At 69.1% G+C, this 113,432-nt stretch carries 110 protein-coding genes and 2 pseudogenes (2 of these 112 cut by a window edge); 60 read left to right on the top strand and 52 right to left on the bottom strand.

Annotated features, from left to right (window positions below):
- Positions 1–377: the 5' end (the start) of an APC family permease gene (locus tag VD659_RS15275; protein WP_423261926.1), read on the bottom strand. The gene continues 1,150 nt to the left of window position 1, outside the view; 377 of the gene's 1,527 nt are visible here — the first part of the coding sequence; it begins with the start codon at positions 375–377; its stop codon lies off the left edge, out of view.
- Positions 378–581: 204 nt separating this feature from the next.
- On the opposite strand from VD659_RS15275, the gene VD659_RS15270 reads away from it, so the two are divergent.
- From VD659_RS15270 to VD659_RS15260, 3 genes are read left to right on the top strand one after another with little or no spacing between them, the layout of a single operon-like run.
- Entirely contained in the window at positions 582–2,021 is a 1,440-nt protein-coding gene (locus VD659_RS15270; RefSeq protein WP_137837196.1) for an aldehyde dehydrogenase family protein, read from the top strand.
- 31 nt (positions 2,022–2,052) lie between these two features.
- A complete protein-coding gene (locus VD659_RS15265; protein ID WP_423261925.1) occupies positions 2,053–2,910 on the top strand; it encodes a molybdenum cofactor biosynthesis F family protein in 858 nt (285 codons plus the stop codon).
- Positions 2,907–4,553, top strand: coding sequence for an amidohydrolase (locus VD659_RS15260; protein ID WP_423261924.1), 1,647 nt, complete (start codon positions 2,907–2,909; stop codon positions 4,551–4,553). Before VD659_RS15265 ends, VD659_RS15260 begins: the two co-directional genes overlap by 4 nt.
- Before the next feature lie 255 nt (positions 4,554–4,808).
- On the opposite strand, the pseudogene VD659_RS15255 reads toward VD659_RS15260, so the two are convergent.
- The 8 genes and pseudogenes from VD659_RS15255 to VD659_RS15220 form a co-directional block, all read right to left on the bottom strand.
- Positions 4,809–5,564, bottom strand: a pseudogene (locus VD659_RS15255) (Gfo/Idh/MocA family protein); the annotation flags it as partial.
- Positions 5,561–8,059: a glycoside hydrolase family 2 TIM barrel-domain containing protein gene (locus VD659_RS15250; protein WP_423261923.1), complete on the bottom strand. Its 2,499-nt coding sequence runs from the start codon at positions 8,057–8,059 to the stop codon at positions 5,561–5,563. The pseudogene VD659_RS15255 and the gene VD659_RS15250, both read right to left, overlap by 4 nt.
- Positions 8,056–9,549, bottom strand: a complete 1,494-nt coding sequence (locus tag VD659_RS15245) for an MFS transporter (RefSeq protein WP_423261922.1) — start codon at positions 9,547–9,549, stop codon at positions 8,056–8,058. The genes VD659_RS15250 and VD659_RS15245 overlap by 4 nt, the downstream gene beginning before the upstream one ends.
- A 108-nt stretch (positions 9,550–9,657) precedes the next feature.
- Positions 9,658–10,656, bottom strand: a complete 999-nt coding sequence (locus VD659_RS15240) for a LacI family DNA-binding transcriptional regulator (protein WP_423261921.1) — start codon at positions 10,654–10,656, stop codon at positions 9,658–9,660.
- 148 nt (positions 10,657–10,804) lie between these two features.
- The gene (locus tag VD659_RS15235) at positions 10,805–11,563 is read right to left on the bottom strand and encodes a hypothetical protein (RefSeq protein WP_423261920.1); all 759 of its coding nucleotides are present in this window, start codon (positions 11,561–11,563) and stop codon (positions 10,805–10,807) included.
- 88 nt (positions 11,564–11,651) lie between these two features.
- Positions 11,652–12,008 (bottom strand): metalloregulator ArsR/SmtB family transcription factor, encoded by a 357-nt coding sequence (locus VD659_RS15230; protein ID WP_423261919.1) that lies wholly within the window; start codon positions 12,006–12,008, stop codon positions 11,652–11,654.
- Between the two features lie 58 nt (positions 12,009–12,066).
- A complete protein-coding gene (locus VD659_RS15225; protein ID WP_423261918.1) occupies positions 12,067–12,645 on the bottom strand; it encodes a TetR/AcrR family transcriptional regulator in 579 nt (192 codons plus the stop codon).
- 55 nt (positions 12,646–12,700) lie between these two features.
- Positions 12,701–13,807, bottom strand: a complete 1,107-nt coding sequence (locus tag VD659_RS15220) for an NAD(P)-dependent alcohol dehydrogenase (RefSeq protein ID WP_423261917.1) — start codon at positions 13,805–13,807, stop codon at positions 12,701–12,703.
- Between the two features lie 188 nt (positions 13,808–13,995).
- Between VD659_RS15220 and VD659_RS15215 the strand changes: the two genes are divergently transcribed.
- Positions 13,996–14,811 (top strand): lysophospholipid acyltransferase family protein, encoded by an 816-nt coding sequence (locus VD659_RS15215; RefSeq protein WP_423261916.1) that lies wholly within the window; start codon positions 13,996–13,998, stop codon positions 14,809–14,811.
- Positions 14,812–14,854: 43 nt separating this feature from the next.
- Here VD659_RS15215 and VD659_RS15210 read toward each other — a convergent pair whose 3' ends face one another.
- Complete coding sequence (locus tag VD659_RS15210; protein ID WP_423261915.1) at positions 14,855–15,271, bottom strand: hypothetical protein; 417 nt, start codon at positions 15,269–15,271, stop codon at positions 14,855–14,857.
- A 171-nt stretch (positions 15,272–15,442) separates the two neighbouring features.
- Here VD659_RS15210 and VD659_RS15205 point away from each other — a divergent pair, with 171 nt between their 5' ends.
- The 8 genes from VD659_RS15205 (at position 15,443) to VD659_RS15170 (ending at position 23,830) form a co-directional block, all read left to right on the top strand.
- Positions 15,443–16,231, top strand: a complete 789-nt coding sequence (locus VD659_RS15205; protein ID WP_423261914.1) for a FadR/GntR family transcriptional regulator — start codon at positions 15,443–15,445, stop codon at positions 16,229–16,231.
- 171 nt (positions 16,232–16,402) lie between these two features.
- The gene (locus tag VD659_RS15200; protein ID WP_423261913.1) at positions 16,403–17,818 is read left to right on the top strand and encodes an NAD(P)H-dependent oxidoreductase; all 1,416 of its coding nucleotides are present in this window, start codon (positions 16,403–16,405) and stop codon (positions 17,816–17,818) included.
- Between the two features lie 48 nt (positions 17,819–17,866).
- Complete coding sequence (locus tag VD659_RS15195; RefSeq protein ID WP_423261912.1) at positions 17,867–19,342, top strand: CitMHS family transporter; 1,476 nt, start codon at positions 17,867–17,869, stop codon at positions 19,340–19,342.
- Positions 19,343–19,391: 49 nt separating this feature from the next.
- Positions 19,392–20,129 carry an aspartate/glutamate racemase family protein gene (locus VD659_RS15190; protein WP_423261911.1) on the top strand — a complete coding sequence of 246 codons (738 nt, stop codon included), beginning with the start codon at positions 19,392–19,394 and terminating at the stop codon, positions 20,127–20,129.
- The gene (otnK, locus tag VD659_RS15185) at positions 20,126–21,472 is read left to right on the top strand and encodes a 3-oxo-tetronate kinase (RefSeq protein ID WP_423261910.1); all 1,347 of its coding nucleotides are present in this window, start codon (positions 20,126–20,128) and stop codon (positions 21,470–21,472) included. Before VD659_RS15190 ends, otnK begins: the two co-directional genes overlap by 4 nt.
- Positions 21,469–22,101, top strand: a complete 633-nt coding sequence (gene otnC / locus VD659_RS15180) for a 3-oxo-tetronate 4-phosphate decarboxylase (RefSeq protein WP_423261909.1) — start codon at positions 21,469–21,471, stop codon at positions 22,099–22,101. Before otnK ends, otnC begins: the two co-directional genes overlap by 4 nt.
- 62 nt (positions 22,102–22,163) lie before the next feature.
- Complete coding sequence (locus VD659_RS15175) at positions 22,164–22,412, top strand: hypothetical protein (RefSeq protein WP_423261908.1); 249 nt, start codon at positions 22,164–22,166, stop codon at positions 22,410–22,412.
- 86 nt (positions 22,413–22,498) lie between these two features.
- Complete coding sequence (locus VD659_RS15170) at positions 22,499–23,830, top strand: hypothetical protein (RefSeq protein ID WP_423261907.1); 1,332 nt, start codon at positions 22,499–22,501, stop codon at positions 23,828–23,830.
- 28 nt (positions 23,831–23,858) lie between these two features.
- Here the strand turns inward: VD659_RS15170 and VD659_RS15165 are convergent, their stop codons facing one another.
- Complete coding sequence (locus tag VD659_RS15165) at positions 23,859–24,977, bottom strand: cell wall-binding repeat-containing protein (RefSeq protein WP_423261945.1); 1,119 nt, start codon at positions 24,975–24,977, stop codon at positions 23,859–23,861.
- Between the two features lie 194 nt (positions 24,978–25,171).
- On the bottom strand, positions 25,172–26,005 hold the full coding sequence (locus tag VD659_RS15160; RefSeq protein WP_423261906.1) for a cytochrome c oxidase assembly protein: 834 nt from the start codon (positions 26,003–26,005) through the stop codon (positions 25,172–25,174).
- Positions 26,006–26,320: 315 nt separating this feature from the next.
- On the opposite strand from VD659_RS15160, the gene VD659_RS15155 reads away from it, so the two are divergent.
- Together VD659_RS15155 and VD659_RS15150 are read left to right on the top strand one after the other, a co-directional pair.
- Positions 26,321–26,545, top strand: a complete 225-nt coding sequence (locus tag VD659_RS15155) for a hypothetical protein (protein ID WP_423261905.1) — start codon at positions 26,321–26,323, stop codon at positions 26,543–26,545.
- On the top strand, positions 26,542–26,748 hold the full coding sequence (locus VD659_RS15150; RefSeq protein WP_423261904.1) for a hypothetical protein: 207 nt from the start codon (positions 26,542–26,544) through the stop codon (positions 26,746–26,748). The genes VD659_RS15155 and VD659_RS15150 overlap by 4 nt, the downstream gene beginning before the upstream one ends.
- A 57-nt stretch (positions 26,749–26,805) precedes the next feature.
- On the opposite strand, the gene VD659_RS15145 is transcribed toward VD659_RS15150, so the two are convergent.
- Together VD659_RS15145 and VD659_RS15140 are read right to left on the bottom strand one after the other, a co-directional pair.
- Positions 26,806–27,495, bottom strand: coding sequence for an MmpS family transport accessory protein (locus VD659_RS15145; RefSeq protein WP_423261903.1), 690 nt, complete (start codon positions 27,493–27,495; stop codon positions 26,806–26,808).
- A 117-nt stretch (positions 27,496–27,612) separates the two neighbouring features.
- Positions 27,613–29,268, bottom strand: a complete 1,656-nt coding sequence (locus VD659_RS15140; protein ID WP_423261902.1) for an ABC-F family ATP-binding cassette domain-containing protein — start codon at positions 29,266–29,268, stop codon at positions 27,613–27,615.
- A gap of 451 nt (positions 29,269–29,719) precedes the next feature.
- Between VD659_RS15140 and VD659_RS15135 the strand changes: the two genes are divergently transcribed.
- Positions 29,720–29,956, top strand: a complete 237-nt coding sequence (locus tag VD659_RS15135; RefSeq protein ID WP_423261901.1) for a hypothetical protein — start codon at positions 29,720–29,722, stop codon at positions 29,954–29,956.
- An 18-nt stretch (positions 29,957–29,974) separates the two neighbouring features.
- On the opposite strand, the gene VD659_RS15130 is transcribed toward VD659_RS15135, so the two are convergent.
- From VD659_RS15130 to VD659_RS15120, 3 genes are all read right to left on the bottom strand, one after another.
- The gene (locus tag VD659_RS15130; RefSeq protein ID WP_423261944.1) at positions 29,975–31,693 is read right to left on the bottom strand and encodes an ABC1 kinase family protein; all 1,719 of its coding nucleotides are present in this window, start codon (positions 31,691–31,693) and stop codon (positions 29,975–29,977) included.
- A 65-nt stretch (positions 31,694–31,758) separates the two neighbouring features.
- Complete coding sequence (locus VD659_RS15125) at positions 31,759–32,355, bottom strand: PadR family transcriptional regulator (RefSeq protein ID WP_423261900.1); 597 nt, start codon at positions 32,353–32,355, stop codon at positions 31,759–31,761.
- 102 nt (positions 32,356–32,457) lie between these two features.
- The gene (locus VD659_RS15120) at positions 32,458–32,850 is read right to left on the bottom strand and encodes a hypothetical protein (RefSeq protein ID WP_423261899.1); all 393 of its coding nucleotides are present in this window, start codon (positions 32,848–32,850) and stop codon (positions 32,458–32,460) included.
- 143 nt (positions 32,851–32,993) lie between these two features.
- Between VD659_RS15120 and VD659_RS15115 the strand changes: the two genes are divergently transcribed.
- Positions 32,994–36,035 (top strand): DUF2207 domain-containing protein, encoded by a 3,042-nt coding sequence (locus tag VD659_RS15115; RefSeq protein ID WP_423261898.1) that lies wholly within the window; start codon positions 32,994–32,996, stop codon positions 36,033–36,035.
- 22 nt (positions 36,036–36,057) lie between these two features.
- Here VD659_RS15115 and VD659_RS15110 read toward each other — a convergent pair whose 3' ends face one another.
- Both VD659_RS15110 and VD659_RS15105 read right to left on the bottom strand, forming a co-directional pair.
- The gene (locus tag VD659_RS15110; protein WP_423261897.1) at positions 36,058–37,758 is read right to left on the bottom strand and encodes a DUF4407 domain-containing protein; all 1,701 of its coding nucleotides are present in this window, start codon (positions 37,756–37,758) and stop codon (positions 36,058–36,060) included.
- 186 nt (positions 37,759–37,944) lie between these two features.
- Positions 37,945–38,463, bottom strand: coding sequence for a MarR family winged helix-turn-helix transcriptional regulator (locus tag VD659_RS15105; RefSeq protein WP_423261896.1), 519 nt, complete (start codon positions 38,461–38,463; stop codon positions 37,945–37,947).
- 98 nt (positions 38,464–38,561) lie between these two features.
- Here VD659_RS15105 and VD659_RS15100 point away from each other — a divergent pair, with 98 nt between their 5' ends.
- Positions 38,562–39,500 (top strand): NADP-dependent oxidoreductase, encoded by a 939-nt coding sequence (locus tag VD659_RS15100; RefSeq protein ID WP_423261895.1) that lies wholly within the window; start codon positions 38,562–38,564, stop codon positions 39,498–39,500.
- Between the two features lie 158 nt (positions 39,501–39,658).
- Positions 39,659–42,034 carry a CocE/NonD family hydrolase gene (locus VD659_RS15095; protein ID WP_423261894.1) on the top strand — a complete coding sequence of 792 codons (2,376 nt, stop codon included), beginning with the start codon at positions 39,659–39,661 and terminating at the stop codon, positions 42,032–42,034.
- Between the two features lie 198 nt (positions 42,035–42,232).
- Here VD659_RS15095 and VD659_RS15090 read toward each other — a convergent pair whose 3' ends face one another.
- Entirely contained in the window at positions 42,233–42,862 is a 630-nt protein-coding gene (locus VD659_RS15090; protein ID WP_423261893.1) for a TetR/AcrR family transcriptional regulator, read from the bottom strand.
- 103 nt (positions 42,863–42,965) lie between these two features.
- Here VD659_RS15090 and VD659_RS15085 point away from each other — a divergent pair, with 103 nt between their 5' ends.
- Positions 42,966–43,313, top strand: a complete 348-nt coding sequence (locus VD659_RS15085) for a DoxX family protein (protein ID WP_137837096.1) — start codon at positions 42,966–42,968, stop codon at positions 43,311–43,313.
- Between the two features lie 17 nt (positions 43,314–43,330).
- Here the strand turns inward: VD659_RS15085 and VD659_RS15080 are convergent, their stop codons facing one another.
- The 3 genes from VD659_RS15080 to VD659_RS15070 all read right to left on the bottom strand — a co-directional run bounded on the left by VD659_RS15080 (position 43,331) and on the right by VD659_RS15070 (position 46,415).
- Positions 43,331–44,881, bottom strand: a complete 1,551-nt coding sequence (locus VD659_RS15080; protein WP_423261892.1) for a hypothetical protein — start codon at positions 44,879–44,881, stop codon at positions 43,331–43,333.
- Between the two features lie 22 nt (positions 44,882–44,903).
- Positions 44,904–45,740 carry a hypothetical protein gene (locus VD659_RS15075; RefSeq protein WP_423261891.1) on the bottom strand — a complete coding sequence of 279 codons (837 nt, stop codon included), beginning with the start codon at positions 45,738–45,740 and terminating at the stop codon, positions 44,904–44,906.
- A gap of 168 nt (positions 45,741–45,908) precedes the next feature.
- Entirely contained in the window at positions 45,909–46,415 is a 507-nt protein-coding gene (locus VD659_RS15070; protein WP_423261890.1) for a MarR family winged helix-turn-helix transcriptional regulator, read from the bottom strand.
- A gap of 52 nt (positions 46,416–46,467) precedes the next feature.
- On the opposite strand from VD659_RS15070, the gene VD659_RS15065 reads away from it, so the two are divergent.
- The 6 genes from VD659_RS15065 to VD659_RS15040 all read left to right on the top strand — a co-directional run bounded on the left by VD659_RS15065 (position 46,468) and on the right by VD659_RS15040 (position 51,769).
- Entirely contained in the window at positions 46,468–47,568 is a 1,101-nt protein-coding gene (locus VD659_RS15065; RefSeq protein ID WP_423261889.1) for an LLM class flavin-dependent oxidoreductase, read from the top strand.
- Complete coding sequence (locus VD659_RS15060; protein WP_423261888.1) at positions 47,561–48,271, top strand: NADPH-dependent F420 reductase; 711 nt, start codon at positions 47,561–47,563, stop codon at positions 48,269–48,271. Before VD659_RS15065 ends, VD659_RS15060 begins: the two co-directional genes overlap by 8 nt.
- Positions 48,272–48,396: 125 nt before the next feature.
- Positions 48,397–49,110 carry a 3-oxoacid CoA-transferase subunit A gene (locus tag VD659_RS15055; RefSeq protein WP_137837091.1) on the top strand — a complete coding sequence of 238 codons (714 nt, stop codon included), beginning with the start codon at positions 48,397–48,399 and terminating at the stop codon, positions 49,108–49,110.
- On the top strand, positions 49,107–49,775 hold the full coding sequence (locus VD659_RS15050; RefSeq protein ID WP_423261887.1) for a 3-oxoacid CoA-transferase subunit B: 669 nt from the start codon (positions 49,107–49,109) through the stop codon (positions 49,773–49,775). The genes VD659_RS15055 and VD659_RS15050 overlap by 4 nt, the downstream gene beginning before the upstream one ends.
- On the top strand, positions 49,772–50,944 hold the full coding sequence (locus tag VD659_RS15045; protein WP_423261886.1) for a thiolase family protein: 1,173 nt from the start codon (positions 49,772–49,774) through the stop codon (positions 50,942–50,944). Before VD659_RS15050 ends, VD659_RS15045 begins: the two co-directional genes overlap by 4 nt.
- A gap of 42 nt (positions 50,945–50,986) precedes the next feature.
- Complete coding sequence (locus VD659_RS15040) at positions 50,987–51,769, top strand: IclR family transcriptional regulator domain-containing protein (RefSeq protein ID WP_423261885.1); 783 nt, start codon at positions 50,987–50,989, stop codon at positions 51,767–51,769.
- 57 nt (positions 51,770–51,826) lie between these two features.
- Here the strand turns inward: VD659_RS15040 and catA are convergent, their stop codons facing one another.
- The 4 genes from catA to VD659_RS15020 are packed head-to-tail and all read right to left on the bottom strand — an operon-like array spanning position 51,827 to position 55,054.
- Positions 51,827–52,696: a catechol 1,2-dioxygenase gene (gene catA / locus VD659_RS15035; protein WP_423261884.1), complete on the bottom strand. Its 870-nt coding sequence runs from the start codon at positions 52,694–52,696 to the stop codon at positions 51,827–51,829.
- 44 nt (positions 52,697–52,740) lie between these two features.
- On the bottom strand, positions 52,741–53,043 hold the full coding sequence (gene catC, locus VD659_RS15030; protein WP_423261883.1) for a muconolactone Delta-isomerase: 303 nt from the start codon (positions 53,041–53,043) through the stop codon (positions 52,741–52,743).
- A gap of 2 nt (positions 53,044–53,045) precedes the next feature.
- Positions 53,046–54,155 (bottom strand): mandelate racemase/muconate lactonizing enzyme family protein, encoded by a 1,110-nt coding sequence (locus tag VD659_RS15025; RefSeq protein ID WP_423261882.1) that lies wholly within the window; start codon positions 54,153–54,155, stop codon positions 53,046–53,048.
- A complete protein-coding gene (locus VD659_RS15020) occupies positions 54,152–55,054 on the bottom strand; it encodes a LysR substrate-binding domain-containing protein (RefSeq protein ID WP_423261881.1) in 903 nt (300 codons plus the stop codon). Before VD659_RS15020 ends, VD659_RS15025 begins: the two co-directional genes overlap by 4 nt.
- Positions 55,055–55,243: 189 nt before the next feature.
- On the opposite strand from VD659_RS15020, the gene VD659_RS15015 reads away from it, so the two are divergent.
- Together VD659_RS15015 and VD659_RS15010 are read left to right on the top strand one after the other, a co-directional pair.
- Positions 55,244–56,014: an alpha/beta fold hydrolase gene (locus VD659_RS15015; RefSeq protein ID WP_423261880.1), complete on the top strand. Its 771-nt coding sequence runs from the start codon at positions 55,244–55,246 to the stop codon at positions 56,012–56,014.
- A 124-nt stretch (positions 56,015–56,138) separates the two neighbouring features.
- On the top strand, positions 56,139–56,348 hold the full coding sequence (locus VD659_RS15010) for a hypothetical protein (protein WP_423261879.1): 210 nt from the start codon (positions 56,139–56,141) through the stop codon (positions 56,346–56,348).
- Here VD659_RS15010 and VD659_RS15005 read toward each other — a convergent pair.
- Both VD659_RS15005 and VD659_RS15000 read right to left on the bottom strand, forming a co-directional pair.
- Positions 56,345–56,689, bottom strand: a complete 345-nt coding sequence (locus tag VD659_RS15005) for a hypothetical protein (RefSeq protein ID WP_423261878.1) — start codon at positions 56,687–56,689, stop codon at positions 56,345–56,347. The genes VD659_RS15010 and VD659_RS15005 overlap by 4 nt on opposite strands.
- Before the next feature lie 44 nt (positions 56,690–56,733).
- Positions 56,734–57,339, bottom strand: coding sequence for a hypothetical protein (locus VD659_RS15000; protein WP_423261877.1), 606 nt, complete (start codon positions 57,337–57,339; stop codon positions 56,734–56,736).
- Between the two features lie 145 nt (positions 57,340–57,484).
- Between VD659_RS15000 and VD659_RS14995 the strand changes: the two genes are divergently transcribed.
- Complete coding sequence (locus tag VD659_RS14995) at positions 57,485–58,198, top strand: hypothetical protein (protein WP_423261876.1); 714 nt, start codon at positions 57,485–57,487, stop codon at positions 58,196–58,198.
- Between the two features lie 46 nt (positions 58,199–58,244).
- Here VD659_RS14995 and VD659_RS14990 read toward each other — a convergent pair whose 3' ends face one another.
- Complete coding sequence (locus VD659_RS14990; RefSeq protein WP_423261875.1) at positions 58,245–59,348, bottom strand: type I restriction endonuclease; 1,104 nt, start codon at positions 59,346–59,348, stop codon at positions 58,245–58,247.
- A gap of 245 nt (positions 59,349–59,593) precedes the next feature.
- Between VD659_RS14990 and VD659_RS14985 the strand changes: the two genes are divergently transcribed.
- The 3 genes from VD659_RS14985 (at position 59,594) to VD659_RS14975 (ending at position 66,425) form a co-directional block, all read left to right on the top strand.
- The gene (locus VD659_RS14985; protein ID WP_423261874.1) at positions 59,594–59,806 is read left to right on the top strand and encodes a hypothetical protein; all 213 of its coding nucleotides are present in this window, start codon (positions 59,594–59,596) and stop codon (positions 59,804–59,806) included.
- On the top strand, positions 59,803–60,201 hold the full coding sequence (locus tag VD659_RS14980) for a type II toxin-antitoxin system death-on-curing family toxin (RefSeq protein WP_423261873.1): 399 nt from the start codon (positions 59,803–59,805) through the stop codon (positions 60,199–60,201). Before VD659_RS14985 ends, VD659_RS14980 begins: the two co-directional genes overlap by 4 nt.
- A gap of 116 nt (positions 60,202–60,317) precedes the next feature.
- The gene (locus tag VD659_RS14975) at positions 60,318–66,425 is read left to right on the top strand and encodes a DUF4011 domain-containing protein (RefSeq protein WP_423261872.1); all 6,108 of its coding nucleotides are present in this window, start codon (positions 60,318–60,320) and stop codon (positions 66,423–66,425) included.
- A gap of 132 nt (positions 66,426–66,557) precedes the next feature.
- On the opposite strand, the gene VD659_RS14970 is transcribed toward VD659_RS14975, so the two are convergent.
- Entirely contained in the window at positions 66,558–66,848 is a 291-nt protein-coding gene (locus tag VD659_RS14970; protein ID WP_423261871.1) for a hypothetical protein, read from the bottom strand.
- Positions 66,849–67,028: 180 nt separating this feature from the next.
- Between VD659_RS14970 and VD659_RS14965 the strand changes: the two genes are divergently transcribed.
- The 3 genes from VD659_RS14965 (at position 67,029) to VD659_RS14955 (ending at position 68,553) form a co-directional block, all read left to right on the top strand.
- Positions 67,029–67,565 (top strand): hypothetical protein, encoded by a 537-nt coding sequence (locus VD659_RS14965; RefSeq protein ID WP_423261870.1) that lies wholly within the window; start codon positions 67,029–67,031, stop codon positions 67,563–67,565.
- 149 nt (positions 67,566–67,714) lie between these two features.
- Positions 67,715–68,263: a hypothetical protein gene (locus VD659_RS14960; RefSeq protein WP_423261869.1), complete on the top strand. Its 549-nt coding sequence runs from the start codon at positions 67,715–67,717 to the stop codon at positions 68,261–68,263.
- Between the two features lie 11 nt (positions 68,264–68,274).
- Positions 68,275–68,553, top strand: coding sequence for a hypothetical protein (locus tag VD659_RS14955; protein ID WP_423261868.1), 279 nt, complete (start codon positions 68,275–68,277; stop codon positions 68,551–68,553).
- A 49-nt stretch (positions 68,554–68,602) separates the two neighbouring features.
- Here VD659_RS14955 and VD659_RS14950 read toward each other — a convergent pair whose 3' ends face one another.
- From VD659_RS14950 to VD659_RS14940, 3 genes are all read right to left on the bottom strand, one after another.
- Positions 68,603–69,076 carry a hypothetical protein gene (locus VD659_RS14950; protein WP_423261867.1) on the bottom strand — a complete coding sequence of 158 codons (474 nt, stop codon included), beginning with the start codon at positions 69,074–69,076 and terminating at the stop codon, positions 68,603–68,605.
- A gap of 11 nt (positions 69,077–69,087) precedes the next feature.
- Complete coding sequence (locus VD659_RS14945) at positions 69,088–70,194, bottom strand: type I restriction endonuclease (RefSeq protein WP_423261866.1); 1,107 nt, start codon at positions 70,192–70,194, stop codon at positions 69,088–69,090.
- Between the two features lie 184 nt (positions 70,195–70,378).
- Positions 70,379–74,242, bottom strand: a complete 3,864-nt coding sequence (locus VD659_RS14940; protein ID WP_423261865.1) for a hypothetical protein — start codon at positions 74,240–74,242, stop codon at positions 70,379–70,381.
- 929 nt (positions 74,243–75,171) lie between these two features.
- Between VD659_RS14940 and VD659_RS14935 the strand changes: the two genes are divergently transcribed.
- The 3 genes from VD659_RS14935 to VD659_RS14925 all read left to right on the top strand — a co-directional run bounded on the left by VD659_RS14935 (position 75,172) and on the right by VD659_RS14925 (position 77,847).
- The gene (locus VD659_RS14935) at positions 75,172–75,672 is read left to right on the top strand and encodes a hypothetical protein (protein WP_423261864.1); all 501 of its coding nucleotides are present in this window, start codon (positions 75,172–75,174) and stop codon (positions 75,670–75,672) included.
- A gap of 620 nt (positions 75,673–76,292) precedes the next feature.
- Positions 76,293–76,616: a hypothetical protein gene (locus VD659_RS14930; RefSeq protein WP_423261863.1), complete on the top strand. Its 324-nt coding sequence runs from the start codon at positions 76,293–76,295 to the stop codon at positions 76,614–76,616.
- 325 nt (positions 76,617–76,941) lie between these two features.
- On the top strand, positions 76,942–77,847 hold the full coding sequence (locus VD659_RS14925; RefSeq protein ID WP_423261862.1) for a hypothetical protein: 906 nt from the start codon (positions 76,942–76,944) through the stop codon (positions 77,845–77,847).
- Between the two features lie 11 nt (positions 77,848–77,858).
- Here VD659_RS14925 and VD659_RS14920 read toward each other — a convergent pair whose 3' ends face one another.
- Both VD659_RS14920 and VD659_RS14915 read right to left on the bottom strand, forming a co-directional pair.
- A complete protein-coding gene (locus tag VD659_RS14920) occupies positions 77,859–78,248 on the bottom strand; it encodes a (deoxy)nucleoside triphosphate pyrophosphohydrolase (RefSeq protein ID WP_423261861.1) in 390 nt (129 codons plus the stop codon).
- A 46-nt stretch (positions 78,249–78,294) separates the two neighbouring features.
- A complete protein-coding gene (locus VD659_RS14915; RefSeq protein WP_423261860.1) occupies positions 78,295–78,687 on the bottom strand; it encodes a hypothetical protein in 393 nt (130 codons plus the stop codon).
- 63 nt (positions 78,688–78,750) lie between these two features.
- Between VD659_RS14915 and VD659_RS14910 the strand changes: the two genes are divergently transcribed.
- The gene (locus tag VD659_RS14910; protein WP_423261859.1) at positions 78,751–78,900 is read left to right on the top strand and encodes a hypothetical protein; all 150 of its coding nucleotides are present in this window, start codon (positions 78,751–78,753) and stop codon (positions 78,898–78,900) included.
- Here the strand turns inward: VD659_RS14910 and VD659_RS14905 are convergent, their stop codons facing one another.
- Positions 78,901–80,688 (bottom strand): DNA/RNA helicase domain-containing protein, encoded by a 1,788-nt coding sequence (locus VD659_RS14905; protein WP_423261858.1) that lies wholly within the window; start codon positions 80,686–80,688, stop codon positions 78,901–78,903.
- Positions 80,675–80,998: a nucleotide pyrophosphohydrolase gene (locus tag VD659_RS14900; RefSeq protein WP_423261857.1), complete on the bottom strand. Its 324-nt coding sequence runs from the start codon at positions 80,996–80,998 to the stop codon at positions 80,675–80,677. Before VD659_RS14900 ends, VD659_RS14905 begins: the two co-directional genes overlap by 14 nt.
- 215 nt (positions 80,999–81,213) lie before the next feature.
- On the opposite strand from VD659_RS14900, the gene relB reads away from it, so the two are divergent.
- The 8 genes from relB to VD659_RS14860 all read left to right on the top strand — a co-directional run bounded on the left by relB (position 81,214) and on the right by VD659_RS14860 (position 87,559).
- Complete coding sequence (relB, locus tag VD659_RS14895; protein WP_423261856.1) at positions 81,214–81,435, top strand: type II toxin-antitoxin system RelB family antitoxin; 222 nt, start codon at positions 81,214–81,216, stop codon at positions 81,433–81,435.
- Positions 81,432–81,695, top strand: a complete 264-nt coding sequence (locus tag VD659_RS14890; protein WP_423261855.1) for a type II toxin-antitoxin system RelE family toxin — start codon at positions 81,432–81,434, stop codon at positions 81,693–81,695. The genes relB and VD659_RS14890 overlap by 4 nt, the downstream gene beginning before the upstream one ends.
- A gap of 167 nt (positions 81,696–81,862) precedes the next feature.
- Entirely contained in the window at positions 81,863–82,624 is a 762-nt protein-coding gene (locus VD659_RS14885; RefSeq protein WP_423261854.1) for a type II toxin-antitoxin system HipA family toxin, read from the top strand.
- Between the two features lie 118 nt (positions 82,625–82,742).
- Positions 82,743–83,213, top strand: a complete 471-nt coding sequence (locus VD659_RS14880) for a hypothetical protein (RefSeq protein ID WP_423261853.1) — start codon at positions 82,743–82,745, stop codon at positions 83,211–83,213.
- Between the two features lie 123 nt (positions 83,214–83,336).
- Positions 83,337–83,633, top strand: coding sequence for a HigA family addiction module antitoxin (locus VD659_RS14875; RefSeq protein ID WP_423261852.1), 297 nt, complete (start codon positions 83,337–83,339; stop codon positions 83,631–83,633).
- A 153-nt stretch (positions 83,634–83,786) separates the two neighbouring features.
- Positions 83,787–84,671 carry an ABC transporter ATP-binding protein gene (locus VD659_RS14870; protein WP_423261851.1) on the top strand — a complete coding sequence of 295 codons (885 nt, stop codon included), beginning with the start codon at positions 83,787–83,789 and terminating at the stop codon, positions 84,669–84,671.
- Positions 84,668–86,068 (top strand): FtsX-like permease family protein, encoded by a 1,401-nt coding sequence (locus VD659_RS14865; protein WP_423261850.1) that lies wholly within the window; start codon positions 84,668–84,670, stop codon positions 86,066–86,068. Before VD659_RS14870 ends, VD659_RS14865 begins: the two co-directional genes overlap by 4 nt.
- 108 nt (positions 86,069–86,176) lie before the next feature.
- Positions 86,177–87,559, top strand: coding sequence for a DUF222 domain-containing protein (locus VD659_RS14860; protein WP_423261849.1), 1,383 nt, complete (start codon positions 86,177–86,179; stop codon positions 87,557–87,559).
- 301 nt (positions 87,560–87,860) lie between these two features.
- Here the strand turns inward: VD659_RS14860 and VD659_RS14855 are convergent, their stop codons facing one another.
- Both VD659_RS14855 and VD659_RS14850 read right to left on the bottom strand, forming a co-directional pair.
- Positions 87,861–88,889, bottom strand: coding sequence for a methionine synthase (locus VD659_RS14855; protein WP_423261848.1), 1,029 nt, complete (start codon positions 88,887–88,889; stop codon positions 87,861–87,863).
- Positions 88,889–89,896 (bottom strand): putative oxygenase MesX, encoded by a 1,008-nt coding sequence (locus VD659_RS14850; protein WP_423261847.1) that lies wholly within the window; start codon positions 89,894–89,896, stop codon positions 88,889–88,891. The genes VD659_RS14855 and VD659_RS14850 overlap by 1 nt, the downstream gene beginning before the upstream one ends.
- A gap of 445 nt (positions 89,897–90,341) precedes the next feature.
- On the opposite strand from VD659_RS14850, the gene VD659_RS14845 reads away from it, so the two are divergent.
- Complete coding sequence (locus VD659_RS14845) at positions 90,342–91,949, top strand: GMC family oxidoreductase (RefSeq protein WP_423261846.1); 1,608 nt, start codon at positions 90,342–90,344, stop codon at positions 91,947–91,949.
- A 47-nt stretch (positions 91,950–91,996) separates the two neighbouring features.
- On the opposite strand, the gene VD659_RS14840 is transcribed toward VD659_RS14845, so the two are convergent.
- The 4 genes from VD659_RS14840 to VD659_RS14825 form a co-directional block, all read right to left on the bottom strand.
- Complete coding sequence (locus VD659_RS14840; protein WP_423261845.1) at positions 91,997–92,848, bottom strand: anti-sigma factor; 852 nt, start codon at positions 92,846–92,848, stop codon at positions 91,997–91,999.
- A complete protein-coding gene (locus VD659_RS14835) occupies positions 92,835–93,578 on the bottom strand; it encodes an RNA polymerase sigma factor (protein WP_423261844.1) in 744 nt (247 codons plus the stop codon). Before VD659_RS14835 ends, VD659_RS14840 begins: the two co-directional genes overlap by 14 nt.
- A 13-nt stretch (positions 93,579–93,591) precedes the next feature.
- A complete protein-coding gene (locus VD659_RS14830) occupies positions 93,592–94,266 on the bottom strand; it encodes a class F sortase (RefSeq protein ID WP_423261843.1) in 675 nt (224 codons plus the stop codon).
- Positions 94,267–94,334: 68 nt separating this feature from the next.
- On the bottom strand, positions 94,335–95,168 hold the full coding sequence (locus tag VD659_RS14825) for a DUF4397 domain-containing protein (RefSeq protein WP_423261842.1): 834 nt from the start codon (positions 95,166–95,168) through the stop codon (positions 94,335–94,337).
- Between the two features lie 224 nt (positions 95,169–95,392).
- On the opposite strand from VD659_RS14825, the gene VD659_RS14820 reads away from it, so the two are divergent.
- Complete coding sequence (locus VD659_RS14820) at positions 95,393–96,220, top strand: putative ABC transporter permease (RefSeq protein WP_423261841.1); 828 nt, start codon at positions 95,393–95,395, stop codon at positions 96,218–96,220.
- A 72-nt stretch (positions 96,221–96,292) separates the two neighbouring features.
- On the opposite strand, the gene VD659_RS14815 is transcribed toward VD659_RS14820, so the two are convergent.
- Complete coding sequence (locus VD659_RS14815) at positions 96,293–96,709, bottom strand: MarR family winged helix-turn-helix transcriptional regulator (protein WP_423261840.1); 417 nt, start codon at positions 96,707–96,709, stop codon at positions 96,293–96,295.
- A gap of 50 nt (positions 96,710–96,759) precedes the next feature.
- Here VD659_RS14815 and VD659_RS14810 point away from each other — a divergent pair, with 50 nt between their 5' ends.
- Positions 96,760–97,530, top strand: coding sequence for an alpha/beta fold hydrolase (locus tag VD659_RS14810; RefSeq protein ID WP_423261839.1), 771 nt, complete (start codon positions 96,760–96,762; stop codon positions 97,528–97,530).
- A gap of 77 nt (positions 97,531–97,607) precedes the next feature.
- On the opposite strand, the gene VD659_RS14805 is transcribed toward VD659_RS14810, so the two are convergent.
- Positions 97,608–98,555: an excalibur calcium-binding domain-containing protein gene (locus VD659_RS14805; RefSeq protein WP_423261838.1), complete on the bottom strand. Its 948-nt coding sequence runs from the start codon at positions 98,553–98,555 to the stop codon at positions 97,608–97,610.
- Between the two features lie 166 nt (positions 98,556–98,721).
- Positions 98,722–99,303 (bottom strand): TetR/AcrR family transcriptional regulator, encoded by a 582-nt coding sequence (locus VD659_RS14800; protein ID WP_137837059.1) that lies wholly within the window; start codon positions 99,301–99,303, stop codon positions 98,722–98,724.
- An 82-nt stretch (positions 99,304–99,385) separates the two neighbouring features.
- On the opposite strand from VD659_RS14800, the gene VD659_RS14795 reads away from it, so the two are divergent.
- Positions 99,386–100,267 carry an SDR family oxidoreductase gene (locus VD659_RS14795; RefSeq protein ID WP_423261837.1) on the top strand — a complete coding sequence of 294 codons (882 nt, stop codon included), beginning with the start codon at positions 99,386–99,388 and terminating at the stop codon, positions 100,265–100,267.
- 121 nt (positions 100,268–100,388) lie between these two features.
- Positions 100,389–102,008 (top strand): MFS transporter, encoded by a 1,620-nt coding sequence (locus tag VD659_RS14790; protein WP_423261836.1) that lies wholly within the window; start codon positions 100,389–100,391, stop codon positions 102,006–102,008.
- 60 nt (positions 102,009–102,068) lie between these two features.
- On the opposite strand, the gene VD659_RS14785 is transcribed toward VD659_RS14790, so the two are convergent.
- Positions 102,069–103,031: an NAD-dependent epimerase/dehydratase family protein gene (locus VD659_RS14785; protein ID WP_423261835.1), complete on the bottom strand. Its 963-nt coding sequence runs from the start codon at positions 103,029–103,031 to the stop codon at positions 102,069–102,071.
- Positions 103,031–103,459, bottom strand: coding sequence for a MerR family transcriptional regulator (locus tag VD659_RS14780; protein WP_423261834.1), 429 nt, complete (start codon positions 103,457–103,459; stop codon positions 103,031–103,033). Before VD659_RS14780 ends, VD659_RS14785 begins: the two co-directional genes overlap by 1 nt.
- Before the next feature lie 139 nt (positions 103,460–103,598).
- Between VD659_RS14780 and VD659_RS14775 the strand changes: the two genes are divergently transcribed.
- From VD659_RS14775 to VD659_RS14750, 6 genes and pseudogenes are all read left to right on the top strand, one after another.
- Positions 103,599–104,381, top strand: a complete 783-nt coding sequence (locus tag VD659_RS14775) for an SDR family oxidoreductase (RefSeq protein ID WP_423261833.1) — start codon at positions 103,599–103,601, stop codon at positions 104,379–104,381.
- Positions 104,382–104,530: 149 nt separating this feature from the next.
- Positions 104,531–105,586: a 2,3-butanediol dehydrogenase gene (locus tag VD659_RS14770; protein WP_423261832.1), complete on the top strand. Its 1,056-nt coding sequence runs from the start codon at positions 104,531–104,533 to the stop codon at positions 105,584–105,586.
- Positions 105,587–105,667: 81 nt separating this feature from the next.
- Positions 105,668–108,289, top strand: a complete 2,622-nt coding sequence (locus VD659_RS14765; protein ID WP_423261831.1) for an ATP-dependent Clp protease ATP-binding subunit — start codon at positions 105,668–105,670, stop codon at positions 108,287–108,289.
- A gap of 183 nt (positions 108,290–108,472) precedes the next feature.
- On the top strand, positions 108,473–108,736 hold the full coding sequence (locus VD659_RS14760; protein WP_423261830.1) for a type II toxin-antitoxin system prevent-host-death family antitoxin: 264 nt from the start codon (positions 108,473–108,475) through the stop codon (positions 108,734–108,736).
- The gene (locus VD659_RS14755; RefSeq protein WP_423261829.1) at positions 108,729–108,998 is read left to right on the top strand and encodes a type II toxin-antitoxin system RelE family toxin; all 270 of its coding nucleotides are present in this window, start codon (positions 108,729–108,731) and stop codon (positions 108,996–108,998) included. Before VD659_RS14760 ends, VD659_RS14755 begins: the two co-directional genes overlap by 8 nt.
- Before the next feature lie 24 nt (positions 108,999–109,022).
- A pseudogene (locus tag VD659_RS14750) lies at positions 109,023–109,235 on the top strand (NADP-dependent oxidoreductase); the annotation flags it as partial.
- Positions 109,236–109,272: 37 nt separating this feature from the next.
- Here the strand turns inward: VD659_RS14750 and VD659_RS14745 are convergent.
- Positions 109,273–109,641 (bottom strand): DUF805 domain-containing protein, encoded by a 369-nt coding sequence (locus VD659_RS14745; protein WP_423261828.1) that lies wholly within the window; start codon positions 109,639–109,641, stop codon positions 109,273–109,275.
- Between the two features lie 213 nt (positions 109,642–109,854).
- Here VD659_RS14745 and VD659_RS14740 point away from each other — a divergent pair, with 213 nt between their 5' ends.
- Positions 109,855–110,298 (top strand): hypothetical protein, encoded by a 444-nt coding sequence (locus tag VD659_RS14740; RefSeq protein WP_423261827.1) that lies wholly within the window; start codon positions 109,855–109,857, stop codon positions 110,296–110,298.
- A 41-nt stretch (positions 110,299–110,339) separates the two neighbouring features.
- Here VD659_RS14740 and VD659_RS14735 read toward each other — a convergent pair whose 3' ends face one another.
- Positions 110,340–110,942: a DUF2510 domain-containing protein gene (locus tag VD659_RS14735; RefSeq protein ID WP_423261826.1), complete on the bottom strand. Its 603-nt coding sequence runs from the start codon at positions 110,940–110,942 to the stop codon at positions 110,340–110,342.
- A gap of 33 nt (positions 110,943–110,975) precedes the next feature.
- Entirely contained in the window at positions 110,976–111,872 is an 897-nt protein-coding gene (locus VD659_RS14730; protein WP_423261825.1) for an SDR family oxidoreductase, read from the bottom strand.
- A 122-nt stretch (positions 111,873–111,994) separates the two neighbouring features.
- Here VD659_RS14730 and VD659_RS14725 point away from each other — a divergent pair, with 122 nt between their 5' ends.
- Positions 111,995–112,555: a TetR family transcriptional regulator gene (locus VD659_RS14725; protein ID WP_423261824.1), complete on the top strand. Its 561-nt coding sequence runs from the start codon at positions 111,995–111,997 to the stop codon at positions 112,553–112,555.
- A gap of 179 nt (positions 112,556–112,734) precedes the next feature.
- Positions 112,735–113,432, top strand: partial view of an alpha/beta hydrolase fold domain-containing protein gene (locus VD659_RS14720; protein ID WP_423261823.1) — the 5' portion only. It continues 292 nt past the right edge of the window; 698 of the gene's 990 nt are visible here — the first part of the coding sequence; the start codon lies at positions 112,735–112,737; the stop codon falls past the right edge of the window.

Below are 113,432 nucleotides of genomic sequence, written 5' to 3'. Positions count from 1 at the left end.
AACAGGCCGTAGATGCCGATCTGCATCGCGTTGTAGGAGACGAGCGCCACGAGCGAGGCTCCGACGCCGAGCGGGCGGCCGAGCCCCTGCGCCACGTAGGCGTAGAACGCACCCGCGTTCACGACGTAACGGCTCATCGCCGCGTATCCCACGGCGAACACGGCCAGCACGACGCCCAGCAGCAGGTACGACAGGGGCACCCCGATCACGCCGGTGACGGCGAACGCCGTGGTGACGCCGCCCGCGAGCACGGTGAGCGGTGCGGATGCGGCGATGATCATCACCGTCACGGCCGGCACGCCGAGCCGTCGCCGACTCTCGGCCGGAACCCCGGTCGCGGATGCCGCCGGGGCGGATGCTGCTTGCGTGCTCGTCATGGCGACGCACCTCCAAAAGACTCCGGCGCCGCCTCGTTGCAGCGCCCTCCACCATTATCGAGCGCTTGCTCAAACAGCTCGGTCATCCGGGCGCTCTCGCACAACCGCTGTGCTCGCTGAGACAACCATGGGCCGTGCGGCCATGCAGACACTGGAACGACGGCGCACCGGATGCGCCACTCGTCACGCGCAAGGGAGCACACCATGGCCAAGAGCCTGTACATCGACGGAGTCTGGCAGGAAGCCACCGGCGGAAGCTTCGAGACCCTCGACCCCGCCACCGCCACCGCCATCGAGGAGGTCGGCAACGCCTCGGCGGCCGACGTCGACGCCGCCGTGGGCGCCGCCCGTGCCGCCCTGACCAACCCCGCGTGGGCCGGGCTGCTCCCGGTCGAGCGCGCCCACCTGCTGTTCAAGCTCGCCGACGCCATCGAGGCGCACGCCGACGAGCTCGCCCGGCTGGAGACCCTCGACCAGGGCCAGCCGCTCGGCATCTCGCGGGCCGTGAGCGTGAGCGGCGCCGCCGAGCACTTCCGCTACTACGCCGGCTGGGTCACCAAGATCCAGGGCACCACCAACCCGGTGTCGTTCCCCGACACGCTGCACTACACGCGCCGTGAGCCCGTGGGGGTGAACGCGCTCGTGACGCCCTGGAACTTCCCGCTGATGATCCTCGCCTGGAAGCTCGCTCCAGCGCTCGCCACCGGAAACACCGTCGTGATCAAGCCGAGCGAGGTCACGCCGCTCACGAGCATCCGTCTCGTGCAGCTGGCCGCCGAGGTGGGCTTCCCGCAGGGGGTCATCAACCTCGTCACCGGCGGCGGCGACGTCGGTGCCCTGCTCTCCAGCCACATGGACGTCGACCACCTCTCGTACACGGGCTCCACCAACGTCGGCCGCATCATCACGAAAGCGAGCGCCGACTCCAACCTCAAGCGGCTCACCCTCGAGCTCGGCGGCAAGGCGCCGAGCATCATCGCGGCCGACGCCGACATCGACGCGGCCGTCGGCGGCAACCTGATGGGCTCGACCCTCAACAGCGGCCAGGTCTGCGCCGCCTACACCCGGTTCTACGTCGACAAGAAGCGCGAGCAGGAGTTCGTGGACAAGCTCGCGGGCGGCCTCTCCGGCCTCGTGCTCGGCTCGGGGCTCGACGAGTCGACGCACCTCGGTCCGCTGGTCTCGGAGAAGCACATCGGGCACGTCGAGCGCCTGGTGCGCTCGGGCCTCGACGAGGGCGCCGCGCTCGTCACCGGCGGCAACCGCACCGATCGCGAGGGCTACTTCTTCGAGCCGACGCTCTTCACCGGCGTCACCGACGACATGACGATCATCCGCGAGGAGATCTTCGGCCCGGTGCTCGCGGTCACCACCTACGACGACGCCGACGAGCTCGACGCCCTGATCGCGCGGGCCAACGACTCGCAGTACGGCCTCGCCGCGACCATCTGGACGCAGGACATCGCCACCTCCCAGCGCCTGGCCAACGGCATCAAGGCCGGGGCCGTGTTCGTGAACATGCCGCCCATCCCCGACATGGCCGCGCCCTGGGGCGGCTACAAGGCCTCGGGCTGGGGCCGTGAGATGGGCCCGTGGGCGATCGACGCCTACACCGAGGTCAAGTCGGTCTGGCTGCACTACTAGCCCGGCTCGACCGCTGAGCAGAGAGAACCCCATGACCGCCCTCCTCACCCCCTCCGACACCTCCACCTGGCTGCCGCTCGACGGCCTCGCCCCCGGCTTCGACGCCAATCGCGGGCCGCGCACGACGGCCCTCGAGGGGCGCACGCTCACCGTCTCCGACGAGCGCGGAACGCGGATCGTGCACCGCTTCGGCGCGCACCGCGTCGACTGGGACTACCACCCCGGCACCGGCGACCCCATCGCGGCCGCGTCGAAGAGCGACGACTACGAGGCCTTCGAGATCGACGACGAGCTGTACTACGTGCAGTTCCACCACGCCCACCTGCCCGAGGAGGCGGTCTCGCTGGTGCTCGACCTGCGCTCCGGCGAGGTGCTCACCGTCATCAGCATTGTGGGCCCCGAAGGCCAGGTGCCCCGGGTCGAGCAGATCGTCGTGCCCGCGCGGCTCGAGGAGCTGCCCGGCCGGAGACCGGATGCCGCCGCGGCCGGCCCGCATCCGTCGTCCCGCCCCCACCCCACCACGGAGCTGCTCGGCCGGCGTGTGTTCTGGCAGTACAGCCCCGAGCACGCCTACGAGCACGTCTACCTCTCCCCCGAGTGGTACACCTGGCAGTGCCTGGCCGGCCCCGAGCGCGGGCTCGCCGACACGGATGCCTGCACCATGTGGCAGCTCCGCCCCGGCATCCACCTCTTCGCCTGGCGCGAGAAGGTCATCCCCTGCGCCTCCGTCACCGTGGCCGACCACCGCAGCGCGCACAGCCTGCGCTCGCACGGGATGCTCTTCGGGCTCGACAGCTCGGGCGAGGAGTACGTGCACTTCACCTTCGGAGCCCACGGCCGTCTGCTCTCCACCACGGCGTATCCCGAGGGATTCGGGACCGCGGAGTGAACGCCGGCTCGTCGACCGTCTTCACCGGCGGCCGCATCTTCACCGGCCATCCCGGAGGACCGCGGTTCGTCGAGGCCCTCGCGGTGTCCGGGGGCCGGATCGTCGCGCTCGGGCACGACGACGAGGTGCGGCGCGCGGCCGGCCCCGCCGCCGCCGTCGTCGACCTGGGTGGTGCCTTCGCCATGCCGGGGTTCGCCGACGTGCACAACCACCACGCCCTGGCCGGCCGCAGCGCCCTGTTCGAGCTGCAGGTGTCGCCCACCGCCTCCCTCGACGAGCTGCTGGCCGCCGTGCGCGGACGGGCGGCTGCACTCGGCCCCGAGGACTGGCTGGTCGGCGGCGCGTGGGGCAGCACGCTGCTCGACGAGATCTCCACCGCCGACGCGCTGAACCGGCTCGACGCGGCCGCCGGCGGCCGCCCGGTGATGCTCGCCGACGACAGCCGGCACAACCGGTGGGTGAGCTCCCGCGCACTCGCGCTGGCCGGCATCGGCGACGGCTTCGTGCCGGAGGGCGGCGGCGTGGCTCTCCGCGATCCGGGCACGGGGACGCTGACCGGGGTGTTGCTCGAAGCCGCCGGCATCCCGGTGGCCGAGGTGCAGGCCCGGGCGGGCGGTCTGGACGCCGCCCAGCACCGCGCCGCCTCGAAGAAGGGCGTCGAGCTGCTGTCGGGTTTCGGCGTGACGGCGTTCCAGGATGCCGCGGCCTCGCTCGACATCCTCCGGGCCCTGAAGGCGCTCGACGACGACGGCGAACTCGACGCCTGGGTCGTGAGCTCGGTGCTCGTCAACGACGAGATCTTCGGCTTCTCCCCCGTCGGCGACGAGCTGATCGCGCACGCCGAGCAGTTCCGCAGCACGCATCACCGGCCCGACTTCGTGAAGATCTTCCTCGACGGCGTGCCGCCGGCGCGCACGGGCGCCTTCCTCGAGCCCTATCTGGCCGACGACGCCCACGGCGACCACTTCCGGGGCCACAGCACCATGACCCCCGACGAGCTCTACGACTGGCTGCACCGCACCGCCCGGCGCGGGCTGTCGGCGAAGATCCACTGCACGGGGGACGCCTCGGCCCGGGAGGTGCTCGACGTGGTGGAGCGGCTCCGCGCCGAAGGGGTGACCGCCCGGTACCAGATCGCCCACGGCCAGTTCGTGGCCGACGCCGACATCCCGCGTTTCGCCCGGCTGCGCGTGGATGCCGACATCTCGCCCTTCCTCTGGTTCCCGGGCGTGATCCCCGACGCCATCGCCGCGGTGCTCCCGGCCGAGCGCGCGTCGAGGATGCAGCCCAACCGGGCGCTGCTCGACTCCGGGGCGGTGCTGGCCGGGGGCTCCGACTGGCCGGTGAGCGAGTCGCCGAACCCGTGGGAGGGGATCGAGGGGCTGGTGACGCGGGCCGACCCGCTGGGGCGCGCATCCGGAACCCTCTGGAAGGAGCAGGCGATCAGGCTCGAGGAGGCGATCGGCGTCTTCACGCTCTCGGCCGCCACCTCGATGGGGCTCGGCGACGAGACGGGGTCACTGGCCGCCGGAAAGTCGGCCGACTTCGTGGTGCTCGACCAGGATCCCTTCGACGGCGACCCCACGAACCTCCACCGGATCATCGTGGCCGAGACCTGGTTCGCGGGGCGCCGGGTGCACTGACGCCCCGAGGAGCTGCGCACGGATCTCGTCGAGCACCCCGAACACGGCGACCGATCCCGCGAGCGGATGCAGCGGATGCTCGGTGCGGCCCGCGTGCAGGGCCTCCTCCACCGCGCGGATCATCGGCAGGAAGCCGTTGCCGTCGAGAGCCAGCTCGGTGACCCGGGGCGCGAACAACGTCGCGGGGTCGTCGAGCGTGTGCAGCTCCAGCCGCGTGGCCGCCCAGAACGGCCACGGCATCCCGAGCCATCCCCGCGTTCCGTTGACGGAGGCGCTCGGGTCGGCGAACTCCACCATCGACGCGGCCAGCTGCGCGTGACGGCCGCCGGCGAATTCGAGGGTGATGTGCTCACGGAGGTCGACGCCGTCGGAGCGCACGGTTCCGGATGCGTGGACGCGTTCGGGTGCCCCGAAGAGGTCGAGCGCGAAGGTGACCGGGTAGATGCCCTGATCGAGCAGGGTGCTCCCGTGCAGTTCCGCCGACCAGCGACTGCCCGTGCCTTCCGGGAACGGAAAGCCGAAGGAGGCACGCAGACTGCGCACCTCGCCGATGCCTCCGGCGGCCCCCGGGCCGCCTGCGCCACCCCGAGCGAGCGTGTCGACCACCTCACGGTAGAGCGGGTTGAACTTCATCCACATGGCCTCCATCGCGAACAGGCCCGCGGTTGAGGCGGCCGCCGCGATCTCCTCGGCCTGGGCCCGGTCGACGCCGATGGGCTTCTCCACGAGCACGTGCTTGCCGGCGGCCAGCGCCTGGAGCGCGAGGTCGCGGTGGGTCGCGTGCGGTGTGGCGATGTAGACGGCGTCGATGCCGGCGTCGGCGAGCAGCTCGCCGACGGAGCCGTACGCGCGCTCGAACCCGAACTCGCGGGCGAACTCCGCCGCCCGCTCCGGCGAGCGGGACGCCACCACCAGCGGGCCCGAGCCCGGGTTGCGCGCGAAGTCGGCCGCGATCGACCGAGAGACGTCGCCGGTGCCGATGACGCCCCACCCGACGGTCGCGCCCGTCACGCCGCCGTCGCCTCCGCGGGCTCGGCCACGGCCACGTCGGGTCGCGGCTCGACGGCCTCGACCGTCAGCTCCAGCACGACCGCATCCGCACCCTCGGCGCTCACGACGACGGTCACCGCTCCGGCGGAGACGGGCCGCACGATCGCGAGCAGCCGCCCGTCGAACGAGTGGTGCGTCTCGAGCGCATACGATTCGAGTTGGTCGGGCCGGGCGCTTCCGAGAGCGCGCAGCGCCCCTGCTCCGGAGACCTGTACGGTGACGGGCCGGTCGCGGTTGCTCGCGAGGTTCCCGGATGCGTCGCGCAGCTCGATCGAGACGTGAGCGAGGTCCGTGTCGTCGGCGCGCAGCACCGTGCGGTCGGCGTGCACGGCGAGTTCGAGCTCCTCGGTCGCGGCCGAGCGCAGCACGGAGCGCTCGCTCTCGACACCACCACGCCGGGCGATCGCCACGATCTCGCCGGGCTCGTAGCGCACCTCGAAACGGGCGCGGAACCGATGGTCGCGTCCGGCCGGCGCGACCCCGGCGGAGCGGCCGTTGACGAGCAGTTCGACCTCCTCGGCGTCGCTGTAGACCTCGACGGTCGCCGGTGCGCCCGTCTCGGCGTTCCAGCTCCAGCTGGAGATCGAGTCCGACCAGGACCACTGACCGGGAACGGCCTCACGCCCGTGCATCTCCGGCCGGAGCACGGCGATGTACGGCTCCCGGCGCAGCCCGAACACGATCTCGCGGTAGTAGGAGGCAGGGCGCCGGTGGCCGGTGATGTCGATGTCGCCGCACCACGCGAGCAGCCAGGGGAAGGGAGCGCCGAACTCCGGAGTCTCGCCCTCCACCGCATAGCGGGTGCGGCCGATGCCGACCTCCCCGAGGTAGTCCCAGCCGGTCCACGTGAAATCGCCGATCACATGCGGGTTCTCCTCGACGAGCCGCCAGTTGGAGTCGATCTTCGTCGGGAACGTCTCGGTGCCGATGATCACCCGATTCGGGAAGATCTCGCGATCGAGCTCGTACCTCGCGTCGCCGTAGTTGAAGCCCGCGGCATCCACGACCGACAGCGATTCGGCGGTCTTCTCGGTCACGAGCGGCGACGCGCTCACCTGGTTCATGAACTCCGCCACCTGCCCCATCGCATCGTTCACCCCGCCGGAGCCGGCGGCCTGGTCGCCGGCCGCCGCCGCCATCATGCCGACCACGTCGGGCAGCACCGACACGAAGCCGTTCACGCTGTTGGTGAGGAAGCGGCTGTCGTCGAGCGAGCGGATCTTCTCGGCGATCTTCCGCCCCCAGTCCGACCCGAGCGGGCTCCCGGTCTCGGGGATCTCGTTCCCGATCGAGTAGAAGATGACGCTCGGGTGGTTGATGTCCTTCAGAACCATCGACTCGACGTCGCGCTCCCACCACTCCGGGAACGCGAGCGAGTAGTCGAACGACGACTTGCTCTCCGCCCAGACATCGAAGGTCTCGTCCATCACGAGCATGCCGAGCCGGTCGCAGGCGTCGAGCATCGCCTGGCTCATCGGGTTGTGCGAGCTGCGCAGCGCATTGAACCCCGCCGCCTTCAGGATCTCGACCCGGCGCTCCTCGGCCCGGCCGATGGCGGCGGAACCGAGCAGCCCGTTGTCGTGGTGGATGCACGCCCCGCGCAGCTTCACGACCTCGCCGTTGATGCGCAGACCGTCGATCGGGTCGAGCTGGAGCGTGCGGATGCCGAACACCGTCTCCTGCGCGTCGATCGTGCCGCCGGCATCCCGCACCGTCGACCGGGCGCGGTAGAGCGACGGGTCGTCGACGCTCCAGCGCCGGGGGTCGCGCACGAACAGCCGCTGGCGCACGATCGATTCGGCGCCCGCCCGCAGCGTGACCGGAGACGACTCGGTCGCCACGAGCGCACCGGCGGCATCCACCAGCTCGGTCAGCACCGACACCTGCTCGGTGCCGATCCCGGCGTTCTTCACGCGCGTCGCCACCTCCACCACAGCGCGCTTGTCTTCGACATCGGGAGTGGTCACGCGCACGCCGTCGAGCGGGATGTGCACGAGCTCGGTCACGACGAGAGCCGTGTCGCGATGGATGCCCGCGCCGGCGTACCAGCGGGAGTCGTCGTGCACCCGCATCTCGACGCGCACGACGTTCTGCTCCCCGTAGTTCAGGAACGGGTCGAGTCCCACCGCGAACGTGGCATAGCCGGAGGGCCGCTGGGCGGCGAAGACACCGTTCACGAACACCACCGCATCACGGTGCACGCCCTGGAATTCGAGACTCACCCGCTTGTCGCGGTATTCCGCCGGCACCAGGAAGCTCTTCTCGTACTCGAAGGCGCCACTGGCCGTGTAGCCGGCCGCCGAGCCCTGCGGCGAGTCGGCGGAGCGCGGCAGCGCGATCACCGCGTCGTGCGGGAGCGTCACCGGCTCGGCCGATTCCCCGGGCCCGGAGAGCTGGGCGAAGATGCTGGTCTTGGGTTTGACGGTCCAGCCGTCGTTGAACGAGACGCGGGTCATGCGTTTTCTCCCGGGGTCGCGGCGGCGACGCGGCGTGCCGCGAGGTCGCGCTGGATGGTGGACAGGTTCTTGTCGATGTTGAAGAAGTACATGAGCACGCCCATCAGCACGCTCAGCACGAGCGGCAGCCAGAGGTAGATCACGATCTGCATGTCGATGGCCGACTGGGGCTGCACCGCGAGCGTGCCGTCGTAGTCGCCGGCCGCCAGGAGCCAGCCCACCAGGGCCACGCCGAGGCCGGCGCCGAAGTTCTGCCCGGCGGTCGCGGCCGCGTAGGTCATTCCGTCGAGCCGCACGCCGGTCTTCCACTCGCCGAAGTCGACGACGTCGGCCACGAGCGCGAACAGGCCGGCGGCCGCAGGGATGCCGCCCACCGCCCGGATCAGGCCGCCGCCGAGCACGAGGGCGAAGTTGCTGGGGTCGATCAGCGACACCAGGATCCCCACGATGGTCAGCACCGTGCCGGCGAGGATCGCTCGGCGCTTGCCGACCTTGCCGATGATGCGGGGCATGAATGAGAGGCCGATCAGCAGCGGCACGAACTGCACCAGGCTCAGGATGCTGTAGAGACCGCCGTCGCCGAGAACGTCGGTGGCGTAGTAGATGCCGACACCGGCGGTTCCGCTGACGGTGTAGCTGATCAGGAAGAAGCCGAAGGCGAGGTAGAAGTAGGGGTTGCGCAGGAGCATTCCGAGCATCCGGCGAAGCGGCAGCTTCGGGCCCGCGTCGCGGCGCACGGTGCTCTTCACCCGCTCCTTCGTGCCGAAGAACACCACGAGCAGGGTGACGGCCGCGACCACGCCGTAGATGAGCACAGTGGCGGTCCAGCCGCCCTGCCCACCGCCGAAGGACTGCACGAGCGGGAACGTCACGAAGTTCACGGCCAGGGTGGCGATGAGGGCGCAGAAGGTGCGGATGACCGTGAGCGAGACGCGCATGGCGCTGTTCGAGGTGATCACCGAGAGCAGCGTGTGATACGCGAGGTTGGAGCCGACGAAGCCGACGCCGAGGCAGAGGAAGTACATGATGAAGACGTATGCGTTCTTCGCGGTCTCGTCGAGACCGGCCGGCACGTTGAAGAGCAGGATGAAGGTCACCACCAGCACCGGCATGCTGAACAGCAGCCACGGACGCGCTTTGCCCCAGCGGGTGGAGGTCTTGTCGATCAGGGTTCCGATGACGAGGTCCATCGTGCCGTCGAGAACGCGGCCGAAGAGCAGCAGCGTTCCGGCGATGGCGGCGCCGATGCCGACCGTGTCGGTGAGGTAGAACAGCAGGAACGCCGAGATCGGGGCGAAGATCAGGTTGCCGCCGATGTCGCCCACCCCGTAGGCGAGGCGCTCCCTGATCGTGAGGCGCTCACCGGTGGTGTCGGCGATCGCCTCCCCCACGGCATCGGCAGAGAGCGCTGCCGTCACTGAATCGGTGTTGCTCATGGCCACGGCAGCGCGCTGCTGCTCGGCCGAGGTTCGGGTTGAATCCTTCGCCACGTCATGACTCCTTTGTCGGTATCACGTGTTACTAACACGTGATACCAGACGATAGGAGTCTCGGCCCCGCCTGTCAAGCCGGGGCTGGATCCGCGAGCGCCCGAGGGCTCAGGTGGTCTCGCCGGGCTGCACGAACGGCCGCAGCGCGGCGAACGGGCGCTGCGGCTCGAGGGACGTTCCGGAGTGGAGCCGTTCGAGGTCGGCCACCACGACGTCCATCACCCGGTGCAGATCGAAGGCCACCGAGGTGATGCGGGGCGAGACGAGCCGGCCGATGTCGGTGGCATCCGCCCCCACCACGGCGAGCTCGGCCGGAACGCTCAGTCCGAGCATCCGACCGGCGGCGAGCACGGCGATCGCCACGGAGTCGTTGTAGCAGCCGATGCCCACGGGCAGACCCGCACTCACGAACCGTTCGAGGGCCGCCGTCGCGGCCGTGATCTCCAGCGGCACGTCGAGGCGATCGGGCTCAGGCAGCCCGAGCTCGGCGGCAGCGAGGGCCATCCCGCGGAACCGCTCCGGCCCGTAGGGATCGAGCCGCTGATCGGCCAGGTAGGCGAACGCCAGCCGGCGAGGGCCGCCTCGCAGCAGCTCCTCGGTCATCATGCGCCCGAAAGCGTGGTTCACGTCGTCGCCCAGGGCGGAAGGCCGGCGGCTCGGCACCGTCACCGCGCCGGCGGCCTCGAGAGCGGCCAGGTCGCGCTCCGACAACACGCCCAGCTCCACCACCGCCCACGGGTCGAACTGGAGGATCGAGGCGACCGTGTCGGTCGAGCCCCGGCCGGCGAAGCGCACGACCACGCTCATCCCGTAGCGCTCCACGGCCTCGGTGACCCGGTCGATCATGTCCTGCAGATTGCTGCCGTAGGTCGTGTCGGGCACCACGACCACCACGATGTCGCTGCTCCCCTTCACGAGCGCCCGGCCTGCCGGCGAGGGCCGGTAGCGCAGCTCGGCGGCGGCATCCGTCACCCGGTCGCGGGTCTCGGCCGAGAAGCGGCTGCCGTGCCCGTTGAGGATCTGGCTCACGGTCGCCCGCGACACTCCCGCTCGGCGCGCCACGTCGGCGCTGGTCGCGCGGTACGCCGGTTCTCGCGTGGTCGTCACGATCGCCAGTATTCCACAGGGCCCTCCGGCGACCTCGGATGCGCACGCTGCGTCGCATCGGTCTCGCTCAGGCCGCAGGCACCTCCGGCCTCGGGCCATGATGGCGTCCCGAGCGAGCCCGCGCGTCTGCGGGCCTGCACGGGAAGGCTCACGCCGAGGCGCCCCAGGTCATCGGCACCCCGCGCATGATCAGCGAGCTGTCGTACTCGGCGCTCCCTTCGGGCAGAGCCGAGAAGAACGACGACTCCGCGCCGAGCAGCCGCGCGGGCGACACCTCCCAGGCGGTGGTGTGCAGCGACAGGCAGTCGAGCGAGCCGGGTCGCCGGCCGGGCGACCAGGCCACGTTGCCCAGCCGGTTGAACTCCGAGGCCTCCTCGAGCGTGCCGAACAGCGAACTGCTCCAGCCCGTGGCGGCCTCGACGTCGACGCGCCCGCGCACGTCGGGAGCGGTGAAGCCCACCTGCACCCGCTCCGCCGTCTCGTTCAGCGTGAAGGAGGCGCGGTGCTGCACGCCGGGGAAGACCCGGCCGCCGATCAGCGTCGGAAAGCGCGCAGCGCTGTGCCGCACCGGCACGTACACGCCGGAGCGCACGACCGCACGCCCGGCGTCGTCGCGCTCGTTCCACTGCACGGCGATGCGGTGCGCGGCGCTCTCGCCCCGCCACCCCAGGCGGACGCCGCCGAAGAAGGCGGGCCGCACCGCGGCGAGCCGCATCACGCAGAAGCCGGCGACAGCGCTGCCGTCGACCAGATGCGGCCGGAGCGGCCCTGGAAGAAGACTCTGGGCGACCTCAGGATCGAGCCGGTAGCTCACGAGCACCCGCCGGTCGATGGTCGCCGCGATGCGCGGCAGCCGATACTTCCGCGCGACCGGAGCCTCACCCGCGTCCACAGGCTCGCGGTTCACGTCACCCTCCACGATGTGTGCTCGAACCGCGTGCGGCATCTCTGTCCTCGTCATCTCCAGGCCCCCCTGACTCGTCGTCCGTCGTCGCTCAGTCGGCGAGGACGGACGTGCTGATCGCGGCCGGCTCCTCCGGCCTGCGCTTCTTGACCTTCCGCACCTCGCGGAGAACGATCTGCTCGGGACAGACGCTCGACAGGAAATCGCCCACCGACAGCGCCAAGCGGTCGCCGACGAGCGAATACAGGATGCGGTTCGCCTCGCGCCGCTCGGTCACCAGCCCGGCCTGACGGAGAACCCCGAGGTGACGGGAGATCGTCGGCCCCGAGGCGTCGAAGCGCTCGGCGATCTCCCCGGCGGCCCGCTCCCCCGCCTTCAGATCCTGGAGGATCTGGCGGCGGGTCGGATGGGCGAGGGCCGAGAAGACATCGGAGGTGGCGTCCTGCATGATTGCAATTTAGCACCATAGCTAATTAGCTCGCAAGCGCCACGACCGCCGGATCTGGTCACGCCCCGCGCGGCCACCACGGCGCCATCTGGTCGCGCACCGAGTCGGCGCGCGCGACGGCATCCGTGTCGTCCGACAGCGCCCAGGCCTGAATCGAAGCCGTCAGGCCGCCCGCCGCGAAGGGCACGGCGACGGCGGCGTCCACGTCGAGGGCGGCTCCGTGGGCCGCCCAGATGCCGAGGGCGAGATGCAGCCGCCGCTCCACCAGCGCCGTGAGCGAGCGCCGCAGCGAGTCCGCGCCCGATTCGAACGCCGCCCGGAACAGCGCGCGGTCGCGGGCCACGACCTCGAAGGCGGCGACGAGGGTCTCCTGGAACTCGGCGGCGACCTCGGCGATCGAGAGTCCGCCGGTGTCCGGCAGCCCGAGCGGCGCATCCACCTCGTCGGTGAGCATCTCGGTGAGCAGCTCGCTCACGCTCGTGAAGTGGGTGTAGAAGCTCGTGCGCTGCACGCCGGCCACGCGGCAGAGCTCGCTCACCGAGACGTCGTCGAGCGGATGCTGCGCCAGCGACTCCCGCAGCGCCGCCCGGAGCAGGCCGACGGTGCGGAGCGTGCGGGGGTCTCCGGCAGCGGCCATCACAGCATCATCGCACCCTGACGACCGGATGCGATGACCGCCGTGACGACTCCGGTCACGGCATCGTGAGAACGGCCTTCACCGCCGCACCGGAAGCGGTGTCGGAGATGGCCTTCTCGATCTCGTCGAAGGGGTAGGTGGTGATGAGCTCGTCGAACGGGAACAGCCCGGCCTGGAACAGGGCGAGCAGCTCGGGGATGAAGATCTGCGGCACCGAGTCGCCTTCGATGGCGCCGACGAGGGTCTTGCCCGCGCCGGAGACGAGGCCCAGCGGGAGCACCGCATCCGGCTTGCCGACACCGACCAGGGCGATGGTGGCGCCGAAGCGGGTGGCGGTGATCACGTTCTCGATCACGGCGGGCACGGCGGTGGTGTCGACCGCGTAGCCGGCGCCGAGGCCGCCGGTGATCTCCATGATCGTGGCGACGACGTCGTCGGTCCTGCCGTTCACGGCGTGCGTCGCGCCGAGCTTCTTCGCGAACGCGAGGCGCTCGTCGAGAACGTCGATGGCGATGATCGTGGTGGCGCCGGCGACCTTGGCGGCCATGATGGCGGAGAGTCCGACCGCTCCGGTACCCGAGACGATGACGCTGGCTCCCGCGGGCACGTTCAGCGAGTTGAGCACCGTGCCTGCACCGGTCTGGATGCCGCAACCGAGCGGTCCGACGAGCTCGAGGGGCACCGCATCCGGGATCTTCACGGCGTTGCGGGCGCTCACGATGGCGTGGGTGGCGAACGAGGACTGTCCGAAGAAGGAGCCGTGGATGGTCTCGCCCTCCGGGCTGGCGAGCGTGGTGCTTCCGTCTTCGCGCACGCCGGCGATGTTGAGCAGCAGGAAGTTGAGGCAGTAGGCCTCGCGCCCGGCGAGGCAGTTGGCGCAGTGGCCGCAGCTGGCAAAGGAGGCGGCCACGTGGTCGCCCACCTCGAAGCCGATGACGTTGGCGCCCACCTGCTCGACGATGCCGGCGCCCTCGTGGCCGAGCACGATCGGGAACGCGGCGGGGATGTGGCCGTGCACGACCGCGAGGTCGGTGTGGCAGAGGCCGGTGGCGACGATCTTCACCAGGATCTCGGTGGGCTGGATGTCGTCGAGAACGACGTCTTCGAAGGAGAACGCGGAGTCTTGGCCGCGGAGGACGGCGGCGCGGGCGGAACGGGACATGGGTGAGGCCTTTCTCGGTGTCGGTGTCGCACCGGAGGGGAGACGTCGATACCGTCCTCGCTCGAGGCCGCGGCGTCGCGACGGTGGGACGCCTCCGACTATACTCCCGTTTCTGACACCTGTCAGAAACTGTCTGCAGGGGTCGGCGGACTCACCGCTTTCGCAAGCTTCCCCCCTACGGTGGACCCATGCCGCGCCGCAGCCCCGAACCCGTGTACACCACCGCGATCGGCCTCGGCCGAGCCCTGTTCGCCGCCTGGCGCCTCAAGCGGCGCGCGACCGGGCTGGAGAACCTCCCGGCCACCGGCGGAGCCGTTCTCGCCATGACGCACTTCGGCTACCTGGAGTTCGCCCTGGTCGAGTGGCAGGTCTGGCTGCACAACCGCCGCCGCGTGCGCTTCCTGGCCACGAAGCGCGCCTTCGACAAGCCCGTCGTTGGTGCCCTGCTGCGCGGGATGAAGCACATCGAGGTCGACATGGCGGCCGGCGGCGCCGCCTACGCCCAGGCCGTCGAGGCGCTGCGCCGGGGCGAGCTCATCGGTGTCTTCCCCGAGGCCGGGGTGAGCTCGAGCTTCACCGTGCGCGAGCTCAAGTCGGGCGCCGTGCGCCTGGCCGCGGAGGCCGGCGTGCCCGTCATCCCGGTCGCCGTCTGGGGTGGGCAGCGCCTGCTCACGAAGAACCGCACGATCCGGATGCGCCACCGCGTCGGCGTCGAGGTCGACTTCGCGTTCGGCCGCCCCCTCGCGGTGCTGCCGGGTGACTCCCCCGCCGACGCCACCGCGGCATTGCGCACCGAGCTGCAGCAACTCGCCGACGCCCTGCAGCGCGACTATCCGGTCGACGGCACCGGCCAGTGGTGGCAGCCCCGCCACCTCGGCGGCACCGCACCGACCCCCGACGAGGCCGCCGCGGCCGACGCCGCCCGTGCGGCCCGCCGCGCCGCCGAAACCTCCGCCACCGAGTCGTCCGCCTCGAGTCCGGCGTCGCGAGCCCCGCGCCGCTGACCACGGGGCCGCTTCCGGCCCGGCTCCACCGGGGCGCCGGCAGTCACAACCCGAAGGGGCCGCCCGGCTCGTCGTCGCGCTCGAAGGGGCGCAGTGCGGTCGGCGCGGGCCACGGCAGCACGAACTCCCGCTGCGGCGCATCGATCGCACCGAAGTCGTCCTTCTTCACCCGGATGCGCTCGGTGCTCACCTCGGTGATCCGCACCCGCAGGGCCGCCGCCCCCTCCCGCTCGAGCACGAAGGGCTCGGCGAGGTAGCGGAGCCCTCGCTCCTCGAGCAAGGTCTCTGCGGCGAACCAGTCGACCGGCCCACTGAGCTCGCGCCCGAGCAGATCCACCACCGCGAAGCCCTCACCCTCGGGCAGCATCCACCCCACGAGCTCGCCGTCGCCGCGCCGGTGCTCGATCCAGTGGTCCCGGTCGCCCGCGGTCGCCGCGCGCGCATCCCTCGCCTCGCTCATGCCCCGACGCTACGGACGCGGGGCGGGCGGCGCAACCGCACTCGGCGCCACACCCGCTCGAAGGCTGCGCAGGAGGCGGCCACCGCTAGTCTGGAACGGTCACAGAACGACGGTGTCGAACTCCCGGCCCACCGGCCGGCGCGCGGCACCCTGACGATGGAGACCCAGTCCGTGGACGACGACGATCGATCCCCCGCCGTCCGCGGCCGCATCGGGCGCCCGCCCCGAGAGCGCGGTGCCGGCATCGAGGGACTCCGCCCGATCGTCTCCGTGCCGAGCGAGCCGGCCTCGAACGAGATCGCGCGGGTGCTGCTCGACTACATCATGGCCGGACACGTCGGCCCCGGCGAGAAACTGCCCTCGGAGCGTCAGCTGAGCGAATCGCTCGGCGTCGGCCGCTCCACCATCCGCGAGGCCCTGAAGTCGCTGGGGCTGCTCGGCCTGATCGAGTTCCGGCACGGCGGCGGCACGTATTTCCGCGGCACCGACTCCGACCTGCTCCCCCGGGTCATCGAGTGGGGCCTCCTGCTCGGCGAGCGCAACACCACCGACCTGGTCGAGGCCCGGCAGTACCTCGAACGCATCACGAGCGGCCTGGCCGCCCAGCGCCGCAGCGAGCCGGAGCTCGAGGCCATCCACGCCGCGCTGCTGCGCATGGGCGCGGCCCGCACCACCGAGCAGTTCGTCGACGCCGACGTGGCGTTCCACCTCTGCATCGCCGACGCCTCAGGCAACTACGCCCTCGCGAACATGCTGAAGAGCATCTCCGCACTGCTGCGCGTCTGGATCCACCGGGTGATGGATGCGGAGACCAGCTTCGACGTCTCCTACCTCGAGCACGTCCCGGTCTACGAGGCGATCGCGGCCGGCGACGCCGACGCCGCCTCGCGCGCCATGGAGACCCACATGGAGCGCGCGAGCGGCCGCCTGCTCGCCACCCTCCACGAGATCGGCGAGTAGAAACCCTCGCGCGATCGACCCGTGAAGGTCTTTTCGATTAAGTGGTTGACCAGTTGACCACTTTCTGTATGATGGACCGAGCGACGCCCCGAGGGCGACGCGTCCACATCCTCCCCCGGTCCCGTTCCACTCAAAGGAGAGAGCCATGCGCTTGCAGCGAGGAATCCGCCTGTGATCTACCAGCAGATGTTCGAGAAGTTCCGCAGCCGCGACGAAGTGCGGGTGGCCGTGATCGGCGCCGGGCAGTACGCCACGGCGATCGTGACGCAAGAGCCGCAGACGCCGTACCTCCGGGTGACCGTGGTGGCCGACGTCAACGTCGAGAACGCGCGGGAGGCGCTCCGCAAGGCCGGGCATCCCGATGACGCCCTCGTGTTCGCCGCCACGGCGGAGGAGGCGGAGTCGGCCATCGCCGCCGGCAAACGCGTCTACACCGATCGGGGCGAGATCGTCGCGGCCATCGGCTCGGTCGACCTGGTGTGCGAGAGCACCGGCGTTCCCGAAGCCGGCGCCCGCTACGCGCACGACGCCATCGAGGCCGGCAAGCACGTCGCGGTGGTCACGAAGGACCTCGATGTGACGGTCGGCCCGATCCTGCGACGCCTCGCCGACGAGAAGGGCGTGGTGTACACCCCCGTCGACGGCGACCAGCACGGTCTTCTCGTGCAGCTGGTCGAGTGGGCCAAGTCGATCGGTCTCAGCGTCATCAGCGCGGGAAAGGCCACCGACGGCGAGTTCGTCTACGACGCGGATGCCGCCACGGTCACCATCCACACCGACAAGACGATCCACCCTCCGTACCAGGAGACGATCCCGGTCGCCCCCGCCGACGCGAAGTACCTCGGGATGATCCCCGAGGGGCACGCACCCGAATACGTCGCCGAGCGCGCGCGCATCCTCGCCGGGCTGCCCCAGCCCGGGTCGTACGACCTCTGCGAGATGGCGATCGCCGCCAACTACACCGGCTACGCGCCGCAGGTGGACACCCTCCTGCACGCCCCGCTGCGCATCACGGAGATCCCGATCGCCTACGCCCCCGTGGCCGACGGCGGCGTGATCGAGAGCGACGGCACGATCGACCTCGCCACCTGCTTCCGGGCCCCGGAGGAGTCGGGCCTCGGCGGAGGCGTCTTCATCGTGGTGCGGGCGGACAACGCCTACTCCAACCACATCATGACGACGAAGGGCCAGATCGCGAACGCCGACGGTACCGCGACGGTCATCTACCGCCCCTACCACCTGTGCGGCGTCGAGACGTCGACCTCGTTGCTCGTGGCCGGGCTCCTCGGCCTCAACACCGGCAGCGAGGACTACCGGCCGCGGTTCGACCTGGTGAAGGTCGCGGCCCGCGACATCGCCGCGGGAGAGGCCTTCGGCAACGACCACAGCCCGCAGCTCACCGCACGCATCGTGCCGGCGGCCCCGATCGCCTCGGGCAACCCGGCCTCGGCCCACCTCCTGACGGCCAATCGTGCAGCCGTCGACATCGCCGCCGGAACCCTCATCACCTACGACATGGTCGAACGCCCCGCGGACTCGCTGTTGTGGCGGCTCCGCGAGCAGCAGGACCAGACCTTTCTCCGCTGACCTCTCAGCACCAAGACCGCAGTACTACGTAAAGGAGCGTGGCACCACATGATCACTGCATTGGCCTGGACCATGATCATCGTCTTCATGGCGCTGATCATGGCCCGCAAGATCCACCCGTTCGTCGGGCTCGCGTTCATCCCGGTGGCCTTCACCGTCCTGGGCGTGTTCCTCGGCGTCTTCACGAACACCGTCGCCGAAGAGCTCGAGAAGCCCGCCGCCGACGTCTCGGTGCTCGACCAGCTCCAGGCGATGGGCGACTGGGCGAAGGACGGTATGGTGACCACCTCGGCCACCGCCTTCCTGCTGCTGTTCGCCATCGCCTTCTTCTCGGTGATGCTGCACGTCGGCCTGTTCGACCCCGTCACCAAGGCCATCCTCAAGCTCGCCAAGGGCGACCCGCTCAAGGTGATGGTGGGCACCGGCATCATCTCGGCGACCGTCTCCCTGTCGGGCGACGGCACCACCACCACCCTCATCGTCTGCACCGCCCTCATCCCGATCTACCAGCGGCTCGGCATGCGGCTGCTCGACCTGGCCGTCGTGCTCATCCTGATGAACACGATCCTGAACCTGCTGCCCTGGAGCGGGCCCACCGCCCGTGTTCTCGCCGTGATGCCCGACATCGACCCGAATGAGATGCTGCGCGCCCTCGCGCCGGGCATGATCGCCTCGATCCTGTTCGTGCTCGTGGTCTGCGTGATCATCGGCCTCCGCGAGCGCCGCCGGCTCGGCATCATCGAGCTCTCCGACGACGAGATCGACCGGATGATGGCCGCCTACGACCAGACCGGCGAAGCCGACGGCAATCTCGGCGGCAGCGCCGGCGGCGGCCCCGGCGGCGCGGCGCCTCCCGGCGACGGCGGCGTGGCGGTGCTGACGATCAAGAAGAACCGGGTCGTCATGATCGTCAACTGGGTGCTGACCATCGCCGCACTGACGCTCCTCATCCTCGGCGTGTTCGCTCCCGTGTTCATCTTCCTCGTCGGCACGCTGCTGGCGTTCCTGATCAACTTCCCGAAGATCGACAAGCTCAAGGCGTTCATCGACTCGATCTCGCCCGACGTGCTGCAGACGGTCATCATGGTGATCGGTGCGGGCGTGTTCCTCGGCCTGTTCTCGAACAGCGGGATGTCGAACGCGGTGGCGCAGAGCATGGTCGACGTCATCCCGGCGTCGCTCGCCTCGCAGTGGCCGCTCATCACCACCCTGATCTCGGCTCCCGGCGGATTCTTCCTCTCGAACGACGGCTTCTTCTACGGTGTGCTGCCCGTGCTCGCCACTGCCGGCGAGGCCTACGGATTCACCGAGTTCCAGATCGGCTACGCCTCACTCATGGGCCAGGCCTTCCACATGCTGAGCCCCCTCACGGCTTTCATCTACCTGCTCCTCAACATGACCAGGCAGGACCTCGGCAGGTGGCAGCGCTCGGCCGGCAAGTGGGCGCTCGGCATCTTCATCATCCTCATCGTCGTGTCGATCATCACCGGTCAGCTCGTCGTGAGCGGCCCGCCGTCGAGCTGACGACCCGCGCCCTCCCCGTCCCCGCACCCTCCAGCAGACAAGGAACCTCATGACCATCTCGGCCGCCGACCGCCCTCTCGTCGCACTGATCAGCGCGGTGCCGACGGCCATCCCGCCCGCCGTGGCCGCGCTGGCCGGGGAGTTCCCGGCAGCCCGGGTCTGGAACCTCCTCGACGACCGCCTCCTCGACGAGGTGACCGAGCGGGGCGGGCTGACGCCGGAGCTCGCCGAACGGATGGCCCGGCTCGTGCGCCACGCCGTCGCCGAGGGCGCGGACGGCATCCTCGTGACCTGTTCCCGCTACGGCGACGTGGTGCACGATCTGGTGCCGCAGACCGCGGTGCCGCTGCTCGCCTCCGACGACGCGGCGTTCGGGGCCGTGCTGGGCTCGGGGCTTCGCTCGGTGCTGCTGATCTCGCCGGCGGCCGGGCCGCTGGCCGACTCGCTGGAGCGGCTCACGGCGGCCGCAGCATCCGCCGGCATCGAGCTCGACATCACCGGCGCCGTGGCGGAGGGCTCCCCCGCCGCCGCGGCCGCCGGAGACGCGGCGGCGCTGGTCGACATCCTCGCCGGCGCCTACCGCTCGGCCGCCGGCGGCGGCACCCGGTTCGATGCCGTGCTGCTCGGGCAGTACTCGCTCTCGCCCGCCGGCGCCGCTCTGGCCGAGCGCATCGGCGTGCCGGTTCTGACCACCCCGGTTCGCGCGGCGATCGCGCTGCGCGAGCAGATCGACGCCGGCGCGACCGCGACCGCCGGCGGCCGCGACCGGAACGGGGAGGCGCCGTGATCGGAGCCATCGCCGACGACTACACCGGAGGAACCGATGTCGCGGTGGCCTTCCGGCGCGCCGGGCTGCGCACGGTGCTGCTGTTCGGGGAACCCTCCGACCACGTCGAGCTGCCCGAGCACGATGCCGTCGTGGTGGCCCTGAAGAGCCGCACCATCGCTCCCGCCGAGGCGGTGCGGATGTCGCTCGCCTCCGCCTCCTGGTTGAAGAACCGCGGCGTCGGCCAGTTCTACTTCAAGTACTGCTCCACCTTCGATTCCCGCCCCGAGGGCAACATCGGTCCGGTGGCGGACGCGCTGGCCGGCTTCCTGGGAGCGTCGCGGGTCGTGGTGGCGCCCAGCTCACCGGAGCACCTGCGCACGCAGTACCTGGGTCATCTCTTCGTCGACCGGCAGCTGCTCTCGGAGTCGCCGATGCGCCACCATCCGCTCACGCCGATGACGGACTCCTTCATCCCCCGGGTGCTCGCGGCGCAGACGGCGGCGCCGGTGTCGCTGATCGACGAGCGGGACGTGCGGCGCGGGCGCGCCCGCATCCGCTCGCTGCTCGACGAGAGAGGGCCGAGCGACGAACTGCACTACGTGGTGGTCGACGCGATCACCGACGGCGACCTCCGCGAAATCGGCGCCGCCTGCGCCGACGAGCTCCTCGTCACCGGGGCGGCGGGGCTGGCCGGCGGGCTGGGTGCGGCGCGTGCCGCGCGGCTCGGTGCGGTGCAGCCGGTCGCCGTCGTCGGCGACAGGGGGCCCGGCAGGCTGCGCGACGCCGGCCCGGGCGCCGTGCTGGCGGGCAGCTGCTCGGCGCGCACCCTGCAGCAGGTGGCGCACATGGCCGCGGCGCATCCGTCGTTCCGGCTCGACGCACTGAGCTCCGCGGATGCCGGCACGCTGGCCGAGGAGGCCCTGCGCTGGTACGACCGGCAGGATGCCGCGGTGGCGCCCTTGGTGTACTCGTCGTTGCCTCCGCGAGAACTCGCCGAGGTGCAGGCAGCCCTCGGGACCGAGCAGGCGTCGGACCTGCTCGAGACCGCCATGGGTCTCGTGGCCCGCGGACTGGTCCGGCGCGGGGTGCGGCGCATCGTGGTGGCCGGGGGCGAGACCTCCGGGGCCGTGGTGTCGGCGCTCGAGGTGGACGGCGGCGTCATCGGCGAGGAGGCGGCGCCCGGGGTGCCGTGGATCTACAGCACCGGGCCCGATCCGGTGGCTCTGCTTCTCAAGTCGGGGAACTTCGGTGAGGTCGAGCTGCTCTCGCAGGCGATCGAGTCACCGCTCTCCGCAGCGCCGCCGGCCACGGGTGCCGGCGCGCTTGACGCAGCGGCGGCCGATGCGGAGGCGCGGTCGTGACGGGCGATGCCGAAGCTGCAGCTCGTGACGGGATCGTGTCGGCGGCGCGGTCGTTGTTCGCGCGTTCGCTCACGCACGGGAGCACCGGCAACATCAGCGTGCGCCTCGACGACCGCATCCTCGTGACACCCACGGGGAGCAGTCTCGGAACGGTCGAGGCCGACGAGCTGTCGGTGATCGACCTCGACGGGCAGCACCTGAGCGGCGCCCGGCCATCGAAGGAGGCCTTCCTGCACGCGGCGTTCTTCCGTGCCCGGCCCCGGGCCGGAGCGGTCGTGCACACCCACTCGACCCACGCGGCCGCGGTGTCGTGCCTCGCCGACGTCGATCCCGACGACGCGCTGCCCCCGCTCACGGCCTACTTCGCGATGCGCATCGGCCGGCTGCCGCTCCTGCCTTATCACGCCCCGGGCGACGAGACCCTCGAGCCGCTCGCCGAGAAGGTGGCCCGCGACCATCTGGCCGTGCTGCTGAGGAATCACGGACCGGTGGTGAGCGGCACGTCGCTGACGACGGCGCTGGACGCCCTCGAAGAGCTGGAGGAGACGGCGCGGCTCTTCCTGCTCCTGCGCGGGCAGCGGACGAGCCCGCTGAGCGCGGAGGAGGCGGCGCGCCTGTCGCCACGGTGAGGCGCGCCCTCCCGCCCAGGTGAACCGCATCTCGTGGCGGTAGCCTCCGCAGTGTCACGACGATGCGGAGACCAGCGATGGACGGCAACTACAAGATGTCCCAGACCGACATGCACGCCTTCGCGATCCACGACAAGCCGGGCGGAGCGTTCCGCGCCACCATCGAGCGCACCCCGGCCGGCGCCTGGTCGACGCATCCGGCGCCCGATGCCACCCCTGCAGCGCTGCCTGCTCCCGACTTCGACGAGCAGAAGTCCGCACAGGCCGCCTTCGACGCGTTCATCGCCTGGGCCGACTCCCCCGCCGACTGAGCAGCGATTGCTCATACCACTGCGCATCAGCAGCTGAAACGATCGATCCGACCAGGGCCCTGGCTCCTGCTCGGAGAGGATCATCGGTGTCCCAGCTGCCGACGCCCGACATCGTGGGCTTCTATCCGTCGAACGGGTACAGCGAGCCGATGCGGGTGATCTCCGACGAATCGGGGCTGCTGGCCCTGATCGCCACCACCACCGATTTCTCCGGCGACTTCGACGCCGACCCGGACGACCCGCAGCAGAACCCCACGAGCAGATGGCAGTGGTACGAGGTCGCCTGGTCGCGCTCGGGCACGGCCTTCCCCGCCGTTCTACGGTCGGCCGACCTGGAAGCCACCTGCGCTGCGGTCGCGGCCTGGGAGGCCGATCTCGATCCGGAACGCCAGATCCTCATCGAAGACCACCGCGACGCCACCCGGCGAGCCGAGCTCGCCTGCGCCGAGCTCGCGCAGCTCGAGCGGGGAGGCGACGCCGGTGCGATCGAGGGGGCGTTCGACCGGGCCCGGATGTTCCTCACCGCCAAGGTGCATCTCGACCGGCGGCTGCGCGACGAGCTCGAGGCCTTCGCCGATGACCTCTCCCTCCCGCGCGCCTTCGACACGGCCGGCCGCGACGGCGCCGACATCGAGGGCGACGCGCTCGCCATCGTGTGCCGGGAGTCGGTGCTGAGCGAGGCGGTGACCGTGCTCAACAGCACCGGGGTGACCGTGAGCATCCGCCCCGACCTGCTGTCGAAGGTCGCCGCGAACCTGCAGCTCCCCGTCCATGGGCTCCGCTCGCTCTGGCCGAGCTCCGATGCGATGCGCGGTGAGATCCTCCTGTCGCTCGCGCGCGAAGGGCTCACCGGGCGGGCCGACGACGAGACCCTCGTCTCGACCTGGCACTACCTCTCGTCGCAGGCGGCGGCGCTCGCCACGGGCGAGGGCCGCCGCGAGGTGCTGCGGCGGCTGGTCGACCTCGTCGCGCAGCACAACTTCGAGAACGTCACGACCTCGATGGCCTGGCGCAACTACGTCGCCTGCTCCGTCTCGGTCGCCGAGACCGACGAGCTGAGCTCGACGCTGACCGCCGAGCTCCGGCGATCCGAAGAAGATTTCCTGGCCCACATGGCTCCCTTCTACGAGAACCTGCTGGGCCTGATCGGCTTCCGGCTCAGTCCTCGCCTCCGGCAGAACCATCAGGCGTTCGCCCTCTCCCTCGCCGCCGTCGTCGAGGGTCTCGGAATCGTGCGGAGGAGCGTTCCCGGCCTCCTCTCGGCCGGCTTCGGCGACAAGGCCGACTCCGAGCAGTCCCTGGCCTCGCTGCTCGTCACCGTGCTGCTGGAGGGCCTGATCGAAGAAGACCCCGACTACGACGCCGAGAGCGCGATCCGCCGCCTCACCCACGGTCTCGAGTTCGAGGTCTTCGACTGAGGAGACGGGCCCGTGGGCCGCGCGCTGCCTACTTCGGTGCACCCGGGAGCGACTCGCAGGGGATGCCGTCGTTGTCGCCGTCGAGCTTCGCGATGTCGCGGTAGTACGGGAAGTAGGTGTCGTACCAGGCCTTGGCGGCCGCATAGTTCGGGAAATCCTTACAGTCCTTGTCGGCGGGTTTCGCAGGCTGCTGCGGCTGGGTCGGCGGCGCCGGCGGCGCGGAAGGGGGCGGCGGCGGGCAGACGTCCATCGACGCGGCCGCATCCGACACCGAGTTGGGCCCGCCCAGGATGATGCGCTGCGTGTTCCCGTAGGCGTTCACCCGATCGGCCGTCGCCTGCGTCACACAGTTCCCGGGCGCCACGAACAGTGGCGCGGCGAGCGTGCCCGCGAGCACGCCGCCGGCGAGCGCGTCGGCGAATTTCGTGCCCGTGGCGAGGAACACGCGGCTGGCCGAGGGGAAGGCGTCGGCGTTGATGTTCGCTGAGGCCTCATAGCGGTCGGCTCCGCCGATGCGGGTCGTCGACACGAGCCCGCCCAGCGCGTTCTTCACGCTCTCGGAGACCGAGTTGGGGCCGCCGGCGACGATGGCCCGCTGAGGATGCAGCTGCGCGACCACGGGCGGCACGGCGTCGTCGAGCCCGGATGCGCCACCGTTCACCAGCAGCACCGCCCCTCCGAGCGCGCCGGCGGCGGCGCTCGCGGAGAGGGCGTCGGGGAAGTTCGCCCCCGTCGCAACGTAGAGGCGTGTCACGCCGCTCTGGCCGAAGGCGTGCAGTACGAGGTTGCGCGAGGCTTCGTAACGGTCGGCCCCACCGATGCGCTCGACGTCGGCGTGGGGAACGATCGATCGGATCGCCTGCTCGGCGCCCGTGCTGACGGAATTGGTGCCCCCGACGATCACGACCTTCGCTGGGGCGAGCCGGCCCAGCTCGGCTGCGACCGCATCCGGAACCTGGTCGGGCAGGATCAGCAGCAGCGGCCCGCCCTCCTTCGCCGCCGCGGGGCCGGCGCTGAGCGCATCCGGGTAGTCGGTGCCCTTCGCGATGTAGACCACGGGAACGCCCGCCGGCCACTCGTGGGCGATGTTCACCGCCACCTCGTAGCGGTCGGCGCCGCTGTAGCGCGAGGTCGAGGCGCCGACCAGCGGGGAGGCTTCGGCAGGTGCAGGAGCCGCGTTCGCCGGCGTCGCCGCGACGAGCGCGGCGCAGAGCAGTGCAGGTACTGCCAGGGCGGCAAGGAGCTTCGTGATCGGGTCCTGTCGTCGTCGGGGTCATGCCGACGATATTCGACAGGCGTCGTGGGCCGGGAGCCCCCGTTCGGGGACGCCGGCGGGGATGCTCAGCTCCCGTCGTGCCGCCCGCCGGCGCGGAGGTGCGCCTGGGTGAGTGCCTCGAGCTCCTCGTCGCTGAGCTCGTCGACCTTCTTGCTCTCGCCCCGGTCGTGCTTGGACCAGCGGATGAACAGCAGGATCAAGATGGGGATGTCCGCGATCTCTGCGATGAACCAGAGCAGGTCGCCCGAGAGCTGCTGATCGCGGATCGGGCTCGGGAACCACCACGGCACGGCGGCGGTCACCGGCGCCGCGTGGTCGAGGATGGCGTCGTTCAGCCGCAGCACGATGCCCGGCACGGCGTCGAGCACGAGCTCCACGAAGGCGAGCAGGAACTCGGCGGCGATGAACAGCCCCGTGCGCGCCACGACGAGCTCGGTGAGCGGCAGCACCATGATCAGGCCGACGACGGGAACCAGCACGCCGAGCGCATCCTGCGCCACCGGCGAAGCGCGCAGAACCCCCGACAGCGGCGTGAGGAACACCGAGAATGCGGCGAGTGCGAACACCGGCCCGAACACCGCGTTGCCCATCACCCCGAAGACCTTCGACGCCAGGATGCGGTTCACGACCGCGAGCGCCCGCCCGCTGAGAGCGGCCCGGAGCAGTCCCACCGGCTTGCCCGTGGCGAGCAGACCCGGCACGGCGAACAGCAGCAGGGCGATGCGCGTGGTGAACGCGAACCGCAGCTCCTCGCTGTACACGCCGAGGAAGCCGAACTCGATCACTGCGTACGACCCGAGCCCGAGCACGAAGAAGCCGAGCGCGGGGCGCAGCGGCCAGTGCCCGCCCCGGCGCCGGATGGCGAGCATCCCGGCCGCATACCCGAGCGCGGCGAGCACGATGGCGGCGACACCGACCGGGTTCAGCTGCCACGTGGTCAGGATCGTGGGAAAGTCAGGCGTGGAAGCTCCTCGGGGTGCGCGCGTCGGGCAGGGTTCTCCGCGTCAGAGTGTGCCACCGCCAGCCGTGAGTTCCCTGCTCACGCGGCGACAGCACGGTGGCGGCACGGCAGCGGCGTAACGGAGGAAAATCGCGGGTCATGTCGACGTAGTGCACTCGTCACCCCCGATTCTCCTCCGTTGCGCCGCGCTGAGCAGTGGCTGAGCAGCAACTACTCATATCGGAAGCAACCGATGCACCCGAATCATGACAGCATGCCTGCCTCGCACGACGACCTCGGTCTCGGCGAGCACCCGGTTCATGCCGTGATCGGCATGCTCGAGCGCCGCGGTTGGGTGCGGATCTCGACCGAGGGCTCGCACTCGAGCTGGCGCGGGCCCCACGGCACCACCTTCACCCTCCCCGACGGGCACGACGTCATCAGTCAGGGCGTCTACCGCAGGCTGCCCGCCGCCCTGAGCCTCGACGACGATCGATGAGCTACGCCGCACGGGTAACGCTCGAGGAGGGCTGGTGGATGATCGCCATCCCGCAGCTCAGGGGGCTCACGCAAGCCCGCTGGCTCGTCGAAGCGGAGCTGATGGCGCAGGAGTACGTCGCGTTGGCGCTCGGGATTCCTCGCACGGCGGTCGTGATCACCCTGGTGGTCGACGAGCAGATCGACCCCGCGCGCGCATCCTGAGCATCCGGCCTCCTCGGTCGGCGGGGCCGCTGTCGCCGTCCCGCCGCCGTTGCGGAGTCAGCCGAGCAGCTGCGTCGCGCTCGCCGTGCAGCTCGCCGTGGCGTACGCGCCGGTGCTCGTCTGCTCGATCAGCACCTGGCCGTCGAGCAGGATGCGGCACGTCACGTCGCCGCCCGAGGCGCCGTTGACGGCGGTGATCGTGTAGGTGTCGTAGGTGGCGGCGCCGCCGAGCGACACCGAGTAGTCCTTCTCGAAAGGCAAGGACTGCGCGGTCTCCTGCCGCGTCACGGAGTACCCGCTGTCGTAGGCGGCGTAGCTGATGTCCACCTCGGAGCCGGTGCCGTCGACCTGGTAGACGAGCGCAACCGGTGTGCCGTCGAGCGGAACGGCATTCTGCGCGCTGCTGACCAGGTGCCCGAAGAACACGACGGTGTAGACGATCGCCAGCACGATCGAGAGCACGAGCGCGACGCCGCTGAGCACGAGGCCCGCGATCGCCGAGCCCTTGCGGCGGCCGCGCAGCACGAGCGCGACGATGCCGAGCACCATGCCCACCACCGCGAGCACCGGCATCGCGTAGTTCACGAAGGGGATGAACGCACCCACGAACGCGACGGCGCCCACGATGAGGGCGGCGAGCCCCCAGCCATTCGGTCCGGCGACGCCCGACGCCGCCGGACCGGGCGGCGGGAACTGCGGCGGCACCGGAGGAACGGGCGGGAACGCGGGCGGCGGTGAGGAGCTCATCACCAGATCCTCGCAGACCCCGGCGTGATCGGCACCGGTTCGACGGGATTCCCCGCGGCACGCGGGAGGCGAAACGTAAGCCGCGAGACGCGAGGCGGATCGCGCCCCCGCGCCGCCTCAGCTCTCGGTGACCTGCCCGGCCTCCACGCGCCAGTGGCGGTTCAGCCGAACGGTGTCGAGCATCCGCCGGTCGTGGGTGACGAGCAGCAGGGTGCCGGTGTACGACTCGAGGGCCTCTTCGAGCTGCTCGATGGCCACGAGGTCGAGGTGGTTGGTGGGCTCGTCGAGAACGAGCAGGTTCACGCCACGAGCCTGCAGCAGTGCGAGACCGGCGCGCGTGCGCTCGCCCGGCGAGAGCTCGTCGACGGGCCGATTGACGTGATCGGCCTTGAGGCCGAACTTGGCGAGCAGGGTGCGCACCTCGGCGATCGGCCAGTCGGGAACCTGGGCCTCGAAGGCGGTGGCGAGCGACTCCGTGCCGGCGAGCACGGCCCGGGCCTGGTCGATCTCGCCGATGGCGACGGAGGCTCCGAGGCTCGCGAGCCCGTCGTCCGGTGTCGTGCGGCCGAGCAGCAGACGGAGCAGCGTCGACTTGCCGGCGCCGTTGGGACCGGTGATGCCGACACGGTCGCCCGCGTCGACCTGCAGCGACACCGGGCCGAGGGTGAACGCGCCCTGGCGCACCACGGCCCCCGACAGCGTCGACACCACCGATGACGAGCGCGGCGCGGATCCGATCGTGAACTGCAGCCGCCACTCCTTGCGCGGCTCCTCCACCTCGTCGAGGCGGGCGATGCGGCTCTCCATCTGGCGCACCTTCTGCGCCTGCTTCTCGCTCGACTCGGCCGAGGCCTTGCGCCGGATCTTGTCGTTGTCGGGCGCCTTCTTCATCGCGTTGCGCACACCCTGGCTCGACCACTCCCGCTGGGTGCGGGCGCGCGCCACGAGGTCGGCCTTCTTGTCGGCGAACTCGTCGTACTCCTCGCGGGCGTGCCGCTTGGCCGTCTCGCGCTCCTCAAGATAGGCGTCGTAGCCGCCGCCGTAGACGCGGTTGGAGTGCTGCGCGAGGTCGAGCTCGAGCACCTTCGTGACGGCCGTCGCGAGGAACTCGCGGTCGTGGCTCACGAGCACCACGCCACCGCGCAGGCCCCGGATGAACGCCTCGAGCCGCGCGAGCCCGTCGAGATCGAGGTCGTTGGTGGGCTCGTCGAGCAGCACGATGTCGAAGCGCGAGAGCAGCAGCGCGGCGAGCCCCACGCGGGCGGTCTGGCCGCCGGAGAGCGACGTCATCAGCGCCCCCGCATCCAGAGCGAGCCCGAGTTCGGCGAGCACCACGGGCAGCCGATCCTCGAGGTCGGCGGCACCACTCGCCAGCCAGCGCTCGAGCGCGCTGGAATACACGTCGGCGGGGTCGGGGGCTCCGGATGCGCGGGGCTCGGTCCCGGCGAGGCCCGCGGCCGCTGCATCCATCTCCGCCGTCGCGGCGGCGGTCCCCGTGCGACGCCCCACATACTCGGCCACGGTCTCGCCCGGCACCCGTTCGTGCTCCTGCGGCAGCCAGCCGATGAAGGCGTCAGCAGGCGCGAGGCTCACGCTGCCCTCCTGCGGCGCATCGATGCCGGCCAGGATGCGCAACAGCGTCGACTTGCCCGCGCCGTTGGCCCCGACGACGCCCACGACGTCGCCCGGAGCCACCACGAGGTCGAGTTCACTGAACAGGGTGCGGTGGTCGTGGCCTCCGGCGAGCCCTTTGGCGACGAGTGTTGCGGTCATCCCTCTATCGTCCCGCATCCGGCGCCCCTGCGCCGCCGCGCCCGACGCAGACGACGGACTCGCGCCCGCCCCCACGAAGACGACGGAGTGCCGATCCGAAATCGTCGACGAACTCCGTCGTCCCCGGCCCGCGTCGTCCCCGGCCCGCGTCGTCCCCGGCCCGCGTCGTMCCCGGCCCGCGTCGTCCCCGGCCCGCGTCGTCCCCGGCCCGCGTCGTCCCCGGCCCGCGTCGTCCCCGGCCCGCGTCGTCCCGGCCGAGGACGGCACGAACACCGGATGCGCCTCGCCCGATCGGCGGCGGGGAACCCGATCGTCACACGACGCAACACGATGACAGCCGCGCCGACACATTTGGCCGCGAACCGCGCGCGCCGCCTAGCGTCGACCCAGCGGCATCCGTCGCCGAAGACCACCGACCGCGGGCCCGACCGCCGATCTGAAAGGACGCCTCATGGCCGACCAGAACACGCTCTGGACCCGCGAACTCCTCCAGCGCCGCCGCGCGCTGCACGCCCGCATCGACGGTGTCGCCCGCTCGCACCCGGCCGCCGCTGCCCGCGCGCGGCTGGCGCTCTACTCCACGACGCACCGTTTCGACCGGCGCCTCATCGACGTCGCCGAGCTCGCCGACGACCTCGCACTCCTCGACCTCGAACTCGACGAGCTCACGGCTGCCGCCGCAGCCTGAGCCCGCGGCCGGCTCCGCTCAGCGCGCGCGGCGCCCCGAGAACAGCGCGTGCAGCAGCGGCAGCGCCGACGCGATCATGAGCACCGTGCCGAACACGGCGTCGGAGGCGTGCAGCACGGCTCCCGCCACGAGCAGCGCCCCGAACAGCAGCGCAGACACCACCCGGCCGATCGACCGCTCGAGCCGCGCCACGCGCCGCTCGAGCGCCGGGCTCGTGACGGCGAGCGAGCCCTCGTCGACCCGGGTGACCAGCGCATCCAGCCGCTTGGGCAGTCGCCAGGCGATGCCGAGGTTCTCGAGCGCCTGCTTGCCGAGGTCCTGCACGACATTGCCGCCCTCGTCGCGGATCAACTGCTGGGCATAGGGCTCGACCGAGTTCCAGAGGTTGAAGCCCGGGTCGAGCGCGCTGCACACCCCCGAGGTGAGCGACATCGCGCGGATGATGAGCAGGAAGTTCTCGGGCAGCTGGAACGGCAGCGACCGCACCACGTGCCCGAACTGCTCGCCGAAGTCGCGGAACTCCCGCGGATCGACCTCCCGCAGCTCGGCGAAGCCCATGCCGCCGAAGCGCGCGAACAGCTGCGTGAGCGCCCGCTCCAGCTCGGCGGTCTCGGCGGTCTGCAGCAGCACGCCGAGCTCCTGCGCGGCGGCCACGAGCCCCTTGCCGTCGCGCGACGCGGCGGCGATGAGCATCTTGCGCAGGCCACCGCGGGTGGCGGCCCCGACCTCGCCCATCATGCCGAAGTCGATGAAGGTGAGCTTCCAGGGGCGCGCGCCCGCCGCATCCGGAACCGCGCCCGGCTCGCCGGCACCGGCCGGCGACGCGCCCGCCGGCAGCGGCGTCACGAAGATGTTGCCGGGGTGCGGATCGGCGTGGAAGAAGCCGTTCGTGAAGAGCTGGTCGAACATGACGGCGGCGAACACCGGCGCCACCGAGGCGGGGTCGATGCCGGCCGCGCGCAGGGCGTCGGCATCCGTGATCTTGATGGCCGTCACGTCTTCGAGCGTGAGCACGCGCCGGGTGGTGCGCTCCCACACGATCTCGGGCACGCCCACGCGCGGGTCGTCGGCGAAGTCGGCGGCGAAGCGCACCGAGCTCGCGGCCTCGTGCAGGTAGTCGATCTCCTCGAGGCTGGTGAGCGCGAACTCCTCCACGAGCGCGGGCGCGTCGACACGCGAGTACACGAGCCGCACATGGCTGAGCCACCCGCCGACGCGGCGGAGGGCCGCGAGGTCGACCTCGACGATCTGGTCGATGCCAGGGCGCTGCACCTTCAGCACCACGGCCTCGAGCCCGGTGTCGGCGGCGTCGTTCGGTGCCAGCCGGGCGCGATGCGCCTGCCCGAGCGAGGCGGCGGCCACCGGATGCTCGTCCACCCACGCGAAAGCCCGCGCGAGCGGCATGCCCAGCTCGGCCTCGGCGAGCGCGCGGATCTCGGCGAAGGGCACCGGGGGCACCTCGTCCTGCAGCCCCTCGAGCTCCTTCGTGATCTCGGGCGGCAGCACGTCGAGGCGCGACGACATGAACTGGCCGACCTTGATCATGAGGCCGCCGAGCTCCACGGCGAGCACGTGGAAGCGCCGGGCGAAGCGCTGCATGCGCCGCGCCCGGGTGCGTTCGGTGATGCGATTGAGCCCGATGCGCGGCAGCACGAGTTCGTACCACCAGGTCACGGCGAGGTTCCAGCCGGCGAACCGCAGGATGCGCCGGTAGCGCGCGCGGGCGAGCGCGCTCATGCCCGCGGCGGGCGACCCGGATGCGTCGGGTTCGCCGCCGCCGGGTTGGACGGATGCCACCCGGGTCAGTTCTGGGCGAGGATCGCGTAGAGCCGGCGGCGCGCATCCTCGAGCTCTGCGACGGCGGCCTCGACCTGCTCGGGCGTGCCGGTGCGGCCCACCTGGGCGGCGGCCTGGGCGAGCTCGAAGCCGGCCTTGGGCAGTGCGCCGTGGGCCTTGTCGAACGGGCCTTTGCCGCCGAAGGGCCCTGCACCGGCGCCGGAGTCGCTGCCGGCGGCGTCGTCGGATGCCCACGGCGCCGTGGCGCCCGAACTCGCGACCTCGGCGCGTCCGGCCTCGGTCAGCGCGTAGGTCTTGCGGCCGTTGGACTCCTCGGCCGCGATGAGTCCCTCGTCGGCGAGGAGCTGCAGGGTGGGGTAGACCGAGCCGGCGCTGGGCTTCCAGACGCCGCCGCTGCGCTCCTCGATCTCGTGGATGATCTGGTAGCCGTGCATCGGCTCCTCGGCGAGCAGGGCGAGCACCGCGGCCCGCACGTCACCGCGGCCCATGCGGCTGCCGACGCGCTTCTCGAACTTGGCCCGGAACTGCTCCATCGCCTGCCAGATGCCCTCGGCGTCGATGCCGCCGCTGCCGAACCCACCGGCCGTGAATGATCCACCCATGACAACCTCCTTGACGTACCGCGAACGATACTCAACGATATAGTCCGGCGACCCCATACAGAGTGGCCTTCAGCGGATGCACAGCCGCCGCCGATCAGGCAGTCAGACGCCCAGAGAGACACCGGAGGCGCGCGATCTCGCCGTCGAGCGCCACCCCGCGACGACGACGAGCAGCGCGTCATACTCCCCCAGTTCGGCGGCGGCCCAGAACTGCTTCTCGAGCTCGCACGCGCACGCGGTGAGCTCGCCGTCGTTCAGCAGGGACGTCCACGCGAACAGCTCCCGCAACGCCGCGGCCATGTCTCGCGACCGCAGCACCGCGCGCACCAGCTGAGCCACGAGCGCGATGCCCGCCTGCCGGTTCTCGAGGTCGCTCGCACGCAGGAGCACGAGGTCGGCCGCATCCCGCCGCGTGATGAGCACACCCCCCTGCTCGGCGAGCGCCGCCACGACCCGTGGCGTGCGCAGAAAGCTCGTGAACGTCGCTTCCTTCACCGCGCGGTCACCGCATCCGGTTTTTGTCGATGATTGCTCATCTCTGCAGTCTGACCCAGGAGCGTGGTCGGCGCAAGCGACGCGGCCGGGCAGGCCCCCGGCAGGACGGGCCGCTCGACGGCTGTCGACATAGGATCGAGATCGTGACGGGGGATTCAGCGGGCGACGAACGCATCGCCGACCCGCGCCCGAAGCACACTCCGCTGTGGTCGTTGCTCTCCCGATGGCTGCTCGCGCTCGAGGCCTGGTTGCGCTCGCACGGCGGCACGCGGCTGCGCGCCGGGCTCTGGGGCTTCTGGGGAGTGGTGGCTCTGGCGGGCGGCATCCTGCTGTTCGGCCCCGTCATCAACCCGCCGATGACCCTCGACGACATCACCGACTCCGCCTCGCACGCCACCGACACCTGGATCGCCCGCGACTTCGACGTCGACTACACCCTCGGCCGCACCGCCGACGGGCGCCTGGAGGCCGAGGTGGTCGAGACGATCGGCGCCTTCTTCCCCGACGACGTCGACGAGAACGGCATCGTGAGGGTGCTGCCCACGCAGTACCAAGGCCACGCCCTCTCCCCCTCCGACATCGCCGTGACCCTGGACGGCGAGCCCGCCGCGGTGCAGCGCTCCGAGAGCGCCGACCAGCTGACCCTCACGCTCACCGCCCCCGATGCGGCGCGGCTCGACGGCGATCACGAGTTCGTCGTGCGCTACCGGATGCACGACCTCGCCTACTCGACCAGCGACCGGCTGAGCGCCGGCGACCCGATCGACCTGCTCGCCTGGGACGTCTTCGGGCCCTCCTGGCCGCAGGCGTTCGCCGCGCTCGACGTGACCGTCACCCTGCCCGACGACCTCGACGCCGCGCTCGTGCGGCAGCCCCGGGGCTCGATCTCCTGGGCCATCGTGTCGGCCGGCGAGTGGCTCGAGCCCCAGCCGGGTGCCCCGCCCGGCATGGTGAGCTACGGGTTCACGAACGACCAGAACATCCCGCCGCACGCCTCGGCGCGGTTCTCCCTGGTGTTCCAGCCGGGCACGTTCACGATGCCGCCGCCCACGCCGCTTTTCCTGCTGCAGACGTTCGGGCCGCTGCTGCCCCTCGTGTTCCTGGCGCTCACCCTGCTGTTCGCCCTCGCCGCGCGCGCGGTCGCGTGGAGCGACGCGCGCGGGCGGCCGTGGTTCACCGCGGAGTACTCGGCCCCGGATGGCGTGAGCCCGCGCATGGCCGCGCAGCTGCTGCGCACCCCGAGAACCCTGGAGCTGGCGGGGGCGCTCGGCGAGATCGGCACCGCAGGCGCTGCCGCGAGCGCCAAGGCCGGGTCGGCGAGACCCTCGCGCGCCGACCGCCTGCGCGCAGCCGCCCGGGCCGCCAACCGCACCGGGCGCCTCGGCGACCGCGTCCGCGCACGACTTGCCTACCTCGTCGCCCCCGAACGGCGGGGCCAGTTCCGTTCCGGGTTCCGCCGTGTGCCGAGCGGGTTCGTGCGCGACGCCTTCATCGCCGCGCCCATCGCCCTCACGATCGTGCAGTGGGGACTCGTGCGCCAGCTTTCGCACCAGGCGAAGCTCGCCGTGGTGTGGTGGCCGGCGGCGTTCGTTCTCGCCTCGTCGCTCATCGCCCTGGTGGTGCTCGTGATCGCCCTGTCGGCACGGCCGCTGACCCGGCGCGGGGCGCTCGTGAAGCAGCACCTCACGGGCATCGCCGTGTACGCCGACCGCACCTCGCTGCTGGAGCGGGCGACGGCGGGCGATGCTGTGCTCCCCTACGCGGTTCTCACGGTCGAGCCGCGCGAAGCGGGCCGCCGCACGCTCGCGCTGCTCGAGGCCGAGCTGGGCGACCCCGACGCGGCCAAAGGATGGCGCGCCCCCGGCTTCCTGAGCACCCCGCGCATCCTGGTGCGCATCCTCGCGGTCGCGCTGCTCGCCGCGACGGTGACCGCGGCGGCGCTGCTGCCGAACCCGTATCCGCGCTCGCCCGACTACAGCTCGAACTCCGGTGATCTGCCCGGCACCTACTTCAACCGGGTCGGGTCGTTCGAGGCCGCCGCCACGCTCACCGTCGACGGCGGGCGGCACGCGACGCTCACGGCCACCGAGCACCTCGCCGTCGACTTCGGAACCGAGTCCACCGCCGAGGTTCCGCAGTTCACCCGCCAGTGGCCGACCCGCCTCGACGGCCAGGAGCTGGGACTGCACGTCACCGCGGTGACCCTCGACGGCACGGATGCGCGCTACACCACCGCGCGCGAGGGCGACACCGTACTGCTCACCACCGCGTTCTCGCGGGTGCTGAGCGGCCGGCACGAGCTCGACATCGCGTACACGGTGGACTCGCCGATGGTGGCGGCCCCGGCATCCGGCGCCTCGGCGGCAGCGGCCTCGGCCGTCGGCGCTTCGGGACCGGTCGACCGCCTGCGCTGGGTGAGCCTGCTCGAGGGGTGGGACAACGCCCCCGTGTGGCGCGACGAGCCCGCGGCGTCGCCGCGCGCCATCTCCCTGACCGTGCCCGACGACCTGGCGCCGTCGCTCGCGGCCGGCTGGATCACGCTCGACACGGAGTCGAGCGAGAACGTGCGCCAGTGGGAGGACTCGGTCGTGCCCTTCGGCGCGTATGCCGCGACCGACGCCGCCGCCGCGGACGGCAGCGCATCGGCTTCCGGCACCACCATCACCTCCGACCCCTCCGGCACCACCGACGAGGTCACGAGCTCGGCCGGCACGACCACCTACCGCCTCGACCTCCGCAGCGACGGCGACGGCGGCTACCCCTTCGACCTCACCGTCGACGACGTCGGCGCGATGCTCGACTTCCCCGCCGGCACCGTCGCGGGCCCGGATGCCGCAGCCTTCACGCTGCACACCGTCACCGGCGCCCTCCCCCTCGCCCTGACGGTGACGCTGGGCTCGCTAGCCCTCGCGCTGGGCCTGCTCAGCGTGGCCGCAGCGGTGCGACGGCGCTCCCGCCGGGCCCCGCCCGGACTTCTGCGTGACGTCATCTGGTGGCTCGGAAAATCCGCCGCCGTCTCCACCATCTGGCTCTTCGTCTGGGCCACCTCCGACATGCCCGACGACTGGCCCGAGTTCCCGCCCCTCGGCCTCTCGGCGCTCGCGGCGCTGGCCGGCGGCATCCTGTGCCTGACCGTCACCCTGCGGCAGCGCCCGCCGACCACCGGCGCCAAGAAGCGCCGCTGACCCCGACCGCCGGCGCTCGCGGCTAGAGCTCGTCGGGGAGTCCGGCGCGGCGCAGGAAGGCGGCGCGGTCGGCGTTCCGCGGCACGGGCTTCGCCGGCACGCGCGGCTGCGGGCGCGTCGGCGCCGACGCGGCGCCGTCCGTTCCGGCGGAGGTGGCCTCGTCGTCGGTGTCGAAGCCGAGCGCCGCGAGGTCGGCCGTCAGGTCACGCGTGTCGGTGGCATCCTGAACGCCGCCGAGGTGCAGCACCTCGGTCGCGTCGAACGGGCCGGCCACCGGGCGCGGCACCGGGGCGAACGGCCCAGCGGCGGCACCAGCGCGATCGGCACCGGCGACCGCGGCATCCGCGGCCACGCCGTCGGCGCCCGTGGCCACGCCGTCGGCGTCCGCCGCCTCGAGCGACCGCTCCCACTCGTCCATGCGCGCCGCCGCCCGCGCGCCCGCGTAGCCGCCCCACACCTCGAGCGCCCGCGAGATCACGGCCTCCTGCTGCTCCAGCACGGCCTGGTTCACGCGCTTGCCGAACTCCACCTGCTGCACCGCGCGGTCCTCGGCCACCGAGACCTGCACGCCGGCTTCGACCGCGATCGCGCGCGAACGCTCGGCGGCCCAGATCTCGCCGCCCGACACCTCGCTGTCCTCGCGCACGTCGACCAGGCGGTCGTAGGCCGTGGGGGTTCCGAGGTTCGCGAGCACCTTCACGATCACCGGCAGCAGCTCGATGCACACGAACAGCGCTGCGATCATGATGTGCGCCACGTTCAGCAGCGGGTTCGCCTCCCCCAGGCGGAACAGCGCCGAGAGCCGTGACAGCAGCCCCGCGCTGTTGTTGACGGCGCTGTCGTAGTTCGCCTGCTCGGTGGCGCGCTCGTTCTGTGCGGTCGCGAGCGAGGCCTGGTCGGTGGCCAGCTGCGCCTTCGCGGCGTCGAGCCGGCTCTGAGCCGATGACTGGAGGTTCGACTGCGCCGCGGTCTGCGCCGCCTGCTCGGCGGCCTGGGCCGCGGTGAGCCGGGTCTGCGCGGCCTGCATGGCCGCGAGCTTCGAGGCGGTCACCGCCCCGTCACCCCGAACGCCGGTGCCTCCGGTGCCGTCGATCTCGGCGAGATAGGCGGTCTGCGCCGCGTCGAACGCCTTTTGCGCATCCGCCGTCGCCGCCACGGCCGCCGCGTAGTTCGGGTCGGACGACAGGTCGGTCTGCAGCCCTTTGTCGACGATCGCCTGGTTGGAGGCGATGGACTCCTCAAGCGAGGGGATCGCCGCGAACCGCGGGTCGGCCGCCATCCGCTCCTCGAACGCCGCCTTCTGCTCGGCCTGCATCACCTGGATCTCCGAGTTGATCTCGGCCGAGAAGATCTGCAGCGTCAGCGGCGTCGAGATGACCGTGCCGATGATCAACGCGAGCACCACGCGCGGCAGCGCGAGCGCGATGTTGCGCGCCACGCCCTTCTGCTTGGCCATGCCGATGATCAGCAGCCGGTCGAGGTTCAGGATGATCGCACCCCAGAACACGCCCACGATCACGGCCACCGCGAGAGGCGCCCCCACCGCCATCTTCAGCGCGAACGCCGCCGACACCGCCGAGAGCAGGGCGGTGCTCAGGATGACGCCACCCATCGCGACGAAACGCGCCCGGTCCCCCGCGGCATCCTGCAGCACATCGAGCCGGGCGCCGCCCAGCCACGCCATGGCGTTGGAGACGGGATTCGAGTTGTAGCGACGAGCCATACGGCGGCGACCTTTCGGGGAGGTGACGTCGGCCAGAGTCCCGGATGCGCGCGCGAGCGCAGACGGACGTCCTGACACGAGGTGCGAAGCTACCCCACGAGAATCTGCGTTCCCTGGCACGCCCCTGTGCTCTCGCCGCCGTCGCCGCTCACCCGGCTCGCGCCGCCCGCCGCCCGACGTGCCACGTCAGGCCGCGCCGCCCGCCCGCCCGCTCCCCCGCCGTCGAGGCGCCGCGGAGCGCGGCGGCGTCGAGCGCATGTGGTCGCGCACGGCCGTGAGCGACCGCGCCAGCTCCTCCACCTCGTCGCGCCCGAGCGGCGCCAGGAACAGCTTCTTCACCTCCGCGATGTGCCCGGGGAACACCCGCCCGAGAACCGCACGCCCGGCATCCGTGATCGTCACCGTCACGCTCCGCTCGTCGTCGACCGAGGGGGCGCGGGTCACGAGGCCGGCCGCCTCGAGCAGCCCGGCCTGGTGGGTGAGACCGCTGCGGCTGTAGACCACGCCGTCGGCCAGGTCGGTCATCCGCTTGCTGCCGGCCGGTGCATCCCCCAGCGTCGCGAGCAGCTGGAACTGCACGTAGCTGAGCCCGCCGGCCTCCTTCAGCTGCAGCTCGATGGCGTGGCGCAACAGGCTGCTCACTTCGATCAGCGCGAAATAGGCGCCCAGCTCGACGGGGTCGAGGGTGGCAGATTCTTCGGTCATGCCCACAGTCTACTTGCTTCAATATCGAAGCAGTGTTAGGGTCCTTCTCAGTTGCTTCGACATCGAAGCATTCACCATTCCGCGAAGGAGAGAACACCATGAAGGCAGTGCGCTTCCACCAGCACGGCACCCCCGAGGTCCTGCAGATCGACGAGGTCGAGATCCCGCAGCCGGGCCCGGGCGAGGTGCGCATCCGTGTGGCCGCAGCGGCATTCAGTCCCGCCGACGGTGGCATCCGGGCGGGCACCCTGCCCTTCCCGGTGGCTCTGCCGCACATCCCGGGCTACGACGTCTCGGGCACCGTCGATGCGCTGGGCACGGATGTCGCGGCCTTCGCCGTGGGTGACGCCGTCGTCGGGTTCCTCCCCATGACGGCGCCGGGCGCCGCGGCCGAATACGCCATCGCCCCGGCCGCGGTGCTGGTGCCGGCCCCCTCGAGCATCCCGCTGGCGGATGCCGCCGCCTTCCCCTCGGTCGCCCTCACCGCGTGGCAGGCACTGTTCGAGCACGCCGAGCTGACGAGCGGCCAGCGCGTGCTCGTCGTCGGGGCGGGCGGCGCGGTCGGCGGCTACGCGGTGCAGCTCGCGAAGCGCGCCGGCGCCCACGTGATCGCCACGGCGAGCCCGCGCAGCGCCGAGAGCGTGCGCGCTGCGGGGGCCGACGAGGTCGTCGACCACACGGCATCGAACCTGCTCGACGCGATCGCCGAGCCGGTCGACGTGCTGCTCAATCTCGCGCCGATCACGCCTGAGGAGTTCGCGGCCCTCGTGGCGCTCGTGCGCTCCGGCGGGGTGGTCGTGAGCACGACCGCCTGGATGCCCGCCCCGGCCGACGAGGCCCGCGGCGTCCGCAGCTCGGTCGTCTTCGTTCGCAACGACGCCGCACAGCTGGCCCGGATCGTGTCGCTCGTCGACGACGGCGAGCTCCGCGTCGAGGTCGCCCGCCGGGTTCCGCTCACGGAGCTGGCGAGCATCCACGAGCAGTCGGCGGCCGGCACCCTGCGCGGCAAGGTCGTCGTGCTGCCGACCGCCGCCTGACCGAGGCGGCGTCGACGACCAGGCGGGAGGGGCATCCGGGTTCGACACCGGATGCCCCTCCGCGCGGTCTCTTCGACGACCGTCTCCGATAACATCTCCTTGGAAATCGAACACGGATGCGGCGGCGACGCGCGCGTTAGGCAACACCGGGGGGCACCATGTCGACATTCACGCGCGCAACGAGCTGGGGAATCGCGACGGTCGTCGCCGCCACCGCAGTCCTCGCCACGACGACACCGGCGTTCGCCGCCGCCGAACCGGCCGCGCATCCCGCCACCCTCGCCGCCCCGGCCGCGGCGCAGCCTCTCGCCACCCCGGCATCCGCCACCCTCGCGTCCGCCACCCCGGCATCCGCCGCCCTCAGCTCCGCCACCGCGGCATCCGCCCTTGGCTCCGCCACCCCGGCATCCGCCCCCGCCGACGCCACCCCCGGCGTCACCCACGCCCAGAACCCCTCCGTGCCCGACGGCGCCGCCTGGACCGAGGCCTACTTCCCCTCGTCCGCGCCGTCGAGCAACGGCGACGCCGTGCAGCTCCACGCCGACGTGCTCCGCCCCGCGAACCTCGCCCCCGGCGAGAAGACCCCCGTCATCATGTCGATCGGCCCCTACTTCTCACACTCCGGATCGAACGTCGACACGCATCCGGCCCACGCCGGGCCCTCGACGCGCTTCACCGACCTCATCGACGGTGCGCAGCTGATGACCCGCGGGTACACCTTCGTCTACGTCGACCTGCGCGGCTTCGGCGCCAGCACCGGATGCATCGACTGGCTCGGCCCCGGCGAGCAGGCCGACGTGGTCAGCGCGGTCGAGTGGGCGGCACAGCAGTCCTGGTCGACCGGCGCGGTGGGCCTCTACGGCAAGTCCTATGACGGATCCACCGGGCTCGCGGGCATCGACCTCCAGCCCGCCGGCCTCAAGGCGGTCGTGGCGCAGGAGCCCTCGTGGAGCGGCTACGACTACCTCATCACCAACGACATCTCGCGCCCGCAGCAGGTCGAGACCCCCCTGTCCTACCTCGTGACGGCGAGCCTGCCCGGCGTCGACCACGCCTACCAGCAGGACGGCTACGACATCCCGGCCGACACCCCGCAGTACCTGCAGAACGCCGCCTACGAGAAGACGCACCCGGAGTGCGGGCAGACCATCATGGCCGAGACCAAGGAGATGAGCCGTCAGAGCGACTTCTGGCGCAGCCGCGACCTGCCGGCGAACGTGGGCGGCTCGGCCGTGCCGCTGATGTTCACCCAGGGCCTCACCGAGCAGAACACCAAGCCCGAGGGCATGCAGCAGTTCCTCGACAACCACACCGGCGAGGTGCGCGCGTGGCTCGGCCCGTGGGACCACGTGCGCGGCAACGAGCTCGACAAGCACGGCACCCTGCAGATGGGCCGCACCACCTGGTTCGACGAGGTGATGGCGTTCTACGACGCCCACCTGAAGGAGCAGACCACACAGGTGTCGTCGTACTTCTATATTCAGGACAACTTCGGACAGTGGCGACTCCAGGATGCCTGGGGCACGACCGCGAAGACCGCCGTGATCCCCCTGCGGTCCGGTTCCTACACCGACACCGGGCGGGGCACGCAGATCGATGACCCGGTCGGCCCCAACCCCAACCCGTTGGCCGTGAGGCTCGACGACAGCCATCCCGACCCCGCGCCCGACGCGAACGACAAGTCCGTGGGCGTGCTGACCCTCTCGCACTCCCTGCGCACCGACGTGCGGCTGACGGGAACCCCCGTGGTCGAACTGAACACCCAGGGCGCCGGCAACACGATGGTGCAGCTGTGGGATGTCGCGCCCGACCGCAGCGCGGTCATCGTCAACGAGAACGTCTCGACCCTGTCGGCCGACGGGGTCACCCGGTTCACCCTGCTGAGCATGGACTGGACCCTGCGCGCCGGGCACCGCCTCGCCGTGACCGTCGACACGATCGAGTGGGGCTACTGGAACCCGAAGCCCAGCGGGAGCACCGTGGTCGTCACGGGCGGCGCGGTGAGCGTGCCGGTCGAATCCACGGCGGCCGACGTGCCGGCCGCGGGTGGCCGGGCGCCGTTCCTCGACGAGTTCCTCACCTTCGCGGCGCTCGACTACCCGGTTCCGGCAGCCCCCGAGACGTTCACGCTCAGCGCCGCGCTCGGCCGCATCAGCTCGGCGGCCAGCACCGTCGTGGCCGGCACCGCGTTCGAGGTGGCGGGCGCGGGCTACGACCCGGGCGCATCCGTCGCCCTGGCCGGCCCCGGCGGGCTCGCCGTGACCATGACGACGGATGCGCAGGGCGCGTTCCGCGTCACGCTGCGCCTTCCCGAGGCGGTCGCGGCCGGCCCCGCCACGCTCACCGCGGTCGCGGAGGACGGCGGGCAGGCCTCCCTGGACCTCACGGTCGTGGCCGCCGGCACCCCGACGCTCGCCGCGACGGGCACGGCCTCCGGTGGCCCCGCATCCCTCGCCGCGGGCGCTGCACTGGCGCTCCTCCTGGGCGCCTCGCTCAGCCTTCTGCGCCGCCGAACCCGCACCCGCCGCGCGTAGCTCTGACAGGAGCCCGCACCGACGGACCTGGCCGCCGCACCGCGTGCCGGTCGGGCCCCGCGAGCCATGCGGGCGCTGCGAGCCGTGCGCGAACCCAGCCCCACCCGAGCGCCGCGAGCCATGCGCGACGGGCGGGCACCGCGAGCCGAGCAGGCCCCGCGATCCACGCGGGCGCTGCGCGCAGTGCAGGCTCTCCGCTCAGATGAGCTCGGAGCACGCGCTCGACGGCGAGGACAGCGGCGTCGGCGACGGCGAGCGAATGCCGTCCAGGATGATGCCGAGGTGCCGGCTCCAGGCGAGCGGATCCATATCACGGGTCGCCTCGATGACCCCGGCGACCGAGAGGATGATCACGGCGAAGTCGGACTCGACGACATCCTGCCGGATCGCCTTCTGCTCGTGCGCTCGTCGCACCAGCACGCCGATGCTGTCCCGGATGCCCGTCCGCAGCTCGGCGAGACGAGGAGCGCCGTCGAGCGGCGCGGTCATGAGGAAGGTGAAGCCCTCTTCGCGGGCCTCGAGTTCGCAGAGGCCGCGGAGGAAGTGCACGAGCCCCTCCCACGCGTCGGTGCGGGCGACCGCGGCCTCGATCAGGGCGGTGACCTCGAGCAGCGGGTCTTCGAGCACGCTCTGCCAGAGGGCGGCGCGGGTCGGGAAGTGGCGGTAGAGGGTGGCGTTGCCCACGCCCGCCGCGGTGGCGATCGGCTCAAGCGGCGCGTCGAGCCCGTGCCGCGCGAAGGCCCGGCGGGCAGCGCCGACCAGACGCGCGCGGTTGCGCAGCACGTCTCGTCGTGGCGTCCGGCTCTCCGGGCTCTCGCTGCCGGTCATCTTCCGATGGTACGGAAATTCTTCGAGTCGCGTGGAATACGGAGAGCAGTATCCGCATTGAAACGGATGCAACTGTTCGTTTCTCAGCCTAGGAGTACCTTCCATGCACATCGCCTCCGTCATCATCTCGATCCTGCTCGCCCTGGCCCTCGCCGGTTCGGGCATCCAGAAACTGCGTCGCGCGCCGGCCATCGTCACCCAGATGACCGGGCTCGGGGTGTCCTCGCGGATGCTGACCGTGCTCGGCCTGCTCGAGGTCGCGGCCGCCGTCGGCCTGATCGTGGGCATCTGGTGGACCCCTCTCGCCATCGCCGCGGCGATCGGCGCCGTGATCTACTTCATCGGCGCGATCATCGCCCACGTGCGCAAGAGCGACAAGAACGTCGCGCCGGCCGCCGTGCTGCTGGTGCTGTCCATCGCGACTCTGGTGCTGCTGCTTCTCGGGGTGTGACGCGGGGACGGCGCGGCTCAGCGCGGATTCTTCGAGTCGGTGATGTCGCCGAGGAACTCCTCGAACGAGGGGAAGAGCGCGTCACGCTCGCGCGACACCCGCTCGGCCTCGAGGCCGATGCGGAGCAGCTCGTTGAGCGGCAGCGCGTCGGCGCCGATCCGCTCCTGCAGGGCGGAGACGCGCTCGGCGAGCGAGCCGTCGCCGGCGGCATCCGCCGAGATGCCGACCGCGGCTTCGAGGGGTGCGAGATCGGGCAGCGCCCCGAGCATCGCGGCCACGTCGGGAGCCTCGACGGCCACCCGTGACGGCTCCGGCACCGGCAGCACCCGCACCACGTTCGACAGTGCGGCGGTCTCGCCGTGGTCGTTGCGGGCCCGAACGCCGATGCGCCCGCTCTGCCGGGCGGTGAACCGCTCCGACACGATCCGCGCGCCGACCTCCCGCGTGATGTCGGCCCGCCCCGGCAGCTCGATCGTGAGCTGCCGGGCGCCGGTGAGGGCCACCTCGAGCCGCACCTCGTCACCCTCGGCCACGAGCGCCGGAGTCACCGTGACGCTCCGGATGACGGGCGCCTCGAGGTTCTCCACGATCAGGCCGCGCAGGTAGGCGTACCACTCGGCGGCGGTGGGCCGGTCGCCCGGCTCCTCGCCCAGCGCATCCTGCATCATCCGCTGCCCGGTCTCGTCGAGCACCCCGCGCACGCGGTCGGCGTCCCGGCTGCGTTCGAGCCCGTCGCCGGCCGGCGCGAGCACCCGCAGGATGAGGAGGCCGAGCTTGTAGAGGTCGGTCGCGACCGTCTGCACCGACGGGGCGGTCGAGAGGGCGGCATCCGTCTTCTCGTCGCCGTCGCCGCCGCCGTCGTCTTCGTCGCCGAAGGCCTCGGGCGCCGCCCACCCCGCGCTGTTGCGCTGCGGCGTGCCGTCGCCGGCGATGGCCGCCCCCTCGCATCCCACCACGAACGCCTCGGCGACGTCTCCGGCCCCGAACAGCACCGCCCGGTCGGAGAGGTCGCCGTACACCACCCCGTGCCGATGCAGTAGCTCGAGCAGCAGGCACACCCGCGCCAGCACGGTGCTGCGCGCGACGACATCCCGCTCCCCCACGGCGGCGGCGCCGGCCCGCCGGGCCCGCTTCGGAGCGACCACGAGCCACTTCGCCTGCTGCGGCACCTTGCCGTGCTTCGTGTCGTCGGCCGGCAGGTAGTAGAAGGGATGCGCGGCCAACGGCACGAGGCACCCCACGACATCGCCACCCTCCCCCTCCACCACGGCCAGCGGCCAGGCGGCGAGGCCGTCGAGCAGCGCCCGCTCCCGAGCGTCGAGCCCCCACCGCATCGCGACGAGCTGAGCCAGCACCGCCGAGTCCCCGTGGGTCGGCGTCGTCTCCCGGTCCCGGATGCGCACCAGCGCGAGCCCGCCGAGGTACCCGGGAACGGTGAAGGCCTCGAGCCGGTGCACCTCCGTGGCCGCCCCGCTCCCGATGAGCGCCCTCGCCCCGAGATCGACCTCCCGCACGCGGATGCCCGCCCCGCGCGACACGATCGCCTGCTGACCCAGTTCTTCCGCCACGAACAGCGAAGCTACCCCACGCTCATCTGTGTTCCCTGGAGCCCGCCGCGCGGTAGGCGGGGCGCGCGCCGAGTGCTCGCAGCACCGGTGCGACGGCGTGCGGATGCGCCTCACCCAGCTTCTCCTCCACGAGGTCGTAGAGAGCCGGCCAGCCCGTCACCGTCCAGATGCCGCTCTCGACCACCTCTGTCTGCAGCGCGAGCAAGTCGGTGTACAGGGCGAGCGTCCCCGCCGAGGCGCCCCGCGACCGCTGCAGCTCGATCCACCGCGGGTTCATCGCACTCACCGGCGGCCAGACAACGTCGCCGTGCGCATTCGGCAGGCCGAGCCAGACGAAGCCGACCTGCGGCGCGACGACGGCGCTGCTGGAGCATCCGTTCGGGTAGCACACGATCTGATTGCCGTACAGGAGCCCGTCGCCGTGACCGCCGCAATCCCCGTAGTTGACCTGTGCCTCGAACTTGCATTCGATGGCGACGACCGCGTCACGTGCTGGCGCCCCGGCGGACTCGTCGTCATTCCACTCGGCGGAATCGATGATGACGAGGTCGATCGTTCGAAGCCTGGTGGCATCCGGAAGGTAGAGCCGGCGGAGATCCGTGCCGGACACCAGCCGGAACGTCGTCTTGAACTCCCTGCCGGCGACCGCGCAGAAGTGCTGGATGACCGCAGCCTCCAGCGTGCCGTCGAGGAGCGTCAGGAACTTCGTGGCAAGCGCCTCGCCCGCGTACCAGCTCCGGCCGTCGACAGGCGGCTCCGCGCCGAGTATCGCGGCGTACGAACGCGACTGCACCTCGGTCAGTTCGGTCGACCACTCCGGATGCAGGATGCCGTCGCGAGCCAAGCTCTGGATACTCACGCCCGATTGCTCGTCGCTCCGCAGTTCTCCCTCTATACCCATGTCGTCCCCCATCCGCTCCCCCTCGCCCCTCGAGGCCGTCACCGCATCAGCGCGGCGCTTGTCGACAAGCGTAGATGAACCGCGACGCGGTCGACGACAGGGCGATGCACCCTCGATCCGGCCGGTCTACCCCATCGACGCGAGATGCTCGCGCAGGGCCCCCGTGACCTCTTCGACCGGGCGCAGCCCCACGCCGTCGTGCCGCCCGTCCGGCACGAACGCCTCGACGAACAGCTCCTGCACGGCCCGCAGGTGCGAGGCCGACGCCCGCCGGAACTGCGACGCCCCCGCCGCGGTGAGCACAGCTTCGGCGCCGCGGCTGTCGTGGGCCGACGCCTCCCGCGCCACGAGGCCCCGCGCCTCCATCCGCCCGAGATGGTGCGACAACCGGCTCCGCTCCCAGTCGATCGCCGCCGCCAGCTCCGACGACCGCAGGCGCCTCCCCGGAGCCTCCGACAGCGCGAGCAGCACCGCGTAGTCCCCCGTCGACAACCCTGATTCGGCCTGCAGCCGCGCGGCGAGACGGGACCGGATGCGGTCGCCGGTCTCCACGAAGTCGCGCCATACCCGGAGCTCCTCCGCAGTCGGCGATCGACGGCGATTCGGCGACTCCGCTGCCAGGGAATTTTCCACGAGCCCTCCTAGTTGACATGTCAATCATATGATCGAAAACCAGGAGAACACCGTGACCACGAGCCCGATCGAATTCGGACTGAACTCCTTCGGCGACGTCCCCACCAACGGCGACCGCACCCTGTCCGACGCCGAGACCGTGCGCCTGCTCGTCGAGGAGGCCAAGCATGCCGAACGGGTCGGCCTCGACGTCTTCAGCCTCGGCGAGCACTACCGCGAGGGCTACGTCGACTCGGCCACCCCGGTGCTGCTGGCCGGCATCGCCACGGCGACCGAGCGCATCCGCCTGGGCACCGCGGTCACCGTGCTGAGCACCAACGACCCGGTGCGCCTCTACAACGAGTTCTCGACCCTCGACGCCCTCTCGAACGGGCGGGCGCAGCTGGTGCTGGGCCGCGCATCCCAGACCCAGTCGTTCCCCTTGTTCGGCTACGCGCTCGAGGACTACGAGACGCTCTTCGAAGAGAAGCTCGAGCTATTCATGAAGCTCCAGCGCGAGGAGTCGGTGACCTGGGCGGGCACCGTGCGCACCCCGCTGACCGACCAGACCCTGCACCCGCGGATGCACCCGGGCGGCATCCCCACCTGGATCGGCGTCGGCGGCAGCCCCAACTCGGTCATCCGCGCCGCCCGGTACGGCCTCCCCCTCATGCTGGCCATCATCGGCGGCGAGCCGCACCGCTTCGCCGGCCACGTCGACCTCTACTTCCGCGCGCTCGAGCAGTTCGGACTGCCTAGGCAGCCCGTCGGCCAGCACGCCCTGGGCCTGATCGCCGACACCGACGAGGAGGCGGCCGAGACCTGGTGGCGCGCCTGGGAGCCGATGGTCACGATGATGGGCCGCGAGCGCGGCTTCTACCCGCCCACCCGCGAGCGCTACGATCTCGAGCTCGCCACGGGCGCGCTCTTCGTGGGCTCGCCCGAGACGGTGGCGCAGAAGATCGTGCGCATGACGCACGAGCTGCAGATCAGCCGCTTCGACCTCAAGTACGACATCGGCGGCCTGCCCGTCGACGCGCGGGCCCGCACCATCGAGCTCTTCGGCACCCGAGTCGCACCCCGCGTGCGAGAGCTGCTCGCCGCCGAGCGCCGCGAGCAGCCGGAGGTGCCCACCACCCACCCCATGCACCCGATCGGACCGACCGATGCCTGAACCCCAGCCCACCCTCCCCACCGTCGGCATCCTCGGCGCCGGCAAGGTCGGCACCGTGCTCAGCCGTCTCCTCCTCGCCGCCGGTTACCGGGTGCTCATCGCGGGCTCGGGCAGCCCCGCGAAGATCGCCCTCATCATCGACGTGCTCGCCCCCGGCGCCCGCGCGACGACGGCCGAGGAGGTCGCTCGCGAGTCCGACATCGTCATCCTCACCCTCCCCCTCGGCAAGTACCGCTCCATCCCGGCCGAGCTCCTGCGGGGCAAACTCGTCGTCGACGCCATGAACTACTGGTGGGAGGTCGACGGCATCCGCGACGACCTCGACGACCCGCGCGTCTCCACGAGCGAGCTCGTGCAGGCGTTCCTCCCCGGCTCCCGCGTCGTGAAGGCCTTCAACCACATGGGCTACCACGACCTGGATGAGGGCCCCACGCCCGCGGGCACGCCCGGTCGCAAGGCCATCGGCATCGCCGGAGACGACGAGCACGCCCTCGCCGAGGTGTCCGCGCTGGTGGACGCCTCGGGCTTCGACCCGGTGCGGGTGGGCTCCCTGCACGAGAGCATCGCGCTCGAGCCCCACAGCGAGCTCTTCGGCGCCAATCTCACGGCCGACGGCGTTCAGGATGCGGCGAGCCGCTTCCCGACGACCGAGCGCGGCCTCGAGGTGGCGGCGGCGCGCACGCGGGAGGTCGTGGACTCCTAGTGGAGACCCGCCCGGCGATCGGCTAGGCTGTTCACCAGACGCACGCATGTTCACAGAGCGCACACTGTGCTGAGTAAAAAAGCACCGGGTGAAGAGGGCGTCGGGTGAAGAGCAGGGAGCCACACGTGATCTCGAAGACGGTCGACCATCTGGCCGACGCCGTGGCGGGCATCGAAGACGGCGCCACCGTGATGGTCGGCGGGTTCGGCCTGGCCGGGCATCCGGTCGCCCTGATCGACGCCCTGCGGGAGCAGGGCGCGAGCGAGCTGACGATCGTGAGCAACAACGCCGGCAACGGCGACACCGGTCTCGCGGCCCTGCTCAAGGCCGGTCGCGTGAAGAAGGTCATCTGCTCCTTCCCCCGCCAGGTCGACTCCTGGGTCTTCGACGAGCTCTACCGCGCGGGCGCCGTGCAGCTCGAGATCGTGCCGCAGGGCAATCTGGCCGAACGCATCCGTGCCGCGGGCGCGGGGATCGGCGCCTTCTACACCCCCACCGGCGTGGGCACCCTCATCGCCGAGGGCAAGGAGCAGCGCACCATCGACGGCCGTGATTTCCTTCTCGAATACCCCTTGCACGCCGACTACGCACTGGTCTCCGCACTCGCGGCGGATCGCTGGGGCAACCTCGTCTACCGCAAGACCGGCCGCAACTTCGGCCCGATCATGGCGGCGGCGGCCCGCACGACCATCGTGCAGGTCGACCAGGTCGTCCCCCTCGGCGCGCTCGATCCCGAGGCCGTGGTCACCCCCGGGATCTTCGTCGATCGCGTGGTCGCGGTCGGCGAGAGACCCTGGCTCCACGACGGCGTCTTCGTCGGTGCGGAGGCGGCCTCATGACCGCAGGGCTCGACCGGCGCGCACTCGCCGCACGCATCGCCCAGGACATCCCCGAGGGCTCCATCGTGAACCTCGGAATCGGCGCACCCACGCTCATCGCCGACCAGCTCCCCGCGGGGCTCGAGATCATCCTCCACACCGAGAACGGGATGCTCGGCATGGGGCCGGCGCCGGAGCCGTCGCTCGTCGATCCCGACCTCATCAACGCGGGCAAGCAGCCCGTCACCGAGCTGGTGGGGGCCGCCTACTTCCACCACGCCGATTCGTTCGGCATGATGCGGGGCGGCCACCTCGACATCTGCGTGCTCGGCGCGTTCCAGGTCTCGCAGCGTGGCGACCTGGCGAACTGGCACACCGGGGCACCGGATGCGATCCCGGCCGTCGGAGGCGCGATGGATCTCGCGATCGGCGCCAAGAACGTCTGGGTGATGACGGATCTGCTCACCCGCGACGGTGGGTCGAAACTCGTCGACGAGTGCTCCTACCCGCTCACCGGCAAGCACTGCGTGAGCCGGGTCTACACCGATCGCGCGGTCTTCGACGTGGTGCCCACCGGCTTCGCCGTGACCGAGACCTTCGGCGGCGGCACGGTCGACGAGCTGCGCGCGCTGACCGGGCTCGATCTCGTCGACGCCACCGCCGAGACCCAGGAGGGGCGCTCATGATCGCCAGTTTCGTCTACGACGCCGTGCGCACGCCGTTCGGCCGCTTCGGAAAGGGGCTCGCCCACATCCGGCCCGACGACCTGCTCGCCACGGTGGTGCGCGGCGTGCTCGACCGGCATCCGCGGCTCGACCCGGCGCAGATCGACGACGTGGTCGCCGGCGCCGCGAACCAGGCCGGCGAGGACAACCGCGACGTCGCGCGCATGGCCGTTCTGCTCGCGGGGCTGCCGACATCCGTTCCCGGCATCACGGTCAACCGCCTCTGCGGTTCGGGGGTGCAGGCCGTGATGGACGCCTCCCGGGCCGTCGAGTCCGGCGACTCCCGGCTCGTGCTCGCGGGCGGGGTCGAGTCGATGAGCCGGGCGCCGTGGGTGCTGTCGAAGCCCGAGCGCACCTACCCCGCGGGCAACGAGACCCTGCACTCGACGACGCTGGGCTGGCGGCTGGTGAACCCGCGGATGCCGAAGGAGTGGACGATCTCGCTGGGCGAGTCGAACGAGATCCTCGCCGAGCGCTTCGGCATCGGCCGCGAGGAACAGGATGCCTTCGCGGTCGCGAGCCACACGAAGGCGGCGGCCGCCTGGGATGCCGGCTTCTACGACGCCGAGATCGTGCCGGTGCCGGGCGCGGCGCTCGAGCGGGACGAGGGCATCCGGGCCGATTCGACCCTCGAATCGTTGGCGGCGCTGAAGCCGGCGTTCCGCCCCGACGGCACGATCACGGCCGGAAACGCGTCGCCGCTGAACGACGGTGCCTCGATGGTGATCGTCGGCGCCGAGAACGCGCCCCTCGATGCGGAGCCGCTCGCCCGCATCATCGGGCGCGGTGCAGCGGCGGTCGACCCTGACGTCTTCGGCATCGGGCCGGTCGAAGCGGTGAACCGCGCTCTCGCGAACGCGGGTAAGACCTGGGCCGACGTCGACGTGGTCGAGCTCAACGAGGCCTTCGCCGCGCAGTCCCTGGCCTGCCTGCGGCTCTGGCCCGATCTCGACCCCGAGAAGGTCAACATCCACGGCGGTGCGATCGCGCTGGGTCATCCGCTCGGGGCCTCCGGCGGCCGCATCATCGGGCACGCCGCGCACGAGCTGGCGCGGCGTGGGCGCGGAGTCGCCGTCGCCGCGATCTGCATCGGGGTGGGCCAAGGTCTCGCCGTCGTTCTGGAGCGGTGAGAGCGCGCAGCCGGAACGGTGGAGCGACGCTAGCCTGACAGGATGGCCGACGAGATGAGAGACACGGGCGAGGGCCCCTACGTACAGTCGCTCGCGCGCGGTCTCGCGGTGATCTCGGCGTTCGGTGCCGAGCGCCCCGAGATGACCCTGAGCGAGGTGGCCGCCGTCACCGGCCTCTCCCGCGCCACGGCGAGACGCTTTCTGCTCACGCTCACCGAGCTCGGCTACGTGCGGAGCGACGAGAGGAACTTCGCGCTCACACCGAAGGTGCTCGAGCTCGGCTACAGCTATCTGGCGGGTCTCACCCTGCCCGAGATCGCACAGCCGCACCTCGAACGGCTCTCCCGCACCCTCGGCGAGTCGAGTTCGGCCTCGGTGCTCAGCGACGGCGAGATCGTCTACATCGCCCGGGTGCCCTCCCGGCGCATCATGGCGGTGACGATCACGATCGGAACCCGGTTCCCCGCCGCGGCAACCTCGATGGGCCGCGTGCTGCTGGCCTCACTCCCCGAGGCGCAGCTCGCCGCCCGCCCTGAGCTGCTCGAGGTGCCGCCGCTCACGCCGAACACCCTCCACGACGCCGCCGCGATCGCCGGCGAGCTGGCGCGCGTGCGCCGCCAGGGCTGGTCGATCGTCGATCAGGAACTCGAGCTCGGCCTGCGCTCGGTGGCGGTGCCCGTGACCCGCCGCGGCAGCGTGGTCGCCGCGGTCAACGTGTCGACCACGCTCTCGACGAGCCTCGAGCGGATGCGCGACGAGTTCGTGCCCGCCCTGCAGGCCACGGCGGCCGCGATCACCGCGGACCTCGAGCGCGTCACCGCCTGATCGCGGAGCGACGGCCGGGCGCCGTGCGGGCCCCGGCCGTCGTCACCCGCGCTCCCGTCACGCCGGGTCGAGCACGAAGTCGTAGGTGACCTCGAGCCCGTCGCCGCCGGCCCGCTCGTGCGGGTCGAGCAGCAGCTCCGGCTTGACCGCACCGGCGATGTCGTCGTCGTTGTGCGGGTCGCCCGGAAAGTAGAGCTGCGTGGTGAGCAGCTGGTATCCCGGCTTCGAGACCTTCAGGTGCAGGTGCGCCGGGCGCCACGCGTGCCAGCCGGCCGCGTCGATCAGCTGGCCGCAGGCGCCGTCGGTGGGGATCATGTACGGCGCCGGCTTGATCGCGGTGATCGCGAACGCGCCCTCGTCGTTGGCGATGAAGGTGCCCCGCAGGTTCCACTCCGGCAGGCCGGGCGCGAACTGCGAGTAGAAGCCGAGGTCGTCGGCGTGCCAGAGCTCGATCTTCGCGCCGGCGAGCGGCGTGCCATCCGTCGCCCGCACGTCGCCCTGGAACAGCAGGGGCGTGCCCGGCTCGTCGGGGCGCATCGGGAGCGTGCCGTTCCACTCGAACACCGGGGAGTCCTCGACGTAGTAGGGGCCCTCGATGGTGCTCTTGCTGCCCTCGCGGTGCGCGCTCGCGACCTGTTCCACCGAGTGCTCGAGGAATACGTCGAGGAACAGCGGCCACTCGCCGTCGGTGCCCACCCGGATGAGCCAGGTCTTGAGCGCGTTGTACTCGTCGTAGGTCACGTGCTCCTCGAGCACGAGGTCGTTGAGGGCCTTGATGGCCTTTGTGGCGAGCAGGCTGACCCGTGCCTTGTCGGCGCTGGCCTGTCCTGCGGCGGCGGCGGCACGGCTGGCGAAGGCCGCGGTGGCGTTGGCGCCCGAGTCGGCCGCTTTGGCGCTGAACTCGGTGGTGAAATCGCTTGTGCTCATGAATCGAACTCCTTTGTCATCGGATTCTGGGGGGCGAGGGTGTTTCAGGACTCGGATGCGCCTCCGGGGCGGTCGATCCGAGACGGATGCGCGGCGAGCGGCGTGACGTGGATGCGCATGTACGGAAAGAGCGGCAGCCCGCTCAGCAGCGTGTGCAGCTCGTCGTTGCCGGCCACGTCGAAGACGGAGTAGTTGGCGTACTCGCCGACCACGCGCCAGAGCTCCACCCAGCGGCCGTCGCTCTGCAGAGCCTGGGCATAGGCCTTCTCGCGGGCCTTGATCTCGTCGGCCTCGGCCGCCGGCATCGTCACCGGCAGCTCGACGTCCATCCGAACCAGGTAGAGCACGGTCAGTTCCTTCCGTCGGTGCGGTAGCGGGCGAGCTTCTCGGGGTCGATGTCGACGCCCACGCCGGGAACGGTGGGGGCCGCGATCACGCCGTCGCGGATGACGAGCGGTTCGGCCACGAGGTCGTCGGCCATGTCGAGGTAGTTCGACAGTTCGGCGGCCCGGCGGGAGGAGTGGGCGAAGGCCGCCCCGAACGTCACGGTCGCAGTGCTGCCGATCTGCGAGTCGATCTGGTTGCCCATGATGACGTCGACGCCGAGGGCTTCGGCGTAGGCGAGGATCTTCTGCGACTCCGAGAACCCCGAGCGGGCGGTCTTGATGCTGAGGGCCGTCGCCCCGCCGGTCTGGATCTCGCGCGCCGCATCCCCGAGCGTGGGCACCGACTCGTCGGCCACCACCGGGATGCGCGAGAGCTGCACGAGGCGGCGCCGGCCGAGGATCTCGCGGGCGTCGTCGGGTTCTTCGAAGTAGGTCAGCCCGAGGCCCGCCGTGGCGTCGAGCACCTGCACGGCCTCGGTCGCGGTCCAGCCCCGGTTGGCGTCGAGATAGAGCTCCACGTCGGTGCCGAGGCCTTCGCGCAGCGCGAAGCAGAGGTCGATGTCGAGCGAGAGCGGCCGCCGCCCCACCTTCACCTTGAACACCGCGATGCCGTATTCGTCGCGGAAGCCCTGGGCCTCCTCCACCATCGCGGCCGGTTCGGCGAATCCGATCATGTGGGCCACGCGGAGGGAGTCGGTGTAGCCGCCGAGCAGACGGTGCACGGGCTGACCCACCGACTTGCCGATGAGATCCCAGATCGCGATGTCGACCCCGCCCTTGGTGGCGTGGTTGCCGACCGTGCGGTCGAGTGCCGCGTGCAGGCGGCCGCGGTCGAGCGGGTCGCAGCCCACCAGCGCATCCGAGAACAGGGTCTCGAGCAGGGCCACGACCCCGGCCTGGGTCTCGCCGTAGGTGTAGGGGCGCGGCGGGATGTCGGCCACTCCCACCAGCCCGTCGTCGGTGGTGAGCCGAACCAGCACGTGATCGATCTGATGAACCGAACCGCTCGCGAAGTGCAGGGGCTTCTTCATCGGGATCGTGTAAGGAATGGCCTCCACACGCTGGATCTTCATCGGGCCTCTCCTCGGACTTCTCTGATGACACCCTCGAGAAAGGGCAGGAAGCGGGCCACGGCCCGCGAGTCGTCGTCGCTGCGCCAGGCGATGGCGAGCTCCACCATGGGCGCGTCCTTGATCTCGCGGAACACCGTGCCGCCCAGGTTCAGACTGGTGGCCGATTCGGGCACCAGCGCCACACCCACTCCGGCGGCCACCAGCGAGAGCAGCGTCGAGGTCTCCGACACCCGATGGCGGTAGTGCGGCCGGATGTTGTGCTCCAGCCAGCACGCCGCGAGCGTCTGGTGCACGGTGGAGTTCTCGGGGTAGCCCACCAGATCCTGATCGTTGAAGTCGTCCATGCTGATCTCGGCCAGGTCGAGCAGGCGCGAGTTCGAGGGCAGCGCCACCATGATGCGCTCCCGCGCCACCACGATGTGCGAGACCAGGTCGCTGGCCACCGGCGGCCGGAGCACCGCGATGTCGATGCGGTGCTCGAGCAGTTCGCCCACGAGGCCCGGCGTGAGCAGTTCGCCGCTCACGGTGAGGGCGAGGCCGGGGAACGCCCGGCTGCCCTCGCGCACGACCCGCGGCATGATGCCGTAGGTGGCCGCGCCGGTGAAGCCGAGCCGGAGCACCCCTTCGAGCCCCTCGCCGACGCGCCGCACGTCGACCTCGAGCGACTGGAGGTCTTCGATGATGCGACGGCCGCGCTCGTAGAGCAGCTGCCCTGCGGGGTTGAGCTCGACCTTGCGGGTGGTGCGGGTGAGCAGCTCGGTGCCGAGGGCCCGCTCGAGCTGGCGGATCTGCTGCGAGAGCGGCGGCTGCGCCATCATGAGCCTCTCTGCGGCGCGTCCGAAATGGCGCTCCTCAGCCACGGCCACGAAGTAGCGCAGCTGGCGGGTCTCGATCGCCATCTTGCCTCCCCGTGCCGGCGTTGGTACGAATGCTTCGTAGGCTACGGGGTTGTTTTTGTCGACAGAAGGATCCGAATCGTCGCTGTTCATATGCAGAAGATATCAATCCGACTCCAGATCGCCGCCAAGCTACTCTTGCCGCGAGGCGCGGCGTAGATCCTCGCAATGAAAGGCCGCTCCCAGCACGACATGACCGACACCTCTCTCTCCTGCGTCAGACTCGCCAGCGCTTCCTCGGCGCCCGTACTCGTGCTGGGCCCGTCGCTCGGCACGTCGACCGCCGTCTGGGCGGCCGTGGCCGAGCGTCTCGCCGCCGACTTCACCGTCGTCTCCTGGGATCTCCCGGGTCACGGCGCGAGCGCGGCGCGAACCTCGCCGTTCCACCTCGCCGACCTGGCCGACGAGGTCTCGGCCCTGACCGACGCCGACGAGTACTTCTACGCCGGCGTCTCGCTGGGCGGGGCCGTCGGCCTGCACCTCGCGCTGCGCGACAAGCGGATGCGCGGCCTGGCCGCCCTCTGCACCGGCGCGATCATCGGCACGCCCGCCGGATGGCACGAGCGAGCGGCCCTGGTGCGCGCGAGCGGCACGACCACTCTGGTGGAGGCATCCCGCCAACGCTGGTTCGCGCCCGGCGACCTCACCCCGAGCGAGCAGCACCTCCTCGAGCAGCTGCCCTCGATCGACGACGAGAGCTACGCCCTCAGCTGCGAGGCGCTCGCGCGCCACGACGTGCGCTCCGAGCTGCCGCGCATCGCCGTTCCGGTGCTCGCGGCGTGGGGAGAGCACGACCTCGTCACCCCCGCGGCGAGCGCCGAGGAGATCGCCCAGGGCGTGCCCGCCGGCCGCACCGAGCGCATCCCGGCGGCCGGACACCTCCCTCCCGTCGAGCAGCCCGACGCGGTGGCCTCCTTGCTACGAGCCTTCTTCGGCGCCCTGCAGCCGCCGGCCTCCGCCTGACCAACCTCCACTCCGTCGCCCAGACCTGGCAGGCGGCTCCCTTCGGCCACTTCGATGACGTCCTCTGCCATCCGTCCTCTCTCCGACAAGCGACGGAACGGCGAAGCCGAGTAACGTGACGCCCATGAGAAGCAGAGCCGGGCGCGTAACGCTCATCATCGTCGGTGCGGTCGCTCTGCTGATCGGAGCCGTCTTCGCCGGGCAGGGTGCGAACCTGATCCCCGGAAGCTCCATGACCGGCGACCGCACCTGGCTCTACATCGGCGGCGCGCTCGTGGTTCTCGGCATCGTGCTGCTCGTGGCGGGCCTCCGCCGCCGCGGAAGCGATGGTTAAGGCGCCCCGGTACCGTCATCGCCCACGAACTCAGGAATGATCGCGACCATCAAGACGTCGCCTGACCCACCAACCATCAGCTGCAAGGACCGCGCCGATTCACTCGGCCTTCCGTCGAAGGCAAGCGTGACCTCTTCCGGAAGCACCATCCCGCCCGAGGTCGCGGCCCTCCACTCGTAGCGACCACCCCGATCGTCACGGAGGTCCAGCTGCAGGTCGAGCACCTGACGCACGAACCCTTCGGCCAGACCGACCATCCGCACCACGATCCCCCAGTCCCACACCTCGACAAACGACGCCACATAAGCGGTGCCACCGGGCAGCGCGGAGACGTGATCCACGACGATCAGCCTCGGCCGACCACCACTCACCTCCGACGAGGGCTTCACAGCGCCACTTTGATGTCGCCGTCACTTTCTTTGAGCGAGCCATTGACATAGAGATCCGCAATCGCCTCCCATCGCGTCCCCTTGACCGGGCAGAAATCGTTGCCGCGGGTTGTGAGGTACGACGAGGTTGTGCTCGGCCCATCCGTGCCGCAACCCTGCCACGACGTCGATGGTCCGGCCACCGGCTGCATCCGGTAGATGCAGCTGAGCTCCTTCGTCTTGCCATCCCGCGGGATGGAGTTCGCGTAGGCGCTGATCCCCATCCGGCCCGGGCTGGAGTTGATCTGGGCGACGACATTCGCATACGACGTGAACTGCTGCGAGTCGTCGATCGCCTGAAGGTATTGCTCGAAGGTGATCGCGCTTCCAACGCCGGCGTCGCAGAGGTTCTGCACCTGCGAACGCGCCAGGTTCAACGCTTCCGGGTCGAGCGGCGCCCCCTGCGCATCCGTTGTCGAAAGCGAGTTGCCGCCGCAGATTGCGATGTCGCTGCCTTTAGCGAAATCGCCATCTACTGATGCGCGGGCCGCCGGAATTGCGCCCCCTACAGCGAGCGCAATGACAACAGCTGCGACAGCAGGCGTGAATTTTCTCGGTGACATCGTCGAACCCTCTCGATATCCGCACGCCCACTCCCAATTCGAAGCTACTGCTCAGTTGAGTTTTTGTCGACTATGGTTTGGACCGCTGGATCGGTCGTCAGCGCGGTCGAGACGCCTGAGCATTCAGACTGGCTAGAGTCTGACCATGACGACGATGAGGGCATCTGCCGCGCTTCTCGGAGCGATGGCGGCCACTCTCCTGCTTTCGGGATGCACACCAGCACCAATGCCCGAGGCACTCGCCGCATCGCCGACACCAACCGCGGCGACTTCATCCCTCACCGACGCAGAACGCCTGACTCTTGCGGAGCACCTTGTCAGGGATGAATTGCCGGATGCGCCAATCTGGGAGGGCATGACATTCACGGGAGTTGTGCTCGACGCGACAAAGATCTGCGTGGATCGAAACTGGGGTTCAGGCGGCGGGCCAGGCGGAAGTGAACCAGGTGGAAACGCCGGCTATGTGGTCGTGACGTTTCCAGAACAGACTCTCGGCGAACCGCAGGATGGTCTGTGCGCCACCTATGCGCTCGCTCCAGACAATACCGCCACCCCTGTCGACGTTCCTGCAGACATTGCTAACGATCCCGGACTACTTGTGAGCACCGATTTCGGAGATGCCTGGCCCCTAACGACGCCATTTGCAGTGGTTCATTGCGAAGAGCAAACCGTCGACGGGCGGGTCCTACAGCTCGTCACCCTCGAAACTCCCGACGGAAAAGCGTTCGCCGTGAACGGAACCGCCCGCGACCACTCCGATTTGCCGGACATTCTTCCCATCTGGGCAGAGGATCCTGATGTCGACGGGCTTCGAGTTGATATTTCTCCAGTGATCGACGCAGGCCTCGCTCTGTGTTAGCGGGCGGGCGAGGCCCCTCGCCCGCCCGCGAGCACCGGACCGGCATCTACATCGCGTGGGCACGCACAGAGGCCCGGATGGCATCAGCGTGCTCATAGATTTCGTCGAGCGATTCGATGGGGATCTTGGTCTCGACCTTCTCTGCGTCGAACACCCCGAGATACTTCTGCTTCTTCCCGTTGAACCACAGTCGCGCGATCGGCTTCCGATTGTTGTCGTCGAGTAGCACAGCGAAGTACGACTTCGCATCACGATGGACGACACGCTGCGGCTTGACCTCGGCACAGGCAATCGCTTTCACGATCTGGTACCCCTCGAGTTCTTCGAGCGTGGTGTCGACCTCGTCCAAATTCCGCTCAAGATCCTGGTCTGCCACGGGCTGACTCTGGACTGTTGATGCCCCACCATCGACCGCGACCGAAGTCGGCAGTGCCGTCGCTCCCAACGCGGTCTTCAGCCGCTCATTGACGCGCTCGTTCAAGAACTGCCGCGCCGCCTTTCCGACCAGCGTGGTGAACTGCGCACGAACCTTCTGCGTGTAGGCCCCGTCATAGACGCGAGACGTGAAGAACTTGATCCACTCGTCCGAGGGCTCACGGAACTGAGTCGCGATCTCTCGCTTGAGCGCGCCCACGTACTTCAACTCTTCAGCAGCGCTGATCACGGAGTCGAGGTCGAATACGTCCTTCGTGAGCTTCTTGAGCTCTGGGATGAGCGTCTCATCGATGTCCGAGAGGTCGAGCACCAGGAACGGCTTCTCATCCATCCGGTTTGGAGCGTCGAGGTCGGTGTAGAAGTTGTAGACCTGCCCGTTGGTGAGCACCGCAATTCGAGCGTTGGTGACCGCGAAGTACCGGAACAGCTGCGATGCATGCTCGAGCTTCAGTTGGCTCGTAGCCGTCTTGCACTCGATGAGGATCTGCACCTCACCGTCGCGCATGATCGCGTAGTCGATCTTCTCTCCGCGCTTCAGGCCAAGATCGGCAGTGAATTCGGGAACGACCTCGAGCGGGTTGAAGACGTCGTACCCGAGGATCGTCGAGATGAACGGCATGATGAACGCGTTCTTCGTGGCTTCTTCGGTCTGGATCGCGTCGCGCTGATTCTGCACTTTCGCAGCGAGCGCGACGAGACGTTCTTCGAACTCCATAGTTCTCCCCTGGGTCAGTTGTCTCGACGCTAGCGGACAGCTGTTGATCTGAGCGTGAGGCCAATACCCCTAGTTCGGGTCACAGAAAAACAAAGCCCACGCCATCTGGGGCAGGCTCGATAGTGGCTTGAGCGCCGTGGCGGGATCGCGACCACCCCTAGTTGCTTTTGGCACCGCGAGAGCTGGCAGGAGCCTCCTTCATGAATATATACTTGTGCTCGATTGAGATATACGTAGGAGGACTGATGCCCACGAAAACGAAGAAGCTCATCGGATTCACCGAGGAACAGGTCGCTCTCATCGACGACCTCGCGACCCGTCAAGGCACCACGTTCACAGCGATCGTCTCCGAGGCTGTGAACGAATACACCTCTGTGCGCACGAATGCGATGGATCAGATCCTCGACCGTCTTCTGGTCGAGCACGGTGATGTGATCGCTCGCCTGTCGCGCACGTGAGCCTCTCGGTCGTCACCTTCCCCGAAGCGCTCCACATCATCGGCCGTCTGTTCAACACCGATCAGCCCGAGACGATGGTTCGTGACTCCTCGCTTCTCCTCTCAGCGCTCGATCGCCAATCGGCTTCGATGTTCGGCCACGAGGCCTACCCGGGAATCCACCACAAGGCAGCCGCCCTGCTCCACGGCCTCACCAAGAACCACTCGCTCTTCGACGGCAACAAGCGCCTCGCGCTGGTGTCCACGCTCTACCTCTACGCGAAGAACGGATACTGGAACACCACCGACATCGAGGCCGAGTACGACCTCATGCTCGCCGTCGCGTCAGACGAGATCGACTCCATCGACGAGATCGCAGCGTGGCTGAGCGTGCGCTTCAGAGTGTCTGACGGCTAGGGCGGGGTAGTGGACGCATTCGCCGAAGCTAAGCTCGACACACGCAGTGACTACGTGCCCGTGCGCTGCGAGTTCGTTCGCCATGAAGCGCCGGGAGCAACTCGATGGAGTCCAGCATGAATGATGAAGTCGTCGGCGCACCAGACATCGAGTCGATCGCATCCGCCGGCCTCACGCTGAACCTCACCACAGCCGGCGTCGTCAGCTACGCCCTGGCGAACGCCCGCCTCTCCGCCCTCGAAGCCGTCACCATCACGAACAAGGGCCCGATGCTCCGCGCCGCCTCCCTCGAGATCGAAGCCACGGATGCCTTCGGCTCCCTGGGCTCCCCTAGCACGACCCTCATCGACCTCGCCGAGCAGGCGACCGTCACTCTCTCCGAGCTCAGCCTCTACCTCGACCCGGCGAAGATGCTCGCGGTCGACGAGCAGCGCCCCGGGCGCATCACCGCCCGCCTGAAAGACGCCGACGGCACCACGCAAGCCGAAGCATCCGCCGACGTCGACGTGCTGGCCGCCTCCCAGTGGCGCACCAACCCGGTGCAGCTCGGCATGGAGCTGCTGCCCGCCTACGTGCAGCCCAACGCGGCCGCCATCCAGCCCCTCCTCCACGAGGCGGGCGAGCTCCTCGAGAAGCGCACCGGCGACCGCAGCATGACCGGCTACCAGCTCGAAGATCCGAACCGGGTGGATGCGACGGTCGAGGCGATCTACGAAGCCATGCGTTCGCGGCGCATCCGCTACGCCGAACCGCCCGCCAGCTGGTCGAGCACCGGCCAAAAGGTGCGCACACCCGCCGAGGTGCTCGAGGGCCGGGTCGGCACCTGCCTCGACACCACCGTCGTGCTCGCCGCGGCCCTCGAGCAGGCGGGCATCAATTCGACCCTGTGGATCTTCGACGGCCACGCCTTCCTCGGCTACTGGCGGCACAACAGCGAGATGGGTTCGGTGGTCGACTTCGAGCCCGCCGACCTGATCAACCGCACCGCGCTCGGTCAGATCGTGCTGCTCGAGACGACGGCCGTCACCGACTCCCGCGACGGCGACTTCGAGGCCGCCAAACGCGCAGCACGAACCCGCATTGAGAGTGCGCCGAGCACGTTCATCGGCGCGATCGACGTAGGAGCCGCCCGTTCGGCGAGCATCTTCCCCCTGCCGTCCCGCTCCGTGGATGCCGACGGCGCCGTCGTCGTCACTGAGTACCGCGTCGCCGCGAGAGTCGCACTGCGAGATGGCCGGGGGACCCCCAAAGCCACAAACGACGAGACGAACAGACGAGCCGCCCCGCCCCGCGTCGCCCAGTGGAAGAACTCCCTCCTCGACCTGAGCCTCCGCAACCGCCTGATCAACTTCACCGACCGCGCCGGCTACTCCCTGGCCGTGCCGAGCGCCTCCCTCGCGCACCTCGAAGACCAGATCAACGCGGGCATGCAGCTGTCCCTCCGCCCCTCCAACGCGGTGAGCGCCGTCGACCGCGAGCGCAAGATCCAGTTCGGCCGCGACCTCCCCGACGACACCCGCGCCCAGCTCCTCGCCGACCGCAAGGAGGCGTACATCGACATCACCGAGGAGTCGTACGCCACCAAGCTCCGCTACCTCGCCTACAAGGCGAAGACGATCGTGGAGGAGACCGGCGCGAACAACCTCTACCTCGCGTTCGGCATGCTGCACTGGACGTTGAACGACCGCGAGCTCCGCTCCCCGCTCATCCTGATTCCCGTGCGGCTGACCACGGCGAACCGCGGATCGCTCTACCGCCTGACCCTCGATGAGTCCGGCGCATCCACTCCCAACTACTGCCTGCTCGAGAAGCTGTCGCAGGCCTACGACCTCACGATCCCCGGTCTGGCCGATCCGGTTCAGGATGGCGCGGGCATCGACCTCCAGGCCGCCTTCACCGCCACCCGCCAGGCCATGCTGGATGCGCAGCTCCCCTTCCGGGTCGACGACACCGTCAACCTGGGCATCCTGCAGTTCGCCAAGTACCGCCTCTGGAAAGACCTCGACGAGAACTGGGAGGCGCTCGCGGGCAACCCTCTGGTGAAGCACCTCATCGAGACGCCGACGGCGCCGTTCATCGACCCCGTTCCCGAGGCGACGGCCGAGAATGCTGTCGACCTCGATGCCTTGAGCGCTCAGTGCCCGGTGCCCGCCGACTCCTCGCAGCTCGAAGCGGTGGCCGAGGCCGCGCAGGGCCGCACCTTCGTGCTCGAAGGCCCTCCCGGCACCGGCAAGTCGCAGACCATCACGAACCTGCTCGCGAAAGCACTCACCGACGGCAAGCGCGTGCTCTTCGTAGCCGAGAAGCGCGCCGCCCTGTCTGTGGTGCAGCGCCGACTCGAAGAGATCGGGCTCGGCCCGTTCTCGCTCGACCTCCACGACAAGGGTGCGCGCCCTGCCGCCGTGCGGTCGCAGATCAAAGCCGCTCTCGAGCATCGCGTCACCACGGACGGCGCCGCCCTCAGCACCAACCTCGAGATCGCGAACTCCAACCGTCGCACCCTCTCGCGCTACGCCGACCGCCTGCACGAGAAGAACTCGGCCGGTCTCTCCCTCTATTCGGCTCGCACGAGCGAGCTGGCGGCGGATGCGTTCGTGCCCGAGATGCCCGTCCCGTCGGGACTGGTGTCCGGCGGCTCGTCCGACGACTTCGAGGCGATCCGGGTCGCCCTCCGCGACCTCCCCGAGACGGCCGACTACGTGCGCCCGCAGCGGGTGAACCCCTGGGGCTTCGTCGTCGACCGAGCGGATGCCCCGGCCGATTCGACCGCGGCGCACACCGCCGCACAGACCCTCGACCGGGCGATCGCGGCGGCTCTCGACGCGGGTGCGACCTTCGACTTCATCGCACTGGCGGACTCCCCCGAGCAGCTCGCCGACTGGTCGCGCATCGACGGCTACCAGCGCGAGCCGCTCGCCACCATCGACGCGGCGCGCGACACCACGACGCCCAGCGCCTGGAACACCGCGGCGCAAGCGGTCGTCGACCAACTGGCCGCCCTGACGCAGTCGCCCCCGGCTTGGCTGCAGCAGGCCCAGCCCGAGGCCGTCGCCCTCGACATCGCGGGCATCCACGCGGAGGCCCTCGCCGCCGACCAGTCCGGCTTCTTCGGCCGCAAGAAGCGCCGCCGCGCGGTCGCCGCGAAGCTGGCGCCGGCCCTGCGCTCCCCCGACGCGGTCGACCTCAAGCAGCTCTCGACCCTCACAGGCCAGATCGCCGAGTCGGCCGCCTACCTCCAGTCCCTGCGCGCCTACGTGCAGCAACTCGCCGGCGTGCGGATCGCCGCCGACTGGAACCCCCTCCGCCCGAGCGACGCCGAATCCGGGACGACGCAGATCGCCTGGCTCCGCTGGGTCGGCACGACCATCGGCGTCCACCCCGGCGAGGAGCCGGATGCGTTCACACGCGAGTGCCGCAGCCTTTACGAGGCGATGCCCCCGGATGCTTCCCGCGCCGCCTCGATCGCAGCGCTGGCCACAGCGTGGTCGGCCCTCATCGCGGCAGCACACACCACAGCAAGCGATCTCGGCACGTGGGCCTCAGGCCCGGCGGATATGACGGGCCACGGTGGCTCGACCAGCCAGACCGCCCCGACAAGCCAGTCTCACGAGCCCCAGCCCCAAACCTTCTTCGAGACCTGGGCCGCCACCCGCGCCGGCCGCAACCTCGACTCCCCCACGCCCGTCGCCCTCGACCGTTGGCTCGCCTTCACGCGAGCACTCGAGCCGCTCCGCCGCCGGGGCATGGCCGACGCAGTCAAGGCACTCGAGGCCGGCGGGCTCACCGCGGATGACGCACGCCTCTCGTTCGAGAGGGGTCTCGCCGCGGCATCCGTCGACGAACGCGAACAGACGACCACCCTGGCCGACTTCGACCCCACCGCCCACAACCGCTCGATCGAACGCTTCACGACGAGTGCGCTGGCGATCCGCGCCGAGCTGCCGAATGCCATCCCGGCGCACGTGCTGGCGCTCAGGCGCTTCGATTCGAGTGCGCCGGCCGGCCAGGTGGGTCTGCTGCGCCGCCAGCTCGAACGCCAGCGCGGCGGGATGAGCGTGCGCACCCTGCTCGACACCTTCGGTGAGCTGATCACGCAGGTACTGCCGATCACGCTGATGTCGCCCGAGTCGGTGGCGCGCTTCTTCCCCGCGAAGCCGGGCCTGTTCGATGTGGTCGTGTTCGACGAGGCGTCGCAGATCCGGGTGGCGGATGCCGTGGGTGCGATGGGTCGCGCCGATTCGGTCGTGGTGGTCGGTGACAGCAAGCAGATGCCGCCCACCAGCTTCGGCGAGACGGCGCTCGATGCCGACGACGAGGTCGAGCTCGAGGCCGTCGTGGTGCACGACGAGGAGTCGATCCTCTCGGAGTGCGTGCAGTCGCAGGTGCCGAGCAAGTGGCTCTCGTGGCACTACCGCAGTCAGGACGAGTCGCTCATCTCGTTCAGCAATCACCACTACTACGAGAGCCGGCTCTCGTCGTTCCCGGCGCCGCTGAGGTCGGCCGAGCGCGACTCGCGCGACGGCTACGGCGTCTCGATGGTGCGGGTGAACGGCACCTTCAACCGCTCGGGCAAGGGCAAAGAGCTGCGCACGAACCGCATCGAGGCCGAGGCGATCGTGGCCGAGATCCGTCGCCGCTTCGAGGCGGCTGAGGCATCCCAGACGGATGTTCCGCCCGCCGATTTCGAGGCCCCGTCGCTGGGTGTGGTCACGTTCAACGCCCAGCAGCGCGACTTCATCGAGAACCTGTTGCGCGACACCGGTGACGAGCGCATCCTGAACGCCCTCGACAACGACAGCGAGGGCCTCTTCGTGAAGAACCTCGAGAACGTGCAGGGTGACGAGCGCGACGCGATCCTGTTCTCGATTGCGTTCAGCGTGAACGAGAAGGGCTTCCTCCCCCTCAATTTCGGCCCCCTGCAGCGCGCCGGCGGTGAGCGTCGGCTCAACGTGGCGGTCACGCGGGCGCGCCGTCAGGTGCTGTTGTTCGCGAGCTTCGACCCGTCGGGGCTCCGTGCCGAGCAGACGAGCTCGATCGGAGTGAAGCACCTGAAGTCGTACCTCGAGATGGCGGCCAGCGGCTCGGAAGCCCTAGAAGCAGACCCCCGCCGCACAGCGATCTTCGACCGCCACCGAGACGACATCGCGGCAGAACTGCGGATGCGCGGCCTCGCGGTGAAGACGGACGTCGGCCTCTCCGACTTCCGCGTCGACCTCAGCATCGCCCCGGCAGACGCCCCCGACCGCCCCGTGCTGGCGGTCCTCCTCGACGGCGACTCCTGGAAGTCGCGCCGCACGGTCGCCGACCGCGACGGCCTCCCCACCGAGGTGCTGAAGAACCTGATGCACTGGCCGGCGGTCGAGCGCGTCTGGCTCCCGGAGTGGCTGCACGCCCGCGAGGCGGTCCTCGACCGCCTCGAACTGGCGATCGCCGACGTCCAGGCGGCCACCACCAACGGCGAGCATCTCGCCCGTGTCGACTCGATGGTCGAGCAGGCGCTCGAGGACGACGCGGACATTGACAGTCCCGCCCCGTCTGCGGCAGCGCCCATGCTCTACGCAGAAGGGCCGACCAGCGACGACCTCGCCGAAACGGATGCTCCCGACCTCTTCACGAACCTGGCGAGCGCACCTGCCGCGCATCGCTCCGTCATCGACGACCTCATCGAGCCCTACACCCCGTGGACGCCGCGAAGGGTCGGCTCGATCGCCGTCCTAGACGCGCTCCCCCGGCACGACGCCACCCGAGCGGTGGAGGCCGTCATCCGCGAGGTCGTGGCGACGGAAGGCCCAGTCCACCTAGTGAGGCTGGCGAAGCTCGTGGCGGCGGCGTTCGACCTCAACAAAGTCGCCCAATCCCGAGCGACAGCCATCCTGAGCTTCGTCCCACCCGAAATGAAGGCGCGCTCAACCGAGCCCTTCGCCTGGCCAACCGAGCTCGACCCGGCGACGTGGCGTCGAGCTCGCTCATCGCAGCAGTCCGAAGGCCGTCCACTGGATCACGTCTCCCTCGTCGAGATCGCGAACGCGATGTCGATCGTCGCGGAGGCCTCGGCCGGCCTGGCCGAGCCCGACCTCAAGCGCGAGGCCTTAGCGATTTTCGGTGGCAAGCGAATGACGGAAGCAATCAGTGCCCGCCTCGATGCAGCTCTGACGTGGGGGATCGAAAACGGCCGCCTGCAGCAGACACACCTCGGTATCATCCAGGCCGTCAACCTCAGCTAGCCAACCCGCGCAAGCTTTCCCGATGACGGGTGGGATGAAGTCTTATCCCCACCCTTTCGTTCTCCACGCCGCCGACCGAGCGAACCGACCTGGACGAGCGGGCCTCGGAACTCGAGCGCGTCCTGTGGCCCCTCACGCGAGCTCGACAAAGCCGAGCGTGAAATCGCTTGAACGCAGAAACAACTCGATGCTGCGCACCCGCTCCGACGAAGTGTCCGCAAACTCGTGCAGAACTTCTCCCGGAATCAACCCACCAGACGCCGACGACCGCCACTCGAACTCCCGCCCGTGATGATCCCTGAGCCCGAGCAGCGGCCCGGTGAACCGCCTGATCGCCCGTGCGTCGTTTAGATGCAGACGAAGCACGATCGAGTCGCCAATGACTTCGACATAGCTCAGAACGAACTCGCTGCCGTCGGGCAACACCCCGTCCTGGTCGACTGGGATGAACCGCGGCCTGTTCATTGCGATTCGCCCACGACCTCTCTGCTCATGCCGCGATCACGATTGCGTGACTTGCTGATTATTGCTCATTAACCTACTGTGATCAGCGTTCGGGGGAACGGATATCCACCGCAGTGTTATCCAGTTGAAGGGTCAACGATGATCACATTCCCCAATGCCCGCACCACGCAGGTCCGCCTGTGCGTCGCAGCATCCATAGCCCTCACGTGCGCAGCCATGCTGATCGCCCCCGGAGCGGCGTCCGCGAACACTCTCGCCGAGAGCGAAGCCACACCTCCGGTCCAGGTCGAGCCAGTCGATCCGAGCGATCCCGTGATCCACAGTGACGGCACCATCACCGGAGGCGACAGCGACCTCCTCGGAACCGACCGCTGCGGCAGCACGGCATCTTTCCCTCCCTTCGGTGGGTACGGTCCTATCTCCCAGGCGACTTGCGCCTACATCGGCTCACCGGGAGCAATGGCCGGCTACACCTGGTCGATCGCACCCTTCTCGCGCTCGGAAGCCTGCGTGTCAGGGCTCGGATACAACGCGGCCACATCGCCCGTCTACTTCGGTGTCGGCTGCGGCAAGAGCGGCACGAAGAATGTCTCCTGGGGCAATGTCCTCGGCTATCAGAAGCTGAAGGCCTATGCGACAGGCCTGCTCACCGGCGGGATGATCGCTTGGCATTGACGCCTCCCCGCAGGCGAGTCACCGCGACGGGAGCGATCTCGTTCGCGGTGCTCGTCTGCTCTTCGTGTGCGGGCACGGCAAATCCTGCCGCACACGATCTGGACGCAGAGCTCGCGACTCTCGAACCCGCACTCTCGTGCGTGCGGGCCTTGACGCTGTATGACGACGTCTACCACCTGGCCTCGATGAGAGGAATGATCTGCGTCGACAGCGATGGGTCGATCACTCAGATCCGCGTCTTCAACTCACCGACCGCTAGCCTGGTGGCGCTCCAAGACTGGACCATCGACCCCGACAGCCAATGGCTCGTCCGAAACAGCAACTGGTTCGCGATCGGGTCACGCCAGCACGTCGAAGATATCGCCGCCCAAGCCGAGGTTGCACTGCCACCGACGCAGTCCATCCCGGTTCTGCCCAAGGGCTACCAACCGGACCCGCTCGACGAATGCGCCCAGTTCGTGAGCAGCACTGCATACACGTATTTGACGGATGCGTCGATGTTCGACTCCGACAGAGCCGCCTTCGAGAAGGTGCTCCCAGGCGTCACGGCCGAAGTCGAGTCGTTGATCCAGAAGCCAGGTTCGGCCGAGCTCCGCGGGCTGGCTCCGGAAGATCTGGCCTTCGAATCCGAATTCTCACGCCTGGGCCCAGACGTGAAGTCATTCTGCCGCGACTCCTCGACAGCCGACCCCAACTGAACGGACCACTCATGCCCCCACGCCTCACAGCCCGCCACATCTTCATCACGGGCATCGTTCTCACAGCGATCGGAGCCGCCCTGGCCCTAGTCACCGACGGATGGTTGACGGTGATCTTCCAATCGGCCGATGTCCCTCACGCAATCGCCGGATCCATCGCAATCATCGTCCGAGAGATCTGCATGACCCTCGGGTTGGTCCTGATCGGTGTCTCGCTCCTAGCCCGCAATCTGGAACCTCGTGCTGCGGCCTGCGCGGACGGCGACCATTTCGAACATCCCGCGCCGTAGGCGAGTTCTCGCACCCCTCAGACGCCTCATAGCTGTTCCTCAGGCCGCCTCAGAATGCTCCGGCACCTGGCTCAAGAGCCGGAAGAGAACTCCGCGAATGATTTAGTTGCTGTATCTCAACCCACAACTCTTCGCGCAGCCCCATGAGGTCGATGACATAACCGTCAGGTCGCTGAGCGCTTCGCTCGAGGTAGCGGTTGCAGGCCAACTTCATCGAGGTGAGGGCATCCTGCAGATCCGTAGAGCGCCCAACGGACCGGCGAGCGATGTCTATCTCATCGCGAACCGTCACGACACTCCTCGAGACGCGTCCGAAATCGTCTGTGGAATAAGCATCATGAATAGGCACTGGGGCATCAACCGCGATGAACGCCCGACGCTCGTGAATCTGCCGGATCAACGCCCCAACGGCCTGATTCTCCAACCGCCGGAAGGTCACCAGGTAAGTGCCGCCGGCGATGAGCCCAGTGAGGGCGGCGCCGATCGCAACCACCAGCAGGTCTGGCCCGAACGAGTCCCACATCCTGACAATTCCTAAGCAGCGTGCTGACGAACTGCTGCCCGGATGGCCTCGGCGTGCTCGTAGATCTCATCGAGGGATTCGATGGGAATCTTGGTCTCGACCTTCTCCGCGTCAAAGACCCCGAGGTACTTCTGCTTCTTGCCGTTAAACCAGAGACGCGCGATCGGCTTGCGATTGTTGTCGTCAAGCAACACCGCGAAATACGACTTCGCATCTCGATGAACGACCCTCTGCGGCTTCACCTCGGCGCACGCAATCGCCTTGACGATTTGGTACCCCTCGAGTTCTTCGAGGGTGGTCTCGACCTCATCGGCATTGTGTTCAAGATCTTGATCCGCCACGGGCTGACTCTGGACCGCGGATGCACCTCCGTCGCTGGCCGCTGACGGTGCGGAGAGTGTCGTCGCGCCGAGCGCAGTCTTGAGCCGCTCGTTCACTCGCTCATTGAGAAATTGCCGGGCAGCCTTCCCCACCAAGGTGGTGAACTGCGTGCGCACCTTCTGCGTGTAAGCCCCGTCGTAGACCCGAGAGGTGAAGAACTTGATCCACTCATCCGTCGGCTCCCGGAACTGCGCCGCGATCTCACGCTTGAGCGCCCCCACGTACTTGAGCTCCTCCGCGGCGCTGATCACAGAGTCCAGGTCGAAGACGTCCTTCGTGAGCTTCTTGAGCTCCGGGATGAGCGTCTCGTCGATGTCTGACAGGTCGAGCACCAGGAACGGCTTCTCGTCCATCCGGTTCGGAGCGTCGAGGTCGGTGTAGAAGTTGTACACCTGCCCGTTCGTCAGAACGGCGATCCGCGCGTTCGTGACGGCGAAGTACCGGAACAGCTGCGACGCGTGCTCGATCTTCAGCTGCCCGGTCGCCGTCTTGCATTCGATGAGGATCTGCACCTCACCCTCACGCATGATCGCGTAGTCGATCTTCTCCCCCTTCTTCACCCCGACATCAGCGGTGAATTCAGGAACGACCTCCAACGGGTTGAACACGTCATACCCGAGGATCGTCGAGATGAACGGCATGATGAACGCGTTCTTTGTGGCCTCTTCGGTCTGAATCGCAGCCCGCTGGTTCTGCACCTTCGCAGCCAGCGCAACAAGACGTTCTTCGAACTCCATAGTTCTACCCCCGGGTCGTTGCTCCGACGTTAGCTGACACTTGTCGATTTCCATGCAGACGCAGTGACCCTACTTGGGGGGCCAAAGTGTCAGGCGACCATGATCGTGGTCCCACACGCATCCAAAGAGAGCGGGAGTCGGAGGCAGTAGTTTGGCTCTGAACTCGCCGTCAGATGCCATCTGATTAGTGGGAGATTCCGTGTTCCACGTCCCATTCCAGGGCCGACAGCCCAGCTGCAGCGATCCCTATAGCTGCGGGGTCACCAGAATACTGAAAAAGCCCCCCGGTGATCGAGCTCGCGAGATTGGGGGCGTTCGGGTCGGCGAGCTCCACGCGCAGACCCTCCAGTAGTTGTGAGAGATCGCGGATCACTGCGTCGTCGTCATGCAAGCGGAACCACTCAAGTGCGACGTCGAAGGATTCGGTAGCGTCCGTCTGAACACGTCCGATCGCGGGGATCTGAAGCTGAGGTGAAGGGAGGTCTCGTAAGGCAAACAATTGAATCAACGCATCGAATGCGCCGCGAAGACGATCGGTAAGTGGCGCCGGATGCGCAGGAGGTAGATCGGACTCAAGCTGCTCCGGAATTGGAGCGACAGGCCACGGCTTTCCTTTGAACACCCTCATCTCAAGGCCCGGCAACCGTCTCCCTTCGAGTGTTGGGATGACCGTGACATCGACGCCGATAACGTCAGACCTTGAACCCACCAAAGCGACCACTCGATCAAGGACCGCGGGCCAATCGGTGACGCTCGATGTGTCGTAAAGAATGACGCGTGTCACGGGCCCGTTGTGCCCTTGACGCGAGACGAGAGTCTGTATTTCTTCAACATCGGATAACGCAATCAGGAATTGACGATCAGCTTGTTCTCGAGCTGCAGCGGAGAGGCGGCCTGCTTCCTCGGCGCCCCGCCTTAGCGCCCACTCACGACGAGCGGATCTGGCCTTCGCCAAGATGGCTGTTCCGCTAGCGGGCTCGCGCCCGATCTCTTGGAGCACTACTTGAAGCGCAATGAGCACTTGTTCAATTTGGTCGAGTTCCTTCGGATGAGTTTCCAGTCCGATAAGCGCCCACGGTTGCATCTTCATCCCGGGGAGAGATTTGCCAAGGATCGTCTCGCGCAGGTGTGCGGCGAGGAGACCCATCCCTTCGCCCTGGGCGAGTCGAGGAAAAAGGTTGTCGGTGAGGTCTGTAATGAAGCCAGACACGGGGTCGACAAGTTGCAGCTTGCCATCCTCATCGAATTCACGCCCGAGCGAGGGGCCAATCTGATTGGCTTCGTCGCTGATCGACTGGAGTTCGGCTGCGAGCAGATTGGGGTCGGTAGTTCCAAGCCCACCCGACACGCATGCGGTTGCTATCGAGGTACAGGGCTCCAGTAGCCGCTTGATGAGTCCGTCCGCGCGGTCGAGTCGCGAGGTGTCGCTTTCACCTGCTGCGAGCCTGGACCTCGCAATACGTTCGCGATTCCAAGCGACCTCGCGCTCCGTCACGTCGTTCTCGCGAGTTAGTCCGGTGGACGCGAAATTATGGTCGCCGACCACGATCTCGTGTCCACCCGGAAGGAGGATCATGATGTCTACGGAGTCAATAGACGGGAATAGCCGCAACATCCTGCGCCCGGCCGCCACTGCTTGGGCATGATCATCTGCATCATCATCAGAGTGGTGAAGAATCCGAGCGAATCCCACTGAACCTCCCGGCACCTGGTCGATTCGAGCTTCCAAAGTCCAAGCGGTCTCGTTCGCAAACCTCTGCAGGAGATGTTCCTGCCCGCCCGCCGCATCGCTGACCTCATGGGCGAGGACCGGGCTCACGGTCATTGAAGCGGCGAGGATCTCGCTGAGCTGTGAGAGTGATTCGGCAATGATCTTCTCCCTGAATTGAGGTTCACTCACCGTCTCGATGAGCGAGTCGATGACCTCAGAGCGCGATTCTCTCAGCTCTGACAAGAGCTGTGCCAATCCCAACGGCACGCTGTCATGAATGAGTCTCCCGAGGGAAACTGAATCCATGCGGCCCAATAGCTGGTGGACGAGCCCTTCATCAGGGACCGCCATCATTTGCGCCAACGCTTGTGGAAGCGGATCAGGCATCAGAGGAAACTCGATGCCTGATATGGCGAGCTGGAACAGAATGGCTCGCTTCGAACGGACCACACCGAGTGTTTCAGCGATTTGGTCCCATTCGGCCAGGCGAATTGAGAATTCCGAAAGGCGGAGTCCATGAAGGAACTCCACAAAGCGGGGCGTGTTCGCCGCCTGGTCGAATGCAGCGTCGATGACTTGCGGGGCTAGCTCAGGCAGTTCGGAAAGGGCATTCACGACGAGTCGAGCTACGTCACCATCGTCAAGGATCGTGAGGACTCGGGCGAATGACTCAGCGAGTTGCGGTGGCGGTAGCTCATGGATGGACTTCGAGATAGCTACGGAGCGAAGAAGATGTAGCGGTGCGAGCCGTCCCGAGTTCTCTGCCAGCATGTGCTCCTCAGCCAGCCGCGCTATTGCGCCACGAATCTCGAACGGCGATGCATCAAGCTGATTTGTCAGCGCTGCAATCGGCACGGATACTCCCCACCGCCCCGCGACTGCACACAAAGTCAGGATCTCGAGTTCCAGCGTTCTGCCCGCAACGATACGGTCGTTTATCTGGTCGTCAATGATCCGTTGAAGCCGATCGCCCTTCGTCAGAATGTGGGTGAACTCCATGGTGAGCCCGCGGCTATTCTCGTACGCCTCTGCCCAGTGCGGAGTTGTTGTCGCCCCTGAATCCCGTAGGCCCTCGTAGATGCGCGAGGCCAAGGTCTCGTTCAGACAGATATCGACGACGATGCAATCGCTCAGATCACCCAGGATCTTGAGATCCTCGTTTCGCGCGGTAGCAACTACGAAGAGCCCAGGAATCGAGCGCGCCTCTCGCCGAAGGTCCGACCACCCTTCGAAGCTGCCGGTTCCCGCGGAGTCGACGAGGAATCCGATCGGACTCTGCGGGCTGGCGGCCCACGCTCTAGCCAACCGCACTATTTCAGACACGTCATTCGGAAGCAGCCGGCGGACTCGAAACCAGAGGACACCGGGCGAGGCCCCAGGTAGTGACCAGAGGGCCGCGCTCTTGCCAACCCCCGACGGACCATGAAGCACCACCGCTCCGACTTCGAGGCACGCGGATAGAACTGCGTCATTGGTCTCCTCCGACGCGATGACGAGCCCTGAAACAACATGAGAAGGTTCGGTACTGACACCCTCGTAATAGCGAGGGCCATCCGTGCTTGGCAATGAACCATCTAGCGGCTCGCACAGGCCATTTCGGATCGCCGCCTCCAAACTGGCGAGATCAGTGAGCTCGATCGTCCTAGCGATCTGGGACGCAATCATCGTGCGAGAGAGGGCGGACCTGTCGTCGTGAGAACGCTCGACGTTTTCGGCCGCCGCAGTTTGAACCGAAGCCGCGAGATCTCGGCCAACCAGTTGCAATACTCCTGATGGAGTAGAAGTGTGCTTTTTCTTCAAGCGAGTGACCGTTTGTGCCTTTGCCGCATCCCATGGCAACGCGAGTACCCAGACATTGCCGCACAGTTCTCGTACTGCGGCCTCCGAAAGCTCTTCGGCGACGGATATTAGCTCTCCGATCAGGGTGGATGCGTGCGGAAGTGCTGCGATCGAGGTGCCGAGATCGCCCGGCAGCGGACACCCGGCGATATCGCGTTCAAAGACGATTGCAACCTGCTCATTGAGTTGGCCCCGATCAAGGTGCGCGACCCACGCCGAGAGGATAGCCCTTGCTGCATCTCTAGCGCTAAAACTTCCCCGTCTCCCGATTCGGGACTTGACCTGAATCTGCAAAGTCCTCGGCCCCTCGACCGACAGATCTTCGAATCCCTCCGGCACCAGCTGGTCGCCATCGACGTCTCCCGAGTGAACGCCAGCCGCTATCCAGCCCCCGACGAGATGCTGGAATGTGAATCCGCGAACCGCGCGCGCGCCCGATCGGCTGGCGTCCCAGGCCTCATCTTCTGGCTCTCGCGCGACTACCGACCCGGGTTGCATGTCCCCAACTCGAGATTTGGCTGCGCCCCGCCTCGAAGGGCCCCTACCTCGCTTCGACACTCACCTAGTGTGACAGAAGGCTCTCCCCGGTATAGTCCACGCACAAGTGATACCCACTGGTCTTGAATCCCGGACACTAAAACCTTCGTGGCACCCGTGGGACCTCACTACTTAACGTCCTGCTTGAAGTCGAGTAACGTCGGCACGAGCCGCACTCCCGGAGACACGACGATGTCTATTCATGTCGGTACAGATCGAATCAGATCGACGGAACCCATGCGTGGCCTTAGTGCGGTCATGCAGCAGCAGGTCGAGATGCAAACACGACACTGCACTGCGCTGGGAACCGCTGCGTGAAGAGCGCGATTGCAGACTCGCATTCCGCGCAAATTGGACAGCCGCTTTGCTGGGCGCAGCAGACGAGCTACCAGACCATCGACTGAATGAGCACGAGCGCATCTGCGTCTCAGAACACACCGTGGGCGCGACCGAAGGCGTCGTTAGACACCGGGACCGGGTATACCTGCTCGCTCCACCGGTCGCGTCGCGACGATCTACCTCGCACGCGGGATTGATGATGACCAACACTGGGTGGTCGAATGGGCCGACGGCGCACTGTTCGCGACGCCGTGGCGGATCGAGCGCAGGGGCTTCGGCTACCGATTGAACCATGATGACGACGCCGGCGAGACTGCGCGAATGTCGCGTTTGATGAGGTCGCAATGCCGGATGCGCGATCGCGGCGCTGCGCCAACTCGGCCCATCTCAGGCTGCGCCAACCTACACTCACCGAATCGTATGGACCCATTCTGGCAAACAAGTAGATACCGCTAGGACTGCTAAACGAGTGAATCCTTATGTTGATTGACATCCCACTCACGATGTGGTTACGTAGTCGCCGTGGACAACTAACGTCACTAAACAGAGGAATGAACAACATGATCGTAGTAAACATCAAGAGCAGCTACCCGTCAGTGCTCGCGGGAGTCATGGACCTGGATGATGCGACTTTGGGGGACTGGTACCAGATCTCTGACGAGGCAATCCGGCTTTACGGCGACGTCATTCTGGGGGTCTATAAGGAGAAGGTGGTATCTGCATATGACATCACCGGCCACACTCGCGACGTGGAGGCACAGACGGTCAGCTTCGATGGAAATGATTCGGAGACGTTCGCCCACCTCGTGGGTCAGCGCAACCCCGCTGCACCGTGGACGCGCGGGCAGGGTCGGCCGATCAAGTATGTCTCGACCGACGTCGTTCTGAGCGGCGAGGTCGACATTGAGGAAGTATCGGAGATGCCCGAAGGTCGACGCGCAGTCGTGAAGGGCTACGTTCTCACAGTGGACGCCGACAACATCGCAACTGTTGAACCGCCGGCGGGTGGCGTAGTGACGGTCCTCGCGGCGGGCAGCGCATTAGGACGATGATGCCGCTCCGTCGGGCACAGTAGCGGCGTCGTACTAGCGGCGCCGCTACGGTCAGTCGAGGTACTGGTGTAGGGCTTCGCGGGCAACCTTGCACACCGAGCGGCTCTCAACGTGCGCGCGTTCGCGCAGCCGTTCGTTGAACGCCTCATGAAGTTGCGGAACCAGTTCACCATCGACAAGTGTCAGAGGCCTTCGGCCCTGGCGCTTAACCGCGAGTTTGTAAACACAGCTCGGACATGAGCCACCTGAGCCGCGGTGAGCGGGTCCCAACGCGCCGCCTTCGCGTGCTCCGGGAACGCAGATCGAAGTACTCGGCGCACCGCGCTGCCGCTATCCCCAACCTCCAGCTCTTGAGTCAGAGCGGCGACGGTGATCGGGCCCCCTCCCACGCCTGCTACCTCTGCATTACGGTCCCCGCTGGGCGTCTCTGTGGCGTGAGAAGGTTGGCCTGCTGCTTGGGACGCGACACGGTTCCAGATTCCGTGAGGCTTGAGGATCTTGACCACAGCATCTTCTAAATCAAGAGCTTCTGCTTGCGTCGCACACGACGCCCAGCGAATCTCGACATCGAGCCAACGGATCGCGTCCTGTGCCCATATCGAAGCTCGTGCAGGCCGGCCGTGGCGTACCGCCTGAAGGTGCAATTCGATGAACTCAGCATCTGCAAGCGCCCGGTCGAGAGCGGCTTCGCCGAACCCAATCACCGCACCCTTGCCACGCCTGTAAATCGAAAGCCGCCCCCTGAGGCCCTGGCCTTTTCGCTCGCCAGCCATCCCGACGTAGACAATCGCACCGTCGCGCGTTCGCATCTGGTAGGCGCCTGGCGTCACTGGTGCAGCACGAGGCTGCCAGCCGGACCACACCACGAGACGTTCGACGGCAAGATAGGCGTCGTCCCGGTTCGTAATCACCTGAACATGATGGCGGAAAAGCTCGCTCAGTGAGGTCAGCGTCGTGACGATAGTTGGATGGCCACGTGAATGGTGCCGACCATTATTCTCTTGCCTCGGATGGGTTCGATCAGATCGATAGGCACCTGCGAGTGGTGAAATTCCAGTCGCATGAAATCGTTGCCCCATACCTCGAGTTCGGGGTAGATCGCATTCAACTCATGCAACTGTGCGTCCTGGCACTTCATACAAACGGCTGGCTGTGGTCAGCAATCCCCTCGGCTTGTACCGCTATTTCGGGTCTCATTCGCCCCAAGCCCGCAGTGGCAGTTTGAGTAGTTGATACTCACTGGCGATAGTGTGACGGCGGGGGGCCGCGATGGACTGGACAACAGGTATCGGCGAGGTAATGACTAGGCGCGCAGTCCATGCGCTTTACGGGGGCCAGCAGCAACAAGGAATCTCAACGCCAGCGAACTCGACCGACATCCTCGTATTTACGGACCCCGCAAAGGGCGCTAAGTACGGGTATGACCTTCACGAGGGAGCTCGCGAGGACGGGATTTACGCATACACCGGCGAGGGGCGCCTTGGGGATCAAAGCCTGACGCGCGGCAACCTCGCGCTACTCAGCTCGGTTCGCCTCGGGAAGACGATTCGGCTGTTTCGCGCGGATAGAACGCTCGCGACGTACGTCGGCGCGTTCACTCTCGACGATCCGCCATATATCTGGCAGGCCATCCCTGATGAGTCTGGCGCAATTCGAGACGGGATCATTTTCAATCTCGCGCCGATCGAAGCTGAAACTGATCGGCTGCCATCGATGGGTCGCGAGCAGGTCATCCGAATCGAGACGAGCGAGTGGAAACCACCCCTTTTCGATCCTTACGCCCTCAACCCCTTGCCGGGAAGTGAACGTACGGCGTCGAGGATTGAATTCGAGCTGCAGGCTGCGTTCGGTGCATGGCGACAAGCCAAGGGGCACGATCTGCGGCGACTCAGAATTCCGATTGGGGGGAACTTCGTAGAACCGGATCTTTTCGACGCAACGACTTCCGAGCTATTCGAAGCCAAGAAATCAGCGGCCCGCAAGTATGTGCGTACAGCAATCGGTCAAGTTCTCGACTACACCCACAACGCGAACCTCCTGAAGATGGAAGCGCGGCCAGCCATCCTGCTGCCAAGTAGGCCCGCACACGACCTTCTAGGGCTTTGCGCGAGCCTATCAATCAGGGTCTACGCACGCGACGGTTCGCAGTTCTCGAGGCTCTCCGCCTCTGAGTAGACCGCTACCAGTCACCACTTCGAGATCTTTCGGATCATCGGAAGATCGGGCGTGGCCCAATCCAGTTCCATCACATCCGCAGGCTCCAGCCACATTAGTGCGTCGTGATCGGTGCTATTTGACGGTCCGTTCGAGGTCCACACGACCTCGTAGCACGCGAGATCGATCGTCAGCGCTCCTACTGCCGTCGACGAACGGTCAAGGAGATCTCCGACCGTGACGTCGACCGCAAGTTCCTCAAACACCTCCCGCCTTAGTGCCTCGCGCGGGTCTTCTCCCGGCTCGACCTTCCCGCCTGGAAGCTCCCACTTGCCAGCCGCGGATCTACCTGTCGCGCGACGGCACCCCAAAATGCGACCGTTTCTTCGGAAAACGGCGGCTACAACTTCGAGATCAGTCACGCTTCATAGCGTTGCGCAATTGAGGTGAAGACACCACAAGTTCACTTCAAACATCATCGACGCGTGAACTAATGGCCCTCATCCAGAGCGCATCGGCACAGTCCTCTGAGCAAGCCTTCCACGGCATGATTCGAAGTACCTTCGGCACGCGAAGGCCACAGTGGCGGCATCGGCCAAGTTGGCCTGCGGTGTACCCCCGATCAAACAGAAGCACGTCGCAGTCCGCATTTCCTCTGCAAGCGAAGTCCTGCTCGTACTCGTAAAGAGACTTCGCCAGATCCTTCCAGTCCGACTTAGGTTCGGGATCATTTACCCAGTCGGAGAGCAAATGGATGATGGCTTCCTCGGCGCACAAACCGTCACGGAGCGCCCGTCGCCTGAACTCCTCGGCGAGATACGTCGGAACGGTCACGGAACTGAACATGGTTGAGGGTGTCATACCACCAATGGTACGAGGTGGATGTACACCCCGCAAGGTGTGCGCCTCTGGCACCATTGGTCAATGCCCAATCAGCCCAAGACGCCGCACAAGTCTTTCCGGATTCCGCCCGAGCTCTACTCAGCGGCTCAGGTAAAGGCAGCGCGACAGGGCCGCACACTGACCGACGTCGTGAAGGAACTGCTCCAGAGCTACGTCGATTCCGCCGACTGACTAGCCCCGATTCTGGGAGACGTACTTCCGTATATGTTCTCGGAGCGCCTGGTCGTGGACGTAGATATAGGTACCCCGAATGCCTCGCGTGAGCAATACCGCATAGACGTTCTGGATGTACCAGAGCAGGTCGTCGTCGGAGTAGACGCGGCCGAGCGCCTTGTTCGCCTCCTTGCCCTTCTTGTCGAAGTACGAGGCGCGGTCGACGACGATGCGGCCGGTGGTCGTGTCGAAGCGGAGGTCAGGGCCGATGATCACGCCGGCGTAGTTGAGGTCGTAGCCCTGCACCGTGTGGATCGAACCCACCTCGTCGAGCGAACCCGGCGACGCGATCCAGTCGGTCTGGGTGCTGTTCCAGCGCATCCGCAGCTCGCCGATCTCGATGTCGTGGCCCGGCTTGTTGCCCTTCGTCTTCCACTCCCAGGCGTAGCCCGCGACCAGGCGTGAGAGGCCGACCTCGCGGTCTCGGCGCACGATCTCCGCACGCATTTCCGAGGCGTCGTCGAACATCCGGAAGTCGTAGTCGCCGAAGTCGGGGACAGATGCGGGCGGCTGCGAGCCTGACCCTGGTGCGGCGCCGAGCATCCGCCTCACGTGACCGACGTAGTCGGAACCGGCACGCACCCTCATCTGCGAGAGGAGGGGGTGGTGATGGTCGGCTGTTTTGGCGTCGGCGACGAGGCGCTCGAGGGCCTCGATCGGGATGTCGGCGGGCTTTACGCTCTGCGCGGGGTCGACCAGGAAGATCTGGTGGGCGCTCTTGGCCGTGATCCAGTCGAGCTGGGTCTTCGACGTGTCGTCGTGGCCGAACAGCTTCGTCGTGATGTCGCGGAACTTGATGTTCAGTGCTGCCGCCGGCTGATTCGCGCGCTGGTTGAGGCGATGCGTCTCATCGACGATGAGCAGGTCGAAGTCGGTCGCCGACTCCCCCACATCGAACGCCGTCAGCACCATCGACGGGTCGAGACCGGGGGTCTTGCGAAAGACCTTCTGCACCGATTTACGGAGTGACTGCTGCGGGATGACGAAGCCGATGCGGAGGTCTCGGAGGAGCATCCGGTGCTCGTCGGTGAAGAACTCGGAGAAGAGGGAGTCGCCGTCGTCGTCGAGGGCGTCGAGGCCGGTCGACGAGCGGATGTCGGCGAGCAGCTTGAGCAGGTAGATCGCTACGACGGTTTTGCCGGTGCCGGGATCGCCCTGGATGACCGTGGTGCTGCGGTCGTTGCTGCGCAGGTCGTCGAAGAGGCTCTTCACGACGCCCTCGACGGCGAAGGCCTGGTCGTCGGTGAGCGACTTGAAGGGGCTCAGCTTGAAGAGGTCGCTGTTGATGATCTGGGGGATGGTGCGGGTGAAGACGCCGTCGAGCTTCAGGCGGTCGAAGATGGCGTCGAAGCTGTCTTGGTAGAAGGCGCGGTTGTAGTAGTCGGCGTTGACGATGCCGTCGTTGCGGTTGAGCACCTCGAAGGCGCCGTCGCCGCTGAGCATCTCGATGAGGAACGACTCGAGGTCGAGGCAGACGGACTTGTTGAAGGTCTCGTCGAGGATGACGCGGAGGTTGGTGAGGTGGCTGCGCTCGATGCTCGCTAAGTGTTGGCGCATGCGGGTGGCTACGTTGAGGGATTCGCCTACGTAGATCTTGCGACGATCGGATGCTCGCCCTGCGCCGGTCGTGTCGTCGTCGAGGATGTAGACGACCGGCCAGTTGGTGATGCGCTTGTCGCCGCTTCGCGCCCAGACGCCGACCTCGTCCTTGTCGAACGGGAGGCGGACGATCTCAGAGCTGGTCATACTTCGTGGACGTGCCGCGGGACTTCTCGACGGGGTACTTCTCGCGGGTCTTCGCGAGCTTGGCGCGGACGATGTCGTCGGGGTTCAGCTTGAGGCGGGCGGCGAGGAGGTAGGCGTAGGTGAGCACGTCGGCGAGCTCGTCTTGGATCTGCTGCTCATCCGCATCCGGGGACCACTGGAAGAGCTCGAGCAGCTCGGCCGCCTCGATGGAGATGCTCTTCGCGAGGTTCTCGGGGGTGTGGAACTGGGCCCAGTCGCGCTCGGCCACGAAGGCGGCCAGGGCTTCGTGGATGGTGGGGGTGACGGCCATGGTGTGAGGCTAGCAGCGAGCTCTCCACAGGTCGCCATTGACGTCGGTGCACGCCAGTAGAATTGGCACACTCCCTACATTCAGCCGCTGGATCGACCGCGAAAGAAAGTAGGGGCGAAATGCGAGACCGTTCCGTGAAGCTTGCACTATCTGCAGCTCGGAAGTCAGACTGTATATCCTCAGTGCAACATCTGCGAGCACGCGAAGGAGTTGCCATGCCCCTCTCGATCGAGCTGAACGACGAGGAGCAGCGCCGTCTCGACGCGATTGTGGCTCGCACGGGCAGGCCGTCCGAAGATCTCGTCCACGAGGCACTCTCGATGCATCTCGAGGAGCTCGAGGAAATCGCTTGGGCCGAGAGCGCCGCTCGCGCGTGGCAAGCATCGGACAAGAAGACGCGGCCATTCAGCGAGGTCCGCCGCGAGCTCGGGCTTTGAGCCACTGGTCCATCGAGACCAGCGCTGAGTTCGACAAGACGTTTCGCAAGCTCGACCGCACCGTCGCGGCACGGCTCGCTGTGTATCTGGATGAACTCGCTGGGCTGGATGATCCGCGATCACGCGGCAAGGGATTGACCGGCAGCTACGCCGGTATCTGGAGGTATCGAGTGGGTGACTACCGGCTGCTCGCCGAGGTGCTCGATGACCGACTGGTCATCTTCGCTTTCGAATTCGTGCATCGCTCGAAAGCCTATTGATTCGCCCGAGACTCGCTTGGGTCAGGCCGAAACCGGGCGCCGTGGGGTGGGTGATCCGGTCGAGTCATTGGCATCGGGTTTGGCGGGAGGCCGCGCAGCGGCCGGGGGACTATGACTCGACCGGATCACCCACCCCGCGGCGCCCACTCACCCGAAACAAACGAGCTTTGGTCAAAGCCGATGCAGAGGTTGCGGAGGAGCACTATGTCGAGAACGACGCGTTTGTTGCGGGGCGAGCATGTCGTCCCGTTGGCCAGGGTTATTGCGATATCGCGATAGCAACCGAATATTGCGAAAATACGATAGAAAGCGGGCATCGTGACCAGACGACGGTGACTGAATTCGACGGCCTACCAGCGTTGGTGATCGAGCGCTACGACCGCAGCGACGGAAGGCGAGTTCACCAAGAGGACTTCAGTCAGGCTCTTGGCGCATCGGGCAACGAGAAGTACGAGCAATTCGGAGGCGCCGTCAGCCTCAAGCGAGTCGCGACGACGCTGGTGGAAAGCACATCCGCCGACGACCTGATGCGCCTGGCGCGGATGGTCGTCCTGGCTGTCGGGATCGGCAATCTCGACATGCACACGAAGAACATCGGGCTCGTCCACACCGACGACGGCGCGGTGACCCTCGCGCCCGCTTACGATGTCGTGCCCCAAGCCCACATGCCGAACGACGGCATGCTCGCCCTGGCGGTGAACAAGAAGTACCGCCACAGCGAGATCACCCGCGACGACCTACTCGCGGAGCTCTCGGGGTGGGGACTGAGGAACGCCGCGCGCACCGTGAACGACACGCTCGAGGAGCTGCAGTCGATCGTGAAGGAGGAGAGCGAACTGGACGGCGCGGCGCTCACTCTGCAGGATCGCGTGGCAGTCTTCGTCGATAACCTTCTCTACGGCTCCCCCGCTGGGGGACGCGCAGACTAAGCGACTGCTACGGGTACCGCATTTCCCATCACAGTTCGATTTAAACTCACAATCTCGCGATGGTCGTCGATACTCTTCCTATGAGTGGATATCGTCTGCGCATGGGATTGGTGCAGCAATGAATCTGGTGATACTGGTCGCTCTGGGCGCCGCATTCGTCACGGCCGCCGCATTCTTGGTATCGGCGAACGCGCTATTCGGCTCCGCTTCCCACCCGCCGCACCCGGCACGGCGCGTCATGATTGTTCTTGCGACCACGATCAGCTCGATCGTTGCCGGGCTAATTCCCCCCGTCGCCATGCGTGCGATCGATGATGCCGCGCTGGCATCGCTGGCATGCCTGGGCTTCTTGATCATCAGCGTTCTCGTGCTCTCGCTCAGCCGCCGGTCAAAGGCATCCGGATCGGCAACGCTGCCGAGCGCTATCGGTGCGGGAGCGATTGCGCTCGGCAGCGCGACGGGCGGATGTGTCGAGTGGGTGATTCGGGGCCCAGGGCCCAGCCCACTCGCGAACGCTTTCGCCCTCGTCTTTCTCTTGGTTCTCCTCGTAGGCGCCCTCATTCTCGTCGTCAAGAAGGTCGTCTACTGACCAGATACGGGTTCAGGGCAGTCCGCCGGCGATCGCATCGAATTGGCGAATGGCGAATGGCGAACCACAAGCTACCGGTCCGGTCGACGTCGAGATCATCGACTACCGCTAAGAGGGGGCACCGTGACCACCGCATACGCACCGATTCACCCGGGAGAGATCCTTCTCGAGGAGTTTCTGAAGCCGCTGGAGATCAGTCAGTACCGGCTTGCGCAGACGATCAACGTGCCTGCTCGGCGAATCAACGAGATCGTTCACGGCAAGCGCGGCATCTCGCCCGATACCGCTGCGCGCCTCGCCCGGGCGTTCGGCACCTCAGATCGGTTCTGGACGAACTTGCAAACCCGGTACGACCTGGAGCTCGTCACCGAGGCGAAGGCCGGGGAACTCGACCGGATCGTGCCACTGCTCAGCGCCTGACACTTCGCCGAGCCTGTCTTGGGCCGGTCGAGTAAACGCGGCCCGACCGCCGGAACGCGTCATACCTCCGGACCACGCCGGCGCCCAGTGGCGCAAGAGGATCGTCCTGAAGGCCGATTCGGCGGGGCGTCCGGGATCCCTACCGTGGACCCCATGAGCACTTCAGCATCCCAGTTCCTTCAGACCCGCGCCGTCGTTGCGCGGGGGGTCACCAAAGTCTTCGGCTCGCCCGAGTCGCCCGTGCACGCCCTGAGGGGCGTCGACCTCGACGTGGCCGCCGGGTCGGTCACCGCCATCATGGGGCCGAGCGGATCCGGAAAGTCGACGCTGCTGCAGGTGCTCGCCGGACTCGACAGCCCGACGTCGGGGCAGGTGTGGCTCGCCGAGCGGGAGATCACCGGGATGCGGGACGAACCGCTCACGCTGTTGCGGCGTCAGCGGATGGGGTTCGTGTTCCAGGCGTTCAACCTGCTGCCGGCGCTGACGGCCGAGGAGAACATCCGGCTGCCGTTCCTTCTCGCCGGATCGCGGCCAAGCACCGACGACGAGGCGTGGATCGGCACCGTCGTCACCCGGCTCGGCCTCCGCGATCGCCTCGGGCATCGGCCTCACCAGCTCTCCGGCGGACAGCAACAGCGCGTAGCGATCGCCCGCGCGCTGGTCACCCGGCCCGACGTGATCTTCGCTGACGAACCCTCGGGCGCCCTCGACAGCGCGTCGGGCGACGAGGTGCTGGGGCTGCTGCGGTCGGCATCGACCGAGTACGGCCAGACCGTCGTGCTGATCACGCACGACCCGCGGGCCGCGAGCGTGGCCGACCGCGTCATCCTGATGAGTGACGGCGCCGTGATCGACGACTTCGCCGGCGGCACCGCCGAGCAGATCAGTGCACAGGTGAGCGGGCGGATGCGCGGGCAGGCCACCGCGCACATCGCCGGGATCGGTGGCGTGCAGGCCAACGGGCTCGCCGGCGGACAGCCTGCTGGGCCCCTCGCTGCGGCAGCGCAGACCACCCACCTCCCGGCGGTGTCCGAATGAGGCTGTGGGCCCTGCGCGAACTGCGGGAGACCGCCGGGCGGTACGCCGCCGGGGTCGCCGTGGTGGCGGTGGTCGCCGCGTTCGCGGTGCTGCTGCTCGAGACCATCGAAGTGTTCGTGCGGGCGCTGTCGACGACGGGGATGCAGGATGCCGCCCCGGTGCGCGCGGCCCTGACCTCCGTCGGGCTCGTCTTCCTCGGCATCGCCGTGCTGACCGCTGCGATCGTCATCTCCGGAACGTTCGCCACCGTCTACGCCGGACGCCGGCGCGACATCGCGCTGCTGCGGCTGGTGGGGGCGACCTCGCGGCAGATCCGGCGGGCGTCCCGTCTCGACGGACTCGCCGTGGGAGCTGCGGGAGCCATCGCGGGGATCGCTGCGGGCATCCTCGTCTCGGCGGCGGCCATCGGCATCCTGAACGCCTTGTTCCGCGCGGGGCTCGAGTTCGTGTGGGCACCGCAGCTCGTCATCGTTCCTGCCGTCGTGTGCCTCGCGGTCTCGACTCTGGCCGCCTCGAACGGGGCCAAGATCGTCGCCCGCGTCTCCCCCGCCGAGGGCGCTCGGAGCGACGCCGGCAGCACGCAGTTGCCGGCATCCGCCGCCCGCGGTCGAGGGATCGTCGGAATCGTGCTCACCGTCGTGGGCATCGGGTTTCTCGCTCTCGGTGTGATCGTCGGGTTGGTGTCGCCGTTCGGGCTCCTGATCGCCCTCCCGGGCGGGGTGCTCTCGATCGTGGGCATCATCCTCGGTGCGCCCGCCTTCACCGCCCCGATCGTCGGCGGCGTGACCCGGATGCTCCGCGGCCGCGGGGCAGATCTGCTTGCCGGCGCGAACCTGCGAGCGAACCCCGTGCGCACGGCTCGCACCGTCGTGTCGGTGCTGATCGGGGTGACGCTCGTGACGATGTTCACGGTCGCCGGCGAGATGTACCTCGCCCAGACCTGCGCCTACTTCGGCGATGCCGTCGAGCTCGAGCAGGTCTCGCAGTTCATCACCGTGATGCTGATCGTGGTCTACGTGCTCACCGCCTTCTCCGTGCTCGTCGCCGCGATCGGTCTGGGCAGCAACCTCTCGCTGTCGGTGCTGCAGCGCCGGCGCGAGATCGCGGTGCTGCGCTCGGTGGGGCTGACCGCTCGTCAGGCCCGGCGCATGGTGCTCGTCGAGAGCGTCGTCGTCGCGGGCATCGGTGCGGTGCTGGGGCTGCTGCTCGGCGTGCTCTACGGGTTCGTCGGCGCCAACTCGACGTTCGGAGTGCAGGGGTTCAGCGGGCCGGTGCTGTCGCCGTGGTTCGTGGTGGCGGTGCTCGGCGGGGCCGTGGGCTTCTCTGTGCTCGCCTCGATCCTGCCGGGCCGCCGGGCGAGCCGAGTGCACCCGGCCGAGGCGTTGCGGGACAGCTGAGGGTAGGTCGTTTGGGGTGCTCGCACTGTCCCCGAATCAGCGTCGATTGCGAGTGATCCACCCTCGATTAAACGAGCTTTGATCAGGTATTTCTGATAGAATCTCAGCATGCAGACAGCCACTCGACTCCGGGAGATCGCCGACGATCTTCTCGTCGTCGCGGGCGGGGTCGGAGAGGGCTTGGCGGGGCTGCGCGACGAGGAATTGCTCGACGTCATGGCCGCTTTCGAGGCGGTCGGGCGGGTCGTCTCCGCCGGGCAGGTGCGGGTTGCCGGGGAGGTCGGGGTGCGGTCGCGGAGCGAGCTCGGCGACGAGGGGCTGAGTCGGTCGCAGAACTTCACGAGCCCGGTCAAGCTGGTCGCGAGCGTCACGGGCACGTCAGCTCGAGAGTGCAAGGCGCGGCTGGAGCTCGGGCGGCGGTTACGCGGTGCGGTGCTGCTGGGTGGAGGCGAAGGGCCGGCCCCGTTCCCGGCCGTCGGTCAGGCACTCGACGAGGGCATCCTCCCTGTCGAGACGGCGTCGATCATCGTCAGCCGGTGCGCCGAGCTCGCCGAGCGTGGATGTGCGCCCGACGAGGTGGCGAGCGCTGAGCAGACTCTCGTCGACGAGACCATCAACTGCCACCTCACCGCCGACCAGACGGCGAAGCTCGCCATCCACCTGCGCGAGCTCCTCGACCCCGACGGGGCCGAACCCCGAGACGAGGTGCACCAGCAGCTCCGCTCGCTCACTATTGCGCAGGCCGGCGACGGCATGATCCGGGGGCGGTTCGCCCTCACACCCGAACAGGGCGGGGTGTGGCTCGCGAGCATCCAAGCCCTGCAGAGCCCCCGCGTGAGCGGCCCGCGGTTCCTCAGCGAAGACGAATTCGTCGCCGAGGCCGCCACCGCCGACACCCGCACCCAAGCGCAGAAGAACGCCGACACTGTCACCGAACTCATCGCCCGCGCCACCGGCGCCCCCGACATGCCCCGCCTCAACGGCGCCACCACCACCGTCAACGTGCACATCTCCCTCGACGACCTCGAAGCAGGCCGCGGCGTCGGCTGGATCGATGGAATCGACGAACCCGTTCCCGCCTCCACCGTGGCGCAGCTGCGCTGCAGCTCCCCCATGGCTGCGACCCTCTTCGGCGACCGCGGCGCGGTGCTCTACCACGGCAAGACAGAACGGCTCTTCACCGCGGCCCAAAACCGAGCCCTCGCCGCCCGCGACGGCGGATGCGTCTGGCCCGACTGCGACCGACCGCCATCCTTCTGCGAGACACACCACGCAGACGAGTGGGTATCCAAAGACCATCCACCCGGGCGCACCGACATCGACAACGGAGTGCTGCTCTGCCACTTCCACCACTCGCACCTGCACAAGTCATCCTGGAAACTGACCATGCACGCGGGAGTGCCCCACCTCATCCCGCCGCGGTGGATCGACGTCACTCAGACGCCGATCCCGACCACCCGGCGACGCACCATCCGGCGCCCAGCCGCCTGATCGAGCGCGCCCGCCTTCGTGGGCCAGCCATGGTCATCGAGGGCAAGCGCGGAGCGCGCGGCAGCTTGTGCAGAGCCAGCCATCCAGGCGCCGAACCGTACGGGACTGCCGCGCGCTTCGCGCTTGCCCTCGATGAACATGGCTGGGTCGATAGGTGCCGCATTGCAGCCGGATTGCCATCGGCAGGCCTGTGAGGAGATCTCGGCTCAGACCTGGCCGAGTGGCGACCGCCCTGCAGCATGACGAAACCCCCGGTATCTCATCGATGCTGGGGGTTTCGTTTATGGAGGGCTGTTGGAAGCTAGGCCGCCAGCTCCGCTCGGAGGAGGGCCGCGCCGGCGCCGAGCGCGGCGAGCTTGCCGCGGGCGACGCTGCGGGGCAGGGGGGCCATGCCGCAGTTGGTGGAGGGGTAGAGCTTGTCGGCATCCACGAACTGGAGGGCCTGCCGCAGAGTGTCGGCGACCTCCTCAGGCGTCTCGATGTCGGCGGACGCCACGTCGATGGCCCCGACCATCACCTTCTTGCCGCGGATGAGCTCGATCAGGTCGATGGGCACGTGCGAGTGGTGGCTCTCGAGCGAGACGATGTCGATGGCCGAGGCCTGGATCTTCGGGAAGATCGCCTCGTACTGACGCCACTCCTCCCCCAGGGTCGCCTTCCAGTCGGTGTTCGCCTTGATGCCGTAGCCGTAGCAGACGTGCACCGCCGTCTCGACCGTGAGCCCCTCGATCGCCCGCTCCAGAGCGGCCACGCCCCAGTCGTTCACCTCGTCGAAGAAGACGTTGAAGGAGGGCTCGTCGAACTGGATGATGTCGACACCCGCATCCTGCAACTCGCGCGCCTCTTGATTCAGGATGGTCGCGAACTCCCAGGCCAGCTTCTCGCGGCTGCCGTAGTGGGCGTCGTAGAGGGTGTCGACCATGGTCATCGGGCCGGGCAGGGCCCACTTGATGGGCTGGTCGGTCTGCGAGCGCAGGAACCGGGCGTCGTCGACGAACACCGGCTTCTCGCGGGTGACCGCCCCGACGACGCGCGGCACGGAGGCGTCGTAACGGTCGCGGATGCGCACCGTCTCGCGGTTCTCGAAATCCACCCCGCTGAGGTGCTCGATGAAGGTGGTGACGAAGTGCTGGCGGGTCTGCTCGCCGTCGCTCACGATGTCGATGCCCGCCTGCTGCTGATCGGCGAGCGATAGGCGCAGGGCGTCGTGCCGGCCTTCCGCCAGCGCGTCACCGTCGAGCTTCCAGGGCGACCAGAGCTTCTCGGGCTCCGCGAGCCACGAGGGCTTGGGCAGGCTGCCGGCGGTCGAGGTGGGAAGAAGCTTGGTCATCAGCGGGCTCCCTGCTGTTCGTTCTGGTTCGCTGCGAAGGCTGCCGACCACTCCTCGAGAACGGCCTTGTGCGGCTCGATGAAGTGCTCCTCGGCGAACTTGCCCTGCTCGACCGCCAGGCGGCTGCGCTCCTCGCGGTCGTAGACGATCGGGATGGGCGAGAAGTCGGGGTTCGTCAGGCTCGGCTGGTACGACGCCCCGGCCGTGTGATTGGCGTTGTAGATCTCCGGTCGGTAGATCTTCTGGAACGTCTCCATCGTGGCGATCGTGGCGGCCAGCTCGAGGTCGGTGTAGTCGCCGGTCAGATCGCCGAGGTGGTAGAAGGCCAGAGGAGCGACGCTGTTCGAGGGCATGAAGAAGCGCACTTTCAGGCCCATGCTCGCGAAGTAGGCATCCGTCAGCGAGTACTCGCTCTGCCGGTACTCGACGCCCAGAACCGGATGCACGTTCTCGGTGCGGTCATAGGTCTTGCTGGTCGAGACACTCAGGCAGATGACGGGCGACTTGTGGAAATGCTGCGCGTAGGCATCCGATTCCAGGAAGGCCTTGAAGAGGTTTCCGTGCAGCACCCCGAAGTCTTCGGGGAGGCCTTCAGCGCACGGGCTCTTGGTGTGGGCGGGGAGCACGATGCTGAAGTCGTAGTCGCGCACGTAGGAGGAGAAGTTGTTGCCGACGATGCCCTGGGTGCGCTCGCCGGTGCGTCGGTCGACGATGGTGGTCTGCAGCACCTCGATGAGCGGGACGGCGTCTCGGATGCCCGCGCCGTCGACATCCACGCTCGCGGAGATGATGTCGAGTTCGACCGAGTAGCGGTCGCCGTCTTCGTTGCCGTCTCGAGCCAGGTCGTTCAGGCGACCGTCGATCATCGTGAAGGTGTTGCGCAGGTTCTCCTGGCGCTTCTCGCCCCGGGCGAGGTTGGCGAAGTTCGTGGTGATGCGTGAGTTGGGAAGGGGGCGGTAATTCTCGTCGAAACGAGTGCTGTCGATGGAGAAGGTCACGTTCGTCATCGACAGAACCCCGCCCGGGCGAGAACGGCGTGTGCGCCGACGAGATGGGCGTTCATGATGGTGACCATAGCGGTGTGCTCCTCGAATAGGGAAGCCACGATGGCGCGACTCCACTCCACGGATGGGGATGTCGCAGGCGTGTCCGGTGGGGACGCGAGGCTTCGTTGTGCGCACTGCCCTCTCAGGCTACGACAGCGGTGCGCGATCGCGCAGTGGATGACCTCGCGTTACGCGACCAACAACTGCCGCCTCACCGCCGACCAGACGGTGAGGCTCGCCATCACGCTGCGATCAAGGCCCTGCCGCCACTCAATTCCAACTGAATGGTTGTATCTACAAGCATTCAGTGCGAAGATAGGTAAATGGTTGTAGCAACAACTATTCGGAGCGATAGTTCCACATCCGCGCATCTCGCGTGCGTCGTCTAGCAGGAAGAAGCGAAGTCATGAACACGGCATCGGAAGAGTTCGACTACATCGTCGTCGGGGCAGGCGTGGCGGGATCCGTTCTCGCAGCGCGCCTCAGTGAGCACCCGGACCGCACCACCCTGCTTCTGGAAGCAGGCCAGGAGAATCCGCTCGACATCGGCCGCAGCCAGGGAGCCTTCTTCCTCACCTGGGGCGACACCGAGAAGAACTGGGCCTACCAGACCGTTCCCCAGCCCGGCCTCGCCGGACGGGTCATCGACGAACCCCGCGGCCGCGCCGTCGGCGGATCGAACGTGCTCAACATCGGTGCCTGGCTGCGCGGGCGCCCCGAAGACTACGACGCCTGGGAGCAGGCGGGCGCCACCGGCTGGAACGCCGCCTCTGCTCGCGCCGCCTACCTCGCGATCGAGGCGACGGATCGCGGACCCGCCGATCTGCGCGGCACCGACGGGCCCGTGCAGATGAACGACATCGCGACCCCCACTCCCCTCTCCGACATCCTCCTCGACGCCTTCACCGAAGGCGGCTTCGGCGAGCGCGGCGACTCCGACGGCCCCGTCGCCGACGTGGCCGACCGCTACCAGACGGTCTTCGTCGACGGCGTGCGCCGCACGGTCGCCGACGCCTACCTGACCTCCGAGGTGCGCGAGCGCGCGAACCTCACCGTCCGCGTGGGAGCGCACGTCAACCGGGTCGTCATCGAGAACGGCCGCGCGGTCGGCGTCGAGGTGCGCACCGCCGACGGCGTGCAGGTGCTCCGGGCGCGCCACGAAGTCGTGCTCTCGGGCGGCAGCTACAACTCCCCGCAGCTGCTCATGCTCTCGGGCGTCGGGCCGCGCGAGCACCTCGAGTCGCTCGGCATCCCGGTGCTCGTCGATCTGCCGGGCGTCGGCTCAGGCCTGCGCGACCACATCTACCCGCACGTCTACACACTGGCCGCCGCGGGCGTCGAGGGCTCGGTGCCGATGGACCTCAGCGACGCCGCCGTGCAGACCTGGCTCACGAGCCACGACGGCCCCGCCGCCTACTTCCCCGAGAACGGCGTCGGCTGGGTCACCAAGGCCGGCAGCCCGGCCCCCGACTTCGAACTGCTGTTCAGCTACAACAGCGACGCATCCAAGTTCCCGGCCGTCGACGGCGCCGAGCAGCGCTCCGGCGTCTCAGTGGGTTCCGTGCTCCTCCAGCCGAAGAGCACGGGCACGGTGCGGCTCGCCTCCACCGACCCGCTCGACAAGCCCGTCATCGACCCCGCCTTCCTCAGCGACGAGCGTGATCTCCCCGAGCTCATCGAAGCCGTGCGTCTCACCCAGCGCTACCTGAGCGCGCCGAGCCTGCGACCCTGGGTGGAGCAGATGTACCCCACGACCGACGCGAGCGATGCTGAGATCGCCGAGCACGTGCGTCAGGACTCCGGCACCACCTTCCACCCGGTGGGCACCGCCAAGATGGGCGCCGACAGCGACCCGATGGCGGTCACGGATGCGTCACTGCGCGTGCGTGGCGTGCAGGGCCTCCGGGTGGCCGACGCCTCGGTGATGCCGCAGATCATCCGCGGCCACACCATCGCCCCCTCGGCGTTCATCGGCTACCGCGCCGCGGAGCTGATCGCGGGCGAGACCGAGTAGTCGAACCCACCCGCCTCCTCGGCGACCATCGTGTACCGCGGTGTCGGTCAGAGAGCGCGGAGTTCACCCCGCACGATCGAGTCGCCGGAGTGCGTGGGGTTGCCGTCGTCGGCCTCGGCGGAGACGTCGACCAAGGAGTACTGGCCGAGGTCGATTCCCGGCGGGATGTCGAAGGTGCCGTTCGGGCCGTCCAGGAAGCCGACGCTGACCAGGCCGGTTCCGTCGGAGCGGATCAACCACACCTCGCGCAGGGGCGCCGAACCGCTGCCGGCGTCGGCCTGCGGGTCGACGTCGACGACCACCCGGCGATGTCCGTTGGAATCCTGCTCGACGACCGCGCTGCCACGGGCATCCGGCCAGCCGGGAAACGGGGTGAGCTCGGCTCCGGCGACCGCTATCCCCCACGACGCCTGCTGCGTGTTCTGCCACCAGATTCCGAGCCCCGCACCGGCGACCAGGCCGACGACGAGCCCCGCAGCGGCCAGGGGCACCCAGATGCGGCGACGACCGGACAGCCGGCGGCGGCGGGCCTGGTGGAGGCCGGGCTGCGGAGTGGTCGGTGAGGGTTCGACCGGCGGATCGGCGGCCACTGGATCGGAAGGCTCGGCGATCGCGGCGGATGCGGCGACCGGCTCTGCGACCGAACCGACGGGTCCGACAGACCCGACCGCCGGCGCGGCGGCGAGACCCAGCTCGGCACTGATCCGCGCCCAGACGTCGGCCGGCGGAGCGACGAGCTCCGCGGCATCCTCGGATCGCCCGAGCTCGACGGCACGGCTGAGCGCGGCCAGTTCCTCCGAACAGCGGGCGCACTCGGCGAGGTGGGCGCGCTCGGCCGCACTCGGACCGGCATCGCCCAGGGCGATCATCGCGAGCGCGTCGGCATCAATATGAGTCATCGTTCACCTCCAGACGTATTCGGAGCCGAGTGAGACTTCGACGGATGTGGCTCTTCACCGTGCCGAGAGGAAGACCGAGGTCGTGGGCGATCTGCACGTGGGTGCGATCATCGTAGAACGCGAGCCTCATCACCTGGCGCGGCACGGGCTCGAGTCGGTTCAGCTCGTCGACGATCGCCAGACTGTCGGCCAGCTTCGCGGTGGCGTCGGGCTCGGGCGGCGCCGCGCCGACGACGTGCGCCTCTTCCGCTCGGCGCAGGCGGCTGCGCGCCTCGTGGGTGTCGGCGATGCAGTGCCGGGCGATCCCCACGAGCCAGGCGCCCAGCGGCGACCGCGCGGGGTCGAAGCCGGACCGGCCCTTCCACGCCGACACGAACACCTTCTGAGTCACGTCTTCGGCGTCGCGCGGATCGCCCAGCGAGCGCAGCGCCAGCGTGTGCACGAGGGCCGACCAGCGCGAATACGCCTCGGCGAGCGCGCGCTCGTCGCCGGCGCGGAACGCGGCGAAGAGGGCGGCATCGGAGGCGGCGCCGTCGTCATCGGCGGTGTCGGTATCGGTATCGGTAGCGGTATCGGCCTCAGCGCTCCCGGAGGTGCCCGCGCGCCGCTCACCGGAGAATCGATCTGTCACCGGGACATACCGCCTCCTGCTCGCCGCCGCATCGTCGCGGGCCGCACCATTCGGATGCGCGCGGCACGGGGTGGGCGCCGTCGCCATCGGGTCGAGCATACCCGCCCTCCTCTCACGCGGCCGGAACGGCGGTCACGATCACATTGCTGAGATAGTGCCCGGTGTCGTAGTCGAAGTCGCCGCCGCAGGTCACCAGCACGAGCCGCGGTGCCCCCGTGCGGTCGAACACGCCGCTCCAGTCGATCTGCGTCTTCTGCTGCAGCTCGACCTTCTGCACCGCGAACACCGCGACCCTCCCATCGGCCGCCGTGACGCGGATGCTCGTGCCCACCGGCGCGCTCGCGAGACGCGCGAACTGGCCGAGGCCGTAGTCGAGCGAGTCGACGTGCGACGCGATGACGGTCGCCCCCGCCGCACTCCACGGCGACGGGCCCCAGCGATACCACGAGGCCACATCCGGGTCGGCCGGCAGCGCCAGCGCCCCGTCGGCGTCGACACCTTCTTCTGCGACCGAGACGTCGATCCCGAGAGCCGGGACCTCCACCCGCGTCGGCGGCACGGCCGGCGCGCCGCTCACCGCCCCGAGCCTGGCGTCGGCCAGCGGCACCCGGGGCACGGCGGCGGCTGTCGCGCCACCGGCATCCGGGATCGACGTCGGTGTCGGCGAGCCCGCGGGGCCGGCGGTCGCCGGAGTGGCGCCAGGCGCTGCGGCCGGCGACGAAGCCGGGCCGGCAGGAGCACAGCCGCCGAGCGACAACGCCAGTCCGGCGAAGACGGCGACGAGCACGGCGGAGGCCCTGGCCGGGGGATGCAGGGACTTCGCCCCGGCCAGGGCGGTCTGTGGCCGACGCCCGATCAGCGTCCGGCCTTCGCCGCGCTCTGGCGACGGATCGCCACGGCGGTCACCGCGGCGGCGAGCATCAGCAGTACGGCCGCGCCGATCCACAGCGGCGCGCTGTCGCCCGGCTGGTTCGTGGCGACCAGACCGGCGTTGCCCGCCGGCACTCCGCCCGGGTTCGAGTGGAGGCCGTCGATGGTCTGCACCGCGAGCGCGAGGTTGCCGTCGGTGAGGCTGCCCCACGCGTAGACGATGGTGTTCGTTCCCTCGGCGACCACGACATCCGCCGGGCCGATCACCGGGTCGGTGGTTCCGGTGGCGGCGACGGATGCGGAGACGGTTCCCGCGGGAAGGGTGAGCACCGACTCGGCCGGGTTGGCCAGGTTCGTGATGACCGGGGTTCCGCCGGCGAGCACGTCCACGGCCGGAGCCGCGGCGTCGTGGCGCACGGTCAGCTTGCCCTGCCCGGCCGGGATGGTGGCCGTGTCGTTCGTGTAGAGCGTGGCGGTGGGCTTGCCCGCGGCATCGAGGTGGGCGACGGCCGTGTAGTTGCCTCCGGCGGCCAGGTTCAGGTCCACCGGGCCGATGATCGGCGAACTCGCGTCGGCGGCATCCGAGGCGGTGATGGCCACCGAGTAGGTTCCGGCGGCCAGAGGCAGCGGCCCCGCGAGGGTGCCCGGCGTGAAGTCGTCGAGGGTGAGGGCGCCGTTGACGTAGACGTCGACGGTGACGCCCGGAACCGCGTGCAGCACCGACAGCGACGCGTCGCCATCGGCGGCCGCTGCGGGGAGAGCGGCGCTGACAGCGATGAGAGCGCCGGCGGCCAGCCCTGAGATGAGGATCTTGCGCATGAGTACCTCCAGATCGTGCTCACGAGGAGCAGGGGGAAAACTGCTTTCACCCCTTACTTCTCCCGCAGACCCCGATTCGGATGCACCCGGGCGAAAAAAGTTCTCGATCCGCGGAGCCGCCGCCTCCGCTGCAAGCCGCCCGGCCTCACGTCGAACACGCGTGACCCCCGCTAGGGTCGTGCCATGAACGCGCTGACGCCCGAATGGCCCCGTGAGGAGCCCGCATGAACGACACCCTGGCGATCGCCGTCGGCGCCACCTACGTGGGCCTGTGGCTGTTCTTCATCTATGGGTTCATCGGGGTCGTCATCGAGATGGTCTACTGCTGGACCATCGAGTACCGCGGCGTCATCGAGTCGCGGCTCGGGCTGCTGTACGTGCCGTTCAACCTGCTCTACGGGGCCGGCGGCGTGTTCATCTCGCTCGTGCTGCTGCCGGTGGTCGACAACCCGTTCGCGGTGTTCGGGCTCGGACTCGTGGTGGGCACGACGCTCGAGTACTTCACGAGCCTGCTCATGGAGAAGTTGTTCCACGCCGTCTATTGGGACTACAGCAAGGAGTTCCTCAACGTGCAGGGTCGCATCTGCCTGAAGTACGCGGTGATCTGGGGCCTGCTCTCGCTCGTGCTGCTGTACGTGCTCGACACGATCAACATTCAGGCACTGGCCGCCATCCCGGTCGCCATCGGGTTCCCGGTTCTCGTCATCCTCATCCTCGCGACGATCTTCTCGGTCATCCTCACCCTGCTCACGTATCGCCGCACCGCACAGAAGAACGCCTGCCTGCTCGCCCGGCGGGCGGGACAGGATGCGATGCTGCCGTCGCCCTGGTGGGGACGGATGGTGGATGTGCTGGTTCCGGATGCCGTGCTGGTGAACACCTTCCCGCGGATGAGCCTCGTGGCGGAGTACCAAGAACTGAGCGGGCACCACCGGCGGCTGATCTTCTGGCTCCCGGTGATCGGCCGGCCATCGGCCGAGACGGCGAGCCTCGGCGACAAGGCCCGGGAGGCGGAGGCGGCGCGACTGCTGGCGGCGGTGCCGGCCGGCTGAGCGGCCATCACCCCTTCGGCCATCGTCGCCGAGGGACACCGCGGGCGATCCGGATGCGCGGCTCCGGTTGCGTCACGCCCCCGCCGCCTGCAGCGCGGTCAAGGCCTGGAAGAGCGCCGCGCGCTGGGGCTCGTCGAGGGGCGCGAACAGCTTCGGCAGCTCGGCCGCCACGACGCGACGGCCGGCGGCGAGGGTGTCGGCCCCCGCTTCGGTGAGCGTGTGCTCGACGCGACGGCCGCGGCCGGGAGCACGCGCGACGAGACCGCGGTCGATCAGCCGCCCCGCAAGGGTGCCGAACGACTGGTCGCTCTGGAAGGTGGCGACGGCCAGTTCATGCGCGGAGGCACCGGGCGCTTGGTCGATGGCCCTCAGGGCGTCCCACTGCACCAGGCTCACGCCCGCATCCTGCAGCGCCGCATCCATCGTGCGGTGGTTGCGGTACTGCGCGCGCTTGAGGGCTTGTCCGAGCAGTTCCAGATCGGTCGTCATGGTGCTAGCGTATCAGCAAGCTTATATAAACATGTTGATTTGGAGAGATCATGAACACTGAAAGCCTCGCACACGAGCCCGATCTGCCGGCCGCCCTCGTCTTGCACGGCGGCGGGGGTCCCCGCACCGTCGCACCGATCGCAGCCCACCTCGCTGCGACGCGGCACGTCGTCGCACCGACGCATCCGGGATGGGACGGCACCGATCTTCCGGAGACGCTCACCTCGGTCGCGCAGCTCGCCACCGCGTACCTGCAGCTCCTCGTCGATGACGCCGACACCCGGCGGCCGGCGCGGGGAGCGACCCTCGTCGGGTCGTCGCTCGGCGGCTGGATCGCCCTCGAGATGGCCGTTCAGGCCGCCGCCGACGGCTTCGAGGGGCTCATCGAATCGGTGGTCGTGATCGACGCGGTGGGCGTCGTGGTGGCCGGGGAACCGATCGCCGATTTCTTCTCGCTGAGCCCTCGTCAGCTGGCAGAGGTCGCCTGGCACGATGCCGACCGTGGCTTCATCGATCCGGCCGCGCTCTCGGAGCAGGCCCGCGCGATCCAGGCCGGGAACGCCCGCGCGATGGCGGCGATCGCCGGACGCGGCATGAACGACCCCGGACTGCTGCCGCGGCTCGCCGCCATCCGGGTGCCGACGCTGGTGGTGTGGGGAGCGAGTGACGGCGTGGTGACGCCCGGGTACGGCCGCGCAATCGCCGGCGCCGTCCCGGGAGCGCAGTTCGTGGAGATCGCGGAGGCCGGGCACCTCCCGCACCTCGAGCGGCCGGATGCCACGTGGGCGGCGATCGACGGGTTCCTGGCGCAGCGAGGCTGAGGCGGCGGGCCCGCGTGCCGGCCCGGGCGCATTCCCGTCATCAGAGCATCCGGTCGACAGCATCCACCGCCATGCCCCTACTCGCAGGCGATGCCGTCACCGTCGCGGTCGAGCTTCGAGCTGTAGCCCGGTTCGCCGCGGTGGATGGGCGCAGCTCCCGCGGCCCGAGCGGCGGCGCAGTTGGCGTAGGACACGTCCGGAATCGGCGCGGGGGCCGGCTCCGCCGGCGGGGCAGGATCGGGGGCCGGGGCCGGGTCCGACTCAGCCGGGGCAACGGGGGCCGCCGGAGCGGCCGGAGCGGGCGCCGGAGGTGCCAGCACGATCACGACGGTCCCGCCCACCTCGACGGCCGTTCCGGCGGCCGGGCGCTGCTCCACGACGGTCCAGCCGCTCCAGTCCGTCTGCGCCGAACCGTCCGAGGCGGTCTTCTGCACAGCGAAACCGGCTGCCTTGAGGGCGGTCTCCGCAGCATCCGCCGACTGGCCGGTCTGAGTCGAGACCGGTTTCGTCACCGGCTTGGGCGTGGGGGTCGGTGTGGGCGTCGCCGTGGCAGTCGGAACCCGTGTCGGCTTCGACGAGGGCGACGCGGATGACGACGCCACCGGCGCCGAGACGACCTGCGCCGACCCTCCCCCAGCGGACGCGTTCGGCGCCCACGGGTGCGCGACCACACCGAGGAGGACCACGGCGGCCGAGACACCGACGACCACCTTGACCGCTGTCGCGCGTCCTCGCAGATTGAGCCAGCCGGACTTCTTCGTGCCGAGAGTCCAGACCGCGGCAGCGAGACCATAGAGACCAGCGACGACCAGGAAGGCGCCGAGCCCACCGGTCGCCGCAGCGACGAGGGCGATGAGGAAGGCCACCGCTGCAGAGATCCAGGTCGCACGGGTGGGCCGCCAACCCGCCGTCGCGGCGGAGCCGATCGGCCGCGAGTGCTCACCCCAGGCCGCTCCGTCCCACCACCGCTCGCGAGTCGGATCCTGGGGGTCGCTGTACCAGCCGGAGGCAGGCGTATTCGTCATCGTCGTCGCAATCGGGTCGAGGCGCGCGACGGGTGATCGCGCGGACGATTCGTCGGATCGCCTCGCTCACTCTACGAGTGTCGACGATCGCGGCGGCAGCCCCTGTAGGGGGGTGGCCGTGGCAGATCCTCGGATGCCAGCTCGTCGGCCGGCGGGCTCGCCGCGATCAGCGCAGGGCGGCCGCCGCCTCCCGCAGCTCCGCGAAGGCCGCTCGGGTGTGCGGGGTGAGCTCGCCGGGAGCCGCGTCGCGGGCGGGGTCGCTCCAGGCGCGGTAGCCGGCCCCGAAGGCGAGCACGCCGAGCTCGGCGGCCACCTGCGCGGCCGGCGCCGCCACGCCTCGCGCGAGCAGAGCATCCGAGATCGCCGTCGCCATCACGACCGACTTCATGGCGCTGCGGGAGCGGAGCTCCTCGTTGGCCTCGGTGGCCGCGTGCAGACGCGGGCCGAGGTCGCGGTTGAACGAGGTCATGGCTCCGGCTGCGCGGTCGAGGCCGAGCGCCACCGCGTCCAGCGGCGATGCCGAGGCCGGCGCCTCCGCGATCCCCTCGGCGAAGAGCGTGCTCAGCATCTCCTGGCCGGCGGTGAGGATCTCGTGCTTGTCGCCGAAGTGACGGAAGAAGGTGCTGCGGGTGAGACCGGCCCGCTCGGCGATCTGGGCGACCGTGGTCTCGTCGTAGCCCTGCTCGGTGAAGAGGTCGAGAGCGGCCACGGCCAGCCGCTGGCGCGCATCCGGTTTCCATCTGGGCATGGGAGCAGTCTACGTGATGCGACGAGAGTCTTATCAGGTGTACGGTGATGGGACATCAGTCGCATCACTTGTGGAGGTCTTCATGCGCGTCTTCATCACCGGTGGCACCGGACTCATCGGCTCGGCGGTCGTCGCCGAGCTCCTCTCGGCCGGCCATTCCGTCACCGCCCTCACCCGCTCCGAGGCCTCGGCCGCCAAGGCCCGGGCGGCCGGCGCCGATACCGTGAACGGCGGCCTCACCGACCTCGCCGTGCTGCGCGAGCAGGCGGCCTCGGCCGACGGCGTCATCCACCTCGCCTTCGGCAACGACTTCAGCTCGCCCGAAGCCCTCGCGGCGAACATCGCCGACGAGACCGCCGCCCTCGAGGCCCTCGGCGACGCGCTGGTCGGCACCGGCAAGCCGCTCGTCACCGTCTCGGGCACACCCCAGGCGGAGGGCCGCCCCTCGACCGAGGCAGACCCCCTACCCACCCACGGGCCGGTCGCCGGCCGCAGCATCACGGTCGAGAAGATTCTCGCGCTCTCCGAGAGCGGCGTCCGCACCTCCTCCGTGCGGCTCCCCCGCACCGTGCACGCGAACGGCGAAGGCGGATTCGCGGGCCTGCTCACCCGCATCGCCCGCCAGACCGGCGTGGCCGGCTACCCGGGCGACGGCGCCCAGCGCTGGCCCGCGGTGCACGCGCTCGACGCCGCCGTGCTCTTCCGGCTCGCCCTCGAGAACGCGCCCGCCGGCACCGCCTGGCACGCGGTGGCGGATGAGGGCGACCCGGTGAAAGACATCATGACCGTGGTGGGCCGGCGCCTCGGCCTGCCCGTCGCCGAGGTGCCGGCCGAGAACTTCGGGCCGCTCGGCCCGGTCTTCGTGGCCGACCAGCCGGCCTCGAGCGCGCGCACCCGCGCCGAGCTCGGCTGGGCCCCGACGCATCCGAGCCTGCTGGAGGACCTGGAGAACCTCCGCCCCTGACCGCACCACGGCACGGGTGGCCGGATCTGCTGTTCAGCGCCTCGACAAAAGAGGAAGATGACGGGCAGCCGACACCCGTGACCGCGGGCCCGGCTCCAGCGCAGGAGAACGGGCGGTTGTGATGAAGAAGTGGTCGGTGGTCATCATCCTCGGCGCCGCGCAGTTCGTGATGGTGCTCGACGGCACCGTGATGAACGTGTCGATCTCCACGGTGGTCGCCGACCTCGACACCACCGTGGCGGCGATGCAGGGCGCGATCACCTTCTACACCCTCACCATGGCGGCGATGATGCTCCTCGGCGCCAAGCTCGGAGACGTCTGGGGGCGGCGCCGGGCCTTCGTGATCGGCTCCTGCGTCTACGCCCTCGGCTCGCTCATCACGGCACTCAGCCCGAACATCCAGCTGCTGTTCCTCGGCTGGTCGATCGTCGAAGGACTGGGCGCGGTTCTCGTGATTCCGGCCATCGCCGCTCTCATCGCCGACAACTACCAGGGCGGCGCCCGCATCACCGCCTACGCCATCATCGGCGCCGTCTCGGGCGCGGCGGTGGCCGCCGGCCCGCTCATCGGCGGGTTCGTCACCACCTACTCCAACTGGCGGTTCGTCTTCGTCGCCGAGGTGGTCATCATGGCGGGCGTGGTGCTCTTCTCGCGCCGCATCACGGATGCGACGACCCGGCAATCCGTGCGCATCGACATCCTGAGCGTGGCGCTCTCGGCCGTCGGGCTCGTCTTCATCGTGTTCGGGATGCTGCAGAGCAAGACCTGGGGCTGGATCCGGCCGCTCGCCTCCCCCGCCATCGGCGACGTCGAGATCGCCCCGCTCGGCGTCTCACTCACCGCCTGGCTCATCCTCGCCGGAGCGGCGCTCGTGTTCGCGTTCCTGCGACGGCAACGGATGCTCGTGCGACGCGGGCGGCCACCGCTCGTTCACGTCGAGATGTTCTCCATCCGCCAGCTTCGCAGCGGGCTCGCCGTTCTCGGCGCCCAGTACGCGGTCACCGCGGGGCTGTTCTTCATGGTCCCGGTCTACCTGCAGATGACGCTGGGGCTCGACGCGCTCCAGACGGGCCTCAAGATCTTTCCGCTCTCGATCTCGTTGATCCTCTTCTCCGTCGTCGGCACGCGGCTCTCCAGGGTGTGGTCGGCGCGGCGGATCGTGCGCACGGGGCAGCTCATCCTCGTCTTCAGCGCCCTGCTGCTGCTCGGAGCGGCGACCGAAGACCTCCGGAGCCTGCTCTTCGCCGCCGGCATGTTCCTGGCGGGCGCCGCGCTCGGGCTGCTCGCCTCGCAGTTGGGCAACGTGAACATGTCGAGCGTCACCGAGAAGGAGACGAGCGAGGTGGGCGGACTGCAGGGAGTGTTCCAGAACCTCGGATCGTCGCTCGGAACCGCGTTGATCGGGTCGATCCTGATCGGCAGCCTGGCGACGTCGTTCGCCGGAGGAGTGGCCGCGAGCGATCTGCCCGCCGAGGCGCAGAGCCTCATCAGCGAAGCCACCCAGAGAGGCGTCGCGATCGTGCCGGCGGCCTCGGTGGCCCAGCTCGGCGAGCAGGCCGGGCTGACCGCCGCGGAGGCCTCCTCGCTCGAGGGCATCTACCGCGATTCGCAGCTGAGCTCGCTGCACGTGGCGTTCTTCGGGCTGCTCGCCATCTCGGTTCTCGCCCTGGCGTTCTCGCGCGGCATCCCGTCGACGGTTCCCGAGCGGGCGAAGAAGAGGGCGGCGCCGGCCTCGGAATGATAGGCCGGCSCCGCCGCTCGTTCGCTCGTTCGTTCGTCGTGCTTGTGGGGCGTGCTGACGCTAGGCCAGGCCCAGCTCCCGCAAGCTCGCGGCCGTGTCGAGGATGGTCTGCCCGGCCGGGCGCGGGCGGAAGCCGAGCTCGCGCTTCGCGCGGTCGTTGTGGATGGTGAGCGGGGTGGGCTCCTCCCCCGGAGCCTCCTCGGCGGGTACCCGCTCGGCGAAGACGCCGAGGTGCTCGCGCAAGACGTTCGCGACGTCGAGGAAGGTCAGGGTGGGCCCGTCGGCGAGAGCGAGGTAGCGCTGGCCCGCGGCATCCGGAGCCCGCATCGCCGCCTGATGGAGCCACGCGACGTCCCGCACGTCGGCGATGCCGAAGCGCTGCCGGGGCGTGTGGGTCATGGCGCCCGAGAGCATGCCGGTGAACACCTGCAGCGAGGAGCGGGCGTCGACCGTGAGGGTGGGGCCGGCGATCCAGGTGGGGTTGATCACGACGAGCTCGGTGCCTCCGCCCTCGCGCTCGATGAAGTCCCACGCGGCACGCTCGGCGACCGCCTTCGACAGGGGGTAGGGCGCGAGGCCGGGGGTGGCGGGGTCGGTCCAGTCGTCTTCGGTGTAATCGCGCACCGGCTTCGGCGAATAGCCGATCGCGGCGAAGGATGACGTGAGCACCACGCGGGGCACGCCGGCATCGCGCGCGGCCCGCAGCACCCGCAGGGCGCCGTCGCGGGCGGGCGGCACGATCTCGTCGGGGCTCGTCGCCAGGATCATCGGCGAAGCGAGATGGTGCACGCCGTCCATGCCGGTCGCGGCATATGCCCAGCCCTCGTCGTCGGTGAGGCTGGCGAACACCACCTCGAGACCGCTGGTGTCGGCATCCGGAACCCGCGCGAGGGCCGTGCGGAGCGCCTCTTCGCTCGCCGGGGTGCGCACGGTCGCGCGCACCTCGACGCCGCTGGCGAGGAGGTCGGCGACCACGCGGGTGCCGAGGTATCCGGATGCGCCGGTCACGAGCATCCGGGTCATCACAGCACCGCCTCGAGCCGGTCGAGCATCGCGTTCACGCGCTCGGCGGCGGCCGCCTCGGCTTGCGGGTCGTCGCGGTCGCGCGCATCCCAGAGCGCGGCCTTAGCCTCGAGGTAGTCGAGGTGCACACGGAGCGTGGCGATCTCGGTCTCGATGCGGCGGGCGTGGCGGGTGAGCAGGTCGCGCTGCTCGCCCGCGGCGGAGCGGCCGATGGCGCGATTGGCCTGGTAGGTGCGCATGTCGGCGATGCCCACCCCCATGGCGCGGAGGCAGGCGAGGGCCTGCAGCGCGTCGAGGTCGGCCTCGCCGTAGCGGCGGTGGCCGCTCGACTCGTCGCGGGCGATCGGGCCGATCAGCCCGACCTCCTCGTAGTAGCGCAGGGTGGGTTCGCTGAGCCGGGTGCGGCGCGACGCATTCTGAATCGTCATCACTGTCATGTCCACATCCCACCAGACCTCAAGCGCTTGAAGTCAAGCCGCCCGGCGTATGCTTTTATCCAACGAACGTTGGTTATGGCGTTCGTCGCAACCCGGCCCGCGGCTGCGGACCCGTTTGAAAGGTCATCTCGTGAACCGCTTTACCGACCGTGTCGTCCTCATCACCGGCGGGGGATCCGGCCTCGGCCGCGCCGCCGCCGTGCGTCTCGCCGAGGAGGGCGCGAAACTCGCCCTCGTCGACGTGTCCGAGCAGGGTCTCGCCACCTCCGTCGACGCCGTCACCGCCGTCGCCCCCGACGCCGAGATCATCACCGTCGTCGCCGACGTCTCGAACGAGGCCGACGTCGACCGCTACGTCGCCGAGACCCGCGCGAAGTTCGGCCGCATCGACGGCTTCTTCAACAACGCCGGCATCGAGGGCAAGCAGAACCTCACCGAGGACTTCACCTCGGCCGAATTCGACCGGGTCGTCGCGATCAACCTGCGCGGCGTCTTCCTCGGCCTCGAGAAGGTGCTGAAGGTCATGCACGAGCAGGGCGCCGGCCGCGTGGTCAACACGGCGAGCGTCGGCGGCATCCGCGGCATCGGCAACCAGTCGGGCTACGCCGCCGCCAAGCACGGCGTCGTCGGCCTCACCCGCAACTCGGCCATCGAGTACGGCCAGTTCGGCATCACCATCAACGCCATCGCCCCCGGCGCCATCTGGACCCCGATGGTGGAGAACTCGATGAAGCAGCTCGACCCCGAGAACCCGCGCGGCGCCGCCGAGCAGTTCATCCAGGGCAACCCCACCAAGCGCTACGGCGAAGCCCCCGAGATCGCCGCCGTCGTGGCCTTCCTGCTGAGCGACGACGCCAGCTACATCAACGCGGCCGTGGTGCCGATCGACGGCGGGCAGTCGTACAAGTACTGAGCTCCACGCTCCCCGGCACGCGGATGCGGTGGGTCGCCGTCGACGACGGCCCGCCACATCCGTGGGCCTTTCGGCCCTGTCCGGCGTTCAGGGCGGATGCAACCATGGCGGTGTCACCGCAGCCCGGTGCCGGACCGAAGGAGTCACCCATGAAGGCCGCCCGCTACTACGCCCGCCACGACATCCGCATCGAGGACATCCCGGAGCCCATCCTGCTGCCCGGCACGGTCGCCATCGACGTGGCATGGTGCGGGATCTGCGGCACCGACCTGCACGAGTACCTCGACGGGCCCATCTTCGTTCCGGCGCCCGGGCATCCGAATCCGATCTCGCACGAAGAGGCGCCGGTCACCCTCGGGCACGAGTTCTCGGGCACCGTCGCAGCCCTCGGCGAGGGCGTCACCGACCTCACGGTGGGCGAGAGCGTCGTGGTGGAGCCGTACATCATCTCCCCCGAGGTCCCCACGGGCGAGGGCGACGCCTATCAGCTCTCGCACGACATGAACTTCATCGGCCTCGGCGGCCGCGGCGGCGGCCTCAGTGAGAAGGTCGTGGTGGAGCGACGCTGGGTGCACCCGGTGGGCGACATCCCGCTCGACCAGGCCGCGCTGATCGAGCCGCTCTCGGTGGGGCACCACGCCTTCGTGCGCTCCGGCGCCGGAGCCGGCGACGTGGCGCTCATCGGCGGTGCGGGCCCGATCGGCCTGCTGCTCGCCGCCGTGCTCAAGGCCGAGGGCCTCACCGTCATCATCTCGGAGCTGAGCGAGGCCCGGAAGGACCGCGCGCGCAGCACCGGCGTGGCCGACCACGTGCTCGACCCGCGCGACGGCGACGTGGCCGAGGCCGTGCGCGCCCTCACCGACGGCCGCGGCGCCGACGTGGGCTTCGAGTGCTCGAGCGTGAACGCGGTGCTCGACACCCTGCTCGACGCCGTTCGGCCGGCCGGCGTGATCGTGAACGTGTCGATCTGGGGGCACCCTGCCAGCGTCGACATGCAGAAGCTCGTGCTCAAGGAGCTCGACCTGCGCGGCACCATCGCCTATGCCAACGACCACCCCGCCACGATCGCCCTCGTGCAGCAGGGCAAAGTCGACCTCGCCCCGTTCATCACGGGCCGCATCGCCCTCGACGACCTCGTCGACCAGGGCTTCGACCAGCTCATCAACCACAACGAGTCGCAGGTGAAGATCATCGTGCACCCGTGATGTCTGCGGCCCGGGAATAACCCGGCCCCTCGGGCGTTGAACTTGAGCGTAAGGCACTCAAGTTTCAAACCAGGAGGTTTCGTGCCCGAGAACCTAAACCCCAATGAGGCCGGCAGCAACTCGTTCGACGAGTTCCTCGCCCGCTACCTCGAGGGCGAACAGCGCGCGGCGCGAGCCAGCCGCTCGGTCGACCTCAGCAAGCTGATCAGCCGCCGCACCCAGGAGCTCCTCTCCCAGGCCGGCAGCTACGCCGTCGAGCACGGCCACTCCGAACTCGACGCACTCCACATCCTGCGCACGATCGCGCCGGTCGACCCTGCCGCCGAGGCCATCCGCCGCGTCGGTGCCGACCCGCGCGCCATCGCCGCGGCCGCCGAGCTGCGGCTGCCCGCCGCCAGCAGCGACCCGGTCGTCGCGCCCGCGCTCACCCAGTCGGCCCAGCGCGCGCTGTTCCACGCCTACCAGGTGGCACGCGCATCCGGCTCGACCTACATCGACCCCGAGCACCTCTTCTTCGCGCTCGTGATCAACCAGGACTCCCCCGCCGGCCAGGTGCTGGCGCAGGCCGGCGTCACGCCCGAGTCGCTGCAGGAGGGCATGCGCCAGAACGTCGGCGCCGCTGCAGGTGGAGCCGCGACCGCGGGCGACCCGGATGCATCCGGAGACCCCGCGAACGGCGGGACGTCGGAGACCCCGACCCTCGACAAGTTCGGCACCGACCTCACGGCTCTCGCCCGGGAGGGCGAGCTCGACCCGGTGATCGGGCGGCAGGACGAGATCGAGCAGACCATCGAGATCCTCTCCCGGCGCACCAAGAACAACCCGGTGCTCGTGGGCGAGGCCGGCGTCGGCAAGACGGCCATCGTCGACGGCATCGCACAGGCGATCGTCGACGGCGGCGTTCCCGAGCAGCTGCTCGGCAAGCGCATCGTGTCGCTCGACCTGCCCGCCATGCTCGCCGGAACCCGCTACCGCGGCGACTTCGAGGAGCGCCTCACCACCGTGATGGACGAGATCTCGGCGCACAAGGACGAACTGATCGTCTTCATCGACGAGATCCACACCGTCGTCGGCGCCGGAGGCTCCGGCGAGGGCGGAATGGACGCGGGCAACATCCTGAAGCCGCGGCTGGCCCGCGGCGAGCTGCACCTGCTCGGCGCCACGACGCTCAAGGAGTACCGCGGCATCGAGAAGGACCCCGCGCTCGAGCGCCGCTTCTCCCCCGTGACCGTCGGCGAGCCGTCGGCGTCGGATGCAGTGCTCATCCTGAAGGGGCTGCGTGCGGCCTACGAGGAGCACCACGGCGTGAGCTACACCGACGCGGCGCTCGAGGCGGCCGTCGAGCTGTCGGCCCGCTACGTGAGCGACCGCTTCCTGCCCGACAAGGCGATCGACCTGATCGACCAGGCCGGCGCGCGACTGCGGCTCTCGCTCGGCGCGAAGGCCGTCGCGGTGGACGTCTCGGCGCTCGTTGCCGACCTCGGAGCCCTCGAGGCCTCGAAGAACGCCGCCGTCTCGGCGGAGCACTACGAGGAGGCCTCGCGCATCCGCGACGAGATCGAGGACATCCAGCGGCAGCTGGCCGAGGCGACCACGGCATCCCGTCGTGCCGCGACTTCGGCTCCGGATGACGCCGTCGTCGTCGACGAGAAGGAGATCGCCGCGGTGATCTCCCGCGCCACCGGCATCCCGGCCGGGCGCCTGGGCGACGTCGATCGTTCGCGGCTCGCGGTGCTCGAGCAGGAGCTGCACGATCGCGTGATCGGGCAGGACGACGCGGTCACCGTGGTCGCTCAGGCCGTGCGCCGCAACCGCACGGGCATGGGCGACTCGGGCCGGCCGATCGGCTCGTTCCTCTTCCTCGGCCCCACGGGCGTCGGCAAGACGGAGCTCGCGAAGACCCTGGCGTCGTCGCTGTTCGGCGACGAGAAGGCCATGCTGCGCTTCGACATGTCGGAGTTCGGCGAGCGCCACACGGTCTCCCGCCTGGTCGGCGCCCCTCCCGGCTACGTCGGCTACGACGAGGCCGGCCAGCTGACCGAGCGCGTGCGCCGCAACCCCTACTCGGTGGTGCTGTTCGACGAGATCGAGAAGGCGCACCCGGATGTCTTCAACCTGCTCCTGCAGGTGCTGGACGACGGGCGCCTGACCGACGGTCAGGGCCGCACGGTCGACTTCCGCAACACGGTGGTCATCATGACCTCGAACCTCGGTTCGGAGTTCCTGGCCTCGCGTTCGGGAGCGATGGGCTTCGTGGCCCGCTCGGCCGACGGCTCCGACAACGGCTTCGGCTCCGACAAGGCGCTGCGCGACCGCGTGATGGGCAAGCTGCGCGAGGCGATGCGCCCCGAGTTCCTCAACCGCATCGACGAGATCGTGCTGTTCCGCAAGCTCGAGCAGGCGCAGCTGCGCCGGATCGTGACGCTCATGCTGGGCGCCACCCGGGCCCGGCTGGCGCTGCGCTCGATCGCGCTGACCGTGACGGATGCCGCCACCGACTGGATCGCGGAGGCCGGCTACGAGCCGGAGTACGGAGCACGCCCGCTCCGCCGGGTCATCCAGCGCAACGTCGACGATCGCGTCGCCGACCTGCTGGTGTCGGGCGCCCTCGCCGACGGCGGGGCGGTCACGATCGACGCCCGCGACGGGCGACTCATCGTGACGGCGGACGCGGCGGCCGAGCTCCTCGCGCAGGCGGCATAGCGGCACAGGTTTCACCCCTCCTGGTGAACACACGGGCCGGGCACTCTCGCAGTGCCCGGCCCTTTGCCGTGCCCGCCGCATCCGCTCCCGCATCGCCGCTGTCGGCAGCCCTCGATACCCTCAGAGATCTCCCTGCACCACCGTCCGATCGACACAGGGATAGCTAAAATGTACAATTTAGCTATGATCGCCATTCCGGCCACCGAGGCCCGTCAGCAGTGGGCCCGCACTCTGCAGATCGCCCACCGCGAGCCGGTGACGATCACGCAGCACGGGCGCGACAGCGTGATGATCCTCGACGCCGAGGTCGCCACCCGCGCACTCGCGGCACTGCAGGATGCCGAAGATGCTGCCGCCGTCGATGCCGCCCGGGAGGAGATGGCCGGCGGTGCGCCGACCGTCTCCCTCGACGAGCTCGCCGCCGAGCTCGGCATCGTCGTTGACTGAGCGTTACCGAGTCGAGTTCAGCCCTGCCGCAGCGCGGTCGGTGCGCAAGCTCGATCCCGTCGTGCGACGGAGGGTGCTCGTGGTCGTCGGCCTGCTGCGCGACGAGCCGCGGCCCGCGGCGATGAAGGCGCTCGTGGGCCGGCCTGGCGAGCTGCGCGTGCGCGTCGGTGACTTCCGCATCATCTCCGAGATCAACGAAGGACGCCTGCTCGTTCTCGTGCTGACGGTCGGCCATCGACGGGACGTCTACCGAGTGAAATGAACTCGGCCCGGACTCCGGCAGCGGGTTCAGGATGCCGCCCCCGACGGCATCGACGCCGCCCTCGACTGCGTGGGCACCGACGAGGCGGTCGACGTGTCGCTCGCCCTGGTGGCCGACCATGGGCGCATCGTGAGCATCGCCGCGACGGGACGGGCCGCTGCCGAGGGCTACCGCATCGTGGGCGGCGCCGAGCTTGCCGGAGGGCATCCGGGCGGCACGTTCGCGCTCGTCCCGTAGCGGTCCCTGGCCGATGCCGCTCAGGCGCCGGTGGCGGTCAGACGCGGATCGCCTCCGGGCCGCCCGGCACCGGCTGCCGCGAGGGCTGCGTGAAGTAGACGATCAGCACGACGAGTCCCCCGATGGGCACCAGTACCCAGAACAGATTCGGCCAGCTGTGCCCCGCATCCCGGAGTCGGCGCACGCCGACCGCGAGGTTCGGCACGAGCACGGCCACCGACCAGACGCCGGAGAGCAGGGCGCCGACGCTCGATCCACCGCTGATCGGCACCGCGGTGAACACGTTCAGCGCGGCCGAGACCAGAGCGGTGAAGAGAATCCACCACCAGAACTCCGAGCGCGACGCCACCCCGGCAAAGTCGGCGTATTTGCGGAGCACCGTGCTGATCGACTCGCCGAATGTCATGGTCTCGTTCCTTTTCCGGATGCTGAACGGGTCCAGGGTAGCGGGCAGCGCGGCCCGGGCGCATGGCACCGGGGTACCGCATCCGCAGTAGCGCGATGTGCACCCTGGGAGGATTCGCGACGCGCCGCCACCGGCGAGCATGGGATGACCGACGGCCCAGCCGGGTGGCCGGAACCCCGGGACGGCGCCGCGAGCGCCGGAGGAGGTCTGCGAATGTCCGAAGTCTGGTGCATCGTGAGCGACGACGATGTGGCCGCCCGCACGCTCGCGGGCGCCCTGCTCGAGCAGCACGACCAGGTGGCGGTGATCACCCGGGATGCCGCGCCGTTCGCGCTGCTCGTGAACGTGTACGGCGACGGCATCCTGACCGCCGAGATGCGCGACACCGAGTTGCTCTCGCTGACGGATGCGCTGTGGACGATCGAGGAGAGTTTCGGCCCGGTCGACGTGATCGCGCTCGTCGCCGGCCCCGCCGTCCCCGGCCGCGCCGCCCTCTCTGGCACCGGTCAGACCCCCGCCGAGCCGCCGATGGCCGGCGCCGAGGCGTACTTCGGCGCCCGCTGGCCGCTTGCGGAGGTGGTGCGGGTCACGCACGTCGACGAGGCGCGCGCCGCGCACGCGGCACACGACGCACGGCGAGCGCCGCTCGACCGCTGACCGGACTCGACCGCGGCCACCGAGTCGGGGGCGCCGCGGCGTCAGCGGAGGAACATCATCAGCACGATGCCGATGGTGACGACCACGATGACCACCGGAGCCACGATCAGACGCACCGCCGGCACCGTCGCACCGTGTTGGGCCGCCGCCTGCAGTCCACGAACTCCGTGGAACGCGGCGATCCCGATGAGCACCACCGCGACCGCGATCAGCCCGAGCAATCCGGTCACGATGGTCGCCGCGAACGGCACCGGGTCCCCCTGCACACCCAGCATGCCGACCACGACGATGCCGATGACCGACGCCGTCCAGAGCAGCACCCCGACCAGATAGAACCGTGAACCCCGGCGCACGGCGAGGTTCACACCCGGGCGATGCGCTCGCTCGTAGTCGGCTCCGAAGATCCCGTTCCGAGCGGCACGCGCGGTGTGAGGCGACCAGGCCGAGCCCGTCCACCAGCGCTCGCGCCCTCCGGCCGCCGGGTCGGGATCGGTGTACCAGCCCGGCGGCGGCAGCAACGGCATCGCCGACGGCCAAGGTGCCGGTGCGTGCGCCTGCGGCTGCGGCTGCGCCTGCGCCTGCGGCGAGGCTGCCGCGGCCGCCGGTTGCGCGTTCTGGGCCCGGTCGGATTCCCCCGAAGTCATGCGTCGATTATGCCGCGACCAGGACCGCTGTGCTCACCGCCCCGGGTAGTAGCCCGCCTCGATGTCGGCGAGGAGGCCGGGATGCGTCGGCGTCCAGCCGAGCAGTTCCTGAGTCAGCACGCTCGAGGCGGGCATGTCGACGCCGAAGAACATGCCGATCCAGCCGAAGTGCTCGGCCACGGCCTCGGGCGCGATCGACGCCGTCGGCACGCCGAGCGTACGGCCGAGCGCTTCGGCGATCTCCTTCGCCGAGATGCCCTCCTCGCCCACGGCGTGCACGAGGGTTCCCGCCGGCGCGTTCTCGAGCGCGAGCGCGACGGCGGCCGCCGCATCCGCCCGGTTCACGGCGGGCCAGCGGTTCGAGCCGTCCCCGATGTACCCGGCCACGCCCTTCTGCCGCGCGACCGCGGCGATTACCGAGAGGAAGCCGTAGTCGCCCTGCCCGTGCACCGTCGGCGCGAAGCGCAGGGCGACCGACCGCACACCGCGCTCCACGAACTCGAGCGCGAAGTTCTCGCCGCCGCCGCGCGGAGCATCCGGCCCCACCATCGGCGAGGCGTCGCGCTCGGTCAGCACGCGGCCCGGCGCCAGCATCGCGATGCCCGAGGCGAACAGGAAGGGCCGGTCGCTGCCCTCGAGCGCCGTGGCCATCGCCTCGACGGCGGCGCGCTCGGTGCGGCCGGCGCCCGCCATGTCGGAGAAGTCGTGCTTGAAGGCGAGGTGCACCACGCCCTCGGATGCCTCGGCGCCGGCGCGCAGGCCGTCGAGGTCGTCGAGGTCACCGAGCCGGGCCGTCGCTCCGAGCGCCCTCAGGGCCGCCGCCTTCTCCTCGGTGCGCACCAGGCCTTCGACCTCGTGGCCCGCCGCGAGGAGTTGGGGAACGACGGCGGAGCCGATCCAGCCGGATGCCCCGGTGACGAATACGCGCATGAGTGCGCCTCCTTCCGTCCGGCCTGCACGGCCTGGACGATCAATGTCAGTTGCTGACATCACTCTAACACCCCATGTCAGCTTCTGTCATCACTCTGCGGTGCCCGCACTAGAATGGCCCCATGGCACGTTGGGAACCGGATGCGCGCGGCCGCCTCGCCCTGGCCGCGATGCAGCTCTACGGCGAGCGCGGCTTCGAGCAGACCACCGTGGCCGAGATCGCCGAGCGGGCCGGCGTGACCGAGCGCACCTTCTTCCGCCACTTCGCCGACAAGCGCGAAGTGCTCTTCAACGGCTCGGTCGGACTGCAGGACGCCGTGCTCGCCGCGATCGAGGCGACACCCGCGGGCGTCGGCCCGGTCGAGACCGTCGGCCGGGCGATGGAGGTGGCCGGTTCGGTCATCCCCGAGCGGGAGTACGCCGCCCAGCGCACGGCGATCCTCGCCGCGAACCCCAGCCTGCAGGAGCGGGAGCTGCTGAAGCTCGCGAGCCTGGGAGCGGCCGCCGCCGAGGCTCTGCAACGGCGCGGCGTCGACCCGCTCGCGGCGACCCTGGCGGCGCAGACCGGCGTGGCCGTGTTCCACGCGGCCTTCGCCCGTTGGGTCGCCGAGGTCGACGCTCCGCCCCTGGCCACCTGCATCCGCGAGGCCCTCGCCGAGCTGCGGGCGCTCACGGCCGACTGAACGAAGAGCCGCCACCCGGGCGCGCGCCGACGACGCACAACCCTCGTTCGGCGAGGTGTCAGGATTCGCGCCGCCCTCCACGGCGGCCCTGGACGCGTTCTCCAACACCCGGGCCGTAGGATCGGCTCACCGGAGCCGGCGGCGCAGCCGTACGGCAGGCCACGAAGCGAGGAGTGACCGTGTCGATCCCCATGACGCTGACGCGAGGGCTCGCGTCGATCCCGCTCGTGAAGGCCCTGTGGGAGAAGCGCGCGGCGGATGCGCCGAAGAAGGTCGCGGCGCCGATGCCCGCGAGCCTGCGACGGCGGTGCGTCGTCGAGATCGCCACGGTGGGCGGCTTCGAGGTGACGACCCTGATTCCGCGGCGTGGAGCATCCGGCGACCGCTTCGTGTACCTGCACGGCGGCTCCTACGAGCATCCGATGGTCGGGCCGCACTGGAGCATCATCGGCGGCATCCTGCGGCGCACCGGGGCCGCCCTCGTGGTGGTCGACTACGGGCTGGCACCCGAGCACACCGTCGACGAGGCCTACTCGCTGCTCGAGGCCGTGTACGCCCGCGAGCTCGAGCGCGCCGGCCTGCACGCCGCCGAGCCGGCGGGGCGTACGGCGGCAGGCACGAGCACGGGCACGGGCAGCACCACGGGCACGGGCCTGAAGGCGCCCGCGACGAGCGCCGACTACGCCGGACGCGCGGCCCCCCGCGTGTTCGTGGGCGGCGACTCGGCGGGCGGCGGCCTCGCAGCCGGCTTCGCCCTGCACGCCCGCGACACCGGCATCCGGATGCCCGACGCGACCTTCCTCTTCTCCCCCTGGCTCGACGTCACCCTCGCCGACCCGGGCATCGACGCCCTCGAAGCGCTCGACCCGATGCTCGA

It is taken from the genome of Herbiconiux sp. 11R-BC (assembly GCF_049472555.1).
GTDB lineage: Bacteria > Actinomycetota > Actinomycetes > Actinomycetales > Microbacteriaceae > Herbiconiux.
This window is presented reverse-complemented; position numbering and strand designations above follow the sequence as displayed.

Bases quoted from the DNA above. Each gene is read 5' to 3' on its own strand.
- VD659_RS15270 (WP_137837196.1), top strand. From the start codon at position 582: ATGGCCAAGAGCCTGTACATCGACGGAGTCTGGCAGGAAGCCACCGGC.
- VD659_RS15265 (WP_423261925.1), top strand. From the start codon at position 2,053: ATGACCGCCCTCCTCACCCCCTCCGACACCTCCACCTGGCTGCCGCTC.
- VD659_RS15250 (WP_423261923.1), bottom strand. From the start codon at position 8,059: ATGACCCGCGTCTCGTTCAACGACGGCTGGACCGTCAAACCCAAGACC.
- VD659_RS15230 (WP_423261919.1), bottom strand. From the start codon at position 12,008: ATGCAGGACGCCACCTCCGATGTCTTCTCGGCCCTCGCCCATCCGACC.
- VD659_RS15225 (WP_423261918.1), bottom strand. From the start codon at position 12,645: ATGGCCGCTGCCGGAGACCCCCGCACGCTCCGCACCGTCGGCCTGCTC.
- VD659_RS15220 (WP_423261917.1), bottom strand. From the start codon at position 13,807: ATGTCCCGTTCCGCCCGCGCCGCCGTCCTCCGCGGCCAAGACTCCGCG.
- VD659_RS15215 (WP_423261916.1), top strand. From the start codon at position 13,996: ATGCCGCGCCGCAGCCCCGAACCCGTGTACACCACCGCGATCGGCCTC.
- VD659_RS15210 (WP_423261915.1), bottom strand. From the start codon at position 15,271: ATGAGCGAGGCGAGGGATGCGCGCGCGGCGACCGCGGGCGACCGGGAC.
- VD659_RS15195 (WP_423261912.1), top strand. From the start codon at position 17,867: ATGATCACTGCATTGGCCTGGACCATGATCATCGTCTTCATGGCGCTG.
- VD659_RS15190 (WP_423261911.1), top strand. From the start codon at position 19,392: ATGACCATCTCGGCCGCCGACCGCCCTCTCGTCGCACTGATCAGCGCG.
- VD659_RS15175 (WP_423261908.1), top strand. From the start codon at position 22,164: ATGCGGAGACCAGCGATGGACGGCAACTACAAGATGTCCCAGACCGAC.
- VD659_RS15155 (WP_423261905.1), top strand. From the start codon at position 26,321: ATGCCTGCCTCGCACGACGACCTCGGTCTCGGCGAGCACCCGGTTCAT.
- VD659_RS15150 (WP_423261904.1), top strand. From the start codon at position 26,542: ATGAGCTACGCCGCACGGGTAACGCTCGAGGAGGGCTGGTGGATGATC.
- VD659_RS15145 (WP_423261903.1), bottom strand. From the start codon at position 27,495: ATGAGCTCCTCACCGCCGCCCGCGTTCCCGCCCGTTCCTCCGGTGCCG.
- VD659_RS15140 (WP_423261902.1), bottom strand. From the start codon at position 29,268: ATGACCGCAACACTCGTCGCCAAAGGGCTCGCCGGAGGCCACGACCAC.
- VD659_RS15135 (WP_423261901.1), top strand. From the start codon at position 29,720: ATGGCCGACCAGAACACGCTCTGGACCCGCGAACTCCTCCAGCGCCGC.
- VD659_RS15130 (WP_423261944.1), bottom strand. From the start codon at position 31,693: ATGAGCGCGCTCGCCCGCGCGCGCTACCGGCGCATCCTGCGGTTCGCC.
- VD659_RS15125 (WP_423261900.1), bottom strand. From the start codon at position 32,355: ATGGGTGGATCATTCACGGCCGGTGGGTTCGGCAGCGGCGGCATCGAC.
- VD659_RS15110 (WP_423261897.1), bottom strand. From the start codon at position 37,758: ATGGCTCGTCGCTACAACTCGAATCCCGTCTCCAACGCCATGGCGTGG.
- VD659_RS15105 (WP_423261896.1), bottom strand. From the start codon at position 38,463: ATGACCGAAGAATCTGCCACCCTCGACCCCGTCGAGCTGGGCGCCTAT.
- VD659_RS15100 (WP_423261895.1), top strand. From the start codon at position 38,562: ATGAAGGCAGTGCGCTTCCACCAGCACGGCACCCCCGAGGTCCTGCAG.
- VD659_RS15095 (WP_423261894.1), top strand. From the start codon at position 39,659: ATGTCGACATTCACGCGCGCAACGAGCTGGGGAATCGCGACGGTCGTC.
- VD659_RS15090 (WP_423261893.1), bottom strand. From the start codon at position 42,862: ATGACCGGCAGCGAGAGCCCGGAGAGCCGGACGCCACGACGAGACGTG.
- VD659_RS15085 (WP_137837096.1), top strand. From the start codon at position 42,966: ATGCACATCGCCTCCGTCATCATCTCGATCCTGCTCGCCCTGGCCCTC.
- VD659_RS15060 (WP_423261888.1), top strand. From the start codon at position 47,561: ATGCCTGAACCCCAGCCCACCCTCCCCACCGTCGGCATCCTCGGCGCC.
- VD659_RS15050 (WP_423261887.1), top strand. From the start codon at position 49,107: ATGACCGCAGGGCTCGACCGGCGCGCACTCGCCGCACGCATCGCCCAG.
- VD659_RS15045 (WP_423261886.1), top strand. From the start codon at position 49,772: ATGATCGCCAGTTTCGTCTACGACGCCGTGCGCACGCCGTTCGGCCGC.
- VD659_RS15040 (WP_423261885.1), top strand. From the start codon at position 50,987: ATGGCCGACGAGATGAGAGACACGGGCGAGGGCCCCTACGTACAGTCG.
- catA (WP_423261884.1), bottom strand. From the start codon at position 52,696: ATGAGCACAAGCGATTTCACCACCGAGTTCAGCGCCAAAGCGGCCGAC.
- VD659_RS15025 (WP_423261882.1), bottom strand. From the start codon at position 54,155: ATGAAGATCCAGCGTGTGGAGGCCATTCCTTACACGATCCCGATGAAG.
- VD659_RS15020 (WP_423261881.1), bottom strand. From the start codon at position 55,054: ATGGCGATCGAGACCCGCCAGCTGCGCTACTTCGTGGCCGTGGCTGAG.
- VD659_RS15015 (WP_423261880.1), top strand. From the start codon at position 55,244: ATGACCGACACCTCTCTCTCCTGCGTCAGACTCGCCAGCGCTTCCTCG.
- VD659_RS15010 (WP_423261879.1), top strand. From the start codon at position 56,139: ATGAGAAGCAGAGCCGGGCGCGTAACGCTCATCATCGTCGGTGCGGTC.
- VD659_RS15000 (WP_423261877.1), bottom strand. From the start codon at position 57,339: ATGTCACCGAGAAAATTCACGCCTGCTGTCGCAGCTGTTGTCATTGCG.
- VD659_RS14995 (WP_423261876.1), top strand. From the start codon at position 57,485: ATGACGACGATGAGGGCATCTGCCGCGCTTCTCGGAGCGATGGCGGCC.
- VD659_RS14990 (WP_423261875.1), bottom strand. From the start codon at position 59,348: ATGGAGTTCGAAGAACGTCTCGTCGCGCTCGCTGCGAAAGTGCAGAAT.
- VD659_RS14985 (WP_423261874.1), top strand. From the start codon at position 59,594: ATGCCCACGAAAACGAAGAAGCTCATCGGATTCACCGAGGAACAGGTC.
- VD659_RS14975 (WP_423261872.1), top strand. From the start codon at position 60,318: ATGAATGATGAAGTCGTCGGCGCACCAGACATCGAGTCGATCGCATCC.
- VD659_RS14965 (WP_423261870.1), top strand. From the start codon at position 67,029: ATGATCACATTCCCCAATGCCCGCACCACGCAGGTCCGCCTGTGCGTC.
- VD659_RS14955 (WP_423261868.1), top strand. From the start codon at position 68,275: ATGCCCCCACGCCTCACAGCCCGCCACATCTTCATCACGGGCATCGTT.
- VD659_RS14950 (WP_423261867.1), bottom strand. From the start codon at position 69,076: ATGTGGGACTCGTTCGGGCCAGACCTGCTGGTGGTTGCGATCGGCGCC.
- VD659_RS14945 (WP_423261866.1), bottom strand. From the start codon at position 70,194: ATGGAGTTCGAAGAACGTCTTGTTGCGCTGGCTGCGAAGGTGCAGAAC.
- VD659_RS14940 (WP_423261865.1), bottom strand. From the start codon at position 74,242: ATGCAACCCGGGTCGGTAGTCGCGCGAGAGCCAGAAGATGAGGCCTGG.
- VD659_RS14935 (WP_423261864.1), top strand. From the start codon at position 75,172: ATGAACAACATGATCGTAGTAAACATCAAGAGCAGCTACCCGTCAGTG.
- VD659_RS14925 (WP_423261862.1), top strand. From the start codon at position 76,942: ATGGACTGGACAACAGGTATCGGCGAGGTAATGACTAGGCGCGCAGTC.
- VD659_RS14915 (WP_423261860.1), bottom strand. From the start codon at position 78,687: ATGACACCCTCAACCATGTTCAGTTCCGTGACCGTTCCGACGTATCTC.
- VD659_RS14910 (WP_423261859.1), top strand. From the start codon at position 78,751: ATGCCCAATCAGCCCAAGACGCCGCACAAGTCTTTCCGGATTCCGCCC.
- VD659_RS14905 (WP_423261858.1), bottom strand. From the start codon at position 80,688: ATGACCAGCTCTGAGATCGTCCGCCTCCCGTTCGACAAGGACGAGGTC.
- VD659_RS14900 (WP_423261857.1), bottom strand. From the start codon at position 80,998: ATGGCCGTCACCCCCACCATCCACGAAGCCCTGGCCGCCTTCGTGGCC.
- relB (WP_423261856.1), top strand. From the start codon at position 81,214: ATGCCCCTCTCGATCGAGCTGAACGACGAGGAGCAGCGCCGTCTCGAC.
- VD659_RS14880 (WP_423261853.1), top strand. From the start codon at position 82,743: ATGAATCTGGTGATACTGGTCGCTCTGGGCGCCGCATTCGTCACGGCC.
- VD659_RS14870 (WP_423261851.1), top strand. From the start codon at position 83,787: ATGAGCACTTCAGCATCCCAGTTCCTTCAGACCCGCGCCGTCGTTGCG.
- VD659_RS14865 (WP_423261850.1), top strand. From the start codon at position 84,668: ATGAGGCTGTGGGCCCTGCGCGAACTGCGGGAGACCGCCGGGCGGTAC.
- VD659_RS14860 (WP_423261849.1), top strand. From the start codon at position 86,177: ATGCAGACAGCCACTCGACTCCGGGAGATCGCCGACGATCTTCTCGTC.
- VD659_RS14855 (WP_423261848.1), bottom strand. From the start codon at position 88,889: ATGACCAAGCTTCTTCCCACCTCGACCGCCGGCAGCCTGCCCAAGCCC.
- VD659_RS14850 (WP_423261847.1), bottom strand. From the start codon at position 89,896: ATGACGAACGTGACCTTCTCCATCGACAGCACTCGTTTCGACGAGAAT.
- VD659_RS14845 (WP_423261846.1), top strand. From the start codon at position 90,342: ATGAACACGGCATCGGAAGAGTTCGACTACATCGTCGTCGGGGCAGGC.
- VD659_RS14840 (WP_423261845.1), bottom strand. From the start codon at position 92,848: ATGACTCATATTGATGCCGACGCGCTCGCGATGATCGCCCTGGGCGAT.
- VD659_RS14835 (WP_423261844.1), bottom strand. From the start codon at position 93,578: ATGCTCGACCCGATGGCGACGGCGCCCACCCCGTGCCGCGCGCATCCG.
- VD659_RS14825 (WP_423261842.1), bottom strand. From the start codon at position 95,168: ATGCGCAAGATCCTCATCTCAGGGCTGGCCGCCGGCGCTCTCATCGCT.
- VD659_RS14820 (WP_423261841.1), top strand. From the start codon at position 95,393: ATGAACGACACCCTGGCGATCGCCGTCGGCGCCACCTACGTGGGCCTG.
- VD659_RS14815 (WP_423261840.1), bottom strand. From the start codon at position 96,709: ATGACGACCGATCTGGAACTGCTCGGACAAGCCCTCAAGCGCGCGCAG.
- VD659_RS14810 (WP_423261839.1), top strand. From the start codon at position 96,760: ATGAACACTGAAAGCCTCGCACACGAGCCCGATCTGCCGGCCGCCCTC.
- VD659_RS14805 (WP_423261838.1), bottom strand. From the start codon at position 98,555: ATGACGAATACGCCTGCCTCCGGCTGGTACAGCGACCCCCAGGATCCG.
- VD659_RS14800 (WP_137837059.1), bottom strand. From the start codon at position 99,303: ATGCCCAGATGGAAACCGGATGCGCGCCAGCGGCTGGCCGTGGCCGCT.
- VD659_RS14795 (WP_423261837.1), top strand. From the start codon at position 99,386: ATGCGCGTCTTCATCACCGGTGGCACCGGACTCATCGGCTCGGCGGTC.
- VD659_RS14790 (WP_423261836.1), top strand. From the start codon at position 100,389: ATGAAGAAGTGGTCGGTGGTCATCATCCTCGGCGCCGCGCAGTTCGTG.
- VD659_RS14785 (WP_423261835.1), bottom strand. From the start codon at position 103,031: ATGACCCGGATGCTCGTGACCGGCGCATCCGGATACCTCGGCACCCGC.
- VD659_RS14780 (WP_423261834.1), bottom strand. From the start codon at position 103,459: ATGACGATTCAGAATGCGTCGCGCCGCACCCGGCTCAGCGAACCCACC.
- VD659_RS14770 (WP_423261832.1), top strand. From the start codon at position 104,531: ATGAAGGCCGCCCGCTACTACGCCCGCCACGACATCCGCATCGAGGAC.
- VD659_RS14760 (WP_423261830.1), top strand. From the start codon at position 108,473: ATGATCGCCATTCCGGCCACCGAGGCCCGTCAGCAGTGGGCCCGCACT.
- VD659_RS14745 (WP_423261828.1), bottom strand. From the start codon at position 109,641: ATGACATTCGGCGAGTCGATCAGCACGGTGCTCCGCAAATACGCCGAC.
- VD659_RS14740 (WP_423261827.1), top strand. From the start codon at position 109,855: ATGTCCGAAGTCTGGTGCATCGTGAGCGACGACGATGTGGCCGCCCGC.
- VD659_RS14735 (WP_423261826.1), bottom strand. From the start codon at position 110,942: ATGACTTCGGGGGAATCCGACCGGGCCCAGAACGCGCAACCGGCGGCC.
- VD659_RS14730 (WP_423261825.1), bottom strand. From the start codon at position 111,872: ATGCGCGTATTCGTCACCGGGGCATCCGGCTGGATCGGCTCCGCCGTC.
- VD659_RS14725 (WP_423261824.1), top strand. From the start codon at position 111,995: ATGGCACGTTGGGAACCGGATGCGCGCGGCCGCCTCGCCCTGGCCGCG.